This window comes from Reyranella sp. (assembly GCF_017305915.1).
GTDB lineage: Bacteria > Pseudomonadota > Alphaproteobacteria > Reyranellales > Reyranellaceae > Reyranella.
Genome location: NZ_JAFKJN010000020.1, coordinates 1 through 112,211, shown reverse-complemented (window position 1 = coordinate 112,211; position 112,211 = coordinate 1). Strand labels below are relative to the sequence as shown.

General features: G+C 68.1%; 104 protein-coding genes (1 of these 104 running past the window's edge). 53 read left to right on the top strand and 51 right to left on the bottom strand.

Translation table 11 applies throughout. The features are described from left to right. A protein-coding gene (locus J0J01_RS20490; RefSeq protein WP_296384002.1) for an LLM class flavin-dependent oxidoreductase crosses the window boundary here: on the bottom strand, nt 1-341 show its beginning. The gene continues 976 nt to the left of window position 1, outside the view; only the first 341 of its 1,317 coding nucleotides appear in the window; its start codon is at nt 339-341; the stop codon falls past the left edge of the window. Next, complete coding sequence (locus J0J01_RS20485; protein ID WP_296384000.1) at nt 341-2,857, bottom strand: cation:proton antiporter; 2,517 nt, start codon at nt 2,855-2,857, stop codon at nt 341-343. The genes J0J01_RS20490 and J0J01_RS20485 overlap by 1 nt, the downstream gene beginning before the upstream one ends. 48 nt (nt 2,858-2,905) lie before the next feature. On the opposite strand from J0J01_RS20485, the gene ruvX reads away from it, so the two are divergent. Together ruvX and J0J01_RS20475 are read left to right on the top strand one after the other, a co-directional pair. After that, the gene (ruvX, locus tag J0J01_RS20480; RefSeq protein ID WP_296383998.1) at nt 2,906-3,382 is read left to right on the top strand and encodes a Holliday junction resolvase RuvX; all 477 of its coding nucleotides are present in this window, start codon (nt 2,906-2,908) and stop codon (nt 3,380-3,382) included. 310 nt (nt 3,383-3,692) lie between these two features. After that, a complete protein-coding gene (locus tag J0J01_RS20475) occupies nt 3,693-3,827 on the top strand; it encodes a hypothetical protein (protein WP_296383996.1) in 135 nt (44 codons plus the stop codon). Here the strand turns inward: J0J01_RS20475 and J0J01_RS20470 are convergent. The 3 genes from J0J01_RS20470 to J0J01_RS20460 all read right to left on the bottom strand — a co-directional run bounded on the left by J0J01_RS20470 (nt 3,806) and on the right by J0J01_RS20460 (nt 5,694). Next, nucleotides 3,806-4,219, bottom strand: a complete 414-nt coding sequence (locus J0J01_RS20470) for a FixH family protein (RefSeq protein ID WP_296383994.1) — start codon at nt 4,217-4,219, stop codon at nt 3,806-3,808. The genes J0J01_RS20475 and J0J01_RS20470 overlap by 22 nt on opposite strands. Nucleotides 4,220-4,229: 10 nt before the next feature. Then, nucleotides 4,230-5,018 carry an amidohydrolase family protein gene (locus J0J01_RS20465; RefSeq protein ID WP_296383992.1) on the bottom strand — a complete coding sequence of 263 codons (789 nt, stop codon included), beginning with the start codon at nt 5,016-5,018 and terminating at the stop codon, nt 4,230-4,232. Between the two features lie 79 nt (nt 5,019-5,097). Then, a complete protein-coding gene (locus J0J01_RS20460) occupies nt 5,098-5,694 on the bottom strand; it encodes a TIGR02466 family protein (protein WP_296383990.1) in 597 nt (198 codons plus the stop codon). 45 nt (nt 5,695-5,739) lie between these two features. Between J0J01_RS20460 and J0J01_RS20455 the strand changes: the two genes are divergently transcribed. The 4 genes from J0J01_RS20455 to J0J01_RS20440 are packed head-to-tail and all read left to right on the top strand — an operon-like array spanning nt 5,740 to nt 8,857. Then, entirely contained in the window at nt 5,740-6,621 is an 882-nt protein-coding gene (locus J0J01_RS20455; RefSeq protein WP_296383988.1) for a phytanoyl-CoA dioxygenase family protein, read from the top strand. Continuing rightward, nucleotides 6,614-7,201 carry a YceI family protein gene (locus J0J01_RS20450; RefSeq protein WP_296383985.1) on the top strand — a complete coding sequence of 196 codons (588 nt, stop codon included), beginning with the start codon at nt 6,614-6,616 and terminating at the stop codon, nt 7,199-7,201. The genes J0J01_RS20455 and J0J01_RS20450 overlap by 8 nt, the downstream gene beginning before the upstream one ends. Beyond that, nucleotides 7,188-8,273 (top strand): YceI family protein, encoded by a 1,086-nt coding sequence (locus J0J01_RS20445; RefSeq protein WP_296383983.1) that lies wholly within the window; start codon nt 7,188-7,190, stop codon nt 8,271-8,273. Before J0J01_RS20450 ends, J0J01_RS20445 begins: the two co-directional genes overlap by 14 nt. Further along, on the top strand, nt 8,270-8,857 hold the full coding sequence (locus J0J01_RS20440) for a hypothetical protein (RefSeq protein ID WP_296383981.1): 588 nt from the start codon (nt 8,270-8,272) through the stop codon (nt 8,855-8,857). The genes J0J01_RS20445 and J0J01_RS20440 overlap by 4 nt, the downstream gene beginning before the upstream one ends. On the opposite strand, the gene J0J01_RS20435 is transcribed toward J0J01_RS20440, so the two are convergent. After that, nucleotides 8,833-9,918 carry a citrate synthase/methylcitrate synthase gene (locus J0J01_RS20435; protein ID WP_296383979.1) on the bottom strand — a complete coding sequence of 362 codons (1,086 nt, stop codon included), beginning with the start codon at nt 9,916-9,918 and terminating at the stop codon, nt 8,833-8,835. The two genes, J0J01_RS20440 and J0J01_RS20435, sit on opposite strands and share 25 nt — an antisense overlap. A gap of 83 nt (nt 9,919-10,001) precedes the next feature. Between J0J01_RS20435 and J0J01_RS20430 the strand changes: the two genes are divergently transcribed. Genes J0J01_RS20430 through plsY form a run of 6 tightly spaced genes read left to right on the top strand, consistent with a single transcriptional unit; the run spans nt 10,002 to nt 15,637 of the window. Then, nucleotides 10,002-11,204, top strand: coding sequence for a citrate synthase family protein (locus J0J01_RS20430; protein ID WP_296383977.1), 1,203 nt, complete (start codon nt 10,002-10,004; stop codon nt 11,202-11,204). 7 nt (nt 11,205-11,211) lie between these two features. Beyond that, complete coding sequence (locus tag J0J01_RS20425) at nt 11,212-11,754, top strand: cysteine hydrolase family protein (protein ID WP_296383975.1); 543 nt, start codon at nt 11,212-11,214, stop codon at nt 11,752-11,754. Between the two features lie 57 nt (nt 11,755-11,811). Continuing rightward, complete coding sequence (locus J0J01_RS20420) at nt 11,812-12,777, top strand: aspartate carbamoyltransferase catalytic subunit (RefSeq protein WP_296383973.1); 966 nt, start codon at nt 11,812-11,814, stop codon at nt 12,775-12,777. 8 nt (nt 12,778-12,785) lie between these two features. Further along, the gene (pyrC, locus tag J0J01_RS20415) at nt 12,786-14,135 is read left to right on the top strand and encodes a dihydroorotase (protein ID WP_296383972.1); all 1,350 of its coding nucleotides are present in this window, start codon (nt 12,786-12,788) and stop codon (nt 14,133-14,135) included. Nucleotides 14,136-14,189: 54 nt separating this feature from the next. Further along, nucleotides 14,190-15,020, top strand: coding sequence for a hypothetical protein (locus J0J01_RS20410; RefSeq protein WP_296383970.1), 831 nt, complete (start codon nt 14,190-14,192; stop codon nt 15,018-15,020). Beyond that, nucleotides 15,017-15,637 (top strand): glycerol-3-phosphate 1-O-acyltransferase PlsY, encoded by a 621-nt coding sequence (plsY, locus tag J0J01_RS20405; protein ID WP_296383968.1) that lies wholly within the window; start codon nt 15,017-15,019, stop codon nt 15,635-15,637. Before J0J01_RS20410 ends, plsY begins: the two co-directional genes overlap by 4 nt. Here the strand turns inward: plsY and J0J01_RS20400 are convergent. After that, on the bottom strand, nt 15,621-17,396 hold the full coding sequence (locus J0J01_RS20400) for an FAD-binding oxidoreductase (protein WP_296383966.1): 1,776 nt from the start codon (nt 17,394-17,396) through the stop codon (nt 15,621-15,623). The genes plsY and J0J01_RS20400 overlap by 17 nt on opposite strands. A 128-nt stretch (nt 17,397-17,524) precedes the next feature. Beyond that, the gene (locus J0J01_RS20395; protein ID WP_296383964.1) at nt 17,525-18,553 is read right to left on the bottom strand and encodes a putative 2-aminoethylphosphonate ABC transporter substrate-binding protein; all 1,029 of its coding nucleotides are present in this window, start codon (nt 18,551-18,553) and stop codon (nt 17,525-17,527) included. Between the two features lie 32 nt (nt 18,554-18,585). Between J0J01_RS20395 and J0J01_RS20390 the strand changes: the two genes are divergently transcribed. The 6 genes from J0J01_RS20390 to J0J01_RS20365 all read left to right on the top strand — a co-directional run bounded on the left by J0J01_RS20390 (nt 18,586) and on the right by J0J01_RS20365 (nt 27,958). Continuing rightward, nucleotides 18,586-19,761 carry an MFS transporter gene (locus tag J0J01_RS20390; protein WP_296383963.1) on the top strand — a complete coding sequence of 392 codons (1,176 nt, stop codon included), beginning with the start codon at nt 18,586-18,588 and terminating at the stop codon, nt 19,759-19,761. 42 nt (nt 19,762-19,803) lie between these two features. Next, a complete protein-coding gene (gene dprA / locus J0J01_RS20385; RefSeq protein ID WP_296383961.1) occupies nt 19,804-20,871 on the top strand; it encodes a DNA-processing protein DprA in 1,068 nt (355 codons plus the stop codon). Nucleotides 20,872-20,922: 51 nt separating this feature from the next. Then, a complete protein-coding gene (gene topA, locus J0J01_RS20380; protein WP_296383959.1) occupies nt 20,923-23,631 on the top strand; it encodes a type I DNA topoisomerase in 2,709 nt (902 codons plus the stop codon). Continuing rightward, nucleotides 23,624-25,885 carry a ribonuclease R gene (rnr, locus tag J0J01_RS20375; RefSeq protein ID WP_296383957.1) on the top strand — a complete coding sequence of 754 codons (2,262 nt, stop codon included), beginning with the start codon at nt 23,624-23,626 and terminating at the stop codon, nt 25,883-25,885. Before topA ends, rnr begins: the two co-directional genes overlap by 8 nt. Nucleotides 25,886-25,907: 22 nt before the next feature. Then, nucleotides 25,908-26,315: a DUF983 domain-containing protein gene (locus J0J01_RS20370; RefSeq protein WP_296383954.1), complete on the top strand. Its 408-nt coding sequence runs from the start codon at nt 25,908-25,910 to the stop codon at nt 26,313-26,315. A 104-nt stretch (nt 26,316-26,419) separates the two neighbouring features. Further along, complete coding sequence (locus tag J0J01_RS20365) at nt 26,420-27,958, top strand: S41 family peptidase (RefSeq protein ID WP_296383952.1); 1,539 nt, start codon at nt 26,420-26,422, stop codon at nt 27,956-27,958. A 6-nt stretch (nt 27,959-27,964) separates the two neighbouring features. Here J0J01_RS20365 and J0J01_RS20360 read toward each other — a convergent pair whose 3' ends face one another. Further along, entirely contained in the window at nt 27,965-28,462 is a 498-nt protein-coding gene (locus J0J01_RS20360; protein WP_296383950.1) for a hypothetical protein, read from the bottom strand. 97 nt (nt 28,463-28,559) lie between these two features. Between J0J01_RS20360 and rpmG the strand changes: the two genes are divergently transcribed. Continuing rightward, a complete protein-coding gene (gene rpmG / locus J0J01_RS20355; protein ID WP_296383948.1) occupies nt 28,560-28,727 on the top strand; it encodes a 50S ribosomal protein L33 in 168 nt (55 codons plus the stop codon). Between the two features lie 102 nt (nt 28,728-28,829). Then, nucleotides 28,830-30,329, top strand: coding sequence for an aldehyde dehydrogenase (locus J0J01_RS20350; protein ID WP_296383945.1), 1,500 nt, complete (start codon nt 28,830-28,832; stop codon nt 30,327-30,329). Between the two features lie 4 nt (nt 30,330-30,333). On the opposite strand, the gene J0J01_RS20345 is transcribed toward J0J01_RS20350, so the two are convergent. Together J0J01_RS20345 and J0J01_RS20340 are read right to left on the bottom strand one after the other, a co-directional pair. Beyond that, nucleotides 30,334-30,738: a VOC family protein gene (locus tag J0J01_RS20345; protein ID WP_296383943.1), complete on the bottom strand. Its 405-nt coding sequence runs from the start codon at nt 30,736-30,738 to the stop codon at nt 30,334-30,336. Nucleotide 30,739: 1 nt separating this feature from the next. After that, a complete protein-coding gene (locus tag J0J01_RS20340; RefSeq protein ID WP_296383940.1) occupies nt 30,740-31,681 on the bottom strand; it encodes a Rieske 2Fe-2S domain-containing protein in 942 nt (313 codons plus the stop codon). An 83-nt stretch (nt 31,682-31,764) separates the two neighbouring features. Here J0J01_RS20340 and J0J01_RS20335 point away from each other — a divergent pair, with 83 nt between their 5' ends. Further along, nucleotides 31,765-32,418 carry a TetR/AcrR family transcriptional regulator gene (locus J0J01_RS20335; RefSeq protein ID WP_296383939.1) on the top strand — a complete coding sequence of 218 codons (654 nt, stop codon included), beginning with the start codon at nt 31,765-31,767 and terminating at the stop codon, nt 32,416-32,418. A 4-nt stretch (nt 32,419-32,422) separates the two neighbouring features. Here J0J01_RS20335 and J0J01_RS20330 read toward each other — a convergent pair whose 3' ends face one another. Together J0J01_RS20330 and J0J01_RS20325 are read right to left on the bottom strand one after the other, a co-directional pair. Further along, complete coding sequence (locus tag J0J01_RS20330; protein WP_296383937.1) at nt 32,423-33,109, bottom strand: autotransporter outer membrane beta-barrel domain-containing protein; 687 nt, start codon at nt 33,107-33,109, stop codon at nt 32,423-32,425. Nucleotides 33,110-33,193: 84 nt separating this feature from the next. Then, the gene (locus tag J0J01_RS20325; RefSeq protein WP_296383935.1) at nt 33,194-34,432 is read right to left on the bottom strand and encodes an alkaline phosphatase family protein; all 1,239 of its coding nucleotides are present in this window, start codon (nt 34,430-34,432) and stop codon (nt 33,194-33,196) included. Between the two features lie 67 nt (nt 34,433-34,499). On the opposite strand from J0J01_RS20325, the gene J0J01_RS20320 reads away from it, so the two are divergent. After that, complete coding sequence (locus J0J01_RS20320; protein WP_296383933.1) at nt 34,500-35,609, top strand: LLM class flavin-dependent oxidoreductase; 1,110 nt, start codon at nt 34,500-34,502, stop codon at nt 35,607-35,609. 27 nt (nt 35,610-35,636) lie between these two features. Here the strand turns inward: J0J01_RS20320 and J0J01_RS20315 are convergent, their stop codons facing one another. Next, on the bottom strand, nt 35,637-36,914 hold the full coding sequence (locus J0J01_RS20315) for an MFS transporter (RefSeq protein WP_296383932.1): 1,278 nt from the start codon (nt 36,912-36,914) through the stop codon (nt 35,637-35,639). Nucleotides 36,915-36,983: 69 nt separating this feature from the next. On the opposite strand from J0J01_RS20315, the gene J0J01_RS20310 reads away from it, so the two are divergent. After that, the gene (locus J0J01_RS20310; protein WP_296383930.1) at nt 36,984-37,886 is read left to right on the top strand and encodes an ROK family protein; all 903 of its coding nucleotides are present in this window, start codon (nt 36,984-36,986) and stop codon (nt 37,884-37,886) included. Nucleotides 37,887-38,347: 461 nt separating this feature from the next. Here the strand turns inward: J0J01_RS20310 and J0J01_RS20305 are convergent, their stop codons facing one another. The 3 genes from J0J01_RS20305 to J0J01_RS20295 are packed head-to-tail and all read right to left on the bottom strand — an operon-like array spanning nt 38,348 to nt 41,436. Further along, the gene (locus J0J01_RS20305; RefSeq protein ID WP_296383928.1) at nt 38,348-39,802 is read right to left on the bottom strand and encodes an AMP nucleosidase; all 1,455 of its coding nucleotides are present in this window, start codon (nt 39,800-39,802) and stop codon (nt 38,348-38,350) included. Between the two features lie 6 nt (nt 39,803-39,808). Continuing rightward, nucleotides 39,809-40,630, bottom strand: a complete 822-nt coding sequence (locus tag J0J01_RS20300; RefSeq protein ID WP_296383926.1) for a DUF1849 family protein — start codon at nt 40,628-40,630, stop codon at nt 39,809-39,811. Then, nucleotides 40,624-41,436, bottom strand: a complete 813-nt coding sequence (locus J0J01_RS20295) for a cell envelope integrity EipB family protein (protein WP_296383924.1) — start codon at nt 41,434-41,436, stop codon at nt 40,624-40,626. Before J0J01_RS20295 ends, J0J01_RS20300 begins: the two co-directional genes overlap by 7 nt. A gap of 180 nt (nt 41,437-41,616) precedes the next feature. Between J0J01_RS20295 and J0J01_RS20290 the strand changes: the two genes are divergently transcribed. After that, entirely contained in the window at nt 41,617-42,594 is a 978-nt protein-coding gene (locus J0J01_RS20290; protein WP_296383922.1) for a D-glycerate dehydrogenase, read from the top strand. Here the strand turns inward: J0J01_RS20290 and J0J01_RS20285 are convergent. The 5 genes from J0J01_RS20285 to aspS all read right to left on the bottom strand — a co-directional run bounded on the left by J0J01_RS20285 (nt 42,554) and on the right by aspS (nt 48,612). Beyond that, a complete protein-coding gene (locus tag J0J01_RS20285; RefSeq protein WP_296383921.1) occupies nt 42,554-43,102 on the bottom strand; it encodes a hypothetical protein in 549 nt (182 codons plus the stop codon). The genes J0J01_RS20290 and J0J01_RS20285 overlap by 41 nt on opposite strands. 58 nt (nt 43,103-43,160) lie before the next feature. Then, complete coding sequence (locus J0J01_RS20280; protein WP_296383919.1) at nt 43,161-44,144, bottom strand: ABC transporter permease; 984 nt, start codon at nt 44,142-44,144, stop codon at nt 43,161-43,163. A gap of 14 nt (nt 44,145-44,158) precedes the next feature. Then, nucleotides 44,159-45,679: a sugar ABC transporter ATP-binding protein gene (locus tag J0J01_RS20275; RefSeq protein WP_296383917.1), complete on the bottom strand. Its 1,521-nt coding sequence runs from the start codon at nt 45,677-45,679 to the stop codon at nt 44,159-44,161. 5 nt (nt 45,680-45,684) lie between these two features. Next, on the bottom strand, nt 45,685-46,704 hold the full coding sequence (locus J0J01_RS20270; RefSeq protein WP_296383915.1) for a substrate-binding domain-containing protein: 1,020 nt from the start codon (nt 46,702-46,704) through the stop codon (nt 45,685-45,687). Nucleotides 46,705-46,806: 102 nt separating this feature from the next. Further along, entirely contained in the window at nt 46,807-48,612 is a 1,806-nt protein-coding gene (aspS, locus tag J0J01_RS20265; protein ID WP_296383913.1) for an aspartate--tRNA ligase, read from the bottom strand. Nucleotides 48,613-48,739: 127 nt separating this feature from the next. On the opposite strand from aspS, the gene rnd reads away from it, so the two are divergent. Continuing rightward, nucleotides 48,740-49,918, top strand: coding sequence for a ribonuclease D (rnd, locus tag J0J01_RS20260; protein ID WP_296383911.1), 1,179 nt, complete (start codon nt 48,740-48,742; stop codon nt 49,916-49,918). Between the two features lie 3 nt (nt 49,919-49,921). Here the strand turns inward: rnd and J0J01_RS20255 are convergent, their stop codons facing one another. Together J0J01_RS20255 and J0J01_RS20250 are read right to left on the bottom strand one after the other, a co-directional pair. Continuing rightward, on the bottom strand, nt 49,922-51,442 hold the full coding sequence (locus J0J01_RS20255) for a Ppx/GppA phosphatase family protein (RefSeq protein ID WP_296383910.1): 1,521 nt from the start codon (nt 51,440-51,442) through the stop codon (nt 49,922-49,924). Between the two features lie 70 nt (nt 51,443-51,512). Then, entirely contained in the window at nt 51,513-53,660 is a 2,148-nt protein-coding gene (locus tag J0J01_RS20250; RefSeq protein WP_296383908.1) for an RNA degradosome polyphosphate kinase, read from the bottom strand. Nucleotides 53,661-53,765: 105 nt separating this feature from the next. On the opposite strand from J0J01_RS20250, the gene J0J01_RS20245 reads away from it, so the two are divergent. Further along, on the top strand, nt 53,766-54,287 hold the full coding sequence (locus J0J01_RS20245) for a histidine phosphatase family protein (protein WP_296383906.1): 522 nt from the start codon (nt 53,766-53,768) through the stop codon (nt 54,285-54,287). Nucleotides 54,288-54,408: 121 nt separating this feature from the next. On the opposite strand, the gene J0J01_RS20240 is transcribed toward J0J01_RS20245, so the two are convergent. The 5 genes from J0J01_RS20240 to J0J01_RS20220 are packed head-to-tail and all read right to left on the bottom strand — an operon-like array spanning nt 54,409 to nt 58,497. Next, nucleotides 54,409-55,188 carry an SDR family oxidoreductase gene (locus J0J01_RS20240; RefSeq protein WP_296383904.1) on the bottom strand — a complete coding sequence of 260 codons (780 nt, stop codon included), beginning with the start codon at nt 55,186-55,188 and terminating at the stop codon, nt 54,409-54,411. A gap of 23 nt (nt 55,189-55,211) precedes the next feature. Next, nucleotides 55,212-55,676: a DUF2147 domain-containing protein gene (locus J0J01_RS20235; RefSeq protein WP_296383902.1), complete on the bottom strand. Its 465-nt coding sequence runs from the start codon at nt 55,674-55,676 to the stop codon at nt 55,212-55,214. Next, nucleotides 55,673-56,362: a DnaA/Hda family protein gene (locus J0J01_RS20230; RefSeq protein WP_296383900.1), complete on the bottom strand. Its 690-nt coding sequence runs from the start codon at nt 56,360-56,362 to the stop codon at nt 55,673-55,675. The genes J0J01_RS20235 and J0J01_RS20230 overlap by 4 nt, the downstream gene beginning before the upstream one ends. A 3-nt stretch (nt 56,363-56,365) precedes the next feature. Next, nucleotides 56,366-57,448, bottom strand: coding sequence for an AI-2E family transporter (locus tag J0J01_RS20225; protein ID WP_296383898.1), 1,083 nt, complete (start codon nt 57,446-57,448; stop codon nt 56,366-56,368). Next, nucleotides 57,427-58,497 (bottom strand): DUF2066 domain-containing protein, encoded by a 1,071-nt coding sequence (locus J0J01_RS20220; RefSeq protein WP_296383896.1) that lies wholly within the window; start codon nt 58,495-58,497, stop codon nt 57,427-57,429. Before J0J01_RS20220 ends, J0J01_RS20225 begins: the two co-directional genes overlap by 22 nt. A gap of 58 nt (nt 58,498-58,555) precedes the next feature. Here J0J01_RS20220 and purM point away from each other — a divergent pair, with 58 nt between their 5' ends. The 3 genes from purM to J0J01_RS20205 are packed head-to-tail and all read left to right on the top strand — an operon-like array spanning nt 58,556 to nt 60,489. Beyond that, nucleotides 58,556-59,596, top strand: a complete 1,041-nt coding sequence (gene purM / locus J0J01_RS20215; protein WP_296383894.1) for a phosphoribosylformylglycinamidine cyclo-ligase — start codon at nt 58,556-58,558, stop codon at nt 59,594-59,596. Nucleotide 59,597: 1 nt separating this feature from the next. Beyond that, nucleotides 59,598-60,248, top strand: coding sequence for a phosphoribosylglycinamide formyltransferase (purN, locus tag J0J01_RS20210; RefSeq protein WP_296383893.1), 651 nt, complete (start codon nt 59,598-59,600; stop codon nt 60,246-60,248). Between the two features lie 37 nt (nt 60,249-60,285). Beyond that, complete coding sequence (locus J0J01_RS20205; RefSeq protein WP_296383891.1) at nt 60,286-60,489, top strand: aa3-type cytochrome c oxidase subunit IV; 204 nt, start codon at nt 60,286-60,288, stop codon at nt 60,487-60,489. A gap of 39 nt (nt 60,490-60,528) precedes the next feature. Here J0J01_RS20205 and ndk read toward each other — a convergent pair whose 3' ends face one another. Further along, a complete protein-coding gene (ndk, locus tag J0J01_RS20200; protein ID WP_296383888.1) occupies nt 60,529-60,951 on the bottom strand; it encodes a nucleoside-diphosphate kinase in 423 nt (140 codons plus the stop codon). Nucleotides 60,952-61,201: 250 nt separating this feature from the next. On the opposite strand from ndk, the gene J0J01_RS20195 reads away from it, so the two are divergent. Continuing rightward, a complete protein-coding gene (locus J0J01_RS20195; RefSeq protein ID WP_296383886.1) occupies nt 61,202-63,079 on the top strand; it encodes an ABC-F family ATP-binding cassette domain-containing protein in 1,878 nt (625 codons plus the stop codon). On the opposite strand, the gene J0J01_RS20190 is transcribed toward J0J01_RS20195, so the two are convergent. Next, nucleotides 63,080-64,297, bottom strand: a complete 1,218-nt coding sequence (locus tag J0J01_RS20190) for an MFS transporter (RefSeq protein WP_296383882.1) — start codon at nt 64,295-64,297, stop codon at nt 63,080-63,082. Between the two features lie 85 nt (nt 64,298-64,382). On the opposite strand from J0J01_RS20190, the gene J0J01_RS20185 reads away from it, so the two are divergent. The 3 genes from J0J01_RS20185 to J0J01_RS20175 are packed head-to-tail and all read left to right on the top strand — an operon-like array spanning nt 64,383 to nt 67,352. After that, nucleotides 64,383-65,522: an acyl-CoA dehydrogenase family protein gene (locus J0J01_RS20185; RefSeq protein ID WP_296383880.1), complete on the top strand. Its 1,140-nt coding sequence runs from the start codon at nt 64,383-64,385 to the stop codon at nt 65,520-65,522. 10 nt (nt 65,523-65,532) lie between these two features. Continuing rightward, on the top strand, nt 65,533-66,378 hold the full coding sequence (locus J0J01_RS20180; RefSeq protein WP_296383878.1) for a phytanoyl-CoA dioxygenase family protein: 846 nt from the start codon (nt 65,533-65,535) through the stop codon (nt 66,376-66,378). After that, nucleotides 66,375-67,352, top strand: coding sequence for a tripartite tricarboxylate transporter substrate binding protein (locus tag J0J01_RS20175; protein ID WP_296383876.1), 978 nt, complete (start codon nt 66,375-66,377; stop codon nt 67,350-67,352). The genes J0J01_RS20180 and J0J01_RS20175 overlap by 4 nt, the downstream gene beginning before the upstream one ends. Before the next feature lie 387 nt (nt 67,353-67,739). On the opposite strand, the gene J0J01_RS20170 is transcribed toward J0J01_RS20175, so the two are convergent. Genes J0J01_RS20170 through J0J01_RS20160 form a run of 3 tightly spaced genes read right to left on the bottom strand, consistent with a single transcriptional unit; the run spans nt 67,740 to nt 69,903 of the window. Further along, nucleotides 67,740-68,558 (bottom strand): substrate-binding domain-containing protein, encoded by an 819-nt coding sequence (locus J0J01_RS20170; RefSeq protein ID WP_296383874.1) that lies wholly within the window; start codon nt 68,556-68,558, stop codon nt 67,740-67,742. Further along, the gene (locus J0J01_RS20165; protein WP_296383871.1) at nt 68,555-69,214 is read right to left on the bottom strand and encodes an ATP-binding cassette domain-containing protein; all 660 of its coding nucleotides are present in this window, start codon (nt 69,212-69,214) and stop codon (nt 68,555-68,557) included. Before J0J01_RS20165 ends, J0J01_RS20170 begins: the two co-directional genes overlap by 4 nt. Beyond that, on the bottom strand, nt 69,211-69,903 hold the full coding sequence (locus J0J01_RS20160; RefSeq protein ID WP_296383869.1) for an ABC transporter permease: 693 nt from the start codon (nt 69,901-69,903) through the stop codon (nt 69,211-69,213). The genes J0J01_RS20165 and J0J01_RS20160 overlap by 4 nt, the downstream gene beginning before the upstream one ends. A 164-nt stretch (nt 69,904-70,067) precedes the next feature. Here J0J01_RS20160 and J0J01_RS20155 point away from each other — a divergent pair, with 164 nt between their 5' ends. Then, complete coding sequence (locus J0J01_RS20155) at nt 70,068-71,105, top strand: cyclase family protein (RefSeq protein ID WP_296383867.1); 1,038 nt, start codon at nt 70,068-70,070, stop codon at nt 71,103-71,105. 7 nt (nt 71,106-71,112) lie between these two features. Next, nucleotides 71,113-72,177 (top strand): FkbM family methyltransferase, encoded by a 1,065-nt coding sequence (locus J0J01_RS20150; protein ID WP_296383866.1) that lies wholly within the window; start codon nt 71,113-71,115, stop codon nt 72,175-72,177. A gap of 95 nt (nt 72,178-72,272) precedes the next feature. Here the strand turns inward: J0J01_RS20150 and J0J01_RS20145 are convergent, their stop codons facing one another. Both J0J01_RS20145 and J0J01_RS20140 read right to left on the bottom strand, forming a co-directional pair. Continuing rightward, entirely contained in the window at nt 72,273-72,722 is a 450-nt protein-coding gene (locus tag J0J01_RS20145) for a DNA polymerase III subunit chi (RefSeq protein WP_296383863.1), read from the bottom strand. Between the two features lie 19 nt (nt 72,723-72,741). Then, complete coding sequence (locus J0J01_RS20140; protein WP_296383861.1) at nt 72,742-74,232, bottom strand: leucyl aminopeptidase; 1,491 nt, start codon at nt 74,230-74,232, stop codon at nt 72,742-72,744. 114 nt (nt 74,233-74,346) lie between these two features. Between J0J01_RS20140 and J0J01_RS20135 the strand changes: the two genes are divergently transcribed. Further along, nucleotides 74,347-75,684, top strand: a complete 1,338-nt coding sequence (locus J0J01_RS20135) for a nucleotide sugar dehydrogenase (RefSeq protein ID WP_296383859.1) — start codon at nt 74,347-74,349, stop codon at nt 75,682-75,684. A 38-nt stretch (nt 75,685-75,722) separates the two neighbouring features. Here the strand turns inward: J0J01_RS20135 and J0J01_RS20130 are convergent, their stop codons facing one another. The 3 genes from J0J01_RS20130 to J0J01_RS20120 form a co-directional block, all read right to left on the bottom strand. After that, nucleotides 75,723-77,303 carry a hypothetical protein gene (locus J0J01_RS20130; protein WP_296383857.1) on the bottom strand — a complete coding sequence of 527 codons (1,581 nt, stop codon included), beginning with the start codon at nt 77,301-77,303 and terminating at the stop codon, nt 75,723-75,725. A gap of 11 nt (nt 77,304-77,314) precedes the next feature. After that, the gene (locus J0J01_RS20125; protein ID WP_296383855.1) at nt 77,315-78,385 is read right to left on the bottom strand and encodes a tetratricopeptide repeat protein; all 1,071 of its coding nucleotides are present in this window, start codon (nt 78,383-78,385) and stop codon (nt 77,315-77,317) included. A 111-nt stretch (nt 78,386-78,496) separates the two neighbouring features. Further along, complete coding sequence (locus J0J01_RS20120; protein ID WP_296383853.1) at nt 78,497-79,495, bottom strand: MBL fold metallo-hydrolase; 999 nt, start codon at nt 79,493-79,495, stop codon at nt 78,497-78,499. Between the two features lie 273 nt (nt 79,496-79,768). On the opposite strand from J0J01_RS20120, the gene J0J01_RS20115 reads away from it, so the two are divergent. Genes J0J01_RS20115 through cysC form a run of 7 tightly spaced genes read left to right on the top strand, consistent with a single transcriptional unit; the run spans nt 79,769 to nt 87,124 of the window. Beyond that, nucleotides 79,769-80,809, top strand: coding sequence for a sulfate ABC transporter substrate-binding protein (locus J0J01_RS20115; protein ID WP_296383851.1), 1,041 nt, complete (start codon nt 79,769-79,771; stop codon nt 80,807-80,809). Next, nucleotides 80,806-81,675, top strand: coding sequence for a sulfate ABC transporter permease subunit CysT (gene cysT / locus J0J01_RS20110; RefSeq protein WP_296383849.1), 870 nt, complete (start codon nt 80,806-80,808; stop codon nt 81,673-81,675). The genes J0J01_RS20115 and cysT overlap by 4 nt, the downstream gene beginning before the upstream one ends. Then, nucleotides 81,668-82,510 (top strand): sulfate ABC transporter permease subunit CysW, encoded by an 843-nt coding sequence (cysW, locus tag J0J01_RS20105; RefSeq protein ID WP_296383847.1) that lies wholly within the window; start codon nt 81,668-81,670, stop codon nt 82,508-82,510. Before cysT ends, cysW begins: the two co-directional genes overlap by 8 nt. A 22-nt stretch (nt 82,511-82,532) precedes the next feature. Next, on the top strand, nt 82,533-83,564 hold the full coding sequence (cysA, locus tag J0J01_RS20100; RefSeq protein ID WP_296384123.1) for a sulfate ABC transporter ATP-binding protein: 1,032 nt from the start codon (nt 82,533-82,535) through the stop codon (nt 83,562-83,564). Next, nucleotides 83,561-84,250 carry a phosphoadenylyl-sulfate reductase gene (locus J0J01_RS20095; protein ID WP_296383845.1) on the top strand — a complete coding sequence of 230 codons (690 nt, stop codon included), beginning with the start codon at nt 83,561-83,563 and terminating at the stop codon, nt 84,248-84,250. Before cysA ends, J0J01_RS20095 begins: the two co-directional genes overlap by 4 nt. Nucleotides 84,251-84,257: 7 nt before the next feature. Then, nucleotides 84,258-85,226 (top strand): sulfate adenylyltransferase subunit CysD, encoded by a 969-nt coding sequence (gene cysD / locus J0J01_RS20090; RefSeq protein ID WP_296383843.1) that lies wholly within the window; start codon nt 84,258-84,260, stop codon nt 85,224-85,226. After that, the gene (gene cysC, locus J0J01_RS20085; protein WP_296383841.1) at nt 85,226-87,124 is read left to right on the top strand and encodes an adenylyl-sulfate kinase; all 1,899 of its coding nucleotides are present in this window, start codon (nt 85,226-85,228) and stop codon (nt 87,122-87,124) included. Before cysD ends, cysC begins: the two co-directional genes overlap by 1 nt. 27 nt (nt 87,125-87,151) lie before the next feature. Here cysC and J0J01_RS20080 read toward each other — a convergent pair whose 3' ends face one another. From J0J01_RS20080 to J0J01_RS20070, 3 genes are all read right to left on the bottom strand, one after another. Then, nucleotides 87,152-87,892, bottom strand: a complete 741-nt coding sequence (locus J0J01_RS20080) for a TSUP family transporter (RefSeq protein ID WP_296383840.1) — start codon at nt 87,890-87,892, stop codon at nt 87,152-87,154. 411 nt (nt 87,893-88,303) lie between these two features. Next, the gene (gene glmS / locus J0J01_RS20075) at nt 88,304-90,121 is read right to left on the bottom strand and encodes a glutamine--fructose-6-phosphate transaminase (isomerizing) (protein ID WP_296383838.1); all 1,818 of its coding nucleotides are present in this window, start codon (nt 90,119-90,121) and stop codon (nt 88,304-88,306) included. A gap of 10 nt (nt 90,122-90,131) precedes the next feature. Next, nucleotides 90,132-90,410: a hypothetical protein gene (locus tag J0J01_RS20070; RefSeq protein WP_296383835.1), complete on the bottom strand. Its 279-nt coding sequence runs from the start codon at nt 90,408-90,410 to the stop codon at nt 90,132-90,134. A 104-nt stretch (nt 90,411-90,514) separates the two neighbouring features. Between J0J01_RS20070 and J0J01_RS20065 the strand changes: the two genes are divergently transcribed. Then, nucleotides 90,515-91,720, top strand: a complete 1,206-nt coding sequence (locus tag J0J01_RS20065) for an HAD-IIIA family hydrolase (RefSeq protein ID WP_296383834.1) — start codon at nt 90,515-90,517, stop codon at nt 91,718-91,720. A gap of 20 nt (nt 91,721-91,740) precedes the next feature. Here the strand turns inward: J0J01_RS20065 and J0J01_RS20060 are convergent, their stop codons facing one another. Beyond that, nucleotides 91,741-92,823, bottom strand: coding sequence for a Hint domain-containing protein (locus tag J0J01_RS20060; RefSeq protein ID WP_296383832.1), 1,083 nt, complete (start codon nt 92,821-92,823; stop codon nt 91,741-91,743). 12 nt (nt 92,824-92,835) lie between these two features. Beyond that, nucleotides 92,836-93,021 carry a hypothetical protein gene (locus J0J01_RS20055; protein WP_296383830.1) on the bottom strand — a complete coding sequence of 62 codons (186 nt, stop codon included), beginning with the start codon at nt 93,019-93,021 and terminating at the stop codon, nt 92,836-92,838. Nucleotides 93,022-93,027: 6 nt separating this feature from the next. Here J0J01_RS20055 and J0J01_RS20050 point away from each other — a divergent pair, with 6 nt between their 5' ends. From J0J01_RS20050 to J0J01_RS20040, 3 genes are read left to right on the top strand one after another with little or no spacing between them, the layout of a single operon-like run. After that, nucleotides 93,028-93,420: a hypothetical protein gene (locus tag J0J01_RS20050; protein ID WP_296383829.1), complete on the top strand. Its 393-nt coding sequence runs from the start codon at nt 93,028-93,030 to the stop codon at nt 93,418-93,420. A 21-nt stretch (nt 93,421-93,441) separates the two neighbouring features. Then, nucleotides 93,442-94,668, top strand: coding sequence for an FkbM family methyltransferase (locus J0J01_RS20045; RefSeq protein WP_296383827.1), 1,227 nt, complete (start codon nt 93,442-93,444; stop codon nt 94,666-94,668). A 2-nt stretch (nt 94,669-94,670) separates the two neighbouring features. Further along, entirely contained in the window at nt 94,671-95,813 is a 1,143-nt protein-coding gene (locus J0J01_RS20040) for a hypothetical protein (protein ID WP_296383823.1), read from the top strand. Nucleotides 95,814-95,831: 18 nt separating this feature from the next. On the opposite strand, the gene J0J01_RS20035 is transcribed toward J0J01_RS20040, so the two are convergent. Beyond that, nucleotides 95,832-96,860, bottom strand: a complete 1,029-nt coding sequence (locus tag J0J01_RS20035; RefSeq protein WP_296383821.1) for an FkbM family methyltransferase — start codon at nt 96,858-96,860, stop codon at nt 95,832-95,834. A 60-nt stretch (nt 96,861-96,920) separates the two neighbouring features. Beyond that, complete coding sequence (locus J0J01_RS20030) at nt 96,921-98,954, bottom strand: cobalamin-dependent protein (protein WP_296383819.1); 2,034 nt, start codon at nt 98,952-98,954, stop codon at nt 96,921-96,923. A gap of 184 nt (nt 98,955-99,138) precedes the next feature. Between J0J01_RS20030 and J0J01_RS20025 the strand changes: the two genes are divergently transcribed. Then, complete coding sequence (locus J0J01_RS20025) at nt 99,139-100,137, top strand: lysylphosphatidylglycerol synthase transmembrane domain-containing protein (protein ID WP_296383817.1); 999 nt, start codon at nt 99,139-99,141, stop codon at nt 100,135-100,137. Between the two features lie 4 nt (nt 100,138-100,141). Here the strand turns inward: J0J01_RS20025 and J0J01_RS20020 are convergent, their stop codons facing one another. Then, nucleotides 100,142-101,725, bottom strand: a complete 1,584-nt coding sequence (locus tag J0J01_RS20020; protein ID WP_296383815.1) for a radical SAM protein — start codon at nt 101,723-101,725, stop codon at nt 100,142-100,144. A 96-nt stretch (nt 101,726-101,821) separates the two neighbouring features. Next, nucleotides 101,822-102,751, bottom strand: coding sequence for a Rieske (2Fe-2S) protein (locus tag J0J01_RS20015; RefSeq protein ID WP_296383813.1), 930 nt, complete (start codon nt 102,749-102,751; stop codon nt 101,822-101,824). A gap of 104 nt (nt 102,752-102,855) precedes the next feature. On the opposite strand from J0J01_RS20015, the gene J0J01_RS20010 reads away from it, so the two are divergent. After that, the gene (locus J0J01_RS20010; protein WP_296383811.1) at nt 102,856-103,413 is read left to right on the top strand and encodes a hypothetical protein; all 558 of its coding nucleotides are present in this window, start codon (nt 102,856-102,858) and stop codon (nt 103,411-103,413) included. A gap of 188 nt (nt 103,414-103,601) precedes the next feature. Here J0J01_RS20010 and J0J01_RS20005 read toward each other — a convergent pair whose 3' ends face one another. Both J0J01_RS20005 and J0J01_RS20000 read right to left on the bottom strand, forming a co-directional pair. Next, nucleotides 103,602-104,576, bottom strand: a complete 975-nt coding sequence (locus tag J0J01_RS20005; protein ID WP_296383810.1) for a hypothetical protein — start codon at nt 104,574-104,576, stop codon at nt 103,602-103,604. Nucleotides 104,577-104,634: 58 nt separating this feature from the next. After that, the gene (locus J0J01_RS20000; protein WP_296383808.1) at nt 104,635-106,923 is read right to left on the bottom strand and encodes a hypothetical protein; all 2,289 of its coding nucleotides are present in this window, start codon (nt 106,921-106,923) and stop codon (nt 104,635-104,637) included. Between the two features lie 83 nt (nt 106,924-107,006). Between J0J01_RS20000 and J0J01_RS19995 the strand changes: the two genes are divergently transcribed. Beyond that, on the top strand, nt 107,007-107,438 hold the full coding sequence (locus J0J01_RS19995) for an NUDIX hydrolase (RefSeq protein ID WP_296383805.1): 432 nt from the start codon (nt 107,007-107,009) through the stop codon (nt 107,436-107,438). Here the strand turns inward: J0J01_RS19995 and J0J01_RS19990 are convergent. Then, nucleotides 107,407-108,438, bottom strand: a complete 1,032-nt coding sequence (locus J0J01_RS19990) for a zinc-binding dehydrogenase (RefSeq protein WP_296383804.1) — start codon at nt 108,436-108,438, stop codon at nt 107,407-107,409. The genes J0J01_RS19995 and J0J01_RS19990 overlap by 32 nt on opposite strands. A gap of 132 nt (nt 108,439-108,570) precedes the next feature. Here J0J01_RS19990 and J0J01_RS19985 point away from each other — a divergent pair, with 132 nt between their 5' ends. From J0J01_RS19985 to J0J01_RS19975, 3 genes are read left to right on the top strand one after another with little or no spacing between them, the layout of a single operon-like run. Then, a complete protein-coding gene (locus J0J01_RS19985; RefSeq protein ID WP_296383802.1) occupies nt 108,571-109,389 on the top strand; it encodes an SDR family oxidoreductase in 819 nt (272 codons plus the stop codon). Next, a complete protein-coding gene (locus J0J01_RS19980) occupies nt 109,386-111,194 on the top strand; it encodes a thiamine pyrophosphate-binding protein (protein ID WP_296383800.1) in 1,809 nt (602 codons plus the stop codon). The genes J0J01_RS19985 and J0J01_RS19980 overlap by 4 nt, the downstream gene beginning before the upstream one ends. 2 nt (nt 111,195-111,196) lie before the next feature. Beyond that, nucleotides 111,197-112,066, top strand: coding sequence for an FkbM family methyltransferase (locus J0J01_RS19975; RefSeq protein WP_296383798.1), 870 nt, complete (start codon nt 111,197-111,199; stop codon nt 112,064-112,066). Nucleotides 112,067-112,211: the final 145 nt, after the last annotated feature.

Here is a 112,211-nt window from a genome sequence, read left to right as displayed (position 1 = left end):
GGATGGTGCTGGCTGACCGAGAAGGTCGCGGCGACACCGATATGCTTGGTGACCGCCGCCATCCACGACAGCAGCGGGATCGGATCGTGCTCGGGCGCCTGCGCGGCGTAGCGCAGCGCGGGCTCCAGCGAGCCGCGATAGGTGTCGGAGATGTAGTTGAGGTCGGCGAAGAACACCATGTCGAACAGGCCGCGTTCGCAGACCTGCGCGATGTGTTGGTAGAGCGCCGGCCGCGTCCAGTCGTAGCCCGCCGCCGCCGTCCTCGGATGCCGCCACATCGCCAGGCTGTGATAAGTCGGCCCGTGCACCAGGAACTGGGCCAGATGCATCTTCGCGGGCATCACTCGGCAACCGGCGTGGCGCTCGGCGCAGTGCGCCGCATCGCCTCCGCCTCGATCCCTGCCCTGAGCTCCGGCCGCTTGTCGAGCAGCCGGTCGAAGTCGCGCCGATGCAGCATCAGCAGATGGCTGTAGCCGTCGGAGATCACGTCGGCGTTGCGCGGCTTCTTGTCGAGCAGGCCCATCTCGCCGAAGAAGCTGCCCTCGTTCAGCACGATGCGCACGCCCTCGCGTACCACCGTCGCCTCGCCGGCGGCGATGAAGTACATGGCGTCGGGTCTGGAGCCGACGGCGACGATCCTCTCGTCCGGCAGCGCCACCACCGCCTGCAGGCGCTTGGCGAGCTCGGCGACCGCGTCGAGGTCGAGGCCGGCGAACAGCGGCACGCGCGCGATCATGCCCTGCAGCTCGAGCCCGAGATCGAGCGGCGGCCGGTCGGCGATCGCCTCACGCCGCTTGTTGAGCTGGCGGCGCAGGTCGGCATAGACCTCGCGGCCGATGATCGATTCGCGCAGCCGCCGAGTGTACTCGGCGGCCTCGAGCCGGATCGCCGCCCGCTCGAGCTGGCGGTCGCGGATCGATTCGGCGTAGCCCGGATACTGCAGGCTGAGCGCGTGCAGGGCGTGCGCCACCAGCTCCTGGCGGTCCTGGATCACCTCGGCGAGGCGCGCCTCCGCGTCGGCGCCGAGCAGGTCGGAGACCGCATGGACGTTGAACATCGCCAGCTCGGCCAGCACGTCCTGCTGCACCATCAGGACCTCGAACCGGTCGGCCAGCCGCTCGGTCAGCACGCGGTCGATGCGCAGCCGCCGATGCAGCCACAGACCGATGCGGAAGGCGGTGTCGGGCAACGCGAAGTCGCGGATGGTCTTCTGATAGCCCTCGGCGCCGCGGTCGCGCACAGCGTCGATCAGCCGGTCGCCGCGCGCCATAAGGATGGCGACCATGCGGCGCGACAGGGTCTGCTGCTCGAACTGCTCGAGATAGAGCTCGCGCTCCTGGGTGCACAGCGTCAGCAGGCCGACGCCGATGCGCTCGCTGAGGTCGAGCGCAAGCTCGGGCGGTGGCGCCTCGACCGCTTCGTCGCCGGCCGACAGCGGATCGACGTCGATGTGCTCGACCCGCACATTGTGCTCGCGCATGATCTGCTGCAGGTGGTGGGTAACGTTGATGCGCGACAGCGCCAGCACGCGGTCGCGCAGCGCCAGCTCGAGCCGCGTCAGCTTGTTGAGCCCGAGCACGTGGATCACCAGGCCGAGCGTGGTGGCGTTGACGAACAGGGTGAACAGCACGAACAGCGTCGCCAGCACGGCGGCGAACTCGCGCACGTCGGACGACAGCCGACCGTCGCTCGCCGCCACCATGGCCAGCACGATGGTCACCGCGCCGCGCAGGCCGCCCCACACCAGGATCGCCTTGTAGCGGCCGTTGACCGGCTGGACGAGGCGGCTCATCTCGAGCAGCGGCAGCATGCCGAACACGACCAGGAAGCGGGCCACGAAGGCGCCCAGCGCCACGCCCGCCAGGCCGCCGACATAGAGCCAGGTGATCTGCGGCAGCACGTTGGCCGCCAGCATCGAGGCCAGCACGAAGATCAGGCAGTTGCTCCAGAAGTCGAGCTGGGTCCAGAGCTGGCGCAGCGCCGTCCAGCGCTTGGGATGCAGATGGGTCGGCCCGTAGGCCGCGACCGTCAGCGCCGCGACCACGACAGCAACCACGCCCGAGACGTGGATGTAGTGGTCGGCGACGACATAGGCGAGATAGGCGAGGCTGACCGTAACCGAGGCGACGGCGGCGTCCGAATCGCCGAGCCGCGGCAGGATCAGCATCGTGAGCCGCGCCAGGATGAAGCCGAACAGGATGCCGCCGGCGAACTCGCGGAAGAAGGCGATGACCGGGTTGGCGATGTCGGTCGCGAGGGCGTGGGCCACGTCGGGGTCGGCCTGGCGCAGCAGCAGCTCGATGCAGAAGCCGAAGGCGGCGATGGCGACCGCGTCGTTGAACAGCGATTCGCCCTCGGCCAGGATCGACAATCTCTTGGGCGCGCCGACATCGCGGAAGATGCCGATCACCGCCGCCGGGTCGGTGGTCGAGACGACGGCGCCGATCAGCAGGCAGACCATGATGTCGACGCCGGTCACCGCATGCACGGCCGCGGCGACGACGGCGATGCAGACCAGCACCGCGACGATCGCCAGCAGCAGCACGGCGAACACCTCGTCGAGCAGGCGGCGCACGTCGATGGTCAGGCCGGCGGTGAACAGAAGCGGCGGCAGGAACAGCGGCAGGAAGACGTCGGTGCCGACCTCGAGCTTGTCGAGGCCGGCGAACATGTCGCCGAGCAGGCCGAAGGCGTGGTCGCTGCGGATGATCCAGGTGCCGGCGAAGCCCAGCGCCATGCCGGCGATCGCCAGCAGCACGGTGAACGGCAGGCGCAGGCGCTCCGACAGCGGCACGAGCACGCTCACGATGGTCAGCACCATCGTGATCGCGAGCAGGGCGTACAGGATATCGCTCACCGGCTGAACCTACCTTGCGGGACGCGCTTGTCAGCTTATAACCGCGCCATGCCGATCGTCGAAATTGCCGCGCTCAAGACCATGCTGCCGCACGAAGGCCGGCTGATGGCGCTCGATGTCGGCAGCAAGACGATCGGCGTGGCGACCTCCGACCTGCTGCGCAGCCTCGCCACGCCGCTCACCACGCTGAAGCGCGCCAAGCTGGCGGCCGACCTCGCCGCCCTCGCCGAGCTCGCCCGCAAGCACGAGGCCAAGGCGCTGGTGATCGGCCTGCCGCTCAACATGGACGGCAGCGAGGGCTCGCGCTGCCAGTCGGTGCGTCAGTTCGCGACCAACATCGCCAAGCACGGCCCGGCCGCGCTGGCGGCGCTGCCCGTGCTGTTCCAGGACGAGCGGCTCAGCACCGCGGCGGTCACCCGCGGCATGATCGACGACTACGACATGAGCCGCGCCAAGCGCGCCGAGCGGGTCGATGCCGCGGCGGCGGCGTGGATCCTGGAAAGCGCGCTGCCGCGGCTGCGCTAGGAGTCTCACGAGTCTCGTGCCGTGAGACTCGATTGGACCGCGCTGCCAACGCGATTTCTCGGCCTTAATTTATGATCGATTGACGACGAATTCAACTCGAGGGACAGAGCGGTGGAAGGGGCGCGAGCTTCGGCGCCGCAACGTAGAGCGTTCGCAGGAAAGCGACGAGGTCGGCGCTCTCTTCCGCGCAGGCCATCGGCCCGCTCGACAGCCGCGGCTCGTCGAACAGATGGCGGCCGAGCGCGATCGCGGCCGGGAGGCCCGAGACGCGGTTGCTGGGATCGGCGGCCGGCGCCGGCGGTCACGGCCCATGAGCGGCGACGGCCCTCACCTCACCCGCACTCCAATCGACCGTCACCTCGCCCTGCGCCGCCTGCCGCACGGCGGCGAGCAGGACGAGCAGGACGAGGAGAAGGACCAGCTTCACTTCAGCACGAAGTCATAAGTGAGCCGCGAGGTCTCGGCGCCGGGCTTGTCGGCGGGGCGCACGTCGACGGCGACCTCCCAGTTGCCCGGCATGTGGAACAGCAGGCCGTCGACGCGGTAGCGGCCGTCGCCCAGGGCCCTGATCGTCGGCGCGTAGTTCATGCCGTGCTTGTGCTCGGGCATGGTGGCGTCGACCCGGACCAGCTCGGCCGCGTCGCCGGCCTTGGTGCAGACGTTCATGATCAGCATGAAGGGCTGGCCGACCTCGATCCGGAACGGCTCGGGGCGCATCGCGATCATGTACTGGTCGGAATAGAAGACCACGCCGGTGCCGTGCCCGAGATCGAGCGGGCAATCGGCCCAGGCCGGCGTCGAGACGAACAGGGCGAGCAGCGCGGCCCACAGCCTCATGGAGCCAACCTCATGGCGTGGGGCCGCCGAACAGCCGCTCGCCGTTCCTGAAGCCGATCTTCTCCGCGGTATCGCGCGGCAGGTCGGCCAGCCACTGGCGCGACCAGCGCGCATGCTCGGCGACATAATGCAGCCGCTCGGGCGTGAAGGAATCGGTGCCGACCAGGAAGCGGTCGGGGAACTCGAGGAACGCCTCCCGCCAGCCCGGCGTCACCTTGCCGTTCGAGGCGTGCGCGGTGAGGAAGGCGAGATCGCACCACAGGTTCCGATGCTTGCTCAGCATCGCCCGCACGGTTTCCGGCCGCTCGAAGCCCGAATGCGCCCACCGCACACGCGCCTCGGGGTCCTGCGCGAAGTGGCGCTCGACCGCATCGGCGTCCGAATGCCTGGCGAGCTGCACGACGCGGCGCATGTTGGGCAGGTCGGCGTCGGCGCTGTAGATGTGGAACTCGCCGATCGCCACGTACTTGCGCTTGGCCAGCAGGTCCTCGATGAACGGGATCACCGTGGGGTCCTTCGCCCAGGTGCCGAGCTCGCCGCGCGAGCGGTAGGGCCTGAGCTCCGGCACGATGATCTCGGGCGCGCGGTCCTGCAGCATCTTGGTGCCCTCGTTGTTCGAGCTCGAGACCAGGGCGCGCTTGATGTTAGCCTTGCGCAGGATGTCGACGAAGGCCTGCGGCGGCACGACCTCCCAGGCATCGTGGCTGTAATGCAGATGCGCGTCGAAGATCGGCATCTCGGTCTCGGCCCGCGCCGCCAGCGGCAGGAGCAGCAGGACGGCGGCCAGCGACTTTTTCATCGGGTACCTCTGTCATCCCGAGCGAAGCGAGGGATCTTTCCTGTGGCCTTAAAGACCCCTCGCTTCGCTCGGGGTGACACTAACGCGCGCTCCACGCGTAGTTGAAGCTAATCGAGATGCGCTCGCCGGCATAGCGCGCCGGCGGCACCTCGTGGCGCAGCCAGCTTTCGAACAGGATCACGTCGCCCGCCTTGGCCGGCAGGCTGACGAAGGCGCGGCCGGGCGGCGCCGCCATCATCCTGCTGAGCCGCGGGTCCTCGAACTTCAGCGCTCCCGCTCCCCTGGGCACCTGCACATAATAGGTGCCGCTGATGAACGAGGTCGGATGCAGGTGCAGCGAATGCACCACGCCGGCCGGCATCACGTTCAGCCAGCAGTCTGTCATGGCGATCTTGCGGCCCTCGAGATCGTAGGGCAGCCGCGCCGCGAACGCCCTGGCATGCCGGTCGAGCTGCCGCGCGAGGCGCGCGAACACCGACGACACCATATGCAGGCGATCGAGCGAGCCGTACGAGGTGTAGCCGCCGAGATAGTTCTTCGCCGACCACCTGCGGCCCGCGGCGTCGGAGGCGGCGAGCGCCTGGCATTCGTCGAGCAGCGTGCGGTTGAAGCGCGTGTCGTTGCCGCTCAGCGGCGCGCGGTAAAGAAGTGTCGGAAACAAGGCTTTGATCGCCATAGCGTGATTATCCGTGAAGCGCGGCCGACGTGCTATGCTTTCGGCATGCTCACCGACCGGCAGATCGAAGACTATCGGCGCGACGGCTACCTGGTGGTCCCGCGCCTCATCGAGGGCGAGCAGCTCGCCGAGCTGCGCGCGCTCACCGACCGCATCATTTCCGAGGCGCGCGGCGTCGCGGCCAACGACGACCTATACGATCTCGAGCCCAGCCACACCGCGGCTCTGCCGCGGGTGCGGCGGCTGAAGCCCGCGATCTTCAAGCGCTACGCCTTCTTCCATGCCCTGGTGCGCGAGCCCAAGATCGTCGCCATCCTGCAGCAGCTCCTGGGGCCGTCGATTCGCCTGTACGGCGGCAAGCTCAACATGAAGTCGGCGTCCTACGGCTCGCCGGTCGAATGGCACCAGGACTGGGCGTTCTATCCGCACACCAACGACGACGTGCTGGCGACCGGCATCTACCTCGACGACTGCGATACCGACAACGGGCCGCTGATGGTGCTGCCCGGCACGCATCACGGCCCGACCTGGGATCATCACGCCGACGGCCGGTTCTGCGGCGCCATGGATCCGGCGGCCTGCGACCTCGACTTTTCCAAGGCGGTGCCGCTGATGGGACCGGCTGGCTCGATGACCATCCATCACGCCCGGCTGGTGCACGGCTCGGCGCTCAACCGCTCCAACCGCCAGCGCCGCCTGCTGCTGCACGAATACACCGCGGCCGATGCCTTCCCGCTGATGGGCATCGCCAACTTCGACGAGTTCAACAGCCGCATGGTGGTCGGCGAGCCGACCAACCAGCCGCGCCTCTGTCCGGCGCCGGTGCGCTTGCCGCTGCCGCCCGCCGATCACCAGGGCTCGATCTACGAGAACCAGCGCGCCACCGGGAAGCGGTTCTTCGAAACCTTCGAGGACGCGCGTGTCTGAACTGCGTCGCCGCGTCCTGCTGGGTGCTGCCGCCTGCCTGCTGCCGTCCCTGCGCCCTGGGCGTGCCTCGGCGGCCGAGCAGCTGCATATCGGCGCGGCGCGCGGCACGATCGACTTCTCGATCGGCGATTCCAGGATCTTCCGCACCACCGGCTCGTTCAAGGACTGGCAGGGCACGCTCAGGGTCGACGACAGCGACGTGCCGCGCAGCACCGTGGCGGTGAAGGTCAACACCAACTCGATCGAGATGCTCGACCCGCAGCAGACCTCCATGCTGAAGGATCCCGACTTCTTCGATGTCGCCAAGTTCCCCGAGCTGACCTACGCCTCGCGGACCGTCACGCGGACCGGCGAGTCCACCCTCAAGGTCGAGGGCGAGGTCACCTTGCGCGGCATCACCCGGCCGATGGCGCTCGACGTCACCGTGACCGACCGCAAGCCCGGCGCGGCGGCCGGCGCGCGCTATGCCCGCTTCCGCGCCAGCGGCACCCTCAAGCGCTCCGAGTTCGGCATGGTGAAGTACGTCGACGTCGTGGGCGACATGGTCGACATCACGATTCGCACCGATGCCTGGCGCTGAAGGGCGCGCTGACGGCTACGCCGGCGTCGCCAAGCTGCTGCACTGGCTGACCGCGCTGCTGGTGCTCGGCCTGATCGGCGTCGGCCTGTGGATGGTCGACCTGCCGATCGGCCTGCCCAAGCTCTACGCCTTCGCCTGGCACAAATGGATCGGCCTCACCGTGCTGGTGCTGACCGTGCTGCGCCTGGCGTGGCGCGCCTACAGCCCGCCGCCGCCGCTGCCGCCGACCGTGACGGCATGGGAGCGCGCGGTGGCGCCGTGGAGCCACGGCCTGCTGCTGGTGCTGCTGGTGGCGCTGCCGATCAGCGGCTGGCTGATGAGCTCGGCGGGCGGTGTAAAGGTGATCTGGTTCGGCTATCTCGAATTGCCCGACCTGCTGGAGCGCGATACCGGGCTGTTCGAGCGGCTGGTCACCTGGCACCACTGGCTCGCCTGGACGCTGATGGCGGTGCTGGCGCTCCACCTGCTCGCCGTGCTGCGCCACGACGTGCTGCGCCGCGACGGCATCTTCCGCCGCATGTGGCCGTTGGCGCTGCTGCTGGCGATCGTGGTGGCGAACCGGCCCGTCCTGGCGCAATCCGGCTGGACGATCGATCACGTCAGGAGCCGCATCGCCTTCAGCGTCGAGCAGGTCGGCAAGGTCGCCTCGGGCCGGATCGGAACTTGGACCGGCACCATCGTCTTCGATCCGAACGATCTGGCCGCGGCCCGCTTCGACATCCGCATGGACATGCGCACCGCCAGCACCGGCGCCAAGGACGTCGACGACATGATGCGCAGTGCAAGCTTCCTCGACACCGCAAATCAGCCCGAGGCGCACTTCGTCAGCACCGCTGTCGCTTCACGCGGCGGCGACACTTACGAGGCCCGCGGCAAGCTCACGATTCGCGGCGTCGCGCGCGACGTCGTCCTGCCCTTCACGCTGCGGCTCCAGGGCAACCAGGCGACCGCGCGCGGCACCCTGCCGATCAAGCGGCTGGACTACGGCGTCGGGCGCAACGAATGGGCCTCGACCAACTACGTCGCCGATGTCGTCAACATAGAGGTCGCGGTGGTAGCCTCGCGGCCATGAGGCGCCGCGCCCTCCTGCTCTCGCTGCCGCTCACGGGGCCGATCGTCGCCTCGGCGCAGGCGCCAAGCGGCCTGTGGCCGGAATGGCTCGGCTCCTATGCCGGCGCGCTGCGCTTCTATCGCTCGATCCCGCTCGAGGACATCGTGCCGCCGCCGAAGGAGCCGCACGTCGATGCCGACGACTCCGCCCCTTTCGCCGTCCATTTCTCGATCCGCGTCGAGGATGGCGGGGCCGCGGTCTGGCTGCGCATCGACGGCGGGCCGATGCAGACCTCGACCGCGGGCGAGACCCTGCGCTTCGGCCCGGTGCTGGCGGGTGTGGCCCAGCTCACCGCGGCGCAGGCCAGGCCCGAGCCGCGCGCGGCGACCATGACGGTGCGGCCCGATTCGCTCGGCACCGAGGCCTTGTTCGCCTTCGCCGACGGCAGCTTCTGGCGCCGCCATTTCAACGCCCGCTTCACGCCGAGCGGCGCCGACCTGATCGTCTGGGTGTTCGATGCCCACGGCACCCGCGCCCGGACCTGGCGCGGCTCGGCGCTGCGCTTTCCGCCGACGCCGCCTCAGGACGGCCGGGCCCCGACGTAGTTGGACTGCGGGCGGATGATGCGGCCGCCCTTCTCCTGCTCGAAGACGTGGGCGCACCAGCCGGCGGCGCGGCCGACCGCGAACAGCGCCGTGAAAGCCTCGCGCGGGATCTCCAGCGCCTCGAGCAGCAGCGCGGTGTAGTACTCGACGTTGGTGTCGAGCCGGCGGCCGGGCTTGTGCTTGCGCAGCGCCGCGATCGCGCCCTTCTCGACCTCGGACGCATAGGCGAGCCGGCCCGACGTCTCCGGCAGCGTGGCGACCGCCTCCTTCAGCACGTCGGCGCGCGGATCGCGGACCTTGTAGATACGATGGCCGAAGCCCATCAGCGTCGTGTTCTTGGCGAAGGCATCGTCGAACCATGCCTCGGCGCGCGAGGCCTCGCCGATCTCGTCCAGCATGTCGAGGACGGGGCCCGGCGCGCCGCCGTGCTTGGGGCCCTTCAGCGCGCACAGCCCGGCCAGCACTGCCGAGATCAGGCCGGCATCGGTCGAGGCCACCACGCGCGCGGTGAAGGTCGAGGCGTTGAAGCCGTGATCGGCGACGGTGGCGAGATAGATGTCGAGGCCCTTCTCGAACACCTCGCCGGCGCGCTGGCCGCGGATCATGCGCAGCAGGTCCTGCGCCGTGGTGAGCGACGGATCGGGCGCGATCGCCGACAGGCCCTTGCGCGCATTGAGCAGCGCCGCCAGGAACACCGGCAGCGCGCCGCAGACCAGATAGTGATGCGGGATCGGATCGGAATCCGGCAGCATGCCCAGCCCGACGCGCAGGCCCTGGACCGGAGTCAGGCCCTCCGCCGCCGTCAGCAGCTTCGGCACCAGGGCGAAGGCCCGCACCCGCGCCGCCGCCAGGCCGTCGCGCACGGCCGCCTCGTCGCCGCCGCCGGTGCCGTAGCCTTCCCAGAGCAGCGCCGCGACGCCTTCGAAGCCGCGGGTCGCCACCAGCTCCTGCAGGGCGTGGCCGCGGACGACCAGCCGGCCTTCCTCGCCGTCGACCTCGCTCATGACGGTGTCGGCGACGATCACGCCGTCGAGCCCGCTGTCCACCCGTGTCTGCAGCATCGCAATCCTCTTGGTTGATCGCGGGGAAAGTCGTTGGTGCGATATATATTGTCAATATTGATTGAAATCATCAATAATAAGTCATGGGCAAGGAATGGCTGACCTCCAAGGAAGCCGCGCGACGCCTCGGCGTCTCGTCGGCGACGCTCTACGCCTATGTGAGCCGCGGCCTGCTGCGCTCCGAAGGCAGCAACGGCCAGCGCGAGCGGCGCTACAGCGCCGACGACGTGGCGGGGCTGAAACGCCGCCGCGACGTCGGCCGCAAGGCCGAATCGATCGCCGCCAACGCGCTCGACTTCGGCACGCCGGTGCTGGAGTCGGCGCTGACCCTGATCGAGCACGGCCGTCTTTATTATCGCGGCTGGGACGCCACCGAGCTTGCCCGCGGCTCGGCGCTCGAGCGGGTTGCGCAACTCCTCTGGCAATGCGACGAGCGGCCGTTCGACCCCAAGAACCTGCCGTCGATGTCGACCGCGCTGCGCCAGGCATGGCAGGCCGCAGCCTCGTTCGCGGCCATCGAGCGCTGCCTGCTGCTGCTGCCGGCGGCGGCGCGCTGGGATCATCCGAGTTGGGTCGAGGATCGCGGCGCCATGCTCGAAACCGGCGTGCGCATCCTACGCCTGCTGACCGCGGCGGTGACGGGCGATCAGCCGAACGCCCTGCCCGTCCATGAGCAGCTCGCCGCGGCCTGGAACGTGCCGACAGATCGCGCGCCGCTGATCCGGGCCGCGCTGGTGCTGTCGGCCGATCACGAGTTCAACGCCTCGACCTTCGCAGCGCGCGTCGTCGCCTCGACCGGCGCCAACCTGCACGGCTCGACCATCGCCGGCCTCGCCGCGATCAACGGCCCGCGCCATGGCGGCCTGACCCGTCGTGTCGCCACGCTATTCGATTCGCTGAAGGTCGAGGCCGATCCCGAGGCGGCGTTGGCGGCGCGCCTGGCCGACGGCCAGGATCTGCCGGGCTTCGGCCATCCGCTCTATCCCGACGGCGACGTCCGCGCCGCGACCCTGTTCGCGCTGCTGCGCGAGACCGTGGCGAACGCACCGGACCTCGCCTTCGCCGAGCGCATCGCGGACGCCGGCGAGCGCCTGACCGGCCGCAGGCCCAACGTCGACTACGCCACGGTGACGATCGAGCGCGCGCTCGGCCTGCCGCAGGATTCGGCTCTCTCGATGTTCCTGCTCGGCCGCACCGTCGGCTGGATCGCGCACGCCATCGAACAGGCGGATGGCAGCTTGATCCGCCCGCGCGCGCGGTATACGGGACCTCGCCCCACCGCGTGAGGCCCTCATGACCGACGCCTTGATCGTGATCGACATGCAGCAAGGCTCGTTCGGCCCCGATTCGGCGCGTCACGACGCGGCCGGCCTGGTCGAGCGCCTCAACCACCTGGCGCGCGACGTCCGCACCGACGGCGGCGCGGTGATCTTCGTGCAGCACGACGGCCCGCCCGGCGATCCGCATCATCCCGACGAACCCGGCTGGCGGCTGCTGCCGACGCTCGAGCTGCGGCCCGACGACACGGTGGTGCGCAAGCGCTCGTGCGACGCCTTCCTCGACACGGTGCTCGACGCAGTGCTGCGCGAGAACGGCATCGACCGGCTGATCATCACGGGCTGTGCGACCGACTACTGCGTCGACACCACGGTGCGCAGCGCGCTGGCGCGCGGCTGGCCGACCGTCGTGCCCTCGGATGGTCACACCACCGCAGACCGCCCGCATCTTTCCGCAACCCAGATCATCGCCCATCACAACGCGATCTGGGCCGATTTCCTGGCGCCCAAGGGGCCGGCGCGCGTCTGTTTGTGCACCGAAGTGGTGTTATCCACCTGACCGGCTGGTCTTAGCGCCTTGCGGGGTCGCCGAGCGCGTGGTTAAAGCAGCGCTTTAGTGACAAAGAAACGCGCGGGCGTGCCGAGGTTGCCCCACTTGCTCGGCATAGAAGGGCTGTCGCCTGAAACCATTTCGGGCCTGCTCGACCTTTCCGAAAGCTACATTCCGCAGAACCAGTCGATCGACAAGCGGCGCGACCTGCTGTCGGGCCGCACCGTCATCAACCTGTTCTTCGAGAATTCGACGCGGACGCGGACCAGCTTCGAGGTCGCGGCCAAGCGCCTGGGCGCCGACGTCATCAACATGGACGTCGCCACCTCCTCGGTGAAGAAGGGCGAGACCCTGCTCGACACCGCGATGACGCTGAACGCCATGCGTCCCGACGCCATCGTCGTGCGGCATAGCGAATCGGGCGCGGTCAATCTTCTCTCCCAGAAGGTGAATTGCACCGTCATCAACGCCGGCGACGGCCAGCACGAGCATCCGACCCAGGCGCTGCTCGATGCGCTGACCATCCGGCGGCGACGCGGCACCCTGGAAGGCCTGTTGGTGGCGATCTGCGGCGACATCATGCACAGCCGCGTCGCGCGCTCGAACATCCACCTGCTGCAGATCATGGGCGCGCGGGTGCGCGTGGTCGGCCCGCCGACCCTGATGCCGACCGACATCGACCGCATGGGCGTCGAGGTCCATTACAACATGCGCAGCGGCCTGAAGGACGTCGACATCGTCATGATGCTGCGCCTGCAGACCGAGCGCATGCAGGGCACCTTCGTGCCCTCGATCAGCGAATACTTCCGGTTCTTCGGCCTCGACATGGAGAAGCTGAAGGTCGCCAAGCCCGACGCGCTGATCATGCATCCCGGCCCGATGAACCGCGGCGTCGAGATCGATTCGGAAGTCGCCGACGACCTCGACCGTTCGGTCATCCACGAGCAGGTCGAGATGGGCGTGGCGGTGCGCATGGCCTGCCTCGACGCCCTGATCGGCGGCCGCCGCAACGCCATCGGAGCCGCCGCATGAGCCGTCGCATGAGCGGCGACGTTCTGCGCGGCGCGCCGCCGCATACCGGATCGACCGCCTTCATCAACGCCCGCATCGTCGATCCGGCGGCCGACGCCGAGTACACCGGCGCGATCCTGATCAGCGACGGCAAGATCGCCGACTTCGGGCCCAACCTGTTCGCGTCGGGCGCGCCCTACGGCATCGGATCGGTCGATTGCCGCGGCCTCCATCTCGCGCCGGGCCTGGTCGACGCGCGCGTCCACACCGGCGAGCCCGGCGAGGAGCACAAGGAGACGCTGGAGAGCGCCGGCATCGCCGCCGCGGTCGGCGGCATCACCTCCCTGGTGCTGCTGCCCGACAACGAGCCGCCGTTCGACGACGCCTCGCTGATCGAGTTCGTGGCCCGCCGCGCGCGGCAGGTGAAGCTCGCCAACATGTACGCCTACGGCGCGCTGACCGTCGGGCTCGAGGGCAAGGAACTGGCCGAGATCGGCCTGATGGCCGAGGCCGGGGCGGTCGCCTTCACCGACGCCGACCACGCCGTCGGCAACGCCCAGATGCTGCGCCGCGCGCTGTACTACGCCAAGGGATTCGACGCGCTGATCGTCCATCTGCCGCAGGAGCCGAGCCTGTCCGGCGGCAACATGACCAGCGGCGTGATGGCCACGCGGCTTGGGCTGAGCGGCGTGCCGCCGCTCGCCGAGGTGATGATGGTCGAGCGCGACATCCGCCTCGCCGAGATGACCGGCGGCCGGCTGCACCTCACCAAGATCTCGACCGCCGAATCGGTGAAGGCGATCGCCGGGGCGAAAGCGCGCGGCCTCAAGATCACCTGCGACACCGCCCCGCCCTACTTCGCGCTGAACGATCTCGCGGTCGGCGACTACCGTACCTTCGGCAAGCTGGTGCCGCCCTTGCGCTCCGAAGCCGATCGCGAGTCGATCGTCGAGGGCCTGCGCGACGGCACGATCGACGCCATCGTCTCCGACCACCGGCCGCAGGACCAGGACAGCAAGCGCGTGCCGTTCGCCCAGGCCGAGCCGGGCGGCATCGGCCTCGAGACCCTGCTGCCCGTCTCGCTCGAGCTGGTGCACAACAGGCAGCTCACTTTGCCGCAGCTGTTCCAGCGGCTGTCGGCGGCGCCGGCGCGATTGTTCAACCTGCCGGGCGGCAAGCTCGCCAAGGGCGCGCCGGCCGATCTGGTGCTGTTCGATGCCGATGTTGCGTGGCGCGTCGATCGCGACGATCTGTGGAGCAAGACCAAGAACTCGCCGTTCGACGAGCGGCCGGTGCAGGGCCTGGTGATGGCGACCATCGTCGGCGGCCGCACCATCTACCGTCACGACAACTTCACACCGACGCCGGCGGCGGCTTAGCTGCCTCGAAACCGCCTGCCTCGAAACCGCCATGTGATCTGGTATGGTCGCCGCATGACGACGCTACGACACTCCCTTCTTCTCGGCACCGCGCTCACCCTTCTCGCAGGGACCGCGATGGCGCAGCAGCGCTCGCGCGAGGACCTGCTCGATGCCTTGACGCGGCACATCCAGATCTGCGGCGAGATCAGCGACCAGCAGGCGCGGCTCGGCTGCTACGACAAGCTGCAGACGCAGGTCGGCGGCGTGCAGGCGCCCGCGCCCTCGCCGACCCCGCTCGCCAACAATCCGCCGCCCTCTCCGTCGCCGCCACCGCCGGGCCCGCCGACCACCGGCGGCAACCAGATCGGCGCCGCGCCGCTTTCGCCGCCGCCGCTGATGGTGCCGGGCGGCGGCGCCGCGACGCTGGGCGGCTCAGGTCCCGGCACAGGCCCGAGCCTGGCGCCGCCCCCGCCGGGCGGCCCGACGCCGCTCGCGCCTCCGGGCTCTGCCGATCCCGACCGCGCTTTCAACCCGCGCGAGGCCACCGGCGCCTATCGCCCGCCCGAAGGGCCGATGCCGCGGCCGCAGCCGGCGCTGCAGCGCACCGGCCCGCGGCCGGTGCCGAACTACGGCGGATCGATGCCGGTGCTCACCCTGCGGGCGACCGACCTGACCTACGGCGCCTCGCGCTATTGGCAGGTGACGGTCAGCGTCACCTCCAACGTCAACCGCACGGTCGACACCCAGGTGCAGTGCTCCTTCCTGAATGCCGGACGCTCGGTCGGCGAAGCCTATCTCGGACCGATCCAGCTCGCCGCCGGCGAGCAGGTCACCACCGAGCTGATCGGCCCGCCGACCACCGCCTTCGTCGACAGCACCAACTGCCGTGTGATGAACCCATGACGTCGCCGCTGCCGTGGACGCTGGCTTACCTGCTGCCCGCGGTCGTCGGCTTCCTGCTCGGGTCGATCCCGTTCGGCCTGCTGCTGACGCGGGCGGCCGGCATGGGCGACATCCGCAACATCGGCTCGGGCAACATCGGCGCGACCAACGTGCTGCGCACCGGCAACAAGGCGCTGGCCGCGGCGACCCTGCTGCTCGACGCCCTGAAGGGCCTGGTGCCGGCGCTCGCCTTCAACCTGATGCTGGGGCCGGTGCCCGCTGCGGTCGCGGCGGCCGGCGCGGTGCTGGGCCACATGTACCCGCCGTGGCTCGGCTTCAAGGGCGGCAAGGGCGTGGCGACCAAGATCGGCATCATGCTGGGGCTGAGCTGGCCGGTGGGCGTCATCACCTGCGCGCTGTGGCTGCTGTTGGCAGCCCTGTTCCGCTACTCCTCGCTGGCGTCGCTGCTCAGCATCCTCGGCGGCGCGATCGCCGCCTGGTATCTCGATCCGTGGCCGGTCGCGCTGGTGATCAGCGTGATGGTGCCGCTGGTGTGGGCGCGGCACCATGCCAACATCCGCCGGCTGCTCGCCGGCACCGAGCCCAAGATCGGCCAGCGCTCTACCTCAGCCGCGTGAAGCCGTCGGGGCTCCACTCTTCGCTGCCGACGCCATGGTGGACGAAGAACAGGCCGTCGGGATCGACCTTGTCCTTCACCGCCTTCAGTCGCGGGTAGTTGGCGCCCCAGAACGCCTGGCGCCAGTCGGCCTCGAAGTAATCCGACTCCGAGACGTACGAGCCCGGCTGCGGCACCAGCTTGCGCAATTCGCCGATCGCCGACGTCACGCGCGCGGCGTTGTCGCGCGCCTTGGCGAGGTCGGGCTCGTGCCCGGCGATGCCGGCGAAGGCCGGCGGCCCTTCGGCCGCGCTGATGGCGAGCGCGAAGGCGTCTGCTGCGGCGGGATTGGTCGCGGTGTCGCGCGCCGCCGCGACTGCTTCGGCCGGTGCGCCGGCGAGGCCCTTGTTGAAATGCAGCGCCAGCCGCCAGTGCCGGCTGCCGGCGAACAGCGCGTCGACCAGCGACGCGCGCTTGTCGTCGGCGAGCAGCGCCTGCGGCATCCAGGTCGATTGATAGGCGTGCAGGAACCAGCCCGCCTCGTTGAGGTTGCCGCGCCAGAACACGTTGGTCGCCGAGGCGCCGGGCCGTTCGTCCGACAGGACCATCTGCGGCGCGTTCTGCTTCAGGAAGGCGGCGTCCCACAGCGCCGCCGCCGGCAGATGGATGAACATCGGCGGCTGCGGCAGCGTGTAGTCGCCGGCGCGGGCCTGCACCCAGTCGTAGAACGGCTTCCACGCCGCCGCCGCACGGTCCTGGTCGATGCCCTGGAAGACCATGGCGATCTCGAGCACGTTGCCGGGCCGGAAGACCGCCGTCTCGCCCCAGGTCGGGTTGAACAGGCTCTCGCGATAGAAGGCGACGAAGCGCTCGATCAGCCGGCGGTAGGCCGCATCCGAATTGGCCTTGATGGCGGCGAAGGCGGCGCCGAACAGTTGCGGCAGCTCATGCGTCTTGAGCGTGACGCGCGTGATCGCGCCGAAGCTGCCGCCGCCCCCGCCCTTCAGCGCCCAGAACAGGTCCGGGTTGGTGCAGGCATTGGCGATGCGGGTCTCGCCGTCCGCGGTCACCACCTCCGCCTCCAGCAGGCTCGCGGCGGCCAGCCCGTAGCGCTTGGAGAAGCTGCCGAAGCCGCCGCTCTGTATCAGACCGGCGACTCCGACGGTCATGCAGCCGCCGCCCTGGACATAGCGGCCGGCCTTGGTGACGGCAGCATAGGCATGCAGCCACACCACGCCGGCGCCCAGCGACACCGCCTCGAGCGGCGCGCTGCTGCAGCCCCGCGGCACGAAACCGTCATGCAGCTCGATGCGATCCATCGGCCGCGTCCAGACCAGCAGCGAATCGGGCGCGTTGGACGTGCCCTGGTAGGAATGCCCGCCGCCCTTCACCGCGATGCGCAGGCGATGGGCCTTGGCGAACGTCACCGCCGCCGCCACGTCGTGGGCGTTGCGCGCGGGCACGGCATAGGCGCTGGGCGATGAGATCCAGGCGCCGGCCCAGCCGCTGGTCTGGGTCAACGCCGGGCTGTCGCCGATCGCCCATGGGTTCTTGAGGTCGCGAAAGACCGCGGCGCACTCTTCCGGCGACGTGCGGCAGGCCTCGACCGGCGACTTCACGGCGATCAGCCGGCCGCCGACCTGGGTGTCCAGCGCCTTCCATTGCTCGGTGGTCGGCCAGCCAGCCTCCCCCGGCCGGACCCGACGATAGGGCTGGGCGTGAGCGACCGTCGAGATCATCGGCAGCGCTCCGGCGAGCTTGATCAGGGTGCGTCTCTGCACGGCGAGCTCCATCGGTGGACGCTGCCGGTTCTACGGGTCGAGCCCTTGATCCTGTGGCGAAATGTGACGACCGGCGCGGCCTGTGGGACGACCGGCGAGCCCCCGGGGACGAACGGTCGGACGGGCGGTCAGTTCTTTTTCTGCGCCTTGCCCTCGTAGCGGCGGGTCCATTCGGCGAGGATGCGGCCGCGATTGGCCGAGGCCCAGGCGAAGTCGTTCGTGATCATCGATTCGGCCACGCCCGCCGGATAGCCGGGGATGGTGCTGGCGATGCCCGGCATCGCGACCTGGCTGACGAAGGTGGCATAGAGCTCGTTCGCCTTGCGGGACGCCGCGAAGTCCATCAGCCGCTGCGCCGCCGCGAGGTTCCTAGTCCCGCGCAGGATCGCCGCGGTGTCCATTTCCCAGCCGCCGCCCTCCTTCATCAGCAGGCCCTCGACCGGCGCGCCTTTGGCGCGCGCATCGGCGGCCGAGATCTCGGCCGAGATGCCGAGCGGGAACTCGCCCGACGCCGCCATCTTGCAGGGCTGCGAGCCGGAATGGACGTAGAAGGCGATGTTGTCGTGCAGCCGGTCCATGAAGGCCCACGCCTTTTCCTCGCCGAACATCTGGATCCAGGCCGAGACATGGAAGTAGCCGGTCCCCGACGACGCCGGATGCGGCATGGTGATCTTGCCCTTGAGCTTCGGATCGAGCAGGTCGACCCAGGATTGCGGCTTCGGCAGGCCGAGCTTCTGCGCCTCGATCGTGTTGAAGCAGACCGCGGCCACCCAGCCCTCCATGCCGACATAGGAAGGTGGATCGGCCGGATCGCGGAACGACGGCTTCAGCGCCGCGAGCCCCTTGGGTGCGTAGGGCTCGAGCAGGCCGCGTTCCTTGAGCTGCATGGTCGAGGTGACGGCCAGTCCCCAGATCGCGTCGCCGCGCTGCGCATTTTGCTCGGCGAGAATCTTTGCCGTGACCACGCCGGTCGAATCGCGGATCCAGACGATCTCGATGTCGCGGTTCTCCGCCTCGACCGACTTCTTGAAGTCGGCGATGTTGGCGACCTCGAGCGTCGTATAGACCTGCAGGCGCGTGCGCTGCGCCGAGGCCGACGTGGCCACGAGAAGAGTGCCAGCGAGAATCAGGAACGCTGCGAGAAGCCACGATTTCATCGCGGCGTCATACCATATATACGGGCCCGTCCATGACGACGACCACCGCCCGCCCTTTGCCCTGGGCCCTGATCGCCGCCGCCTGCCTCGGCTCCTTCGCCGCAACGTCCAGCGGCACCACGCGCGCGCCGTTCCTGATCGAAATGAGCCGCGATCTCGAGGTCAGCGTCGCGCTGGTCGCCAATCTCGTCTCCTTCACTGCGACCTCGTGGGGCGTCGCCTCGGCCGCCGCCGGCACCTTGTCGGACCGCATCGGCCGGCGCGCGATGCTGGTCGGCGGGCTGCTCGCCCTGGCGGTGGCCATGGTCGGCCAGGCCTTCGCCGCCGATTTCTTCTGGGTGGCGGCCTGGGCGACGCTGGGCGGCGGCTGTGCCGGTACCTTCACCGGCGTGGTCTTCGCCGAGGTCTCGGCCCATGTCGAGAACAACCAGCGCGGCCGCGCGCTGGGCTGGGTGATGACCGGCCAGTCGCTCACCCTGGTCGTCGGCGTGCCGCTCGCCGCCTATGTCGGCTCGATGATCGGCTGGCGCGGCTGGAACATCTGCATGGGCGGGCTGGCGCTGGCCGGGTCGCTCAGCCTGCTGATGACCGTGGGCCGTTCCGGCACCGCCGGCCACGGCGCCCGCGCGCCGTCGATCGCCAAGGCTTTGTCGCGGCCGGTGATGGGCCTGCTGGCCATCAGCGTCGCCGAGCGCATCTGTTACGGCCTGGCGACGATCTACTTCGCCACCTTCCTGCAGGAGATCTATGGTCTGTCGCTAGCCGGCGTCGCCCTGCCGCTCGCCATCTTCGCCCTGGGCAACATCGCCGGCACCATCCTGGGCGGCCAGCTGGCCGACCGGATGCGCGATCGGCTGCGCACCTTCGCAATAGCCATGGCCTTGTCGGGCGCCGCCGCGCTGGCGCTGTTCCTGTGGCATCCCGCGGCCTGGATCTCGGTTGGGCTGGGCGTGATCTACAGCCTGATGAATGCCCTGGGCCGGCCGTCCTACATGGCGGCGCTGGCCAGCGTGCCCGAGGAAGTGCGCGGCACCGTGCTGGGGCTGAACGGCGCCTCGGCCAGCGTCGGCTGGGTCGGCGCCGCGGCGCTGGGCGCGCTGATGATCAGCACCATGGGGTTCGAGGGCTTCGGCCCGCTGGCCGCGCTGCTCGGCCTGCTGGGCGCCGCCGGGGCGATGATCAGCCGGCGGCACAGGAATTCTATTTAGGGTTGTTTTACACGGGAGTTTTCCCGTTTTACGGTCACCAGCATGTTCGATGGCCCGTTCACCTCGGAAACGGATGCGGCGGAACGGCTCGCCCGGGTGCGGCTGGCGCGCAGCCCGCGCATCGGCCCCGTCACCTTCCAGGAGGCGTTGCAGCACTTCGGCTCGGTGCGCCGCGCCTGCCGGGAACTGCCGCCGAAGATACCGGTCGCGGCCGAAGACGACCTGGCGCGGGAGGACCGCGCGCTCGCGCGCATCGGCGGCCGCTTCCTGGTGCTGGGCGACAGCGATTACCCCGCGGCGCTGGCGGCGCTGCCGGATGCGCCGCCGGTGCTGTCGGCAATCGGCGATACGGGGCTGCTGGCGCGGCCGATGCTGGCCATCGTCGGCGCGCGCGAGGCGTCGCTGGCCGGGCGCCGCTTCGCGGCGGATCTGGCGGCCACCCTGGGCCGGGCGGGCTTCGTGATCGTCTCGGGCCTGGCGCGCGGCATCGACACCGCGGCACATGAGGCCGCCCTGCCCACCGGCACCGTGGCCGTGCTGGCCGGCGGCATCGACCAGATCTATCCCCGCCAGAACGAGGGTCTGTACCGCGCCATCGCCGGCCGCGGGCTGCTGCTGGCCGAAAGCCCCTTCGGCACGCCGCCGATCGCCCGCTCCTTCCCGCGGCGCAACCGCATCGTCAGCGGCCTCAGCGCCGGGGTGATTGTGATCGAGGCCGCCGCACAATCCGGCTCCCTGATCACCGCCCAGCGCGCCTTGGACCAGGGGCGAGAAGTGTTCGTCGTCCCAGGCTCCCCGATGGACCCGCGCTATGCCGGATCGAATAACCTTATTCGTCAGGGGGCCATTTTGGCCCGCGATGCCAACGATATTATGGGTGTGTTCGGGAAGCCGCAGGCCGCCTGCCAACCGATTGAAAAATCACGGGAAGCCCCCCGCGACAGCACCACTGCAAAGGTGCTTCGGGCGCTCGGCTCGGTGCCCACTGCGGTTGACGAACTGGTACGCCGATGCCAAGTGTCCGCCGCCACCGTGGCGGAGGTCCTCACGGCCCTCGAACTGGAAGGCCGCCTGGAACGGCACCGGGGTAACAGCGTATCCCTGATCTAGATCAGTGAGATAGCTCCGGTTCTCAAGGTTTTACTGGAGCTAGTATCGACGATGGACGTTCTGGTCGTCGAATCGCCTGCCAAGGCCAAGACCATCGGAAAGTATCTCGGGCCCGGCTACACCGTGCTGGCCTCCTATGGCCATGTGCGCGACCTGCCACCCAAGGACGGCTCGGTCCGTCCGGACGAGGACTTCGCCATGGATTGGGAGGTCGATTCCTCCTCCCAGAAACGGCTGGATGCGATCGCCAAGGCGGTCAGCAAGGGCGGCAAGCTCTATCTCGCCACCGACCCGGATCGCGAGGGCGAGGCGATCTCCTGGCATGTCCGCGACGTGCTGGCCCGCAAGAAGGCGCTCGACGGCGTCGACGTGAAGCGGGTGACCTTCAACGCCATCACCAAGCAGTCGGTGCTGGATGCGGTCGCCCATCCGCGCAATTTGGACCAGCCGCTGATCGACGCCTACCTCGCCCGCCGCGCGCTGGACTACCTGGTGGGCTTCACCCTCTCGCCCGTGCTGTGGCGCAAGCTGCCGGGCAGCCGCTCGGCCGGCCGCGTGCAGTCGGTGGCGCTGCGCCTGATCTGCGAGCGCGAGGCCGAGATCGAGGTCTTCAAGAGCCGCGAGTACTGGACGGTCGACGCCCTCTTCGGCACCGCCAAGAAGCAGACCCTGAAGGCCCGCCTCACCCATCTCGACGGCCGCCGGCTCGACAAGTTCGATCTCGACACCCAGACCCGCGCGGAGCAGGCCAAGCGCGAGATCGAGCGCCGCGCCTTCGCGGTGTCGTCGATCGACCGCCGCCAGGTGCGGCGCAACCCGCCGCCGCCCTTCATCACCTCGACGCTGCAGCAGGAGGCCTCGCGCAAGCTCGGCCTCGGCGCCGCGACGGCGATGCGCATCGCCCAGCGCCTGTACGAAGGCGTCGATATCGGCGGCGAGACGGTCGGCCTGATCACCTACATGCGCACCGACGGCGTGCAGCTCGCGCCCGAGGCGGTCGGCCAGACCCGTCGCCTGATCGAGACCAAGTACGGCCAGAGCTACGTGCCGGCCCAGCCGCGCGTCTACACGTCGAAGGCCAAGAACGCCCAGGAAGCGCACGAGGCGATCCGCCCGACCGACCTGTTCCGCACGCCGCAGGACGTCGCCCAGTACCTCGACAAGGACCAGCGCGGTCTCTACGAGCTGATCTGGAAGCGCACGGTGGCGAGCCAGATGGAATCGGCCGTGCTCGACCAGGTCACGGTCGACATCGCCAGTGCCGACAAGACCGTTCAGCTGCGCGCGACAGGCTCGGTCGTGAAGTTCAACGGCTTCCTGACGCTGTACGACGAGGGCCGCGACGACGAGGCCGACGAAGAGAACGGCTCGATCTTGCCCGACGTCGCCGAAGGCGAAGGGCTGGAACGCCGCGAGGTCATCCCCGAGCAGCACTTCACCGAGCCGCCGCCGCGCTATTCGGAGGCGAGCCTGGTGAAGAAGCTGGAGGAGCTCGGCATCGGCCGGCCCTCGACCTACGCCTCGATCATTGAAGTCCTGCAGCGCCGTAACTATGTCAGGCTCGACCGCAAGCGCTTCATTCCCGAAGACCGCGGCCGCATCGTGACGGCCTTCCTGCAGACCTATTTCCCCCGCTACGTCGAATACAACTTCACCGCCCATCTCGAAGAAGAGCTGGACGACATCTCCGACGGCAAGATCGACTGGCGCCAGGTGCTGCGCGAATTCTGGGGCGCCTTTTCCTCCGCCGTCGGCGAGACCAAGAACCTTCGCGTCAGCGAGGTGCTGGACAAGCTCGACGAGGAGCTGGGGCCGCATTTCTTCCCGGCCAACGACAACGGGGGCCAAGGGGGCGGCAAGAGCCCGCGCGACTGCCCGGCCTGCGGCAACGGCCGGCTCGGCCTGAAGCTCGGCCGGTTCGGCGCCTTCATCGGCTGCTCGAACTATCCTGAGTGCAAGTTCACGCGGAAGCTCGCGGTCGTCGATCCCGAGAAGGACGCGGCATCCGGCGCCAACCTCAACGAGCCGAAGGTGCTGGGCATCGACCCGGAGACCGGCAAGCAGGTGACGCTGCGCAACGGCCCCTACGGCCTCTACATCCAGCTCGGCGAGCCCGAGGGCAAGGACAAGCCCAAACGCGCTTCTCTGCTCAAGGGCATGACGCCCGACGAGCTCACGCTCGAGAAGGCGCTGGCCATCCTGGCGCTGCCGCGCGAGCTGGGGCCGCATCCCGAGGACGGCGAGCCTGTATTGGCCGGCGTCGGCCGCTTCGGCCCCTACGTCCGGCACGGCAGCAAGTACAAGTCGATCCCGGCCGACGAAAGCGTGCTGGAGATCGGCATGAACCGCGCGATCGCGCTGCTGGCGGAGGCCAAGGTCTCGGGCCGCGGCCGCGCCGCCAAGCCGCTCCGCACGGTCGGCGCCCATCCGGGCGACGAGGCGCCGATCGAGCTCTACGAAGGCCGCTACGGCATGTATGTGAAGCACGGCGGCATCAACGCCACCGTGCCGCGCGACCTCAAGCCCGAGGAGCTGACCGTCGAGCAGGCGGTGTCGCTATTGGCCGAGCGCGCCGCAAAATCCAGCCAGGGGGGTGGCGGCAAGAAGCCCAAGGCGGTGCGTGCCAAGAAGCCGCCGGCTGCGGCCAACGATCCGGGCGATGTCGCCTCCAAGAAGAAGACCGCAACGAAGAAGAAGGCGGCCAAGCCCAAGGGCAAGGCCAAGAGCGAGACTCCGCCGCGCACCGGAACCGATGGCTAAAGGCCGGGTCCCGACCCGCGACGAGCTGCTCGTATTCATCAAGGAAAGCGCCACGCCCGTGGGCAAGCGCGAGATCGCGCGCGCCTGGGGATTGAAGGGCGACCAGCGCATCGAGCTGAAGCAGCTTCTGCGCGACCTGCGGGACAACGGCGACATCGCCGCCGACCGCGCCAAGACATTCAAGGATCCCAAAGCACTGACTGACATCACCGTATTGGAAATCGTGCGCGTCGACGACGACGGCCATCTGCTGGCCGTGCCGCGCCGCCACGACGAAGAAACCGATGGCCCCGTGCCGCGCATCGAGATCGATCCGCACGGCACGCGAGGCTCCGTGGCCCCGGCCGTCGGCGACCGCGTGCTGGCCTCGCTGAAGCGCCGCGGCAAGGACACCTACCAGGCCAAGATCATCCGCCGCCTCGGCAGCGGCCCCAAGAAGATCCTCGGCCTGTACGAGGAACAGGGCGGCCTGGGCCGCGTCACGCCGACCGACCGCAAGCTCAGGCGCGAGTTCGACGTCCGCCCGGCCGATCGCAACGAGGCGCGACCCGGCGACATCGTCTGGATCGAGGAGGCCGGCGGGCATCTCTCCCGCCACGCCAAGGTGATCGAGCGCATCGGTCCGATGAGCGACCCGCGCACCATCAGCCTGATCTCGATCGCCGCCAACGACATCCCGGTCGAGTTCCCCGAAGCCGCCGCGCGCGAGGCCGAGCACGCCAAGGCGGCACCACTGGGCGACCGGCTCGACCTTCGCCAGGTGCCGCTGGTCACCATCGACGGCGAGGACGCGCGCGACTTCGACGACGCAGTCTTCGCCGAGCCCGATCCGGAGCATCCCGGCGGCTGGCGGCTGCTGGTCGCGATCGCCGACGTCGCCTGGTACGTGCGGCCCGACAAGCCGCTCGACCGGGCCGCCTACCGCCGCGGCACCTCGGTCTATTTCCCCGACCGGGTGGTGCCGATGCTGCCCGAGCAGCTCTCCAACCACTGGTGCTCGCTGGTGCCCAGGCAGGACCGGCCGGTGCTGGTGGCGGAGATGTGGATCGATGCTGACGGGCATCTCAAGAAGCATCGCTTCCACCGCGCCATGATGCGCTCGGCGGCGCGGCTCACTTATACGCGGGTGCAGCGCGCGATGGACGGGCATCCCGACGAGGAGACCGCCGGCCTGCTCGAGCCGGTGATCAAGCCGCTCTACGGCGCCTTCAAGGTGCTGCTGGCGGCGCGCGAGAAGCGTGGCGCCCTCGACCTCGACCTGCCCGAGCGGCTGGTCCGCCTGGGCGACGATGGCCGTATCGCGGAGATCGGCGTGCGCGAGCGCCTCGACAGCCACAAGCTGATCGAGGAGTTCATGGTGCTGGCCAACGTCGCGGCGGCGCAGGCGCTGGAGCACCGCCACAGCCCGTGCCTCTACCGCGTCCACGACCAGCCCGACGCGGCCAAGCTCGAGTCGCTGCGCGAGTTCCTCGGCACGCTCGGCATCGCCATCCCGGTCGGCCAGCGGCTGCGGCCGGCCGACCTCAACCGGGTGCTGCATGCCATCGAAGGCAAGCCGGTGGCGCGGCTGGTCAACGAGACCATCCTGCGCAGCCAGAGCCAGGCGGTGTACAGCCCCAACAATCTCGGGCACTTCGGCCTGGCGCTGGGCCGCTACGCCCATTTCACCTCGCCGATCCGCCGCTACCCCGACCTGATCGTCCACCGCGCCCTGATACAGGCCTTCGGGCTGGGCGACGGCGGCCTGCCGGACGCCGACAAGGGCCGGTTCGAGGAGTTCGGCGAGCATCTCTCCATGTGCGAGCGGCGCGCCGTGATGGCCGAACGCGGCGCCCTGGATCGTTATGTCGCGGCGTATATGGCGGCCCATGTCGGCGCGACCTTCGCCGGCCGGGTGACCTCGGTGACGCGCTTCGGCCTGTTCGTGGCGCTCGACGGTACGGGCGCAGACGGACTGATTCCCGTGCGCAGCCTCGGCCAGGAATTCTTCCGCCACGACGAGGGCCGGCAAATGTTGGTCGGCGAACGGACCGGCGAGAGCTTCGGGCTCGGCGACAAGGTCCGCGTGCGGCTGGACGAGGCCGACACCGCCACCGGCGGCCTGCTGTTCGACCTGATCGAGGTGGTCGAGCGGGTCGAGCGCGTCGCCGTTCCGCGCGGCAAGAAGGACCGTTTGCCAGAACGCCGCGGGGCGCGTCGCCCTGTCGCGCGCGCCAAGGGCCGTCAGGACAAGCGGTCGCGGGGACGCCGCTAGCGCCGTTCATCATCTTGGCGGCATGTCATCGGCCGCGTACGCCCCCGTCGATCTGTGGACCGCCATGCGTCGCGGCTGGCGCGGCCGTTGCCCGCGCTGCAACGCGGGGCCGCTGTTCGGCGGCTTCCTCAAGATGCGCAGCCACTGCCCGACCTGCGACCTCGTGCTCGAGCCGTACCGCGCCGACGACGCGCCGGCCTATTTCACGATCTTCGCGGTCGGTCACATTATTGTCCCGCTGGTGCTGGTATTGGAGCGCTACGGCAACCAGCCACCGCTGTGGTTCCATGCCGTTTTGTGGTTGCCGCTATCCGTTGTGATCGCGCTGATCCTGCTACCGCGCATCAAGGGGGCGGTGATCGCGCTCCTCTGGTCGCATCGAATCGCGGCGCCTAAATCGTCGCCTGACGGTCTGGACCTTTCTCCCTGACCCCCGGCTGGCTGCCCGATGACTGGTTGTGCTACTGTCGTCCAGAGCGTGGGGTGTCATAGGTGCCGGTAATCCGTCTTCTGAGAGTCGCGTTGTCGCCCGCGATGGCGGCATTGCTCGCGGCTGCGCTGGTCGCTTCCTGCGAGCCGACCAGCGACGCCGCGCCCGTTTCCACCCGCAATCCGGCCACCGCAGCCGATGTCAGCGTCGAGCGGGTGGTGCTGCAGGCCTACCGGGCGATCGGTGACCGGCATCTCAACGAACCCGACTTTCGCAAGATGGCGCAGGAGACCTACAAGGGCTTCGCCAGCGCCGATCCCACCCTGTCGCTGCAGGCCGGCGACCGCGCCTTCACCCTGGTGCGCGACGGCCACCAGGTGATCGCCCGGCCGACGCCGGGCGACCCGACCGACGGCCGCGCCTGGGGCGGCATGCTGGCCGAGCTGTTCGCCGCCTCGATCGACGCCTCGCCGGTGCTGCAGCAGGCCGAGCGCGGCACCCTGATCAAGGGCGCGATGGCCGCCACCACCAAGCAGCTCGACAAGAACAGCCGCTACGCCGACCCCGACGAGGCCAAGGACAACCGCTTCCAGCGCGACGGCGGCGGCGGCATCGGCATCACGGTCGAGCGCACCGACGACAAGAAGATCGTCATCCGCGCCGTGCAGGACGGCTCGCCCGCCTTCAAGGGCGGTGTGCAGCCGGGCGACCAGATCGTCGCCGTCGATGGCGATTCGATGATCGAGAAGACGCTGGGCGACGTCGTGCACAAGCTGCGCGGCAGCGTCGGCCAACCGGTCACCCTCACGGTGCTGCGCGGCGAGGGCCACGAGATAGCCATCGAGATGCGGCGCAGCCGCATCATCCCGACCACGGTGACCTACGAGCGGGTCGGCAACACCGCGCTGATCCATCTCACCGGCTTCAACAGCGCCACCACCGACCAGCTGACCCGCGCGCTCGACCGCGCCCGCCACGAGCTGGGCCGCGATCTGCAGGGCATCATCCTGGACATGCGCTCGAACCGCGGCGGCCTGCTCGACCAGGCGCAGTCGGTGGCCGAGGTGTTCATCGGCGACGGCGTGATCTTCTCGACCCAGGGCCGCCATCCCGACAGCCAGCGCACCTACCGCAGCGGCAGCCGCAAGACGGCGGAGCTGCCGGTCGTGGTGCTGGTCAACGGCAACTCGGCCTCGGCGGCGGAGATCGTCGCCGCCGCGCTGCAGGACCGCGGCCGCGCCGCCGTGGTCGGCACCACCAGCTACGGCAAGGGCACCGTGCAGACCGTGATCCGCCTGCCCAACGAGGGCGAGCTGATCCTGACCTGGTCGCGGCTGGTCGCGCCCTCCGGCTACAGCTGGAACGAGCAGGGCGTGATGCCCAACATCTGCACCGCCAAGGTCGGCGACATCGCCGCGCTGGCGCCCGCCTCGGTCGATTCCAACAAGGCGCTGCTGCAGCGCTGGCACGCCGAGCGCAACCCGAGCCACGACGAGGTCGCGAACCTGCGCAAGATCTGCCCGCCGGGCGAGGAATCGCCGCAGCGCGACGTCGACATCGCCGCCCGGCTGCTCAAGGACCCGGCCCTCTATGCGCACGCCGTGCGCACGGGCTCGATCGACCAGGCCTCGGCGCCGCAGTAGCAACGGCTATAGCGACAGCCGCCTGACGAGCTCCAATGTCAGGCGACGGACGGTCGGCTCGAGGGGCTCGCTGCCAGCGTCGACAATCAGGTCGTTGAACGGCTGCCGGCCGTAGCCCTGTCCGATCATCTCCTTTATCCGTGTGCGCTCGTCGGCGCTAAAGCGCCGCCCCCGACCGACGGCGACGATCTGCTCGTACGAGCCGACCAGCCCGATGAAGGACGTGTCCACGCCGGCGCGCGCCAGCCGCCGGCGGTAGAAGATCCAGTTCACGCACCTGACCGGATAGGCGACGACGGCCAGCCGATGACTGTCCAGCGACGACCGGATGGCGTCGATGATCGCATGGCTCGTGCGCAAGCTCGACGCGTACCAGGGCCGGTCCGGGTCCGAGAAGTCGTCGCCATCGATGAAGGCGACGTCCGGGGCAGTCGCGAGCGACCGCCCCAGGGTCGTCTTGCCGACCCCGACCGGGCCGTTCAGGAAGACCGCGTGCCGGCGCATGGCCGACAGCCTAGCACCGGGGCCGCGGACCGGCATTCCGGACGCTTGACAGGGCGCCGCCGGTGACTAAGTTGCCCGCCTTCCAGAGGACCAGACCATGGCCAAGCCGACCTCGATCCTGATCAAGATGGTGTCCAGCGCCGACACCGGCTTCTACTACGTGACCAAGAAGAATCCGCGCACCAAGACCGAAAAGCTCGAGCTCAAGAAGTACGACCCGGTCGCGCGCAAGCACGTGGTGTTCAAGGAATCCAAGATGAAGTAACCGGTCGCGTTACCGGTTTCGGACATCGATCAAAGCCGCCCTTCCGGGCGGCTTTTTCGTGGGCTACCCTCTGGCCATCCTAAAACCGGAGGAAAGAGAACCATGAGCGCCCAACTTTCGCGCGACGACTGGAAGGGTCGTGTCGGCGGCCTCAGCTACCGCAACCAGGCCTTCATCGGCGGCAAGTTCACGCCCTCCCTCACCGGCAAGACGTTCGACTGCGTCAACCCGGCGACCGGCCAGGTGCTGACCCAGGTCGCCGCCTGCGAGCAGGCCGACGTCGACGCCGCGGTGAAGGCCGCGCGCGCGGCATTCGACAAGGGCACCTGGGCCAACATGCCGCCGGCCAACCGCAAGCGCATCATGCTGAAGCTCGCCGAGCTGATGATGAAGAACCGCGACGAGCTCGCGCTGCTCGAGACGCTCGATATGGGCAAGCCGATCGCCTACTCGACGCGCGTCGACATCCCGGGCTCGGCCAACACCGTGCAGTGGTTCGGCGAGGCGATCGACAAGATCTACGACGAGGTCGCGCCGACTCCCGGCAACGTCGTCGCCATGATCACCCGCGAGCCCGCCGGCGTGGTCGCCGCCGTGGTGCCGTGGAACTTCCCGCTGCTGATGGCGTGCTGGAAGATCAGCCCGGCGCTCGCCGCCGGCAACTCGGTGATCCTGAAGCCCGCCGAGCAGTCGCCGCTCACCGCCATTCGCCTCGCCGAGCTCGCGGCCGAGGCCGGCATCCCCGAGGGCGTGTTCAACGTGCTGCCGGGCTTCGGCGAGACCGCGGGCCAGGCGCTCGGCCGCCATATGGATGTCGATGTGCTCGCCTTCACCGGCTCGACCGAGGTCGGCAAGTACTTCCTGAAGTACTCCGGCGAATCGAACATGAAGCAGGTCTGGCTGGAGTGCGGCGGCAAGTCGCCCAACATCGTGCTGGGCGACGCGCCCAACCTCGATGTCGCAGCCCAGCGCACCGCCTTCGGCATCTGGTTCAACCAGGGCGAGGTCTGCACCGCCGGCTCGCGCCTGATCGTCGAGGACTCGATCAAGGACAAGTTCCTCGAGAAGGTCATGGCGATCGGCCAGAAGATGATGCCGGGCGATCCGCTCGACCCCAAGACCCAGATGGGCGCGATGGTCGACGACGTCCAGACCAGGCGCGTGATGGGCTACATCGATGCCGGCCAGAAGGAAGGCGCCAAGCTCGCGATGGGCGGCAAGCAGGTCCATATCGACAACGCCGGCTCGTTCATCGAGCCGACGGTGTTCGACAACGTGAACAACCGCATGAAGATCGCCCAGGAGGAGATCTTCGGGCCGGTCCTGTCGGTGATCCCGGTCAAGGATCCCGAGCAGGCGCTGACCGTGGCCAACGACACGATCTACGGCCTCGCCTCGGCGATCTTCACCGCCGACATCAACAAGGCGTTCAAGTTCGCCAAGGGCCTGCGCGCCGGCTCGGTGTGGGTCAACACCTACGACGGCGGCGACATCACCACGCCGTTCGGCGGCTACAAGCAGTCGGGCATCGGCCGCGACAAGTCGCTGCACGCCTTCGACAAGTTCACCCAGGTCAAGACGACCTGGATCCAGCTCGGATGAGGCATCACGTCCCGGTGTAGTGGACGTACTCGAGCTTGAGACCGTCGGGGTCGGCGAAGAAAACGGCGTAGTAGCCGGCCCCGTATTGCTGATACTCCGCCGGCGCGTCGAGGATTGTCACGCCGGCGGCGACCAAGCGGTCATGCAGACGGTCGACATCCTGGCGGCTATCGGCGTTCCACGCGAAATGATGCAAGCCGACCGTGTAGCGGTCGTGCTCGCGCGGCCGCTCGGCGGGACGGATGGCGATGCCTGCCACGCCGTCGGGCAAGGGGAGGTCCCAGACGACGATCCGGCCGGTGTCCTTGACGCGGCGATAGCCGAGGAAGCCCAGCACCAGCTCGTAGAACGGCTTCGACCGTGCGAGATCGCTAACCGTGAGGTCGAGGTGGTGCATCTGGCCCCGCATGTCATCGCTCCGGCGGCAGGAAACAGGGGAACTCGTCGACGTATCGGAAGTAGCGCGCGAGATGGCGGTCCGATGCCGTCAGCAGGCCGCGCCGGAAGCGGATGGTGCTGAGCACCGGCGCGTCCTCGGCGTTCAGGCGGTCGACCATGGCCACCACCTCGGGCAGTCGCTGGGCCTCGCCCTTGGGCACGCCGACGACGAAGAAGCCGCGCGAGCGGCCGGGCTCGATCGGCGCGCCGGTGAAGAGCTGGAACATCTCCTGGCCGGAGAACCGCAGATGCTGGGCGAAGGTGTTGGTGCCGGTGATGCGCCCGTGCTGCAGGTGGAACGGGCTCTCGACCCGGAACTCGATGCCGCCGGCCTCGACCGTGATCTCGTCTGGCATCGAATTCACCGGCAGGCCGTGCAGGGTGCGCAGGTGCTGGAAGTCGACGCCGTTCGACACGGCGATCCAGGTGTCCCACGGCCGCTCGCCGCGTGCCTGCGCCGCATGCTCGATGGTCTCGGGCTCGGCGCCGGGAATGCGCGGCGCGCCGAAGTCGGGGGTTTCGCCGTTGAAGGCCCAAACCAGACCCCATTTCTCCTCGGCGGGATAGCTGAAGATGCGCGCCGCCGCCGGGATCTTGTCGCCCGTCGGGATGTCGGCGCAGGCACCCGTGCCGTCGAACGACCAGTGGTGATAGGCACAGCGCAGCCGGCCATCGACCACCTGCCCGACCGACAGGTCGGCGCCGAGATGCGGGCACCAGGCGCTCTGCACCACCGGCTGGCCCGCAGCATCGCGCCAGGCGACGACCCGCGTACCCAGGAAATCGCGGCCGATCGCAGTGCCCGCCGTGAGCTCGGCCGACAGGCAGAGCGGATACCAGGAGCGGTGGAAACCCGCCTCGGTGAGGGTGTTATGCTGTTTGGCCAGTTGTGTCCTGGACGTCACGACTCCCATGGTGTCCTCCGTCGCGATTTGGTACTATAAAGTACCGCATGAGTCAGTTGTGGTACCAATAGGTACCACAGTCAAGAGGCCAGATGCCCGCCACCACCCGGAAAGCGCCCCTCCCCGCCGACCATCCTGCGCCGATCGACGCCCTGCCGCCGCGCCGCCGCGCCATCCTGATCGCTGCGGTCGGCGTGCTGATGGAGAAGGGTTATGCCCGCGCCAGCACGCTCGAGATCGCGACCCGCGCCCGCGTCTCCAAGCGCGAGCTCTATGCCGAGTTCGGCAGCAAGCGCGGCATCCTCGAAGCGCTGATCGATTCAGCCTCGACCGAGATGCTGGTGCCGCTGGCGCCGGCCGAGATCGGCGACCGCCACGCGCTCGCGTCGGCCCTCACCGTCTACGGCGCCGCCGCGCTGTCGACGCTCAGCAATCCCTACGTGCTCGCGATGTATCGCCTCGCCATCGCCGAGGCGCCGGGCAACACCGAGCTGGGCGAGATCCTCGACGCCAGCGGCCGCGAGCCCAACCGTCGCGCCCTGGTCGAGCTGATGCGCCGCGGCCAGGCGGCGGGCTTTGTCGGCGCCGGCGATCCCGGCCTCATCGCGCGCGAGTTCTTCGCGCTGCTGATCGGCGACCTGATGCTCTGGCTGCTGGTCGGCGTCGCCGAGCCGCCGTCCGATCAGGAGATCAGGGCGCGCGCCGAGCGCGCCACCGCCGCGCTGCTGACGCTGCATCCGGTTTGACGGCCTACCAGACGTAGCGTAGCCCGGCGCTCAGCACGTGGCTGGTGTTGCCGCCGGCGAGGTCGCCGTCGTAACGGAGATGGATGTTGGTGCGCTCGGCCACGGCGGTGTTGGCGCCGAGCCCGAGCAGGACGCCGTCGCGCGGCGCGATCGCGCCCTGCGTGGTTAAGCCCACGGTCGGCGCGCCGGCGAACGATGCGCTGACCGGGCGCGTGAGGTCGGCGAACTCGTGGCTCCAGCCGAGACGCAGGACCATGTTCAGCTTCTCGCGCCACGGCGCGTCGATGCCGGCGCCGAGCTGCGTACCCAGCACCGTGCGCAACGACTGGGTGGTCTGCGCCGCCACCGTGAGATTGAGCGAATCGGCGCCGGTCTCCGTGAAGCCGTTCTGGGTCGAGGTCGAGGCCTGCAGCCGCGCGAACGGCGTCACGATGCCGCCGAAGCCCGGCGCCACCGGGATCTTGTAGCCGGCCTTGAGTTGGCCGATGAAGATGTTGGCCGTGGTGTAGCCCTGCGCCGTGCGATAGGGCAGGCCGGGAATGACCAGCGGCCGCGTCATGCGGTTGTCGCTGTGACCGTAGCCGGCCAGCCCATCGAGATAGAAGGCGTCGGCGAGATACTCGCCGTAGAGCGCGAACTGCAGCGTGTTGGAGGTGCCGTAGCCGGGCTGGCCGACCGAGTCGCCCGGCAACTCCTAGCCGAACCAATCTACTGCAGTGCAGGGATTGTGAAGAAATGCAAAGTGCAGATCAACTGCTAGCGCAACCTGCGATTGTCAAAGGCATGCGCCGTCGAAGCCCTTGGCCGGCAGGCCGAGATAGCCGATCAGTGTCGGCGCGATGTCGACCAGGCTGCTCGGCTGCTGCCGCACCCCGACGCTACGGCCGTCGTTGACCATCAGGAACGGCCGCGTCTCGTCGGGCCCCCACCCGCCGTGCTGGCCGCTGCCGACCGGCACCGGCTTGCCCTCGGACACCACCCAGCGCTTGCCAGGAACGCCGTGCCGGTTGGCCTCCGGCTTTCGCGCCATGTTGACGGCGGCGACCACGCCCCCGTCCGCCGCAAACCCGAATTTCGCGAGCGCGTCGCCGGCCACGACGCCATCCGACCACGGCTCGCCGCGCATGGCGTCGAGCACACCCGTCAGCGCGGCGCGCCCGCGCGCGGTGGCGTAGAGCAGCGCCGCCGTCCCCTGCCCGGCCACCGCGACGTCGCCCGCCTGGAGCTGCTTCCACAGGCCGCGCTCGGCGAGCCAGTCCTCGATACTGACAGCCGCGCCGATCGTCTCCTGGCCGTGATCGGAGCCGACCAGCAACAGGATCTCCTCGCCCGCCGCGCGCAACCCCTCGACCGTGCGCACGACCTCGGTGACGCAGCGCTCAGCGCCGGCCAGCGCCTCCTCATGCGCCGGCGAGCCGAGCGGCACGCCATGCAGGGTGTGATCGGGATCGCAGATCCACATCAGCGCGACCGCCGGCTTGCGATCTTCGAGCACCTCGCGACAGAAGCGCCCGGTCATCGCCCAGTCGCCGGCCGCATCGTGCGTGACCGGCAGCGCCTCCAGCAACTGGCCGCCGGGCGCGTGGCTGCCGCTGCGGTGATAGACGAAGCCGTGCGCATCGGGATCGAGGAAGAAAGCGGCACCCGGCGAAACGTTGGAGAAGGCGATGAAGCCGCCGTCGTCGGCCACGCGCTCCGACAGCGCCGGCACCAGCAGGGTGCGGCCGTTGGCCCGCCGCATGTGCTCGCGGAAATCCGGCGCACCGACATCGCGTATGACGATCTTGCCGTTCTCGAACAGCCCCATGCGATTGCCGTGCAGGCCATGGCGCGCCGGATGGCAACCGGTGGTCACCGAGGCCGCCGAGGCGCGCGTGACCGACGGGAACACCGCGGCGTGCGCGTCGCACCACAGGCTCTTGGCCCGCAACGCGTGCAGCACCGGAGTTCGCTCGGGCGTGATCCAGTTGCGCCCCAACCCATCGCAGCACACGAACACCGCCCTGCGAGACATGCACCATTCTCCCTTGCGCCAGCCGACCGATGGTAGTCGACTTCCCTCAATATCCCAGGAGGAAACGATGCAGTTCGGATATTTCACGATGCCATCGCACCCGCCCGAGCGGCCGCTCAAGGCCGGCCACGACTGGGACCTCCAGGTGATCCGCTGGCTGGACGAGCTGGGTTTCGCCGAATGCTGGATCGGCGAGCACCACACTGCACCGTGGGAGCCGCACCCCTCGCCCGACCTGCTGGTCGCGCAGGCGCTGATGCAGACCAAGAACATCCGCCTCGGCCCCGGCGGCTTCCTGCTGCCCTACCACCATCCGGCCGAGCTCGCGAACCGCGTCGCCATGCTCGACCACATGTCGGGTGGCCGGCTCAATTTCGGCGTCGCCGCCTCGGGACTGCCGAGCGACTGGGCGATGTTCAACGTCGACGGCATGTCGGGCGTCAACCGCGACATGACCCGCGAGGCGCTGGAGATCATCCTGAAGCTGTGGGAGTCGAAGGAGCCGTTCGACTACAAGGGCAAGTTCTGGAACGTCAGCCACCCGCCCGAGATGTTCGGCGTGCTGCGCCATCACATCAAGCCGCTGCAGAGCCCGCATCCGCCGATCGGCGTCGCCGGCCTCTCGAAGGGCTCCGATACCCTGAAGCTCGCGGGCGAGAAGGGCTTCCTGCCGATGAGCCTCAACCTCAACCCGGCCTATGTCGGCAGCCACTGGGAGGCGGTCGAGATCGGCGCCGCCAAGGCCGGCCGCACGCCCGACCGGGGCGAGTGGCGCATGGTGCGCGAGGTCTTCGTCGCCGATACCGACGCGGAGGCGATGAAGCTCTCGGCCGGCTCCTACATGGGCCGCATGATGCGCGAGTACTTCCTGCCGCTGCTCGGCAACTTCGGCTTCCTCGAGTACCTCAAGCACGACCAGAGCGTGCCCGACTCGGACGTGACGCCGGATTACTGCGCCCGGCACAACTGGATCATCGGCTCCCCGAAGACGGTGATCGAGAAGATCGAGACGATCTACGACGAGGTCGGCGGCTTCGGGCAGCTCCTGGTGTTCGGCTTCGACTATGCCGACAACCCGCAGGCCTGGCGCCATTCGCTCGAGCTGATCGCCAAGGAGGTGATGCCCAAGGTGCAGCACCTCAAGCCCAAGGCTGCGAAGAAGCTGGCGGCGGAGTAGTCTTGCCGGCCCGCGGTTCCGGAAGAGTCAGGCCTGCGGCCAGCGCGCCTGCCGCTTCGACAGCACCGCCGCGGCGGCGAAGCCGGCGGCGGCCACCAGCATGATCGCCGCCAGACCCCACAGCACCGGCGTATAGTTGCCGAAGGCGCTCCAGGCGAAGGCGCCCAGCAAGGGACCCGCGGCGCGCATGATGTTGGTCGGCATGGTGAGCGCGCCCGACACGACGCCGTAGCCTTCGGGCCCAATGAACTCCGGCACCGCCATGCCGCGCAGGATGGTCACCAGCCCGTTGGCGACGCCATAGACGATGGCGAACAGGATCAGGCCATAGACGTCGCTGATGCCGGCCGCCAGCATCGCCATCGAGACCGGGAAGGCGAAGTAGATGCCGGTGCCGAGCTGGATGGTGCTGATCCGGTTCTGCGCCGCCATCAGGAGCACGCGGCCGACCACCTGCATCGGCCCGATCAGGGCGATGATCGCCATCACCACGCCGATCTCGACGTTGCGTTCGGCGAGCAGCGGAATCAGATGGAAGCTCATCGCCGAGAAAGCGAGCCCGTAGCCCGCGAAGGCTACCACCAGCCCCCAGAAGGCCGGCACGCGCACCGCGGTCGCGAGCGGCCCGCGCTTCTTGCCCGTGCTTTCGGGCGAGGGCGCCGGCTTGGCGATCGGCACCGCCTCCTCCTTCGGACCAGGCACGAACAGCCAATGGATCAGCACGGCGACGCCGACCAGGATCGCCGCCAGCACGACCAGCGCCGGCCGCCAGTCGATGCGCTCGATCAGGAGCTGTGTGAACGGAATGCCGAAGGTGCTGGCGAGACCGCCGAAGAAGGTCATCACCAGGATCGCTTGCCGGTAGCGCGGGCCGTAAACGCGGGTGATCACCGCGAAGGCCGGCTCGTAGAGCGTCACCGACTGGCAGGCGCCGAGCCCGATCCAGATGACGTAGAACATCGCGAGCGAGTCGACCTGCGACCAGGCGAACATCAATACCGCCGCGAGCAGCGAGCCGCCGGTCATCAGCAGCCGGCCATGGCCGCGATCGATCCAGGCGCCGACCGGGATCGAGCACAGGCCGGCCACCAGCAGACCCGACGACAGGGCGCCGAACAGCTCGTTGCGCGACCAGCCGAGCTCCTTCTCCATCGGCACCACGAACAGCGGGAAGGTGTAGTAGACCAGCCCCCAGGTGATGAGCTGGCCGAGCGACAGCACCCACAGGATGGTCGACGGGCGCTTTCGCCACGGGCCGTTGCGAGAAGCGCCGGCCGTCGCCTCAGTCTTGCCTTGTCCGTCCATTGTCATCGAAGCGTAATGCAGTCCTGCATCGACATCCACATCCGCATCCGCATCCAGTGAAGTTCCCCCATGCGCATCGGCATCGACCTCGGCGGCACCAAGATCGAAGGCATCGTGCTCGATGCCGACGGCAGCGAGAAGGCACGGCTCAGGATCGACACGCCCGAAGGCTCCTACGCCGCGGGCGTCGAGGCGATCGCGTCGGTCGTGCATGCGCTCGAGAAGCAGGTCGGCACGACGTGCAGCATCGGCGTCGCCCATCCCGGCGCGATCTCGCCCGCGACCGGGCTGATCAAGAACGCCAACTCGACGCGGTTGAACGGCCATCCGCTGAACAAGGACCTCGCACGGCTGCTCGAGCGGCCGGTGCGCCTGGAGAACGACGCCAACTGCTTCGCCGTATCAGAAGCGTCGGACGGCGCGGCGGCCGGCTGCGGCATCGTGTTCGGCGTGATCCTGGGCACCGGCGTGGGCGGCGGCGTGGTGATCGATGGCCGGCCCCTCACCGGCGCGCAGGCGATCACCGGCGAATGGGGCCACACGCCCCTGCCCCAGCCGCGCGACGACGAGCGTCCGGGTCTGCGCTGCTACTGCGGCCGCCTGGGCTGCGTCGAGACGTGGCTGAGCGGCCCGCGCCTGCAGGAGCAGTTCAAGCGCCATACCGGCCGTATGCTGCGCGCGACCGAAATCGCCGAGGCCGCGGCGGCCGGCGACAAGCAGGCGGCCGAGCACCTGGAACTCTATTGCGATCGCCTGGCCCGCGCGCTGTCGGTGGTGATCAACATCCTCGACCCGCACGCCATCGTGCTGGGCGGCGGGCTGTCGAAGATGAAGCCGCTCTACGCGCGCGTGCCCGAGCTGTGGAAGCAGTACGTCTTCTCCGAGCCCGAGCTCATCGCCACCAAGCTGCTGCCGCCGACGTTCGGCGACTCAAGCGGTGTGCGCGGTGCGGCGTGGCTGTGGCCGAAGTAGAGTTCGACTCAGAACTCCTCCAGCTCGTCCGCAAATTTGTTTTTCGGGCTGATGTAAATTTTCCGCGGGCAGAGCCTCGATTTCCGGGGAAAGCGCGGCGGCGCGCGTCTGCGGCGGCGAATTTCCTGCTCGTGACGACTTTATTATGGGCAATGGATGGCGATTCGATGCAGCAAACAGCGGCCTTTTCCCTCGGCCATTGCCCATAATAGGTGTTCGGTGCGCGATGGCGCAGGGTGGCGCGCATGACGATCATTGCGCTGACCCTGTTGTCGCTCTTGCTCCCCCGGAAAGGTGTTTTTTCAGGGCCCCGAGAATCGGCGGATTCGTGGACTCTGGGGCAAAAATGCCGATGCCATCGGCATCGAACCGGTCCACGGTGGTGTGGACTCTTGTGGACTCCCGGCAAGGACGATTCGAGCTCCGATCAGGACGGCGGGCAGAGCTCACCCCTTCGCGCTTTACCGGAACGGCGGCTCGTCGAAGCCTCGGAGCTTGCGCGAGTGCAGCGAGCCCAGCTGGCCGCGCAGCAGATCGATCGCCGCCAGGCCGATGCGCAGATGCTCGCTGACCGCGCGCTCGTAGAAGCGCGTGGCGGCGCCGGGCAGCTTGATCTCGCCATGCAGCGGCTTGTCGGAGACGCAGAGCAGCGTGCCGTAGGGCACGCGCAGGCGGTAGCCCTGGGTCGCGAGCGCGGCGCTCTCCATGTCGACGGCGATGCAGCGGCCGAGGCTGATGCGGCGGCGCTCCTGGGTGAAGCGCAGCTCCCAGTTGCGGTCGTCGTAGCTCACCACCGTGCCGGTGCGCAGCCGCCGCTTCAGCGCATCGCCGCGCTCGCCGGTGACCTTCGCCGCCGCCTCCTGCAGCGCCACCTGGACCTCGGCCAGCGCCGGCACCGGCATCTCGGTCGGCACCAGGTCGTCGAGGATGCGGTCGCGCCGCAGATAGCCGTGCGCCAGCACGTAGTCGCCGATGGTCTGCGACTGCCGCAAGCCGCCGCAATGGCCGATCATCAACCAGCAATGCGGGCGCAGCACGGCCAGATGGTCGGTCGCGGTCTTGGCGTTGGACGGCCCCACGCCGATGTTGACGATGCTGACGCCGCCCTGGCCGTCGCTGCGCATCAGGTTGTAGGCCGGCATCTGGAAGCGATGCCAGGGCGCCGCTGCGATCGCCGCGGTCGCGGCCGCCGCGTCGGTGCCGCGCTCGATCGCCGTGCCGCCGGGCAGGACGAGCTGCACATAGGGGCCGTCGGGCCGGCCGAGCTCGGCCCTCGCCCAGTCGAGGAACTGGTCGACATAGCGCTGGTAGTTGGTGAACAGGATCCACGGCTGGATCGTGCGCCAGTCGGTGCCGGTGTAGTGCAGCAGCCGGTGCAGCGAATAGTCGGTGCGCAGCGCATCGAACAGCGCCAGCGGCCGCGGCTTGCCCTCCTCGACCCGCCACAGGCCGTCGGCGATCTCGTCGCCGACATGGGCCAGCAGCGGCGTCGGGAAATGTCGCGCCAGCTCGGCCACCGACAGGTCGCGATGGATAAACTCGTCATCGGCGTCGGTGACGAAGGGATACGGGATCTCCTGCTCGCTGATGCCGACCTCGAGCCGCGCGCCGAACTCCTCCACCAGCGGCCGCAGCTGCTCGAGCAGATAGCGCCGGAAGGCGGCGGGATGGGTGACCGTGGTGGCGTAGAGGCCCGGCGCCTGGAACTTGGCCCAGGCCCGCCAGGTGAAGGGGACCTCGCCCTCCGGCTGCCATTCGACCCGGAGCTCGGGATAGCGGAAGGCCGCGCGCTCCTGCGGCCTGGGCGGCTCGTGGGTCGCGTTGAACCGCGCCAAGGCCGCGCGCAGCGCGTCGCAGGCCTGGCTGTGCAGTTCCTCGAGGCGGTCGACCGCCTGCTCGGGCGTCAGGCCCGCCATCGCGCCTCAGTTACAGGTCGGCTTGGGCAGGGGCTCGAGCCGGCTGATGCTGTACTCGATGCCGCCCTCGCCCTCTTCGTGGGTGCCGTAGAGCTCGATGCCGTTGTCGAGCATGAGGCTGCTCATCTCGGAGGCCGCCTCGCCGCCGTTCTTGCCCTTGGGCTCGGCGTCGAAGAAGGCGCCGCGGTAGTAGATGCGGCCGCGATTCTCGGCCAGCTTCTCGCCGTCCTCGGGGATCTTGAAGTCGGCCAGGCGCTTGGGGACGCGGCCGATCACGAGATTGACCGCCTGCGGCGGCCTCACCTTCTCGCCGTAGAAGAACAGCGCGTCGAAGCCGCCGTCGTTCGCCTTGGCGTGCTGGATGGTGAGGCGGGTCATCGCGTTGGGGAACAGCGTGCCCTTGGGCAGCGCCACCGACTGGCCCTCGGGCTCGCCGAACAGCACCTGGCCGGCGCCGTCGTCGTCGAGGCTGGCGTCGCCCTTCATGACGCTGGTGGTCTTGCCGTTCAGCGTGCTGCGGTGCTCGAACTTGAGCTTGCGGCCGTCGCGGCTCTCGGTCATCTGCGAGGTCTGCTCGCTGACCGCGGTGCCCTTGGCGCCCTCGACCTCCAGCCGCATGCGCTGCTGGATGACGTAGCCGTCGCAGGTCTGCTTGAGCTCGAAGGCGTAGTGGCCGGGCGCGCCCATGCCGGCCTTGCCCTTCTCCAGCATCGACACCGTGTAGATCGCGCGGTGCGGCTGCAGCTCCTGCGCCATCGCCGGCAGGGCGACCGCCGCGACGACCGCCGCCAAAGGGGCGGCGAGTGGCAGGCAACGGACAATCAGCATTTCGGCCTCGGCAGGGCTTGGATCTGGATCAGGCGGGCATCGACGGCGAAATCACCATAGTCGAGCAGCATGGAGCGAGCGACGCCGTTGGCCAGCAAATCGAGCGCCAGCTCGTACTCCGGCGGGGCGCCCTGGTCGCCGCTGGCGAAGAAGGCAAAGCGCACGCCCCAGGCAGGTTGGCGCAGCAGGACGGTGTCGCCGCGCACCGCCGGCGTCCCGGCCGGCGGCTTGGGCGGCTTGCCGATCACCGCGTTGACCTGGAAGGCGCCGTCGAGGCGGGCGCCGTCGAACACCTTGTAGGAGACAGACTTGTCGCCCTGGCGGGCATGCTTGATGACCAGCGCCAGATGGCTGGTCGGAAACAGCGTGCCGGCCGGCAGGTCGAAGCTGCGGGCCTCCGGCAGGGTGAAGCTCGCCCGGCCCTTGCCGCCGATGCCCTCGAGATCGGCCTGGCCGCGCAGCTCCTCCTCGACCTCGTCGTTCTGGATGTTGCGGACGCTGAAGCGCAGCTCCAGCCCGTCCTTGCTTTCGTAGCTGGTGAAGTTCGAATCGGTCTCGAACTCCTCCCCGTCGTTGCGCAGGAAGGTGAGCTTTATCCGCTGCTTGACGTTCCAGCCGTCGCAGGAATCGACGGTCTCGATCACCATGTTGCCGTTGACCTCGACGATGCCGCTGTTGGGCCGCGCCGCCTGCAGCTTCATCTCGTAGGTGGCGCGATGGGGCGCCAGGACGACGTCGGGCGGCGCCGCCTCGACCCGCTGCTGGGCGTCGGCCCGGTCAGTTATCCACAGAACGGCCGACAGCACAAAGCAGACCGCCGCGAGGGAGGCTGCGGTGGGGACGCGAGGACAGCGAAAACTAAGGATGGACAACGGACAATTGGCTGAGGGCTAGGCCTTGTAGCCGGGCGCCTCAGCGTAATATCCATACCCGCGGATTTCCAGAATCATCGTCTGCGTCAGGGCTGCACAGGGGGAAAATCGTTCATGACCGCAAGCAAACCGCGCGTGCTCGCCACGCGGCACTTTCCGCCCGACGTCGAGACCCGCTTGTCGGCCAATTTCGACGCCAAGCTCAACCCCGAGGACAAGCTCTATGACGGGCCCCTGCTGGCCAAGGCGGCCGAGGGCTTCGACGGCATCATGTGCGCGGCCGGCGATCCGCTGAATGCCGAGACCATCGTCAGGCTGCCGGCATCGGTGCGGATGATCGCCACCTTCTCGGTGGGCTACGAGCATGTCGACGTGGCCGCCGCCGCCAAGCGAGACATCAAGGTCAGCAACACCCCGGACGTGCTGACCGACGCCACCGCCGACATCGCCATGCTGTGTCTGCTGGGCGCCGCCCGCCGGGCCCACGAAGGCACGAGCATGCTGCGCACCCATAGCTGGATCGGCTGGGAGCCGACCCAGCTGATGGGCGTGCATGTCACCGGCAAGCGGCTCGGCATCCTGGGCATGGGCCGCATCGGCCAGGCGCTGGCCGAGCGGGCCCGCGCCTTCCGCATGACCATCCACTACAGCAACCGCACCCGGTTGCCGACGGACCTCGAGAAGGGCGCAATCTTCTACGCCAATCCCGACGACATGCTGCCGCATTGCGATTTCCTGTCGATCAACGCGCCGATGACTCCGACGACCCGCAAATGGGTCAATGCCGAGCGCATCGCCCGCCTCCCGAAAGGAGCGATCGTGGTGAACACCGCCCGCGGCGGCGTGGTCGACGACGAGGCGCTGATCGCGGCGCTCAAGAGCGGTCACCTGTTCGCCGCCGGTATCGACGTGTTCGACGGCGAGCCCAAGATCCACCAGGGCTATTACGGCCTACAGAACGCGTTCCTGCTGCCCCACATGGGCTCGGCCACGGTCGAGACCCGCAATGCGATGGGCTTCAAGGCGCTCGACAATCTCGAGGCCTTCCTGCTCAGGGGACAGACGCCACCTGACCTGGTGAAGGCTTCTTAGCCTTGGCGTGCGCCTTGGGCTTCTTCTTGACCGGCTTGTGGACAACCGCCTTCGGAGCGGCCTCGGGCGGCGGCGCCGGCTTCGCGTCGGCGACGGCGGGCACAGCGGCCGCAGGCTCGGTTGCCGGCGCCGGCTCGGGCGCCGCGGCCGGCTTGTAGGCCTCGGCGGTCCAGCTGGTGGCCGGGGCATCGGCCGGCGCGTGCAGAGGTGGCGCGTAGGCGACACCGTCCTCGCTCGGCTGACGCACGGCGGCGGCGTAGTCGACCTTGTAGGGATCCTGCTCGCCGTCGCGCTCGCGGCAGACCCTCTGGTTGCGGATGACCCGCCACAGGGCACAATCCTTCTTGGAGACCATCGAGGCCAGGTGATCGGTCGTGGTCTTGCCGCTATCGACGAGGGCGACGCCATCGGCGCCATAGCTCACGGCGGTCACGGCGGCGGCACCGGCGCAACCGCCGGCCAGCAACGGCAGACACAGGCCTAAGAGAGCGAGCCGAGGGAAGCTCATGATTCTCTTTAAGTTATTTGTTTAACCTAGTGAAATATATTGGATTTTTCTGTCTCCGTCAATTTGACTGCTCGTTCTCGCGCACGGCTTGGACGTAGACGTTGATGATCAGGGCGACCAGCAGGATCAGGCCGCGGATCAGGATCTTGAGGAAGCTGTCGATCTCGACATGGTCGAGCCCATTGTTCAGGACGCCCAGGATCAGCAGCCCGATGATGGTGTTGCCGATGCCGCCGCGGCCGCCGAACAGGCTGGTGCCACCGACCACCACCGCGGCGATGGCGTCGAGCAGGTAGCCGTCGAACTCGTTCTGCTGGGCGCTGCCGAAATGGGCCACGCCCAGCATGCCGGCGACGCCCGAGCAGACCGCCGAGATCACCATGACGGCGCCCAGCACCAGCTTCACGTTGACGCCGGAATATTCGGCGGCCTCCCGGTTGCCCCCGGTCATGTAGACGTAGCGGCCGAACCGCGTGTAGGTCAGCACGACGTGGCCGGCGAGCAGGAACACCGCCAGCACGATCACGATCCATGGCACCGGCCCGATCCGGCCGGCCCCCATCGTCGCGACGAAATCGGGAACGGCGTAGGCGATCTGGCCGCGCACTAGCAGGGCGCAGATGCCGGCACCGATCTGCATCATCGCCAGCGTCATGATGAAGGACGGGATGCCGATCACCGTCAGGCCGACGGCGTTGACCAGCCCGAGGAACGCGCACGCCAGCACCGCCAGCACGATCGCCGCGATGCCGGGCAGCGGCACGTTGGCGATGTTCACGTAGTTCTCCTGCAGCGTGAAGTAGGCGACGACGATGCCGGTCGCATTGGCGATCGCCGCCACCGACAGGTCGATCTCGGCGCACAGGATCACGAAGGTGAGGCCGACCGCGATCACGCCGGTCACCGAGATCTGGGTCAGGATGTTGGCGCCGTTGTCGAGGGTGGCGAAGGACGGGCTCGACACGCCGAAGAACACGATCAGGGCGATTAGCGTCACGAAGGGCGCGATGTTGCGCATCTGGCTGCGCAGGAATGCCGGCATCGTCCCCTCTTCCGTCAGGCCGCTTCGAGCAGCCGGTCCTTGCTGACCGCCTCGCCCGCGAACTCGCCCACGATGCGGCCCTTCTTCATCACCACGATGCGGTCGGCGAGCGACAGCACCGTCTCGGGCTCGGTCGACAGCACGACCACCGCCAGGCCTTCGTCGCGCAGGCGGCGCAGGATGGCGACCACGTCGTCCTTGGCGCCGACATCCATGCCGCGCGTCGGCTCGCTCAGCACCAGCACCCTGGGCGGCCAGGTCAGCCACTTGGCCAGCGCCACCTTCTGCTGGTTGCCGCCCGACAGGCTCTGCAGCAGCGTCTCGACGGTCGGCGGCCGGATCGACAAGGCCTCGGCATGGCGGCGCGCGATGGCACGCTCGGCACTCGGCTGCAACCACAGCCGGCCGATGCGGCCCAGCACCGCGATCGACATGTTCTTGTAGACGGGCTCCCGGTAGAACAGCATCGACCGCCGGCTCTCGGGCACGAAGGCGATGCCGGCCCGCCGCGCCGCGGCGGTATTGGAGAGCCGCACCGTCTTGCCGTCGATCGCCAGGGTGCCGGCTTTCGGCCGAAGCTTGCCGAACAGCGCCCGCGCAAGCTCGATCAGGCCGCAGCCCATGAAGCCGTAGACGCCCAGCACCTCGCCGGCACGGATGTCGAGCGAGACATCGGCGAAGGCGCGGCCGGCGCCGAGCCCACGGACCGCCAGCACGACCGGCGCGCGGGGCTTGCTGTCGAGCGCAATGTTGCCGGTGTAGCTCTCCTCGAGCTCCTCGTGGCCGCGACCGATCATGCGCTCGATCACCCACGCCTTGTCGACGCCGGCGGCCGCTTCGCTGACGATGCGCCGGCCGTTGCGGAAGATCGTGACGGTATCGGAGATCGCCAGCACGTCGTCGAGGAAGTGCGAGATGAAGACGATGCTGCGCCCCGAGGCGCGCACGCTGCGCAGCACCTCGAACAGGCGCTGTACCTCGGGCGGCGACAGTGCCGAGGTCGGCTCGTCGAGGATGACGATGCGCGCGCCGGAGAACAGCACGCGCGCAAGCTCAATGAGCTGCTGCAGGCCGATCGTCAGCGAGCCCATGCGCGCCCTGGGATCGACCTCGATGCCGAGGCTGGCGAGATGCTCGCGCGCGCCCTCGAACATGGCGCGCCAGTCGACGATGCCGCCGCGCGTCGGCTGCTTGCCGAGATAGACGTTCTCCGCGACCGTCAGGTCGGGAACGACGCTCAGCTCCTGGTGCACCATGCCGATGCCAGCCGCCAGCGCGTCGCGCGCGGAGCGGAAATGCACCGGATGGCCGTCGAGCGTCATCCGGCCCTGATACCGGGTGTGAACGCCGGCAATGATCTTCATCAGCGTCGACTTGCCGGCGCCGTTCTCGCCGACCAGACCGTGGATCTCGCCGGCGCGCAACGTGAAGTCGACGTCGCGCAGGGCGGCGACGCCGCCGAACGACTTCGAGACACCACTCATGGCCAGCCGCGCCGGGACGTCGCCCGACACGGCCTCTGACGCTTGCGGCATGATGCTCAGATCAGGAAGTGATCCTCCATCCACTGCATGCCGGGCGCGTTCTCCTTCGTCACCACCGGGCCGTCGGTGACGATGTTCTTCGGAATGCCGGTGCCCGCCTTCTCGCCCGCCGTGACCGCGGCCACGCCGGCGATGATCGCGCCGCCATGGATGCGGCAGGACGGGTTGCGGACGGTGGCGAACATGCGGCCGTCCTGGACCGCGGCGATCGCGGGCGGCATGGCGTCGACGCCGCCGATCAGGATGTTGGTGCGGTTGCGCGCCTTCATCACGTTGTAGGCGGCGAGCGCCATGTCGTCGTTGTGGAAGAACGCCGCGTCGATCTGCGGGTACTTGGTGAGATAGGTCTCCCACAGGCGCGCGACCTTGGTGACGTCCCAGTCGGCCGGCTGGCGGTCGAGCACCTCGATGCCGGGATACTGCTTGACCACGGCGTCGAAGCCGCGGGCGCGGCCCTGCGCGCCGGTATGGCCGAGCGCGCCCTGGGTCATGATGACCTTGCCCTTGCCGCCGAGCTTGGTGACCAACGCCTGCGTCACCGACGAGCCCATGAACTCGTTGTCGGGTGCGAGGAAGCTGTGGACGTTGATCTTGTCGAGCGGCGCGATCAGCGTATCCATGTCGATCACCGGCGTGCCGGAATCGATCATCTTCTGCACCGGCTGGGTCAGCGTGCCGATGCCGAACGCCTGGATCGCCACGAAGTCCCATTTCTGCGACGCCATGTTGTCGATCGCGGCGCGCTGCTTGACCGCATCGAGCTGGCCGTCGAACCAGGTGACCTCGACATTGTAGAGCTTGCCCCAGTATTCCGCCGCGGCCTTGCCCTGGGCGCACCAGGTGGCCTGCAGCCCGGCGTTAGAAAACGCCGCCTTCAGTGGCTTCTCCGAGCGGCCTGCCGGTGTACCGGCAGCCAGCGCCGAACTGATGCCGACGGTCCCGAGAACGGCGGCCGCACCGCCCATCGAAGCGGCCGTCAGAAAGTCACGCCTGCTTGTGCTCGTCGTGTCCGTCATCGCTTCCTCCTCGATCGACCGGACGAATGCCGGTTTGATCGGAGTCTGGCAGCGTGACCATGGAGCAGCAAGGCAAGGCCCTGCCCTCCAAGGGGTAGTCAGCTAGTCCTTCTTGGGAGGTGGCAGCCGGACTGCAATGTGCAACTCGCGCAGCTTCTCGCCCGGCACTTCGGTCGGGGCGTCCATCATCAGGTCCATCGCCGACTGGTTCATCGGGAAGGTGATGACCTCGCGGATGTTGGGCTCGTTGGCCAGCAGCATGACGATACGGTCGACGCCCGGAGCGGCGCCGCCGTGCGGCGGGGCGCCGTACTTGAAGGCGTTCAGCATGCCGCCGAAGCGATGCTCGACCTCTTCCCTGCTGTAACCCGCGATGCCGAAGGCCTTGTACATGATCTCGGGCTTGTGGTTGCGGATCGCGCCCGAGCAGAGCTCGATGCCGTTGCAGACGATGTCGTACTGCCACGCCTTGATGGTCAGCGGGTCCTGCGTCTCCAGTGCCTCCAGGCCACCCTGGGGCATCGAGAACGGGTTGTGGCTGAAGTCGACCTTCTTCAGCTTGTCGTCGTACTCGAACATCGGGAAGTCGACGATCCAGCAGAAGGCGAACTCGCCCTCGCGGATGCAGCCCAGCTCCTGGCCGACCTTGGTGCGCGCGAGGCCAGCGAACTTCCAGGCCGACTCCGGCTGGTCGGCAACGAAGAACACCGCGTCGCCGTCCTCCGCGCCGGTCAGCGCCTTGAGCTTGGCGAGACGGTCGTCGGCCACGAACTTGGCAATCGGGCCCTTCCCCGCGCCGCCCTCGAGCACGATATAGCCCAGGCCGGGCTTGCCCTCGCCCTGCGCCCAGCTGTTGAGCTTGTCGAAGAAGCTGCGCGGCTGGCTCGAGGCGTTGGGCGCGCGGATCGCCCGCACCACGCCGCCCTTGGCGACGATGCCGGCGAACACCTTGAAATCGGAGCCCGCGAAGACCTCGCCGACATCGTAGATCTTGAGCGGGTTGCGCAGGTCCGGCTTGTCGGTGCCGTAGGTCAGCAACGCCTCGGCATAGGGAATACGCGGGAACGGGAACGGCGTGACCTTGCGCGGCAGCGCCGCATTGAACAAGGAGAACTCGTCGAACACGCCGTGCAGCACCGGCTCGATCGCCGCGAACACGTCGTCCTGGGTGACGAAGCTCATCTCGAAGTCGAGCTGGTAGAACTCGCCGGGCGCCCGGTCGGCACGCGCGTCTTCGTCGCGGAAGCAAGGCGCGATCTGGAAGTAGCGATCGAAGCCCGACACCATCAGCAGCTGCTTGAACATCTGCGGCGCCTGCGGCAGCGCGTAAAACTTGCCGGGATGGAGCCGGCTCGGCACCAGGTACGAGCGCGCGCCCTCCGGGCTGTCGGCCGTCAGGATCGGCGTCTGGAACTCGGTGAAGCCCTGCTCGATCATGCGACGGCGAAGCGAGGCGATCACCTGGCTGCGCAGGATGATGTTGCGGTGCAGCTTGTCCTTGCGCAGGTCTAGGAAGCGGTACTTGAGCCGCAGCTCCTCCGGCGTGGTGTCGTTCTCCTGGTAGACCGGGATCGGCAACGGCTCGGCCATCGACTGGACGACCATCTCGGCCGCGTCGAGCTCGACCTCGCCGGTGGCGAGCTTGGAGTTCACGGTCGAGGGCTGGCGGGCGACCACCTTGCCGGTCACCGTGATCACGCTCTCGGTGCGGACCGCCTCGGCGGTCTTGAATACCGGGCTGGAGACGTCGACCACCACCTGGGTCACCCCATAGTGATCCCGCAGGTCGATGAACAGCAGATTCCCGTGGTCGCGCTTGCGCTGGACCCAGCCCGACAGGCGCGCCTCCTGGCCGACATGCAGGGGCCTCAATTGGCCGCAGGTATGGGTTCGATACACCGAGGACATCGCGATTTCCGGGGGTTTGACGGGGCGGCAAAAGGCACGGATAGCCCCGCCAAGTCAAGGGATTGGGGTCGATTTCCGTTAGCGGCAACTTCTCCTAGGCCGGGATGCCCGCTATAGAGCAATGTCAATGAAACTGATTACCACGACCGAGGAACTGGCGGCCTTCTGCAAGCCCCTGGCCAAAGCCGAGTTCATAGCGGTCGACACCGAATTCATGCGCGAGCGCACCTACTGGCCCAAGCTCTGCCTGGCCCAGGTGGCGGGCCCGGAGGAAGCCGCGGCGATCGACGCGCTGGCGGACGGTATCGACCTGTCCCCGCTCGACGAGCTGATGGCCAACCCCAACGTCCTCAAGGTCTTTCATGCGGCTCGTCAGGACCTGGAAATTTTCTACCTGCGCATGAACAAGGTGCCGGAGCCGCTGTTCGACACCCAGGTCGCGGCCATGGTCTGCGGCCACGGCGAGGCCGCCTCCTACGAATCGCTCGCCACCAAGCTCGCCAAGGCGCGGATCGACAAGTCGAGCCGCTTCACCGACTGGAGCCGCCGGCCGCTCAGCGAGCGGCAGATCACTTACGCGATCTCCGACGTCACCCACCTGCGGGTGGTCTACGAGGCCCTGAAGCGCCAGCTCGAGAAGACCGGACGCTTCAGCTGGATCGCCGAGGAGATGGCGGTGCTGAACGAGCCCGGCACCTACCGGGCCGATCCCGAGCAGGCCTGGCGCCGACTGAAGCCGCGCGGCGCCTCGCCCCGGCTGCTCGGCACCCTGAAGGAGGTCGCCGCCTGGCGCGAGCGCACCGCCCAGCGCATCGACATCCCGCGCCAGCGCCTGCTGCGCGACGAGCAGCTGCTGGAGATCGCCAGCCACTCCCCCAAGTCCATCGAGGAGCTGGCGCTGACCCGGGGCCTCGGCCGCGGCTTCGCCGAGGGCTGGCAGGGTCGCGAGATCCTCGACGCCATCGACAAGGCCCGCAAGCTGCCGGAGGCACAGCTGCCGAACCGCGAGCGGCCGCCCGAGCAGCTGCGCGCGCCGGGCGCCGTGGTCGACCTGCTGCGCACCTTGCTGCGGCTCAAGGCCGAGCAGGCCGACGTCGCGGCCCGCTTGGTCGCCAGCGCCGACGAGATCGACCGGCTCGCCGCCGGCAAGCGCGACCTCCATGTGCTGCACGGCTGGCGCAACGAGATCTTCGGAAAGGATGCGGTCGCGCTGCTCGAAGGCCGGGTGGCGCTGGCTCTCGACGGCGACCATGCGCGGCTTCTGCCGGTGCCGCCCCGGACGAAGGACCGCTCGGCCGCCGAATAGCACTCAGTTCGGTACGATCACGGCCTTCAGGTCGAACGCCTCGGCGGCGCTTTCCAGGCGACGCGCAGTCACGTCGCCCAGGCTGCGCTTGAGGGCATCGGGCACCGCGAGCCGCAGCTCGCGTTCCGTGCGCCGCAGTTGCACCTGCGGCAGCAGGCCGGGCGCGCCGCCCGAAAGGTTGTAGGCGAGCCGCAGGCAGGCGCCGAGCCGGCGGGCGAAAGCACGGCCCTTGCCGTCGCTCAGCCGCAGCGCGGTATCGAGCGTGCCCGACTTGGAATCGCTCTTGTAGCGATAGGCCATGGTCATCGCGAGGATCGCGCGCTCGCGATGACTCATGCCCGGCGCGGGAAGGTGCAGCACGCGGATATAGGCCTGCTCGGCGCGATAGTCGGGATGGTCGTTCCACGAGATGTCGCTCAGGTGGCAGGCGGCGATGCGCAGGATGCGCTCGGCCTCGGTCTCGCCGCCGAAGATCGGCGTCAGCCAGTCGAAGATCTCGGTCGGCGTGAGGTCGAAGCGGCGCCAGTCGGCGCCCTGCTCCTGGGCGAAGGCGATTAGCGGATGGCGCGCGCGCTCGGCGTCGCTCAGCCGCGAATAGTAGAAGCCCTCGCGCAGGCCGAAGGCGGAGAACACCACGTTGCGCGGCTTGAGCGCCGCCAGCAGCCGGTCGAGCGCCAGGCAGGCGAGCGGCAGGGTGTCGACACGCCGGCGCGACACGCCGGGCATCTTCTCCAGCGACTTGGCGCTCTGCACGGCGATCAGCCGCGCCACCGCGCGCGTCTCGTCGGCCGGGATGTCGTAGTGATGGATGATGTGCAGCGGATAGCCCGCCTGCTCCATGTGCAGCCGCGCGAACGACCGCCAGGCGCCGCCGACGGCGTAGAAGGTCTTGCCGGTCTCCTCGCGTAACCAGCCCACGTTCTCGATGGCGTCGACCACGACCTTCTTGGGATCGCTCTTGCCCGAGGACATCAGGCGCAGCGGCCCGATCGGCAGCGTCGTCGAGTTGCCGATGCGGCCCTGCCCCAGCGCCACCAGCTCGAGACTGCCGCCGCCCAGGTCGCCCATCACGCCCGACGCGTCGGGCATGCCGCACATCACGCCGTAGCCCGAATAGCGTGCCTCGTCCTGGCCGCTCACGATGTGCGCCTTGATGCCGGGGCGGCTGGTCAGCTCATGCATGAACTGCGCGCCGTCGGAGGCGTCGCGCACCGCGGCGGTGGCCAGCAGGTCGAGCGACGTCACCTTCATGTTGTGCGCGAGCGTGGTGAAGCGGTCGATGTTGGCCAGCGCCATCTCGACGCCCTGCGGGTTCAGGCGGCCCGTGGCATCGAGACCGCGGGCCAGGCCGCACAGCACCTTCTCGTTGAACACCGGCAACGGCGCGCGGCTTGCGCGCTCGTAGACCACGAGACGGATCGAATTCGAGCCGACGTCGATGATGCCGACGCGTCCCGGTCCCAGCCGACTATGGGTGACGCCTGCCGGCGATGCCTCAGGGTCAATCGTCCGTTCGCCGTCCATGCGCGCACCCGTCTACCCGAAACGCGGCGGGATTGCAGCGAGGAATTGGTCGCTGCCTATGGCTTTTTGCTTACGAACTCAGAACCAGTCGCGGCACCGCGCCGCTCAGCCGCATCGCGCTGCCGCGGCCCGAGAGCGAGGGATTTGTCATGAAATAGTGATGGGCAATGAAGGGTTCCTTGCCCGGATGCGGCCGCTTGTAGGTGCCGTCGGCCTCCATGACCCAGCTCTGGCCGTCGTCCTTGAGGTTGGCGACCATGATCTGGTCGAGCACCTGTTCGTGCACGGTCGGGTTCTCGACCGGGCAGAACAGCTCGACGCGGCGGTCGAGGTTACGCGGCATCCAGTCAGCCGAGGAGATGAACACCTTGGCCTCCGGCGAGGGCAGCACCCTGCCGTTGCCGAAGCACACGATGCGCGCATGCTCCAGGTAGCGGCCGATGATGCTCTTGACGCGAATATTGTCGCTGAGGCCGGGCACACCCGGACGCAGGCAGCAGATGCCGCGAATCACCAGGTCGACATGCACCCCCGCCATCGAGGCGGCATACAGCCGGTCGATCATCTCCGGATCGACCAGCGAGTTGAGCTTGGCCCAGATCGCGGCCGGCTTGCCGGCGCGCGCGTTGGCGATCTCGGCATCGATCAGGGTGTAGAGATCGGCGCGCAGGGTGACCGGCGCGAACGAGATCTTCTCCATCCTCTCCGGCCGCGCGTAGCCGGTCATGTAGTTGAACAGGCGCGCGGCGTCGCGGCCCATCGCCGGGTCGCAGGTGAAGAACGACAGATCGGTGTAGATGCGCGCCGTGATCGGATGGTAGTTGCCGGTCCCGAAATGGACGTAGGTGCGGATCGCCTGCGCCTCGCGGCGCACCACCATCGACACCTTGGCGTGGGTCTTGAGGTCGATGAAGCCGTAGACCACCTGCACGCCGGCGCGCTCGAGGTCGCGCGCCCAGCGGATGTTGGCCTCCTCGTCGAAGCGCGCCTTGAGCTCGACCAGCGCGGTCACCGTCTTGCCGGCCTCGGCGGCCGCGATCAGCTCCTTGACGATGGGCGAGTCGGCGGAGGTGCGGTACAGGGTCTGCTTGATCGCCACCACGGCGGGGTCGCGCGCGGCCTGGCGCAGGAACTGCACCACGACGTCGAAGGCCTCGTACGGATGATGGACGACGATGTCCTTGGCGCGGATCGCCGCGAAGCAGTCGCCGGCGAAGTCGCGGATGCGCTCGGGGAAGCGCGCGTTGTACGGCGTGAACTTGAGGTCGGGCCGGTCGTCGACGATCACCGCCTTGACGTCGCCGATGTTGAGCATGCGCTCGAGCTCGAAGACGTGCACCACCTGACCCGCGACCTCGAGCTGGTCGAACAGGAAGTCGCGCAGCTCGGCCGGCATGTGGGCGTCGAGCGAGATCGAGATCAGGTCGCCGCGGCGGCGCCGCTTCAGCGCGCTCTCGTAGAGCAGCACGAGGTCCTCGGACTCCTCGTTGATCTCGACGTCGCTGTCGCGGATCAGACGGAAGAAGCCGCGCTCCTCGACCTCGTAGCCGGGGAACAGGCGCGGCAGGAAGATCGCGACCAACTCCTCGAGCGGCAGGAAGCGGATGCTCGCGCCGGGCAGGCGCACGAAGCGATCGACCTGCGGCGGCAGCGGCAACAGCGCCATCAGCGGCCGCTTGTCGTCCTTGCGCTGCAGCTTGAAGATCGCCGAGAAGCCGCCGTTGGGAATGAAGGGGAACGGATGCGCCGGATCGACCGCCAGCGGCGTCACGATCGGGAAGACCTGGTCGATGAAGTAGGTCTCGAGCCAGCTGCGCTCGCTGTCGCTGAGCTCATGCCCCTTGAGCACGGCGATACCGGCCTCGCGCAAGTCGCCCTGCAGGGTGCCCCACACGCGCTGCTGCTCGGTCATCAGGATCGAGGCGCGGTCGCGGATCGCCGAGAGCTGCTCGCCCGGCGTCAGCCCGTCGTCGCTGAGCAGCGACGCGCGGTTGGGCAGCATGTCGACCAGACCGGCCACACGCACCATGTAGAATTCGTCGAGATTGCCGGCCGAGATCGACAGGAAGCGGACCCGCTCGAGCAGGGGATGGCGCGGGTTGGTCGCCTCCTCCAGCACCCGGCTGTTGAAAGCCAGCCACGAGAGCTCGCGGTTGATGAAGCGGCGGGGGCTGTCGGCGGTTATGGCGCCGGCCACCTCGGAAGTGAGGGCGTCCATGGCGTACGTTTTCAGTTATTCACAGAGACGGTACCGGCTTAGCATGGTCATGTCATCGCCTTTCACTAATCATCTGTTTCAAAAGGGTTTTCTGGGGTTGGCGTAGTGAAGATCATTCTCCTTTTGCGGCATGCAAAATCGGCTTGGGGCCAACCGGGCCTGGACGACCACGAACGGCCACTGAACAGACGCGGCAAGCGAGCGGCCGAGGCGATGGCCGAGCACATCGTCCATAACGCCCCCCGTCCCGATCTGATCCTGTGCTCGACGGCGGTGCGGACGCGCCAGACGCTGGCGCCGCTGGTCCATCGCCTCAGCCAGCCGGCCCCGCCGATCGCGCTGGAGAAGGGCCTCTACCTCGCCTCGGAGCCCGCCCTGCTGGTGCGCCTGCGGGCCGTGCCGGACGACGTCCGCACGGTGCTGCTGATCGGCCATAACGAGGGCATCGGCGAGCTGGCCGAGGCCCTGGCCGGCACCGGCGATCCGACCGCACTGGACCGCCTGCACGAAAAGTACCCGACCGGCGCCCTGGCCACGTTCGAGACGCCGGACGGGTCGTGGCGGGCGCTGGCCCCCGGCGACGGCGACCTGCTGGCCTTCGTCCGCCCGCGCGACCTTACGGCGTAGCGGAATCCGGCCGGTCTCCGGACACATCCGATGCCGATTCCATAAGGGTTTTCGGCGAGAATCCGGAATCCGGCCCCATCCCCCCGGGCCGGACGGGTGCGGACGCGCCGGACGAGAAACCCTAGTAGGTGCCCGGGTACTGGCCGCCATCCATCAGGATGTTCTGGCCGGTCATGTAGCCGGCATGCACGCTGCACAGGAACGCGCACATCATGCCGAACTCCTCGGCGGTGCCGAAGCGGCCGGCGGGATGGGCCTTGGCGCCGGCCGCATACTCCTCCTCGAAGCTCTTGCCGGCGTTCGCCGCACGCACCTTGACGGTGCCGCGCAGGCGATCGGTGTCGAACGGGCCGGGCAGCAGGCCATTGATGGTGACGCCGTGACGGATCGTCGTGCGCGCCACGCCGGCGACGAAGCCGGTGAGGCCCGACCGTGCGCCGTTGCTGAGGCCCAGGATATCGATCGGTGCCTTCACCGAGCTCGAGGTGATGTTCACGATGCGCCCGAAGCCGCGCTTCATCATGCCGTCGACCGTCGCCTTGATGAACTCGATCGGCGTCAGCATGTTGGCGTCGATCGCCTTGATCCAGGCGTCGCGGTTCCAGTCGCGGAAATTGCCCGGCGGCGGGCCGCCGGCGTTGTTGACCACGATGTCGGGCTCGGGGCACGCCGCCAGCACCTGCTTGCGGCCGTCCTCGGTCGTGACGTCGACCGCGACCGCGATGACCTTCACGCCGTGCCTCCTGCGGATCTCCATCGCCGTGTTCTCGAGGTCGGACTGGGTGCGCGCATTGATGACGAGGTCGACGCCCTCGCCCGCCAGCGCCATCGCGCAGCCCTTGCCGAGGCCCTTGCTGGCCGCGCAGACGATCGCCTTGCGACCCTTGATGCCCATATCCATGTGCGTTTCTCCCTAACTGACGATTATTGGCTGATGCGAGTCCAGAGCTGCGTCTTGCCGAACAGCGGCGTGCCGACATAGCCGCGCAGGCGCAGCTTCCCGTCCGGCTGCAGGCTGATGTTGGCGGTGTAGGTCTTGCCGTCCTCGCCGTTGTAGATCTGGCCCTCCTCGAAGGCGTTCGAATCGTTGGTCTTCTTGAAACCCCAGATCAGAGGCATGCCGATCACCTTGCGGCTGCGCAGCGACGCATTCTCGTTGCGATAGTCGGTCGCCACCTCGGGCGCCACGACTTGGCCGTCCGGCCCCTTGGGATTGATCAGTCCGACGATATGGCCGCACGCCGGCCCGCTCTTGGCATCGGCGCACGGCTCGATCTTGACCTGGGCGACGCCCGATTCGGTGAGCCACGTGCCCATCACGCCCTGCTGCTGCGCCGACGCCGACGACGCGATCAGAACCGCCGAAGCCAACACAAGGAACGATCTCATGATGTACCCCCCGAGAGTTCCGCCAGCACGTCGGCGGCCAGCCGACGGTCGATCTCGCGCCGCTCGCTGAGCGCGCGATGGTCGAGTGCGGCAACGACCCGCCGGGCCGCCTCGCCCGAACGCTCCATGCGCGCCACCAGATACTGCACGACGCCGGGGCCGGCATGCAATTGCCGGTCGCCGAGCTGCTTCAGGATGATCGAGCCCAGCAGCTCGTCGTCGGGCGGCGCGACGCCGACGGCCGGCGCGGCCCGCAATCGCGAGGCGAGATCGGGTAGCGCAATATGCCAATGCGCCGGCGCCAGCTCGGCGACCAGCAGCAGATGGCCGCGCCGCTCGCGCATCAGATTGTACAGATGAAACAAGGCGCGCTCGGCAGCGCGGCGGTCGGCGTGGTCGATCAGGATCGCCGCATGCGTCCGCGACAGCGCCGTGAGATCGGGAACGCTCTTGCCGTCGAGGTCCGGGGCGTCGAGCACGGCCGCCGACGCGCGCGCGGCCCAGATGCGCGCCAGATGGGTCTTGCCGCTGCCGGCCGGGCCGTTCAGCGCCAGCGCGGGCGCGGGCCAGTCGGGCCAGCGGTCGAGCCAGGTCAGCGCCTTGCGGTTGCCGTCGGCCACCACGAAGTCCTCGCGCGCGAAGGTGGGCGGCGGCAGCGCGAGCTCGAACGTGAGCTGCTTGACCATCGGTCAGCCCGGCGTGCCGCGATAGAAGCTGCTGGCGTGGTAGCGGCCGATCAGATGGCGCACCAGCACGCCGATCACTGCCGCCACCGGCACCGCGATCAGCACGCCGACGAAGCCGAACAGCGAGCCGCCGGCCAGCAGCGCGAACATGATCCACACCGGATGCAGGCCGACCCGATCACCGACCAGCTTGGGCGAGAGGACGTTGCTTTCCAGCAGATAGCCGACCGCGAACACCACCGCGACCTTGACGACGCCCATCCAGTCGGGCGGGAACTGCGCCAGCGCCATGCCGATCGACAGGGTCGCACCGACCAGCGTGCCGACGAAGGGGATGAAGGAGATCAGGCCGGCGATCAGGCCGATGACGAAGCCGAACTGCAGGCCGACCAGCGTCAGGCCGATACCGTAGATCATGCCGAGGCAGAGACAGACCAAGGCCTGGCCGCGCACATAGCCCGCCACCGCGGCATTGGATTCGCGGGCCAGCGACCGGATCATGTCGGCATGGTCGAGCGGCAGCGCCTGATTGACCGAGGCCATGACCTTCGGCCAGTCGCGCAGCAGGTAGAAGGTCACCACCGGGGTCAGGAACAGGAGGCTCAGCAGGTTGATGATGGCGACGCCGCGCTGCGCCAGCTTGCCGGCGAGGCTGCCCACCAGGGCAAGCGCCTCGCCCGCCCACTTGGTCGCGTCGGCCTGCAACTCCTGCAGGCTGAGCGGCGGCAGGTTCATCTTCTCGCGCACCGGCTCGATCATCGGCTGCACGCGTTGCGCCACCGACACCGCATATTGCGGCGCCTTGGCGATCAGCGCCTGCACCTGTCCAAACAGGGGCGGAAGGATCGCCATCGCCACGCCGACCGCGATCAGCGCCGCGATGATGGTCACCACAGTCGTCGCCGAGGTGCGCGGCAGGCCGGCGCGCTGCAGCCGCATCACCAGCGGATCGAAGAAATAGGCCACCACCGCGCCGACCACGAACGGCAGCAGGATGTCGTTGAGCAGCCACAGCAGCAGGAGGAAGCCGGCGGCGATGCCGGCCCAGAACCGCCAGCGGTTGGCTACCGCGCCTGCAGGCGCCACTTGTCGGCATCCTTCTCGAGCTGCAGGCCGGCCTGGCTCAGCACCTTCTGCAGCTGCTCCTCGTTGCCGTAGAAGTCGAGATGCAGCTCGGCGCGGTCGGCCTCCAGCGTGCGCACCGCCACCGACTTGATCGCCGGGATGCCGCCCAGCCGCTGGCGCACCTGCACCCAGTCGCTGAGCGCGCGGATTGGCACGTAGACGTCGAGCCCGGCCTGCTGGTCGCGCCGCACCGTGGCCAGCCCGCGCCACTCCTCGTCGAGCTTGGCGTGGATCTTCTTGGCCGCATCGGCGAGCTGGCTCGCATCCGGCACGGTCAGCGACAGCAGTTGGGAGCGCGCCCCGGTCTGCATGTCGTAGCGCATGCCGCCGACCTTGATCGGGCCGTCCTTGTCGCCCTCGGCGATCGCCACGATCACGACCGGCGCGCGATAGCGCTCGTCGAGCCGCGCCAGCGCCGTGACATCGCCGACATAGGCCTGCTCGACCGTCATTGCATCCTGGTCGAGCTGGTCGCCGCGCACCATCGCGACCGGCACCGCGGTGCCGAGCGTGTCGAGGCCGGTCCAGGCGTCGCGCCAGGCATTGCGGTCGTCGAGCTGCTGCAGCCCGTCCTTGTCCTTCCACAGCGGAATCACCAGGGCCGCGCGCGCCACCGTCTCGGCGATCGAGATGCCGGCCTCGCTCAGCCACTGCTTCACCGGCTCGGCGGCGAACACCACGCCCAGCTTGCCGATGTAGCGGTTGCCGGCGGTGCGCTCGCTGGCGAACTCCACGCCGCGCACCATGTTGTCGAGCCAGGACTCGCTGACCGGCGGCACCTTGGCGCGGTCCTCGGCCGGCACCATGCGTTCGACCAGCAGCCGCACCGCCTTCTGCCGCGCCTCGCGGATCGCCTGGTTGCGCGCCTGCACGGCGTCGGCTGCGGTGACGTCCACGTCGATGCCGCCGATGGTGTAGGTGTTGCCGTTGGCGATTTGCGCCTGTACCGAGAAGGGCACCAGCGCCAGTAGCACGACGAGGATCGTGGAAAAAATGCGGGCTGACGGCATTGCGAGAGTCCGGTACTGGGCTATGGTCATTTCAATATCTAGCACGAATGGGCCCGGCTTGAAGCACAACAACCCGCCGCTGACCTACAAGGAAGCGGGCGTCGACATCGACGCGGGCGACGCCCTGGTCGAGCACATCAAGCCCTTGGCAAAAAGCACCGACCGTGCAGGCGTGATGGGCGGGCTGGGCGGCTTCGGCGGCCTGTTCGACCTCAAGGCCGCGGGCTTCAAGGACCCGATCCTGGTCTCCGGCACCGACGGCGTCGGCACCAAGCTCAAGGTCGCGATCGAGACGGGCAGCCCCGACACGGTCGGCATCGACCTGGTGGCGATGTGCGTCAACGACATCGTCGTGCAGGGCGCCGAGCCCCTCTTCTTCCTCGACTACTACGCCACCGGAAAGCTCGAGGTCGAGACCGCACGCCGCGTCGTCGCCGGTATTGCCGAGGGCTGCCGCCGCGCGGGCTGCGCGCTGGTCGGTGGCGAGACGGCGGAGATGCCCGGCATGTATGGCGAGGGCGACTACGATCTCGCGGGCTTCGCGGTCGGCGCGGCCGAGCGCGACCAGTTGTTGCCGCGCCCCGGCATCGCGGTCGGCGACGTCGTGCTGGGACTGGCCTCGAGCGGGCTGCATTCCAACGGCTACTCGCTGGTGCGCAAGGTGATGGAGCGCGAGCGGCCCGACATCGCCACCGTGATGGAGCCGACGCGCATCTACGTGAAGCCGCTGCTGCAGGCGATCCGCTCGACCGGCGCGATCAAGGGGGTGGCGCACATCACCGGCGGCGGCCTGCCGGGCAACGTGCCGCGCTGCCTGCCCGACGGCCTGCGGGCGCGGCTCGACGCCCGGCGCTGGAAGGCACCGCCGGTGTTCGGCTGGCTGCAACGGACCGGCGCCGTGCCGACCGACGACATGCTGCGCACCTTCAATTGCGGCCTGGGCATGATCGTGGTCGTCGGCAAGGGCGACGTCGGCAAGGTCACCGGCGCACTGATCGCCGCCGGCGAGGCGGTGCGCGAGGTCGGCGTCATCGAGACCGCCCCCGGCAGCGAAGCCGACTGCGTCGTCGACAACGCCGACAGCCTCTGGCGAAGCTGACGTGGCGAAGCTGAAAGTCGGCGTCCTGATCTCGGGCCGCGGCTCCAACATGGCCGCGCTGATCGAGGCCGCCCGCGATCCCGCCTACCCGGCCGAGATTGCCTGTGTGATCAGCAACGTCGCTTCGGCGGCGGGTATCGAGACCGCGCGAAAGGCCGGCATCGCGACGGCGGTGATCCCGCACAAGGACTATCCCGACCGCGAGACCTTCGACCGCGCGGTTTCGGCCGAGCTCGAGAAGCACGGCGTCGGGCTGGTGGCGCTGGCGGGCTTCATGCGCATCCAGAGCCCGTGGTTCCCGCAGCATTGGGCGGGGCGGATCATCAACATCCATCCCTCGCTGCTGCCGGCCTTCAAGGGGCTGCACGTCCAGCAGCAGGCGCTCGACGCCGGCGTGCGGGTGAGCGGCTGCACGGTGCATTTCGTCACACCCGACCTCGATTCCGGGCCGATCATCGCCCAGGCGGTCGTGCCGGTGCTGGCGGGCGACACCGCCGATACGCTGGCCGCGCGCATCCTGCGCCAGGAGCATCGGCTCTATCCGCAGGTCGTGCGCTGGTTCGCCGAGGGCCGCATCACGCCCGGCGACAGCCGGGCCGAGGTGGCCGGGGTGCCGCAGGGGGCCACCCTGCTCTTCTCGCCCGAGCCTTAATTCGCTATAGAAACCGCACCAATTTACGGGGAAATCCATGGCCGACAATAGCGGCGAGTACCGCGCCCATCTCGCGACCTACAACAGCTTCAACAAGCTCGTGCTGTTCATGATCCTGTGGATCGTGCTGCTGCTGTCGAGCATGGCGCTGGGCCTGATCGGCGGCGTGCACCTGCTCTCGCTGCTGCTCGGCATCGGCGGCACCGTCGCGCTGCTGATCGCCTTCGCTGTCTTGAGCTGACTCGTTCTCCTCTCCCCCTAACGGGGGAGAGGAATTCGATTATCCCACGACCTCGCTACCCGCGAAGAAATAGCCGATCTCGATCGCCGCGTTCTCCGGCGAATCCGAACCGTGCACCGAGTTGGCCTCGATCGACTCGGCGAAATCCTTGCGGATGGTGCCCGCCGCGGCGTTGGCCGGGTTGGTCGCGCCCATGATCTCGCGGTTCCTGGCGATCGCGCCCTCGCCCTGCAGCACCTGGACCACGACCGGCCCCGAGGTCATGAACGTGCAGAGCCCGTCGAAGAACGGCCGCTCCTTGTGCACGCCGTAGAACGCCTCGGCCTGGGTGCGGGTCATCCAGATGCGCTTCTGGGCAACAATGCGCAGGCCGGCATCCTCGAAGCGGGCGTTGATCTTGCCGGTCAGGTTCCGGCGCGTCGCGTCCGGCTTGATGATCGAGAAAGTGCGTTCGACGGCCATGCGGGTCCTCTTGAAGAAATCCTCCCCCGTCATCGGGGGAGGTGCCCGCGTAACCGCGGGCGGAGGGGTCATGGGCCACAGCACGGATCGCGGCTCATGACCCCTCCGTCGGCGTTTGACGCCGACACCTCCCCACATGAATGGGGAGGAATGATTTCGGGCGCGCGCTTATAGACGCGGCATTCCGGCCCGGCAAGGCGGTCATTCGCCTTGGTTTTCGCCCATTCCGCGTGCTACACGCGCCCGCTTCATGCTCCACGTCACCGACCTTTCCTTCCGCCACGGCGAGCGGGTGCTGTTCGACCGCGCCGGCGCGGCGATCTCCGACGGCTGGAAGGTCGGCCTGGTCGGCCGCAACGGCGCCGGCAAGTCGACCCTGCTCAAGCTGATCCAGCACGAGTACGAGGCCGACGGCGGCGACATCAACATGACCGGCCGCATGCGCATCGGCTCGGTGCCGCAGGACCCGCCCGGCGGCGACATCCCGGTGCTCGAGGCGGTGCTGGCGGCCGACGTCGAGCGCACGTCCCTGCTCGCCGAGGCCGAGACCTGCCACGACGGCGTCCGGCTCGCCGAGATCCACATGCGGCTCGACGAGATCGGCGCCGCGGCCGCGCCGGCGCGCGCCGCCGCCATCCTGAACGGCCTGGGCTTCGACACCGCGGCGCAGGCGCGGCCGTGCGGCGAGTTCTCCGGCGGCTGGCGCATGCGCGTCGCGCTCGCCGGCACGCTGTTCAGCGATCCCGACCTCTTGATCCTCGACGAGCCGTCGAACCATCTCGACCTCGAGGCGCAGCTTTGGCTCACCGAGCATCTGAAACGATACCGGCACACGGTGCTGATGGTCAGCCACGACCGCGACCTCCTGAACGACGTGTGCGACCACATCATCCACATCGACCAGCAGAAGCTCGTCACCTACACCGGCAACTACGACACCTTCGAGCGCACCCGCGCCGAGCGGCTGGAGAACGACGCGGCCCAGCGCGCCAAGACCGAGGCCAAGCGCAAGCACATGCAGGCCTTCGTCGACCGCTTCAAGGCCAAGGCCACCAAGGCGCGCCAGGCGCAGTCGCGCATGAAGATGATCGAGAAGCTGGGCGCGGTCGTGGCGCCGCCGGTCGAGGAGCACATCAACCTCAGCTTCCCCTCGCCCGAGCAACTCGCCTCGCCGATCGAGACCATCGACCAGGTGAGCGTGGGCTACGACACGGGCCCGCTGGTGCTGAAGAAGCTCGACCTGCGCCTCGACATGGACGACCGCATCGCGCTGCTCGGCCAGAACGGCAACGGCAAGTCGACCTTCATCCGCCTGCTGTCGGACAAGCTCAGCCCGCGCGAGGGCAAGGTGAAGCGCAGCTCGAAGCTGCGCATCGGCTACTTCTCGCAAGACCAGGAGGAGAGCCTCGACTACGAGGGCACGCCGTTCGAGCACATGAACCGCGCCCTCGGTCCCGGTGTGGCGGAGCACAAGGTGCGCGCCCAGCTCGGCCGCTTCGGCTTCACCCGCGAGCGCGGCGACCTCAAGGTCGGGTTGATGTCGGGCGGCGAGAAGACCCGGCTCCTGCTGGCGCTGGCGACCCGCAGCGCGCCACACCTGCTGCTGCTCGACGAGCCGACCAACCATCTCGACATGGACGCCCGCGCCTCGCTGGTCGACGCGATCAACGACTATGACGGCGCAGTCGTGCTGGTGAGCCACGACACCCACCTGGTGAAGATGGTCGCCGACCAGCTCTGGGTGGTGGCGGGCGGCGCGGTGACGCCGTTCGAGGGCGACATCGACGACTACCAGGCGAAGCTGCTGCGCGAGCGCAGCGGCCGGCCGGCGAAGAAAGACAAGCCCAAGAAGGAGAAGACGCCCGCCCCGGCGCCGGTTATCGCCGCCGCGGCCGACAAGCCCAAGCGCGGCCGTCTCAAGCGCGCCATCGAGCAAGCCGAGAAGGCGCTCGCCGACCTCAACAAGAAGCGCGGCGAGATCGAGGCCAGGCTGGCCGACCCGACGACCTATTCAGGCCCGCCGACCGTGGCGACCGAGCTGCAGAAGGAAAAGCAGCGGCTGGAGCGCGACCTCGCCCACGCCGAGCACGACTGGCTGGTCGCGCAGGAAGCCTACGAGGCGGCGTAGCTACTCGGCGGCGGCCGGCACGGCGCGCGGGGTCGTGGTCTGGCGGATCACCGTCACCAGGGCGGCGTTGAAGAGATAGAGGCCGATGGTGATCCAGAACATCCAGGTCGGCAGGCCGGAATTCATCACCTGGCCAAAGATCAGCGGCGCCAGGAACGAACCGATGTCGAGGCCGGAATAGACGAAGCCGTAGACCTTGCCCGAGGCGCCGGATGGCGTGACCTGGCGCACGATCATGTCGCGCGAGGGATTGGTTGTGCCCCCGGCGAAGCCCGCGGCGTAGAGCAGGAACGGCAGCACGATCGGCGACACGCTCTGCATCGCGATCGGCAGCGTGAAGGCCGCGGCCACCAGCAGGCCGGTCGCCGCCACCCGCTCGTGGTGGCGCATGCGGTCGGCCAGCCATCCACCCAGCAGCATGCCGCTCGCCGAGCCGAGCACGAATACAATCAGGCAGAACGCGGCGTAGCTCTGGCTGACGCCGAACATGGCGCGGAATGCCGGCACGGCGAACTGCTGGATGCCCACGGTGTTGGCCGCGACCAGGGCGAAGAACGCCAGGCAGAGCAGGATCGTGGGATGCAGGAACAGCGACCATGGCGAAGGCTGCGACGCGGTGCTGGCGCGCGCCTTGATGCGATGGTCCACGAGGTCGGTGCGATGCGCGAAGACCAGCACTGACAGCACGAGGCCCGGGATGGCGCCGATCAGCGCTGCGTTGACGTCGCCGACGGCGCCGTCGAGGAAGTACATCGCTGGACCGCCGGCCCAGCCCAGCGAGCCGCCCAGACCGTGGATGCTGAAGGCGCGGCCGAGCCGCCGGGAATCGACCGAGGCGTTGAGGATCGCGAAGTCGGCTGGATGGAACACCGCGTTGCCGAGCCCGCCCAGCACCGCGATCGCCGCGAAGTGCCCGAAGGAATGCGCCACGGCCATGAAGCCCATGGCGCAGCCCAGCGCGAGCAGGCCACCCGCCAGGATCGGCCGCGCGCCGAAGCGGTCGACGGCGAAGCCCGCCGCGGTCTGGCCGAAGCCCGACACGGCGTAGAACAGCGCACCGAGGAAGCCGACCTGCTCGAAGCTGAGGCCGACGCGCTCGCGCACGATCAGCAGCATCGTGACGAAGGCGAGCTGGTAGTAGTGACTCGAACCGTGGGCAACGCCGATCAGGCTGATGACACGCAGGTCGCGACGCACTGGTACAATGGCGGCAGTCATGGCGCCCGCTTTATAGCCCAGCCGCAAGGCGAACGGCGTGCAAATGCGCCGCAAGAGCCATGCATCGGTGTATGCTTCGCACCGTATGACGACGTTCACCGACGAACAGATCGCCATTCGCGACACCACGCGCGCCTTTGTGCAGCGCGAAGTAATCCCCTACGCCGCGGAGTGGGATCGCGAGGCGCGCGTGCCGATCGACACGGTGATGAAGCTCGGCGCGCTCGGTCTGTTCGGCGTCTGCGCGCCGGTCGAGTGGGGCGGCGGCGGCGGCGATTTCCTCGCCTACATGCTGATGACCGAGGAGCTCGCCTATGGCGATGCCGGCATCTGCAACATGGTCAACGCCACCAACAGCTTCGGCGCCAAGGTCCGCGATTCGGGCACGCCGGAGCAGAAGGCGCGCTTCCTGCGTCCCGTTTCCAGCGGCGAGGCGCTGGGCTGCCTGCTGATGACCGAGCCGCACACCGGCTCCGACGCCGCCGCGATGCGCACCCGCGCCGTGTGCCACGGCGACACCTATGTCCTGAACGGCGCCAAGAGCTTCATCACCTCGGGCCGCTCGGCCGGCTACGCGGTGATCTTCGCCGTCAGCGATCCCGCCGCCGGCAAGCGAGGCCTGTCGGCCTTCCTCACCCGCACCGACAAGCCAGGCTATCGCGTGGTCCGCGAGGAGACCAAGCTCGGCCATCGCAGCAACGACACCTGCCAGATTGCGCTCGAGGACCTCGAGGTGCCGGTGGCCGACCTGCTCGGCCGGCCGGGCGATGGCCTGCGCATCGCGCTCGCCGCCATGGACAGCACTCGGGTGGCCGCCGCGGCGCAGGCGATCGGCGTGGCGCGCGCGGCGCGCGACGCGGCGCTCGCTTATGCGCGCGAGCGGCAGGCCTTCGGCAAGCCGATCCTCGAGCATCAGGCGGTTGCCTTCCGGCTGGCCGACATGGCGACCGAGATCGAGGTGGCACGGCAGATGTGCCATCACGTGGCGCGGCTCAAATCAGCGGGGGTTCGCTGCGTGAAGGAGGCCTCGATGGCCAAGCTCTACGCCTCACAGATGAGCGAGCGCGTCTGCTCGGCGGCTATTCAGGTCCATGGCGGCTACGGCTACGTCGCCGACTTCCCGGTCGAGAAGTATTATCGCGACGCTCGCGTCTTCCAGATCTATGACGGGACCAACGACGTGCAGAAGATCCTGATCTCGCGCGAGCTCGCGGCAGGACGATAGGGAGGAAGCGATGAAGGCCCTGACCCAGGAGCAGGTCGACTCCTATCGCTACGACGGCTTCCTCTCGCCCTTCCCGGTGCTCTCGCCCGAGGAGACGGCTTCGTGCCTCGCCGGCCTGCAGCGCTTCGAGACCTTCATCGGCTCACCCGTCCCGAAGGCCGACATGCACTGGCGCTCGCTCACCCATGCCTGCCTGCCGTTCTACGCCGATCTGGTGCGCAACCCGAAGATCCTCGACGTGGTCGAGAGTTTGATCGGGCCGGACATCCTGGTGTGGACCAGCACCTTCTTCATCAAGGAGGCCAACTCGCCGACCTTCGCCGCCTGGCACCAGGATTCGACCTACTTCGGCCTCGCTCCCGACGAGCAGGTGACGGCCTGGGTGGCGCTGACCGACGCCAGCCAGGACGCCGGCTGCATCGAGGTGCTGTCGGCCCACGGCAAGCCGCGCCAGATGCGGCATGTCCCGAAGAAGCTCGCCAACAGCATCAACCGCACCGGCCAGACCATCACCGAGCCGCTCGACGATTCAGACGTGCGCGCGATGCCGCTCAGGGCCGGCCAGTTCTCGCTGCATCATACGCTTTGCGTGCACCGCTCGGCGCCCAACAACACGCCGCATCGCCGGGTCGGACTCGGCATCAACTACATCCCGGCGCATGTACGCACGACCGGGGCGAAGCGCATGCCGGCGATGCTGGTGCGCGGCACCGACAGATACGGGCATTTCGATCTCTATCAGCCGCCGGTCAAGGAACTCGGCGAGACGGAGCTCGCGGTGCACGACCATATCTACAACTGCTACGCCGAGAATTATCGCGAGCAGGTCAAACGTCACGAGGAAGAGTTCGCATGATGTCGATTCGCAGACGTACCGCTCTGCTCGGCGCGCTCGCGGCGCCGCTGGCCGCGCGCACGGCGCTCGCCGCCGACTATCCGACGCGGCCGATTCGCCTGATCGTCCCGTACGCGCCGGGCGGCGGCGCCGACGCGGTGGCGCGCATCATCGCCAAGCTGGCGGGCGACAGCATGGGCCAGTCGATCGTGGTCGAGAACAAGGGCGGCGCGGGCTCGATCGTCGGCACCGACCTGGTCGCCAAGGCGGCGCCCGACGGCTACACGCTGCTGCTCGGCCAGTCGGGCCCGATCTCGATCAATCCGGCGGTCTACAAGACCCTGCCCTACGATCCGGTCAAGGAGCTCGTGCCGATCAGCATGACCAACTCCTATCCCTACGTGCTGGTGATCAACGGCAAGACGGCTGCCAAGGACCTTGCGGCGTTCGTGGCGCTGGCCAAGGAGAAGGCCGGCGGCTTCAACTACGGCACCACCGGCGTCGGCGCCGCCAACCAACTGATGGCCGAGCTGTTCTGCGACAAGGCCGGCGTGAAGATGACCCACATCCCCTATCGCGGCACGGCGCTGGCGGTCGCGGACTGCGTCGCCAACAACGTCACCATGGTGTTCGGCGATCCGGTGAGCGTGCTGCCGCACGTCAACTCGGGCAGCCTTCGCGCGCTCGCGGTGTCGAGCCCGCAGCGCTCGCCGGTCCAGCCGACGGTGCCGACCATGGCCGAGAGCGGCTATCCCGGCGTCGAGGCGGTGGCGTGGCACGGCATCTTCGCGCCCGCGAAGACGCCGCAAGAAATCATCGACAAGCTCAATACCGAGATCGTCAAGGCGCTCAAGAATCCGGAGATCGTCGACCTCCTGAACAAGCAGGCGATGTCGCCGGTCGGCGGCACGCAGGCCGAGTTCGCGGCCTTCCTGAAGAAGGACGTCGCGACCTGGAAGGACGTCGCGACCATGGCGAAGGTCAGCGTGGAATAGAAGCAGCGAGGCCCTCTCGGGCCCCCTCCGCCTATCGGCAGCTACTGCGATAGGGGTCACGATCGGTGCGGTCCGACGCCTGCGGCCAGGCGGCCGGCATAGCCGAAGAAGAAAAAGGCCGAGTCGGAGGTCGACGCCAAGCTCGACAAGGCGCTGAAGGACAGCTTCCCCGGCAGCGACCCGGTGTCGTTCGTCGAGGCCGCGCCAATTAAGAGGGAAGACCGCAAGCTCAGCACCGTGCCGGACGAGGACGGGAAGGAATAGGCGCTACCCGTCGTCCCGAGCGAAGCGCAGCGTAGCCGAGGGACCTCTTCCGTCAGCCTAAGCATTCCGAAAAGGTCCCTCCACTACACCTCGCTCCGCGAGGCTTCGGTCGGGACGACGGAGCTAAGCGTTCGGGTCGCCGGCGTTCGGGAAGAAGAGCTGCTCGCCGTTGATCTTGTAGTTGGCAACGGCGTCCTGGCCCTCGCGCGCGATCAGCCAGTCGATGAACTGCTGCCCTTTCGCCTTCTTCACGTGCGGATGCTTGGCCGGATTCACCAGCATCACGCCGTACTGGTTGAACAGCCGCTTGTCGCCCTGCACCAGGATCGCGAGGCCGCCCTTGTTCTTGAACGACAGCCAGGTCCCGCGGTCGGTCAGCACGTAGGCATCGGCCGCCGAGGCGGTGTTGAGCGCCGCGCCCATGCCCTGCCCGATCGACTTGTACCAGAGACCCTTGTCGCGCTCGAGGTCGATACCGGCCTCCTTCCAGAGCTTGAGCTCGGCGACATGCGTGCCCGAGCGGTCGCCGCGCGAGATGAAAGGCAGGCCCTTGTCCCTGATGATGTGCAGCGCCTCGACGACGTCCCTGGCCTTGCCGACGCCGGCCGGATCGCTGCGCGGCCCGACCACGATGAAGTCGTTGTACATCACCGGATGGCGCTTCACGCCGAAGCCCTCGGCGACGAACTTCTCCTCCTCCGACCTGGCATGCACGAACACGACGTCGGCATCGCCGCGCCGCCCGACGTCGAGCGCTTGCCCGGTGCCCAGCGCCACCACCTTCACGTCGATCCCGGTGCTCCTCTTGAACAAGGGCAGGATGTCCCCGAACAGGCCGGAGTCCTGGGTCGAGGTCGTCGAGGCGACGACGATCGAGTTGTCCTGCGCCAAGGCGGGAACGGCGAACGCCAAGGCGACGGCGAGCAACAGGCGGCGGATCATACGAGCAACTCCCCGGCGATGAACTTGCGCGCCTCTTCCGTGGCGGGCGCATCGAAGAAGCGGGGTGCGGCGGCAGCTTCGACGACCCGGCCACGATGCAGCAAAACCACCTCGCCCGCCAGCCGCCGCGCCTCGCCGAGGTCGTGGGTCGACATCACGACCTTGATCCCTTGCCGGCCGACGGCGCGGATCACGTCCTCCATCGCCTTGGTCGAGGCAGGATCGAGGCTGGCCGTGGGCTCATCGAGAAACAGGATCGTGGGATCGCGCGCCAGCGCGCGAGCCAGTGCCAGCCGCTGCTGTTCGCCGCCGCTCAGCCGCCGCGCCGGCCGCGTCGCGGCGTGCTCCAATCCGACCAGCGCCAGCAGTTCGGCAGTGCGGTCGGCATCGGCCATCGCGTAGCGCACGTTGGCCTCGGCTGTGCGGCGCAGCATGGTCGGCCGCTGGAAAACGATGGCCCGCCGCGGCTCGCCCTCGCGCAGGATGCGGCCGGATGTCGGCGGCAGCAGGCCCATCGCAGCGCGCAGCACGGTGCTCTTGCCGGCGCCGTTGGGGCCGATCAGCACCGTCGGTGCACCAGCCGCCAGCGTGAGCGACAGGCGGTCGAGCAGGGTCACCGCCCCCGCCGCGATCGTCACCTCGTCGAAGCGGATCATCCCGCCAGCCGTTCTGCCGCGCGCCGCAGCGCCCAGGCGAGCCCGTTGACCGCCAGCACGATCGCGATCAGCACCAGGCCGAGGCCGATCGCCAGCGGCAGGTTGCCCTTGGAGGTCTCGAGCGCGATCGCCGTCGTCATGGTGCGGGTGAAGCCATCGATGTTGCCGCCGACGATGATCACGGCGCCGACCTCCGCAGCGGCGCGGCCGAAGCCGGCCAGCAGCGCGGTGATCAGGCTGAAGCGGGCATCCCAGACCAGGGTGGTGATGCGGCGCAAGGGGCGGACATCCATCGCCGTCAGCTCGTCGCGATACTCCAGCCACAGGTCCTCTATGGTCTGGCGCGCGAGCGCCGCGATGATCGGCGTCACCAGGATGGTCTGGGCGATCACCATCGCCTGCGGCGTGAACAGCAGTCCCCACTCGCCCAGCGGACCCGAGCGCGACAAGGCGAGATAGACGATCAGGCCGATCACCACCGGCGGCAGGCCCATCATGGCATTGAGGAACACGATCGCGGCGTCGCGGCCGCGGAAGCTCGACAGCGCGATCGCCGCCCCCAGAGGCACGCCGATCAGGGCCGCCAGCAGCACGGCCGACAGGCTGACGACCAGCGCCAGCCGTACGATCGCGAACAGCGCCGGATCGCCCGTCAGAACGAGGTCCAGCGCGGAGAGATTCTCGGGCATCGTCCGTCTTCTCGCAAACAAACGGAGCACTGTCATCCCGAGCGCAGCGAGGGACCCTTCCGATAAAGATCCCTCGGCCATCGGCCTCGGGATGACAGCGTGACGCTTCGGCTTCGAGCAAGAATGCTCTAGTCTCGCGACCCGATGATCAGGGGGCAAACGCCATGAAGCGCTGGAAGCATCGTCCCGAAGGCTCGACCTGGGGCGATTGGGGCGACGACGATCAACTCGGCCGCCTCAACCTGATCACCCCCAAGAAGGTGATGGAGGGCATCGCCGAGGTGAAGGAAGGCCTGTCGTTCTGCCTCAGCCTGCCGCTCGACTTCCCGGGCGGCAACGTGCTGAATTCGCGCCGGCTGCCGCCGGTGCTGTCGCCGACCGGTGACGAGAACGGCTGGCGGTTCAACTTCCTCACCAACTCGCTCAATCCGCTGTTCCAGGACGTGGCGTGCGACGACCGCGTGATCCTGACGCTGCAGTATTCGACGCAGTGGGATACGCTGGCCCATGTCGGCGGGATGTTCGATGCCGACGGCGACGGCGTGCCCGAGCCGCTGTTCTACAACGGCTACAAGTCGGGCTCGGACGTGGTCGGCCCGCAGACCGATGCCGGCCGCGACGGCTGCGGCCATCTCAGCTACGCCCACAAGCTCGGCGTCGAGAACATGGCGGCCAAGGCGATCCAGGGCCGGGCCGTGCTGGTCGATCTCGAGAAGCACTACGGCCGCGACCACAAATATGTGAGCTTCGAGGACTTCCAGCGTGTGCTGGAAGCGGACAAGGTGGCGGTCGAGCCGGGTGACATGCTGCTGCTCTACACCGGCTTCACCGACGAGATCCTGCAGATGAACAAGAAGGTCGATGCGGCCCGCGCCCATGCGATGTGCAGCGTGCTCGACGGGCGCGACAAGCGGCTGCTGCAGTGGATCACCGATAGCCAGATCTCGGCATTGATCGCCGACAACTACGGCGTCGAGGCGGTACCGGCGCGGCCCGGGCCGGAGGGTGCGCAGCATCCGTCGCTACCGCTGCACAATCACTGCCTGTTCAAGCTCGGGCTCAATCTCGGCGAGATCTGGTGGCTGAAGGATCTCGCGCTGTGGCTGCGCGAGCGCGGCCGCTCGCGCTTCCTGCTGACCGCGCCGCCGCTGCGCCTGCCCGGCGCCGTCGGCTCGCCGGCGACGCCGGTCGCGACCGTCTAGGAGCGGAATGGACAGCGCCTTCACGAGCCTCGTCGCGGATGCGCTGGGCGCAACGCCGTTCCGGTTGCTCGATGTCGGCTGCTCGGGCGGCCTCGATCCGCGCTGGCGGGCGTTCGGCGACCGGCTGCAGGCGATCGGCATCGATGCCAGCCGCGCCGAATGCGCCCGCCTCGCCAAGACGGAGACCCTGCCGGGCGTGGAGTACGTGCCGACCTTCGTTGCCGGCGTCGCCGGCAAGCCGGTCGATCTCGAACGCGGCCAGGCCTCGCCGCTGATCATGGCGGTGCGCGAGCGTCTCTCCTTCATGCGCACCCGCGAGATCCGACAGGCGCGCCTCGCCAAGGCCGAGATCGAGGAGCAGCTCCGCCACAACGCCTGGGAGATGACCGATTTAGCCGACAGCACCTGCCCGGCGGCGGTGGCCGACCTGCTGGCAGCGCGCGACTGGCGCGACTTCGACTACCTGAAGATCGACATCGACGGCTCGGACTTCGAGGTGCTGCAGACCTTCGACGGCAAGCTCGGACCCGCCGGCGTGCTGGGCGTGCAGCTCGAGGTCAACTTCATCGGCACCGAGTCCGACAGCGACCATACCTTCCACAACACCGACCGCTTCATGCGGCGGCAGGGCTACGAGCTGATGCGGCTCGACGTTCGGAACTACTCCTCGCGCGCCCTGCCCGGTCGCTATGTCTGGCCGACGCCGGCCGAGACCCTGTTCGGCCGGCCGTTCCAGGGCGAGGCATGGTACGCCCGCGACTTCGAGCGCGCAGCGCTCGACACCGCCAAGCTGCTGAAGCTCGCCGCCATCTACTCGGCGATCGGCGTGCCCGACATGGCGGCCGAGCTGCTGCAGAAGCGCGGAGCCGGGCTGGCCGGCCTCGGCATAGAGCGCGCGCTCGATCTGCTGGCCGCGCAGGCGCAGTCCGAGCGGATCCACAAGCTTGGCTACCAGCGCTACATGCAGGGCTTCGAGGCCGACGCCTCGCATTTCTATCGCCGCGAGGGCGACTATACGTGGGCCGAGCGCTTCGCCGCCGCATGGTCGGCGTTCCGCAAGCCCAGGCGCTGACATTCGCCGCCGACGGCCCTCAGGATCGGCCAGACCGCGCCGAAGAGCGCCGAAGCCCGCCGGCCGTCACCGCCCGCGGTCGCGTGTCAATTGTTTCAGGCCTTCTTCTCCCAGCCCCTGTCGGTCTGCTGCCAATAGACCACGGCGTGCCCCGCCGCCTTGTAGGCCTTCCAGCGCTCGCGCGAGTCGGCCACCGCGGCCTCGTCGCGGCCGTCGAACAGCTCGAAGCAGCGCTTGTAGTCGGCAACGCGCTCGGACCTGGCGCGATCGGCGACGAACAGGAAGGCGGCGCCGTTGGGGTTCTCGTCGTGATGGGTCAGCCAGACCGGCTGCCGCTCGGCCTCGCCGTCGCGCGCCGAGCCGTGCGGCAGGAAGCCGTTGGGATCGAAGGTCCAGAGGTGGGTGTTCAGCGCATCGACCCGCTCTGGCGAGCCGAGCAGCACCACCGCCCGCTCGCCGGCCTGCAGGGTCTTCTCCAGCAGGCGCGGCAGCGCGTCCTCGAGCGACGACTTGGTCAGGTGATAGAAATTGACCTCGGTCGCCATCGGCCCGTCAACGCTCCCTTCAGCGCTCGTAGCTGTCGGCGATCCACCTGTCGAGCAGCCGCACGCCGAACGCCGAGGCGCCCTTGGGCGTGGTCTCGTTGCCCTTGCCCCAGGCGGTGCCGGCAATGTCGAGATGCGCCCAGGCGACGCCCTCCTGCACGAAGCGATGCAGGAACTGCGCCGCCGTGATCGAGCCGCCGTCGCGGCCGTTGCTGACGTTCTTCATGTCGGCGATGTCCGAATCGATCAGCTTGTCGTACTTGGGCCCGAGCGGCATGCGCCACAGCTTCTCGCCGATCTCCGAGCCGGCCGCGCGCAGCCGGTTGGAAAGCGGGGTGTTGTTGCTGAACAAGCCCGCCCGCTCATGGCCCAGCGAGACCACGATCGCGCCGGTGAGGGTCGAGAGCTCGACCATCGCCTGCGGCTTGTATTTGTTCTGCACGTGCCACATCGCATCGCACAGGATCAGCCGGCCTTCGGCGTCGGTGTTGATCACCTCGACGGTCTGGCCCGACATCGAGGTCCAGACGTCGCCCGGCCGCTGCGCATTGCCGTCTGGCATGTTCTCGACCAGCGCGCAGATGCCCACGACATTCACCCGCGCCTTGCGCGCCGCCAGGAGTCGCATCGCCCCCGTCACCGCCGCCGCGCCGCACATGTCCATTTTCATGTCTTCCATACCGCCCGCGGGCTTGAGCGAGATGCCGCCAGTATCGAAGCAGACGCCCTTGCCGACCAGCGCGATCGGCTGCTGCGACTTCGGGCCGTTCATCCAGGTCATGACGAGCATCTGCGATTCGCGGCGGCTGCCGTGGCCGACGGCGAGCAGGACGTTCATGCCGAGCTTCTTCATCTCGGCCTCGCCCAGGATCTCGACCTTGACGCCGACCTTGGTGAGCAGCTGGCGGGCGCGGCGGGCGAACTCGACCGGGTAGAGCACATTGGCCGGCTCGTTGCCGAGGTCGCGGGCGAGGAAGACCGAGTCGATCGCCGGTTCGAGCGCGGCATAAGCGCGGCGCGCGTCGGCCGAGCCGGCAACGACCATGGTGATCTGCTCGAGCGAGGGCTTCTGCTCGGGCTTCTCCTTGGTCTTGTACTTGTCGAAGTGGTAGGAGCGCAGTTGCGCACCGAGCGCAATATGCGCCGCGACCTGGGCCGGCGGCACGCGGTTGCCCTTCACCGGATCGACCACGATCGTGACGGCCTTCAGGCCGGCGCCGTTGGCATCGGCGGCGATCAGGCCGCCCAGCGCCTCGGCGGTACGGGCATCGAGCTCGCGGGCCTTGCCGACGCCAAGCAGGATCAGACGGCCGTAGCCCTGCTGGCCGAGCACGGTCAGCGTCTTGCTCTTGGAGCCGGTGAAGCGGCTCGCCTCCATCGCGCGCACGAGGGCGCCGCCGGTCGCCGTGTCGATCGCCTTGGCGGTGACCTGGAGTTGCTTTTCGGCGCCCACGAATACCGCGACGTTGCCGGAGAAGGCCCTGGGAAAGGCCGAAAATTCCACTTTCATTGGGTTCCTCGTGTTTGCCGAAGTTTCCACCCCTGCGACCGTAGGGCGCAAGGTGCGAATTGCGTCTCGGGCGCCGCGACAGTATCAGTACCGGCCCTCAAAACGGGAATGAAAATGACTGTCTCTGCCCTCCCCCGCGTCAATGTCGTCGGCCTCGGCAAGCTCGGCGCGCCGCTCGCTGCAGTGCTCGCCAGCCGCGGCTTCACCGTGATCGGTCTCGACGTCAGCAAGACGCTCGTCGACGCGCTGAACGCCGGCAAGATGCCCATCATCGAGCCGCAGCTCAACGAGCTGATCGCCGAGAACCGCGAGCGCCTGTCGGCCACCATGGACGCCAACGAGGCGATCCAGAAGACCGACGCCTCGTTCGTGATCGTGCCGACGCCGTCCAACAAGGAGACCGGCTTCTTCTCCAACAGCTACGTGCTGAAGGCGATGGAGACGCTGGGCAAGGCGCTGCGCAACAAGAAGGGCTATCACCTCGTGGTCATCACCTCGACGGTGATGCCGGGCTCGACCGATGGCGAGATCAAGCAGGCGCTCGAGGCCGCCTCGGGCCGCAAGGTCGGGCCGGATCTCGGCCTCTGCTACAATCCGGAATTCATCGCGCTGGGCTCGGTCGTGCGCGACATGCTCTATCCCGATTCGATTCTGGTCGGCCAGGCCGACGGGAAGGCCGGCGACATGCTGGAGACGATCTACCGGCAGATGTGCGTCAAGAACCCGCCGGTGCAGCGCATGAACCTGGTGAGCGCGGAGCTGACCAAGATCTCGGTCAACACCTACGTCACCACCAAGATCTCCTACGCCAACATGCTGGCCGACATCTGCGACCGCCTGCCGGGCGCCGACGTCGACGTGGTGACCAAGGCGCTGGGCGCCGACACCCGTATCGGCCCGAAGTACCTCAAGGGCGCGATGGGCTATGGCGGCCCGTGCTTCCCGCGCGACAACGTCGCCTTCGCGGCGCTGGCCCGCAAGCTCGGCGCCAAGGCCGACGTCGCCGAGGCGACCGACCAGATCAACAACTACCAGGTCGAGCGCCTGACCGGGCTGGTGTCGAAGTTCGCCAAGGCCGGCACGCGCATTGCCCTGCTGGGCCTCTCCTACAAGCCGCAGACGCCGGTCGTCGAGGAGAGCCATAGCGTGAAGCTCGCCGGCGCCTTGGCCGACAAGGGCTACATCGTGACGGTGCACGATCCGCTCGCCCAGGAAGCGGCGCTGAACGTGCTCGGCGAACGGGCGCTCGGCGCGGCGTCGCTCGAATCGGCGGTCAGGGACGCCGACCTGCTGATCGTCGCCACCGGCTGGCCCGAGTACCAGACGATCGATCCCGCCTGGGCCAAGCGCGACAACGGCCAGCGGCTCACCATCCTCGATCTGTGGCGCACCCTGCCGGCCGACGCGTTCGAGCCGGTCGCCGACCTGCTGTACGTCGGCTACGGCCGCTAGGCTAGCGGCAATCGTGAGTGAGATTCAGGCCGAGCGCGTCAACCGGCCTTCTTCCTGAACTTCAGCAGCACCTTCTCCCTCATCGTCGCCGGCGGTTCGGCCAGCGGCAGGCCGGCCAGCACCTGGCTGCAGAAGGGGTTGATATTGGCGCCGACGTAATCGGTAAAGATCGGCCAGTATTTGTTGTAGATCACGTTAACGCCGATGCAGCGGCGCGGAGTCTGGCGGCCCTTGGGCCGCGTGTCGACCTCGGTCGAGGCGGCGCGGCGGAACAGGCGCTCGACGATCGCGAGCTGACGACGGTCGGCCGGCGCTTCCTCGCGGCCGACCCGCACGGGGTCGTCGATCTGCTGGGTTGCCAGGCCGAACTCGAACAAGAAAAGCTCTGCACGCTTCAGTTGATCTGCAAACCGGCCGCTCTCGATCGCCGCATTGCTGACCGCGAGCCCCAGCTCCTGGGGCACCAGCACCGGCCCGGTGAAGCCCATGCCTCGCCACGCCACCGCGAAGCGCTGCACGAAGTCGGCGCGGCAGCCCGCGACCAGGATGGCGGTCTCCTTCGGGTAGGTCAGCACCTGGTCGCAGACGAACGGCAGGGTATGGAGCAGATCGTAGGTCAGGTCGTCGAACAGGTGCCATTCGACGCTGGTGCTGGTGAACGGCACCGACGCCGGTTCCATCGCCTTGCCCAGCCCCGCGGTGAAGCGCTCGTAGGAAGTGTCGCGGTCGAGCCGCACCTCCTCGACCTTCGCTTCCGGCCAGCCCCAGTCGTCGGCCTGCTCGGGAATGTAGGGCGAGCTCACGTTCCAGATGTACTTGTCGTGGCTGTTCATCGTGGTCTTGCGGCCCTTGTTGTTGGCCGCCGCCACGCGGGTGTGGTCGCAGTGATAGCCGAACGCCTTGTCCATCAGCGTGTCGACCCGGCCGCGATAGAGCGCCAGCCGCGCCGCCAGGTTGGAATCGCAGTGCCAGCCCAGGATCATCGATTCGTCGAAGCCGTGGATGGCGAACATGTCCTCGCGCAGCACCGCCTGGAAGTCGCCGAGCGCGTCGTACTTCATCGGCATGAAGTTGTGCACCACCTGGTTGAGGTGGAAGCGCACCGACCAGTCGCGCAGCTTGGTGAGATTGCCGGCCGCATCCTTGCGGTCGAATGCGGCCTCCCACAGCATCTCGGGGATCTCGAAGCGCGGGATCTGGTAGAAGCCGTCGGGCAGCGCGCCCAGGATGTCGCTGAGCGATTCGCCCTCGTTGCGCGGCACCAGCAGCATGTCGGTGTTGGTGTAGAGGATCCAGCGGTTCTTCGGGTTCGACCGCCGCAGCGCCACGTTGCGCGACTGCGATTCGAGCGCCACCAGATGGGTCTTCGACTTCAGGTGGGCATGCTGCTCGGGCCGCACCCGCAGGATGCGCATGTGCCGCTTGGCCTTGTCGGTCAGCGTGTCGTGGATCGCCTCGGGGAAGGTCGGATGGTCGTCCGGCGTGTTGTAGTCGACGAACAGGATCTCGTCGTCGGGATCGGACATCACCTCGGCCAGCGCATTGAAGCTGATCGCCGCGCGCTTGTGCAGGTTGTAGCCGTGCTGGTCGTTGCGGCCGTAGATGATGACGGAGAACATCGGCTTCCCTCCTAGCGGCGCGACAGCTCGTTGCGCGCGGCGGCGTACTCGATCAGGGCGGGCGGCGCGGTCTCGACGACGTCCTTGTAGCGCTCGAGCTGGAACAGCGCCTCGATTCGGCGGCCCTCGGTCGTGGCAGCAGCCAGCACCATCTCGGCGTTGGTCTTGCCGGCCAGCAGCGCGAACAGCGGTGCCGGCCAGGGGCCGTCGGCCGCCGCTGCCGCGGCATCGCCCAACCGGCCGAGGCGGCGCAGCGCCGTCAGGCGATAGAGCCGCCAATAGGGATCGTCCGGATGGGCCTCGATCGCGCGCTCGAGCTCCGGCAGCGCCGCCGCCCAGTCGGCGAGCCGCAGCAGCACGCAGGCACGCGCCGCGGCCTGCCGCTCCGGCAGCAGCGCGAGCTGCCGCCGCCAGTCGGCATTGGCCTTGCCGATGTTGCCCATCGCGGCATGGGCGACGGCGCGGCCGCTCAAGGTCTCGGGCGCCTTGTGATTGTGGCGCAGCGACACGGTGAACGAGGCGACGGCCTGCCGGTAGCGGCCCAGCAGCGACAGCGCCTCGCCGCGCATCGCCAGCAGCGCCGAGTCCTTCTCCTTGATCTTCAGTGCCCGCTCGTAGGCGCGCAGCGCCTCGGCCGGCCGGCCGAGCGCCAGCAGCGCATTGCCGACGGCGGCGTGGGGAAGCGCCCCGGTCTTGATGCGCTCCAGCGCCAGCTCGTAGGATTCGACCTCGAAGCTCAGCCGTCCCTGCTGGCGCCAGAGGTAGCTGCGATCGGGCGCGCCGGTGCGGTGCGCGGCCCACAGCCGGCGGGCATGCTCGTAGTCGGGCCGCGCCGCGTCGCTCTTGCCTTGCATGTCGAGGCATTCGGCGCGCGAGCTTACGGCGTCGGCGAAGTCGGGCAGCAGCTCGATCGCCCGGTCGAAGTCGGCCACCGCCGCCTCGAGGTCGCCGGCACGCATGCGAAAGCGGCCGCGGCGGAACAAGGCCTGTCCCTGCCGCTCGGGGTCGGGATCGTCGATACCGGGAAAGTCCGCGGCGATGGCCTTTCGCCAAAGGCCGACGCCCGCCAGCGCGGATTTCAAAAAACCTTGCTTTGCCAATAAGTCCTCGGGCTTGGGCGTGTCCGGCTAAACCACCTGCTCCGGTGCGTCAAGCGGCGCATCGTACCATCTGCAGGGTGGGCGCGGACAGGTTCAGGCCGTGGTCAGGCCCTTCAGTTGGGCGTGGCGATGGCAGTTGCACAGCCCCGCCTGATGGAAGCGGTACATGTCGGCCCATAGCGCCATCGGGTTGGGCTTCTCCGCCGCGCCGTACTCGCGGTACAGCGCCGCCACGTTCATGACGATGCGCTCGGAATCGATCCAGTCGACATAGGGCTCGAGCGAGATCTGGGTCGCGGCCTCGTAGGCGCCGACGCCCGCGTCGTAGCGCTTGCGCGCCTCGCGGTCGATGTACTCGAGGTAGCCGCGGAAGGTCGCCACGCCCGCCTTGTCGGTGATCGGGCCATGGCCCGGCACGACGATCTCGACGTCCCAGCCCAGGATCGTGTCGCAGGCCTTGATCCAGTTTCGGATCGGCCCGGCCCAGATCACCGGATGGCCGCCCATGAACAAAAGGTCGCCGGTGAAGACGATCTTCTCCTTGGGCAGATAGACGAGCAGGTCGCCCCTGGTGTGCGCCGGCCCCGCCTCGTGGAGCTGCACCTGCTTGTCGCCGACCTTGAGGTCGAGCCGGCCGTCGAAGGTCTGCGTCGGCGCGGTGTAGACGACATCGTCCCATTCGAAGTGCCGCGCCATCATCTCGTAGAGGAATTTGCCGCCGTCGCCGAGCGCCTCGCGATTGCGGATCATGGCGGCCAGCGCCTCGGGCGGCCGGTCGAGCATCTCCTGCGCGCAGGCCTTGGTGGTGACGATCTCGGAGCCGCCGAGAAGCTGGTTGCCGAAGGTGTGGTCGCCGTTGGAATGCGTATTGACCAGCGTGCCGATCGACTTCGCGGCCGGCACCGCGTCGCGCATCGTGCCCAGCATCTCGCGCGTGAGCCTGAGGTCGAACAGCGTGTCGACCAGCAGGCTGCGGTCGCCGTCCGTGATCAGGCCGGCATTGCTCCAGCCCCAGCCACCGTCAGGCTGGAGATACGCATGACAGCCGCCACCGATGTCGTGCAGACCTTTTGTGAATTGCCACTTGGCCATGTCGATCCTCCCGGCTGCCGGCGATTTTAGCGGGTCACGCGGCGGGAAAACACGTTCTTCCTCACGACCCGTCCGCGCTGCCAACGTTTTGCTGCGAGCGCACCGAACTTTGGCAACGTCGATTATTGAGACGCCGCGCGAAGGCGGGCATTTCAAGGGGCGTGCATCACTTCGGTTCCATTCGCTCGAGCTGTCGACGCGGCCATTGCCACTGATCGTCGATTGCCTTGTCTGAAGTCAAAGGCCGGCCCGAGCGCCGGCAGGAGTGACGTCATGTCCATCCCGTTTTCCCGCCGCTTCGTGCTGACGGCGGCCGCCGCCCTCGGCCTGCCCATCGCCGCGCGCGGCCAGACGCCGGCGGCGGTCACGCTGACCAACGTTTCGTACGATCCCACCCGCGAGCTCTATCGCGCGCTCGACGCGGACTTCGCCAGGACCTGGCAGGCCGCCACCGGCCAGAAGGTCACCGTCCGCACCTCGCACGGCGGCTCGGGCAAGCAGGCCCGCTCGGTGATCGACGGCCTCGAAGCCGACATCGTCACGCTTGCCCTGGCCGGCGACATCGACGCCATCGCGCGCGAATCCAAGCGCCTCCCCGCCGACTGGCAGAAGCGCCTGCCCAACAACTCCGCTCCCTACACCTCGACCATCGTGTTCGTGGTGCGCAAGGGCAATCCCAAGGGCGTCAAGGACTGGCTGGATCTCGCCAAGCCCGGCGTCTCGATCATCACGCCCAATCCCAAGACCTCGGGCGGCGCGCGCTGGAACTACCTCGCCGCCTGGGCCTACGAAATCGACCGCACCAAGGGCGACGAGGCGGCGGCGCAGAAGTTCGTCGAGGCGATCTACAGGAACGTCCCGGTGCTCGACTCGGGCGCGCGCGGCTCGACCACGACCTTCGCCCAGCGCGGCGTCGGCGACCTGCTGATCGCCTGGGAAAACGAGGCCCTCCTCACCCTGCAGGAGTTCGGCGCCGACAAGTTCGAGATCGTCGTGCCGCCCTTCTCGATCCTGGCCGAGCCGCCGGTGTCGTTGGTCGATGCGGTGGCCGACAAGCGCGGCACCCGCAAGGTCGCCGAGGCCTACCTCAACTACCTCTACTCGCCGGCGGCGCAGAAGATCATCGCGAAGAACTTCTATCGTCCCTTCAAACCCGAGCAGGCCGACCCGACCGACCTCGCCCGCTTCCCGAAGATCCGGCTGGTCACCATCGACCAGGCGTTCGGCGGCTGGACCAAGGCACAGGCCACGCACTTCGCCGACGACGGCCAGTTCGACCGCCTCTACAAGCCGGGCGGGACGGCAACGCGATGAGCGTCGCCGTCCAGTCGTGGAGCCCGTCCTGGCCTCCGGCGATCCCGAAGCCCGGCGCGCTGCCGGGCTTTGGGATCACCTTCGGCTTCACCCTCACCTACCTGTCGCTGATCGTGCTGATCCCGCTCGCCGTGCTGGTGTGGCGCGCCAGCGGGCTCGGGCTCGACGGCATCTGGCGGGTCGCGACGACGCCACGCGTGCTGGCCGCGCTCGAGACCAGCTTCGTGATCTCGGCGGCAGCCGCGCTGGTCAACGCCCTGTTCGGCATGATCGTCGCCTGGGTGCTGACGCGCTACAGCTTCCCCGGCCGTCAGCCCATCGACGCCGCCGTCGACCTGCCGTTCGCGCTGCCGACCGCCGTCGCCGGCATCGCGCTGGCCGCGCTCTACGCCCCGAACGGCTGGATCGGCGCGCTGTTCGAGCCGTGGGGCATCAAGATCGCCTTCACGCCGCTCGGCATCTTCATTGCCCTGGTGTTCATCGGCCTGCCCTTCGTGGTGCGCACGGTGCAGCCGGTGCTGCAGGACCTCGACCGCGAGATCGAGGAGGCCTCGGCAACGCTGGGCGCGACGCGGCGCCAGACCTTCTTCCGCGTCGTGTTGCCGGCCCTGCTGCCCGCGCTGCTCACCGGGATCGCCCTCGCCTTCGCCCGCGCCGTCGGCGAGTACGGCTCGGTGATCTTCATCGCCGGCAACATGCCGTTCAAGTCGGAGATCGCCCCGCTGCTGATCGTCGCCCGGCTGGAGGAGTACGACTATGCCGGCGCCTCGGCGATCGCGACCGTCATGCTGGTGATCTCTTTCGCCGCCCTGCTCGCCATCAACCTCCTGCAGGCGGTCAGCCGCCGGAGAATGGGCGATGCGTGACACCGCATTAGCCGAAAGCGCCGTCACATGCTGGGTTCTGACCGGGATCGCGATCGGCTTCCTCGGCCTGTTCCTCGCCCTGCCGCTGCTGGCCGTGTTCAGCGAGGCGCTGCGCCGCGGGGTCGATGCCTATCTCGCCGCGTTCGACGATCCCGACACGCAGTCGGCGATCGGGCTCACCCTGCTGATCGCCGCGATCGCCGTGCCGCTCAACCTGGTGTTTGGCGTGTGCGCGGCCTGGTCGATCGCCAAGTTCTGGTTCCCAGGCAAGAGCTTGCTGGTCAGCCTGATCGATCTGCCCTTCTCGGTCTCGCCGGTCGTCTCGGGCCTGGTCTACGTGCTGCTGTTCGGCGCCAAGGGCCTGCTCGGCCCGACGCTCAGCGACTGGGACTTCAAGATCATCTTCGCCGTGCCCGGCATCGTGCTGGCGACCATCTTCGTCACCTTCCCCTTCATTGCCCGAGAGCTGATCCCGCTGATGCAGGAGCAGGGCACCGCGGAAGAGGAAGCGGCGATGACGCTCGGCGCCTCGGGCTGGCGCACCTTCCTGACCGTCACCCTGCCCAACGTCCGCTGGGCGCTGCTCTACGGCGTGCTGCTCTGCAACGCGCGTGCGATGGGCGAATTCGGCGCGGTGTCGGTCGTCTCCGGCCACATCCGCGGCCTCACCAACACCATGCCGCTGCAGGTGGAGATCCTTTACAATGAGTACAACTTCGTCGCTGCTTTCGCCGTCGCCTCGCTCCTGGCGGGACTGGCCCTCGTCACCCTTGTCGGCAAGTCCATCCTCGAATGGCGATACGGGCACGGGCTCTCCGCCGTCCGGCGACGCTAACCCGGCCGCCGAGGCCGTCGCCATCGCGGCAGAGAGCCTCGGCAGGACCTTCGGCACCACCGTCGCGGTCGATTCGCTCGACATAGCCGTCGAGCCCGGCGAGCTGCTCGCTTTGCTCGGCCCGTCGGGCTCCGGCAAGACCACGCTGCTGCGGCTGGTCGCCGGACTCGAGACGCCGACCAGCGGCCGTATCCTGTTCGGCGGCGAGGACGCCACGCATCGGCCGGTGCGCGAGCGGCGGGTCGGCTTCGTCTTCCAGCACTATGCCCTGTTCAAGCATCTGAGCGTCGCCGAGAACATCGCCTATGGCCTGCGCGTGCGGCCGCGCGCCACCCGGCCCCCGGACAAGGAAATCCGCCGCCGCGTCGCCAAGTTGCTCGAGCTGGTGCAGCTTTCGGGTCTCGGCCGCCGCGCCCCGGCGCAGCTCTCGGGCGGCCAGCGTCAGCGCGTCGCGCTCGCCCGCGCGCTCGCCGTCGAGCCGCGCGTCCTGCTGCTCGACGAGCCGTTCGGCGCGCTCGACGCGCAGGTGCGGCGCGACCTGCGCCGCTGGCTGCGCGAGCTGCACGACCGCACCGGCCACACCACGCTGTTCGTCACCCACGACCAGGAGGAGGCGCTCGAGCTTGCCGACCGGGTCGCCATCCTGAACAAGGGGCGTATCGAGCAGATCGGCACGCCCGACGACGTGCTCGACCGCCCGGCAACCGCCTTCGTCGCAGGCTTCGTCGGCGAGGCCGTCCGCCTACCGGTCGAGCTCGCGCCGCACGCCTTGCGCATCGGCGGCCAGGCGATCGCGCTCGACCACGGCCTCCCGTCCGGCGCCGCCGCCCTGTTCGTGCGGCCGACCGACCTGACGCTGGCCGAGCCGTTCGGCGACAACCGGCTCACCGCGACGGTCGTCTCGGTGCGCCGCCGCGGGCCCGCGCGCCGGATCGAGCTGGCGATCGCCGACAGGCTGCCGACGGTGGAGATCGAGCTCGCGATCGGCCGCACCGTGCACCAGGGCCAGGCCGTGCATCTGCGTCTGCTCACGCCCCGGCTGTTCGCCTCATGACCGCCGCGATCGACCTGCAGCACCGCCTGGGCCTTGCGCCGCCTGCCACAGTGCTCGCCGCCGCGCTGCGCGAGCTGTTCCCCGGCCGCATCGCGGTGGTCTCGTCGTTCGGTTCGGAATCCGCCGTGCTGCTGCACCACGTCGCCGCGATCGATCCGGCGACCCCGGTGCTGTTCATCGACACCGGCCGGCACTTCGACGAGACCCTGGAATATCGCGACCGGCTGAGTGCCCATCTCGGCCTGACCGACGTGCGCGCGATCGGCCCGACGGTCGAAGAGGTCGCACGGCTCGATGCCGACGCCACGCGCGCCGTCTGGGATCCCGACGGCTGCTGCGCCTTCCGCAAGACCGCACCGCTGCGGCGCGCGCTCGCAGGGTTCGACGCCTGGATCACCGGCCGCAAGCGCTTCCAGGGCTCGACGCGTGTCGACCTGCCGGTGTTCGAAGCCGATCCGCCGCACATCAAGGTCAATCCCCTGGCGCGCTGGAGCAGTGCCGACATCACGGCCTACCGGGCCGAGCATCGCCTGCCCGCCCATCCGCTGGTCGCGCAGGGCTTCGCCTCGATCGGCTGCGCGCCCTGTACCTCGGCGGTGCGTCCCGGCGAGGACGCCCGCGCCGGCCGCTGGCGCGGCTTCGACAAGACCGAATGCGGAATCCATCAAAGACCGACAGGAAAGTAGAGTTGAGATGTCTGCCCTAGCTACCGCCGCCCGCGCGGCCGCCAATGAAATCCCGCCGGCCCCGCGCCAGCGCTCCGGGCTGTCGCCGCACCTGCAGCGCCTGGAGGACGAGGCGATCCACATCCTGCGCGAGGTCGTGGCCGAGTTCCGCAAGCCGGTGATGCTCTACTCGGTCGGCAAGGATTCGAGCGTGATGCTCCACCTCGCCCGCAAGGCGTTCTTTCCGGCGCCGCCGCCCTTCCCGTTCCTGCACATCGCCAGCGGTTGGGACTTCCGAGCCCTGATCGATCATCGCGACCGCATGGCGCGCGAATACGGGCTCGACCTGCTGGTCCATGGCAACGAGGAAGCCACGCGCGCCGGCATCAACCCGTTCGAAACCGAGACCGGCGAGTATTCGCGCCTGATGCTGACCGAGGCGCTGAAGACGGCCCTCGACCATCACGGCTTCGACGCCGCGCTGGGCGGCGGCCGGCGCGACGAGGAGAAGGCGCGCGCCAAGGAGCGCATCTTCTCCCATCGCAGCGCCGGCCATGTCTGGGATCCGCGCAACCAGCGGCCGGAGCTGTGGCGCCTGTTCAACGCCCGCCTCAGGCCCGGCGACACCATGCGCGTCTTCCCGCTGTCCAACTGGACCGAACTCGACGTCTGGAACTACATCCAGGCCGAAGCGATCCCGATCGTGCCGCTCTATCTCGCCGCCGAACGCTGGGTGGTCGAGCGCGACGGCGCGATGATCGCCGTCGACGACGACCGCATGCGCTTCCTGCCCGGCGAGAAGACGGTCAAGCGCCGCATCCGCTTCCGGACGCTCGGCTGCTGGCCGCTCACCGGCGCGATCGACTCCAAGGCCGACGACGTGGCGAGCGTGATCGCCGAGCTGCTCGACTCGCGCTCCTCGGAGCGCCAGGGCCGGCTGGTCGACGCGGCGTTGCAGGCTTCCATGGAACGCAAGAAGAGAGAGGGATATTTCTGATGCCCGACGCTCTGACGCCACCCGCAAACGACGCCCTGCCGCTTGCATCGCGCAGCGAGCTGCGCTTCCTCGCCTGCGGCTCGGTCGACGACGGCAAGTCGACGCTGATCGGCCGGCTGATCAACGACGCGACCGGCCTGTTCGAGGACCAGATCAAGGTGCTGCAGGATGATTCGCGCCGCTTCGGTACGCTTGGTGGCGAGGGTGCCGACGAGGGCGGCATCGACTTCGCCCTGCTGCTCGACGGGTTGGAGGCCGAGCGCGAGCAGGGCATCACCATCGACGTCGCCTATCGTTTCTTCTCGACGGCGCGCCGCGCCTTCGTGGTCGCCGACACGCCGGGCCATCAGCAATACACCCGCAACATGGCGACCGGCGCCTCCAACGCCGAGCTCGCCGTGCTGCTGGTCGATGCGCGCAAGGGGCTGCTCGAGCAGACGCGCCGGCATGCCGCGATCGTGGCGCTGCTGGGCATCCGTCACATCGTGCTGGCGGTGAACAAGATCGACCTCGTGGATTTCTCCGAGGCGCGCTTCCGCGAGATCGCGACGGCCTTCGACACTTTCGCCAGGCCGCTCGACTACCATTCGGCGGTCGCCATCCCGGTGTCGGCGCGGCTCGGCGACAATGTCGTGGGCCGCAGCGAGCGCATGCCGTGGTACGCGGGCTCGACCCTGCTCGGCCATCTCGAGACCGTCGAGACCGATCCGGCGGCCGAGGCGGCGCCGCTGCGCTTCCCGGTGCAGTGGGTCAATCGGCCGACCGCCGACTTCCGCGGCTTCACCGGCACGGTGGCGAGCGGCAGGGTCGCGGTCGGCGACACCGTCGTGGTCGCGGGCTCCGGCCGCGTCACCGAGGTGGCGCGCATCGTGAGCTACGACGGCGACCTGCCGGTCGCACCCGCCGGCCGCTCGGTCACGCTGACCCTGAAGGACGAGACCGATGTCGGTCGCGGCGACCTGCTGGCCGATCCGCGCCACCGGCCGGTGGTGACGCGGCGGCTGGCCGCCGACCTCGTCTGGATGGACGACACGACCGCCCATCCCGGCCAGCGCTTCCTGCTCAAGATCGGCACCGCGACCGTGCCAGCGACGCTGGCGCGCATCGCCGACCGGCTCGACATCGATTCGCTGCAGCGCGGCCCGTCGGCCGACCTGGCGCTGAACGCGATCGGGCGCGTCGAGCTCGAGGCGGCGGCGCCGGTCGCCTTCGATCCTTATGCCGAGAACCGCGGCACCGGCGCCTTCATCCTGATCGACCGGGCGACCTTGCGCACGGTAGCCGCGGGCATGGCGGTCGAAAGCCTCGACGCCGCCCGCGACGTGCATCGCCACGCCGAGACGGTGACGCCCGCGCTGCGGGCCGAGCTCAAGGCGCAGCGGTCGCTGGTGGTGTGGCTGACCGGCCTGCCGGGTTCCGGCAAGTCGACCGTCGCCAACCTGGTCGAGCGCAAGCTGGCGGCACTCGGCCGCCAGACCATGCTGCTCGACGGCGACAACCTGCGGCAGGGTCTCAACGCCGACCTCGATTTTACGCCAGCGGGGCGCGCCGAGAACGTGCGCCGCGTCGGCGAGGTCGCCAAGCTGATGGCCGATGCCGGCCTGATCGTGATCGTGGCGCTGGTCTCGCCCTTCCAGGCCGACCGGACGAGCGCCGCGGCGCTGCTGCCCGAAGGACGCTTCCTGGAGATCCATGTCGATGCGCCGGTCGCGGTGTGCCGCGAGCGCGATCCCAAGGGCCTCTATGCCCGCGCCGACCAGGGCAAGGTCGCCGACCTCACCGGCCGCGACCAGCCTTACGAGCCGCCCCAGGACCCGGCGCTGGTGCTGCACACGGCGGACGAGACCGCCGAGGACAGCGCCGAGCGCGTCGCGACGCTGGTGCTGGCGCGGATGTAGAGGGTGCTGACCGGCAGTCACCCTAGTCTAGCGCATGGCGATGAGTGCGCTGATGCCCATGCTGACGCCCGAGCCAATCAGCAGCGCGCAGATCAGTGCCTTGAGGAGCTCGGGTGACAGAGGCGATGCGTGCCGCGCCGCATAAGATGTCACGAAGAACACGACAGGCAGGGCTTCCAGCGCCAACTGCAGGGACAGCAGCGAGAACTGACCGGACGGCAGGACGATGAGCAGACGCAACACCGTGCCGAGCCCGAAGATCACCATGAGCGACTGCTGGATCCACGCGAGTGGCATGGGCTGTCGGTACAGCAGATAGACCAAAGGCGGCCCGGACGCCGAGAACATGCCGGCCATGAGGCCGGCGATGCCGCCCGTGAGCGCATACACCATGGGAGACGAAATCGACGGCAGCGGTCGAACCGCCCGCCACAGCGACAGCGCGCACGCGACGATGCTCACGCCGAGAACGAGACGCAGGACCTCGTATGCCGTTCCGGCAAGCCACATGAGCAGAAGAGCGCCCACCACGATGCCCACCGCACTGGTGACGAGGATCGGCACGATCACCGGTTCGATGCGCAGCGCTCGGCGACGATAGAGAAAGGTCCAGGCGGTGCAGAACCCGAGGATCGTCGTGGCGTTCACGGCGTCCGGCAGCGGCACCAGATTGGTGGCGCCGATCAAACCGAGAAGAATCAGGGCCAGCGCGAACCCGGTGATCGCCTGCGCATAGACGGCTCCGGCGACGAAAACGAGAAAGGTCACATGGGTCCATAGTGGCCCACCCGCCAACAGCCCCACCGGCTATCCTTCCTTTGCGGCCTCGACCATATCTCCTTCGAGCTTGTGGATAGGCGTGTTTGCGCGAGCCTCATTCCGGGCAATGGAACCCGATTTTCGCTCCCGATTCCTTAAGGAACGCGAGCGTCCATTGCCCAGAATAGGAGTCTGGCGCGTGTTGCTGCAGGGTGGGCGCCCATGACGAATGCCCGCCTTGTATTCAAGTCGCCGCACGCCGAAGGCACTGAGCCCATCGGCAGGGGGTGGCATAGGAAAGGGTGGGGGTGTCCGGGGGATTCTGAGACTGAGAGGCCTCCGATGCCGATGCCATCGGCATTTACCCCGTTCCACGTCGGGAGACGGTTTGGGACGGGGCTCGCAAACCTTGCTCAAGCGTCACTCGACGGTGACGGACTTGGCGAGGTTGCGCGGCTGGTCGATGTCGGTGCCGCGCTGCAGCGCCACGTGATAGGCGAGCAACTGCAGCGGGATGTTGAGCAGCAGCGGATCGAGCTCGGGCTCGAGCGCCGGCACCTCGAACGCGGCGTCGACGGCCGGCGGCTCGCCCGGATGGGTGATGGCGATCACCGGACCTCCCCGGGCCTTGATCTCCTCCACGGTCGAGAGGTTCTTGGCATAGAGGTCGTCGCGCGGCAGCACGATCACGGTCGGAATCTTCGGCTCGATCAGCGCCAGCGGTCCGTGCTTCAGCTCCGAGGCGGGATAAGCCTCGGCATGGAGATAGCTGATCTCCTTGAGCTTGAGCGCGCCCTCGGACGCGACCGCATGACCGGCGGCGCGGCCGACATAGAACGCGTGCTCGACGCCCGCGAAGCGTCCGGCGAGCCTTGCGATCTCGGGCTCGCGCTCGAGGATGGCGGCGATGTGGTCGGGCAGCGCCTGCAGCGCCGCGATCAGGCGAGCGCCGTTGGCGACCGAGAGATCGCGCAGCCGGCCGAGATGGATGGCGAGCAGCGCCAGCGCCACGGCGGTGCAGGTGAAGGTCTTGGTCGACACGACGGCGACTTCCGGCCCGGCATGGAGATAGATGCCGCGGCCGCATTCGCGGGCGATCGTGCTGCCGACCACGTTGACCACGCCCATGATGCGGCCGCCCTTGCGCTTGATCTCCTGCACCGCGGCGAGCGTGTCGAAGGTCTCGCCCGACTGGCTGACGGCAATGTAGAGCGTGTCGCGCTCGATCACGGCGTTGCGGTAGCGGAACTCCGACGCCGGCTCGGCATCAGCCGGCAGTCGCGCCAGTTGCTCGATCAGATGCGCGCCGATGCGCCCCGACAGGTAGGCGGCACCACAGCCCAGGATCTTCACCCGCCTTATGTCGAGCAGGTCGCGCGCCTCGAGCTCGATGCCGCCGAGGTGGGTGGTCGAGAAGCGCACGTCGAGGCGGCCGCTCAGGGTGCGCCGCACGGCATCGGCCTGCTCGCCGATCTCCTTGCGCATGAAGTGGGTGAACTGGCCCTTGTCGAAGGCCTCGTCCTTCCACGGGATGGTCGACGGCGTCTTGATCGTCGCGGCGCCGTCGAGCGTGCGGGTCTCGTAGCCGTCGGCACGGATCGCGGCGATCTCGCCGTCGTCGAGATGGACGACGCTCGCCGTGTGGCGCACCAGCGCCGCCGGATCGGAGGCGAAGAACATCTCCTTGTCGCCGATGCCCAGCACGATCGGGCTGCCGTTGCGCGCCACCACCAGCGTGTCGGGCCGCTCGGCGTCGATCACCGCCACGCCATAGGCACCGACCACGCGGCGCAGCGCCTCGGCGACCACGGTCTCGAGCGGCGAGCCGTCGTCGAGCAGCGCGATCAGATGGGCCAGCACCTCGGTGTCGGTGTCCGACGTGAAGACGACGCCGCGCCCGGCGAGCTGCGCCTTGAGCGCCGCGGCATTCTCGACGATGCCGTTGTGCACGACGGCGTAGCGGCCCGAGGCGTCGCTGTGCGGATGGGCGTTGCGGTCGGAGGGCTCGCCGTGGGTCGCCCAGCGGGTATGGGCGATGCCTTGCACGCCGCGGAACTTCTGCGGCTCCAGGGCGTCGAGCTCGCGCACCCGGCCCTTGCGCTTGGCCACCCGCAGCTTGCCCTTGTTGCCGACGGCGATGCCAGCCGAGTCGTAGCCGCGATATTCCAGCCGATGCAGGCCTTCGAGCAGGATGGGCGCCGCCTGGCGCTTGCCGATGTAACCGACGATGCCGCACATGGGAGAGGTCCTAGCCGTAGACGATGCGGCGCAGTTGCCGCCGTGTGTAGGCCGGCGCCGCGAAGCGCCGGCGGGCGAGCTCCTGCTCCAGCCGCGCGAAGATCGCCTCGTTCGCCAGGCCCTGGCGCTGAAGCTCCAGGTGCCGTCGGCGAACGAAGGGCTCCGGCTGCTCGCCCAGGAACGACAGCACCTCGTCGATCACCCGTTCGGCCTCGCGGCGCTCCAGGCGGCTGGTTCGCGCCAGATAGTCCACGAGGTCTTCCAAGTCGTTCGGCTCGGCGTTGCTCACGCCACACTCCACGAAAAAGGGCCGGAAAGGAACGATTTTGCCCGAAGTCGGGCAGAAACGCCAAGATTGAGCGGTCCGCCCCAGAACGTCTATACGTGCCCGCCATGACGGTCACACAAGCGGTTTGCCTGGTCGGCGGGCGGGGGACGCGGCTGGGGGCACTGACGGACAGCACGCCCAAACCCCTGCTGGAGGTCGGCGGCAGGCCCTTCCTGGACTATCTGGTGCACGAGGCCCGCCGGTTCGGCCTCAGCCGCCTGACCCTGCTGAGCGGCTACCAGTCGGGCGAGATCGAGCGGCGCTACCATGGCCAGCGCTTCGGCCAGCTCGCGGTCGAGGTGGTGCCCGAGCCGGAGCCTGCCGGCACCGCCGGCGCCCTGGCCAACGCAGGCAGCCGGCTGGACGACGCCTTCTTCCTGCTGAACGGCGATTCGTATTTCGACTTCAACTGGCTGTCGCTCGTCACCGCAACCGGCGACTGGACGATGCACACCGCCCTCGCGAGCGGCATCGAGGGCAGCCGCTACGGCCGCGTCCAGCTCGAGGGCGGCAAGGTGCGGGGCTTCCAGGAGAAGGGCGCCAGCGACGCGCCGATCAACGCCGGCATCTACCTGGTGAAGCGCCAGGTGCTGGACCTCATCACGGCGGTCCCCTGCTCGCTCGAGCGCGAGATCCTGCCGGGGCTCGCCGAGCGCGGCCAGCTGCTGGGCACGGCGGCGCGCGGCTCGTTCATCGACATCGGCATCCCGAGCGACTTCGCACGCGCGCAGACGCTGCTGCCCTCCTTCATGCACCGGCCGGCGGCGTTCCTCGACCGCGACGGCATCCTCAACCGCGACGACGGCTACGTGCACAAGGCCGAGGACATCGTCTGGATCGACGGTGCGATCGAAACCGTGCGCTGGCTGAACGAACGGGGCTTCTACGTCTTCGTCATCACCAACCAGGGTGGCGTGGCGCACGGCTACTACGAGGAACAGCACGTCCACGACCTGCACGACTGGATGCAGCAGGAGATGCAGCGCCACGGCGCCCACATCGATGCCTTCGAGCATTGCCCCTATCACCCCGAGGGCAAGGTCGAACGCTATGCGAGGGAATCGGAGTTCCGCAAGCCGCGGCCCGGCATGATCCTGAAGCTGCAGAGGGAATGGACGACCGACCCGTCGCGCTCGTTCGTGGTCGGCGACCGCGACACCGACGTCGAGGCGGCGATCGCCGCCGGCGTCGCGGGCTTCAAGTTCCCCGGTGGAAATCTCCTGGATTTCCTCGAGCAGCGAATCCCATTACGGGCAATGGCTCCGTCATGAAGCTTCGTTCCGCAGGCGCGTCAGCGGCGCTCCCCGCGCACCTCGAGGCGGTCGCGGATAACGTCCAGAGGCTCGCGCCGGTCGAACCAGGGCGCGATCGCGCTGCGCAGCCGCGAGGCGACCTCCCGGCTGCGGCCGTCGAAGCCGAGCCGCGGCGCGCATGCCGCTTCTCCGGGCAGCAACAGCGATTCGCAGGGACAGCCTTCGGCATCGATCACGTCGTGGCTTTCGAGCTCGATATGGAACAGCTCCAGCACGTCGATACCTGCGGTGTCGTGCGGCACGATCGTCGTGCCATTGACGAGATCGGCAGCGGCGATCAGGCGGCCGTCGATCAGCAGCGCGTGCGCGGCGGTCAGGACGAGAGGGGCTGCGGGGACATCATCGGCGAGGGCCGAAGACGCGAGGCGGATCGGTTGCGCATGCACCGGCCACGGAATCGCGCCGGGCGCGCGGTCGAGCAGTGTGCGCCTCACGCGGCGGATCGGACGCAGCCCGCCGAAGACGGACGGCAGCAGCTCACCCGGCGCGAGATCCTCGATGCGGCGATAGCCCGTCGCCGCGAGGATCCGGGTGCCGCGCAGGAAGCAGGGCACCCCGCGTGGAGGGACAGGCGTCTGGGACACTTCCCAGGGATTGACCGGCATGTCGTCGGGAGGCTCCGCGCAGCAGCAACAACAGTCGTCGCGATCGTCGGTCCGCGCCGGTGTCGGCCCGTAACGCGAGCGGCCGTCGCGGAACGGATCATCGGTCCGCCGTCCAGCCGGATCGATCGGCGTGCAATCGCACGGCGGCGAAGCGAATCGCGCCTCGTTGTCCCTGTCGGTTTCCAGGTCGCGGACGTTGATGTCCGGAACGGGCTCGGGGTCGCGGGGTTCGGTCCGCCGATATCGATTGCAGCAGGTGCAGCGGGTCCGGTCGCGGGGTTCGGTCCGCCGATATCGATTGCAGCAGGTGCAGCGGGTCCGGTCGCGATCCCTCGCCGCCTCGTTCGGGGGCTGGGCCAGGGCGCGCGCCGTCAAGCCCGTGCGATCGAGCAGCGCGGCGACAGCGAGCGCCGCCGCCTTGGCGACATGGCGCCGAGTCCTGAACAGCTCCGACATTTGCCGGCAATTCTACACGCGCAGCGCGCCCGGCGTCTGCCGCTTCGCGCCGGCAAGCTGCAAGCTAGGCAACGACAGGCCGGTGCGCCATGATGCAGCGTGCTTCCCTACCTGTTTCTGATCGATGTGGCGATAGTGCTGCTGGCGCTCGCCGCCCTGCTCGCCGCCGTCCGGCAGCACCACCGCGTCGTCAAGCATTGGCACATGTTGCTGCCTGGCCTGCTGTCGCTGGGCGCCTCGATCGCGCTGGTCGGCTATCCGCGATGGTCCAACGTGCTGGAGCTGCAGCGCTTGACCCTTGCCGTGGCGGCGCTTCTGGTGGGTGCCTTGCGCGGCCGCGCCATGAGGCTCGCGTCGGATCGCGTCAACAAGGCGGCGGCCCTGCGCAATGCCGTCGACGGCATCGTCGTCGCCGCCGTGCAACTGGGCCTGGCGGTCGTCAACCTGGCGCTCGACATCATGGCCGGAGGGTTGAACGCTCTCACCCCAACGTTCGAGCTGATCCTGATCACCGCGGCGGCCTATCTGCTCGGCCGCTCGGTGACGCTGTGGATACACGTCCGCACCAGTGCCGACGTCGAGCTCCTGCCCAGGTAGCCTCACCTCGGTCGACTGACAATGCGCATCGCCACAAATCTCTCCGAACTGGACCGCCTGGGGACCTATCGTCTTCACCCGGACAACGACGATGCCCGGTTCCTGCAGCAGGCGATCCAGCGACTGCTGCCGGACGCCGAGTTCGCCGGCTACGTCAACGAGCTGTCCGGTGACCTCGATACCGTCATCACGGTCGACAGCAGATGGCGCCAGGCGCTGGCCGGCGGCGCGATGCCGAAGGACCTGGTGGTCTTTCCCGCCATCGACGTGGTCGGTTGGGAATTCTGGCATTTCGGGCGGCAGATCATCGATCGCTGTATTGCGGGCAAGCCGGCAATCCTGCCGATGTCGGCCTTCGTCGACTTCCTCGCCCGTTGGGAACCGCCGACCGTCAAGAAGAACGGCGACGACCACTACACCCTGCTCGCGGGAGACGAGTACTACACCAAGGACGTGGCGCAGCGTCAGGTCTTCAAGAGCGCTGCCGAGTTCGTGCGGAGCCAGCTCGACAACGAAGAGAGCCGGCGCGCCTACGAGACGGCATTCCAGGGCAGCCCGATGGATGTCTGGACGCACTATGTCGGCTCGGTGTTCTCGAAGACCCAGTACGGCCAGTACATCGACGTGCAGCCGGGACATTGCGTGCTGAGCATCGGCATCGACGAGGGCATGGAGCTGCCCTGGCTGTGCGCGCGCCTGCAGGGCGAGGGGCAGATCCACGCCATCGATCCCTTCGGCATGGATTTCCTCAGCCGTTACGTGTGGCAGACCGTCAAGTGCTTCCCCGGCCTGATCCACGAGCAGCGCCTGGCGATCGGCGGCTACAACGGCGAAGCGAAGCTGCCGTACTGGAGCACCATGGCGTCCGGCAGCCTGCTCAACAAGGAATTCGAGGGCACCAATCACGTCACCGTTCCATGCCTCACGGTCGACGAGTTCGTCCGCAGGAAGGAGCTGTCGCGGGTCGACCTGATCAAGATCGACATCGAGGGTGGCGAGGAGTTCATGATCGAGGGCATGTACGAGACCATCAGGACGCACCGGCCGCAGATCGCGATCGCGATCTACCACACCTACCATCATCTCTGGTCGTTGCCGCTGCGCCTGATGGCCTTGTGTCCGGACTACCGCTTCTATCTCGACCACTACGGTTTCAAGAAATGGGACACCGTGTTCTACGCGGTGCCGGCCGAGAGGGTGCAGGCCCATTACCAGGCGCCGCCACAGCCCTTGCTCGTGCTGAAGTAGACATGCGGGGACCGAGCGATCGGGCTGCGGCTCCGGCCCTGGACCTGTCACGGCTGAAAAAGGCGACGGCAAGCCTCGGCTACCAGCCGCCGGCAGGCGTCGGCGCGGGACGGCAACTGCAGCGGATCAACCGCGACCTCGGCGAGCGGCTCGCCCGCGGCCCGGCAAGGGAACGGGCGGCGGTCGCGCAAGCCCTGGCCGAAGCGGATGCAGCACTTCCCGCCGACATACGCACGCCTCACGGCGGCGTGCAGGCGGCCGATGTCGAGCGCCTGCGGCAGACGGGCTGCCTGGACCTAGGGTCACTGCTGAGCGGCGGCCAGGCCGGCGACATTCAACGGCATCTGGCGGCCAAGCCTCTGCTCGTCGGCCGTGCGCCCGATCGTTCGGAGGGACAGGCGGCCTCTCTCGAGGCCGTGCCGTCCGACAGGCACTACGCCTGCCATGGCCATCTCGATCTGTGGTCGAGCCCGCACCTCCTGGAGGTGGCGAGCCAGGACAAGGTTCTCGATCTGGTGCAGGGATATCTCGGCTGCACGCCCACGCTCTATGCGCTCAATGCCTTCTGGGCCCTGCCCGACCGGCCAGCGGATCCGCAGCGGCAGTCGTTCCACCGCGATCTCGAGGATTTTCGATCGCTCGCGCTCTTCACCCTGCTGACGCCCGTCGAGGCGCCGGAAGAAGGCGGGCACTACTACGTCGAGGGATCGCACGATGCTGCGATCCTCGAGGCGGCGCTTCGGGCGGACGGTGCCGACACCAAGATCGACTACCTGATCTCGAGCTTCTTCATTCCATCGCTGGCGATGCGCCTGTTCCACCGCACCGCCCGGCATTTCCACGGCCAGGCCGGCGCCACGCTGTGCGCCGATCCATACGGCCTTCATCGGTCGGTGGCGCCGCGACAGCGTCCTCAGCTTCTCCTGGAGATCCGATTCGGGACGTTCTTCAACGAGCGGCTGTTCGACATGAAGATCGCTGTCGGCGCGCGGCACGGCCTGCTGCAGCGGGCCCTGGCGCCCTTGTTCGGCAACGGCCCCTCCTCCGGCCGCGAGCAGGCGCGGCAAATCCTGCAGCGCCTCCCGGCGACGCCGCGCCATCGCTACGTCTTCCGCCACATGGTCCGCGCGCTTTCGGCGGCGTAGTCGCCGCGCGGCGGTGCGTCAGGGCCGTGACCGCAGGACGGCGGCGCGCTGCTCCTGGTCCAGGCGCTTCCTGACGTCGTCGGAGATCGCGCGGTATTTCGGGTAGTTCAGCACGACCGGTTCGCCGGAACCGAGCTCTACCTCCGGTGTGAGGGCGTCGATCACCGAGTCGAGGTCGAAATCGACGTCGATCCATCCCTGCTGGCGGACATCCTGCAGCAGCTCGATGGCGCAGTCGCCGTAGTCGAACGAGTCGAGGAGCGCGCAGAGCCGGAGCAGGCTCGGCGAATCCCAGGCGATCGAGGATCGGCCGGCGATCCTGTCCGAGATCGGGTCGCGGAAATAGAGCGCATCGCCGGTCAACGCCTGGCCGTAGCGCGCGCGATCCGGCCGAACGTTCTTGAGGTTGCCCAGCCAATTGCGCGAGTCGGCGACCAGCCGGCCGACCGGCAGGCTGCACCGCATGTAGGCCTGATAGTTGTGCAGCTCCAGATCGAAGAGATAGAAGCCGTTGGCCCGCAGGAAGATGTCCAGCTCGGCAAAGGACGGCTGGCCGCGCAGGATCGGGTCCCACCAGAATTCGGTCTTGATGCCCAGGACACGCTTGCCCGCGAGCATCGACGTGCCTCCGCCCAGCACTTCCAGCTCGGAGCCTTCGACATCGATCTTGATGAAGTCGATGTGGTCGTCGTTCAAGGTACCGGCGAACCGGTCGAGGGTCGTCGTCTCCACCTCGAGCTCCTCGACGGTGACCATGTTGTCCCGGCACGGCAGGCGGTCGAAGTACTGCATATTGGGCTTGTGCAGCCCCGAGGAGAACGGCCATGCCGCCTTGTGGAAGGTTCGACGGCCGTCCTGGCCGGCCACGATGGTCGCGTGATGCTCGTACTGGATGGCGTTCACATCGCCGGGCTTGCACTCCTCCGCCGTCGAGTCGTCGAAGCCGATGACCTTGAGCTGTCCGGCGAGCGGCTGCAGATAGGCCTCGCCGCCGCTGCGCGCCCCGATGTCCATGACGACGAACAGGCCGGCGGGCCGGCCCTTCATGTCGCGCAGTGCGGCGGGGAGCCTGGGACGCGGATTAAGACGGGCGAGTGTCACTGAGGCTCAGTAATGGCCGGCGAGTTCGGGGGTGATCTCCTTCGCGGTCGGCGAATGGAGATAGGCGCCCTTCTTGTTGCCCCACCAGACGATCTCGCGGCACCACTTCTGGAAGTCGTCGTAGGGCTTGGCGGTGCGGTCGATCTCGACCAGCATCGGCTGTGTGCGCAGCAACGCCTGCTCGCCGGTGCGGACCTTGTGCCAGTAGTCGAGGATGTCGTAGCGCAGCTTCACCGCGAGGTTGGTCTTGGCGAACGGCTGGTGGACCAGCGCGTGGTTGAGCTTGATCGCATCCTCGATCACGTCCATCGGCAGGCCGGCATGCCGGGCCGTCACCGTCTCGGCCAGGAGCTTGCCGGCCTCGGCATAGAAGGCGTCGAACTTCCCGTCGGCCGTGAGCTTCACGAAGATGAACTCGTCGGCCGGCCAGTAGATGTTCAGGTACTCCCTGGAGAAGACGTACTCCGAGCCGCCCCGCTGTATCGACCTGGCCTCGCTCTCGAAGAAGGCGTTGATCTCGGCGATCAGCGGATAGCGCTCGGCATCCGCGTGCATGAAGGCCTCGATCATGTCGCGGTAGGTGATGCCCGAGATGCCGTGCGCCAGGATCAGCGGAATCTGGAACAGCTTGTCGAAGTGCAGCAGCGCCGTCATCCAACAGAAGATGCGGGTGCGGCGCCAGTCGGCCAACGGCGTCGACGCCGTGGCGATGACGAGGTCCTGAACCTCCGGCACGTCGTCGTCGAGCTCGACCCGCTCGCCGTGGATGTTGATGATCTTCGATTCGACCGTGACCATGCCGTACTTCTTCTGATAGGCGGGGTCGCCCATCTCGGCATTCGGCAGGATCGACAGATTGTTGAACTGGATGCGGTTGTGCTGGCCGTTCTCCATCAGCTGGTCGACGCCGCGCACGAACGATTCGTAGGTCTCGCCGGGCAGGCCGAGGATCAGGTCGGAGTAGGTCTCGACCTTGTCCTTGGTGAAGCGGCGCTGCAGCTCCATGTAGGTGCCGAGCGAGATGTTGTCGCGCTTGATCGCCTCGAGCGTCGGCATGTCGACGCTCTGCATCGACAGCGCCACGCCCTTGTTGAGGCCGGCGTCGGACAGGATTTTCTGCGTGAGGTAGGCGCGCTCGGTGGCGTTCTTGGTGTTCTGCACCGACAGCGCCACCGGGTAGCCGGTCGTCTTCTTGACGTCGGCCACGTAGTTGGCGATGTCGACGTCGCGCTTCTGGATGCCGAAGTTGGCGTCGCAGCAGAAGATGTACTCGATCTTCTTCTCGGCGAACCAGTCGACCTCGCGGAACAGCCGCTCCTCGCCGAACTTGGTGACCTTGCCCGCGGTGGCCGAGCCCCAGTCGCAGAAGGTGCAGCGGAACGGGCAGCCGCGGTTGGTTTCCCACAAGCCGATCCAGCTCTCGTTGGGATTGGCGGCCATGATCGAATCGAAGACGCCTTCGAGGAACGGCGACGGGATCTCGTCGAGGTCGCGGACGCGATCGATGTTGGGATTGCGCACGAAGCTGCCATCGGCCTTGACCATGCTGACGCCGGCCACGGACTCCCAGGCGTCGCGGTCGGGCCAGGCTTCGAGCAGCTTCAGGAAGGTGCGCTCGCCCTCGTTGTGGACGGCGAGGTCGATCTGCGGGTTGGCGCGCAGGAACGCCTCGGGCTGGTCGGGGACGTGCGGGCCGCCGAAGACGATGACGATGCCGGGCTTCAGCGCCTTCAGGCGGCGCGCGATCTCCAGGGAGATGCGGCCGTTCCACACGTAGGTCGAGAAGCCGACCAGGTCGGCGCCCTTCAGCGCCTCGACGGCATCGGCGATGCGCACGCGCTTGTAGAGCGGCGTCAGGAACTCATACAAGCCGGGATCGGCCGCGAACTTCTGCACGTAGGTCTGCAGCAGCGCGATCGAATAAGGCAGGTAGTTCTGGCCGGAGAAGGAATTGTTGATCTGGACCAGGCCGACCTTCAGGGGCCCGGCGGCGGGGACTGGGCCGGGAGACGCCGATTCAGTCTGGGTAAGGCTCGACATTCCAGGAGGTCTTCGACTAGTGAGGTTCAACAAGCCGGAGTCGGCGGAGGGGCTTTCCGTCCCTTCGGGGATACGGAAATTCTCTCGGCAATGCAATAAGATAGGACGAAAATAAATCGTGGCGCATCAGGTTCCTTTCCAGGCGGTTGCCGCGGCCGTGCCTCCGAATTGCGCGAGTCCCTGAGTGAAATCCAAACTAGCCGTTCGGCTTGTCGTCATTGCAATTTTCAGCGTCGGAGCGGCTTGGGCGCTGACCCGGCTGGACTGGGCCGCCTTCCAGCGCCGAATCATCGAAGCGTCGGCGACCGACCTCGCGCTGATGCTCCTGATGTGGGTAACCGCGCTCCTGCTGCGGCCCCTGCGGTTCCAGTTCCTGCTGCGCGTGCTGGGTCACGCGCGCGTCCCGTATGCGCAGGTCTGGACGGCGAACATGCTGGGCATGGCCGTGAACTCCTTCACCGCCATGCGGGCCGGCGACGTCGTCGTCGCCCTGTTCCTGCGGCATCGGCTGGGGATCGATATCCATCGCAGCCTCACGGTCATGGCGGCCGACGCCCTGTGCGATTTCCTCTGCGTCGCGCTGCTGTTCCTGACCGCCCTCTCCTTCGCACCGATCTCTGCCGCCTGGACCGAGCACGCCGCCCCCGTGCTGGCCGTCGTCTTCGTGGGCGTGATGGTGGCGATGGCGCTGGTCATCCGGTTGCGGTCTGGCGTGCTGGCGATCGCCGATCGCGTGCTCGCCCGGATTGATCGACCGTGGGCGGGGCGGCTGCGCGAGATGGCGCACGACGTGCTGGCCGGCGTCGCGGCGATCTCGAACTGGCGGGTGTGCGTGCCGCTGATCCTGATATCGGCCGGGATCTGGATGGTGATCGGCGCCTCCTACTGGTTCGGGCTGCGCGCGGTGTCCATCGAGCCGTCCGTCGCGGCCGCGTCGTTCGCCATGTCGGCCGTGGCGCTGAGCTTCATCGTGCCGCTGGGGCCCGGCGGCCTGGGCGCGTTCGAGGCGGCGGCCGTCGTCGCCCTGTCAACGTTCAACGTGCCGCTGGAAGCGGCCATTCCGTTCGCGGTGATCGCACATGTCTTCCAGCTCGGCTCGGCCCTGCTGCTCGCGATGCTGGCGGTGACCACCCAGAAGGTCGACTACCGCTCGCTCCTGAAGGCCGCCGAGCAGAAGCGTTGACGCCTCAGGCGGCAGAGCCGCCGGCGTGGGTGATGCGCCGCCCGACGATCCGGGTCACCCGCTCGATCAGCAGGCGCAGGGTGCGCTCGCCGCGGGTCGTCGGCGTGTTGAAGGCGACGTTGCGCAGGTTGACGAAGATGCGATACGGCCGGAACAGATAGCTCGACAAATAGAAGAGAGCGAGGAACGCCAGGCGCAACATCTGGACCTGCTTGGGCGTGAAGCGCGGGTTGTGCGACTTCGCGGAAGTGATGTCGGAATGCGTCAGCAGGCTGACGAAATACGCCTCGCCGAGGCCGGGCAGCCGCCCTTCCTTCACCAGCCGCTCGTAGAGCTCCGCGCCGGGATAGGGCACGTAGGGCACGAAGGTGATGTCGTGCAGCCCGGCCCACGAGCAGCGCAGCATGAACTTGAAGGTCTCCCAGACGTCCTTGCCGGTGTCGTCGGGGAACAGGATGATGTTGACCATCACCTTGAGGCCGTTGCGGGTGGCGCCGCGCAGCGACTGCTCAAGCCGCGGCAGCTTCACCCGTTTCTTGATGCGCGCCAGCGTCGCGGGCGACCCCGTCTCCGGCGCGTAGTTCATCTGCCGGCAGCCGGAGCGGTAGAGGATCTCGCAGACCTCCTCGTCGATCGCCTCGCTGCGCGTGCCGCTCGGCAGCTGGTACTCGATCTTCATGCCGCGGCGGAGGATCTCGTTGGCGAACGCGAGGATCCAATCCTTCTTGATGATGGCGGTGAGGTCGTAGAGATCGAAGTTCTGCGCGCCGTAGCGCTCCATGTAGAACTGCATCTCGTCGACGACCATCGCCGGCGTGCGGGCGGCCCAGCGCGTCGTCCACATCTGCGGGCTGGAGCAGAAGGTGCACTGGTACGGGCAGCCGCGCGTCGCCATCAGCGGCATGCTGCGCAGCGTCGAGGAGCCGTGGCCGAGCCCCTTCTCCATGTACTTCTCGATCGGGATCTGGTCCCAGGCGGGCAGCGGGATGCCGTCGATGTTGCGGATGCGCTTGCGCGCTTCGGTGAGGTGCGCCCCGCCCTCCTGCCGGAAGGCAAGGCCTGGAACCTTGGACAGGTCGCCCCCGCTGCGCAGGGCCCGGACGAGCTCGAGGAACGTCTCCTCGCCCTCGCCGCGCACGCAGACATCGACCGCCGGGCAGCTCTCGAGGATGTAGCGCGCGCAGGCCGTGGCATGCTCACCACCGACCACGATCTTCGCCCTGGGCAAGCGCGCGCGGATCTTCTCGATCAGGCGCCAGTCGTAGGGCCACGACGAGGAGAACATGCAGGACAGGCCGATGATGTCGGCGCGCGCGTCGATCCGCGCCACGATCTCGTCCATGGTCAGGCCGATCGCGTAGCCGTCGCAGAAATCGAGCGGCACGATCTGGTCGATCGCCTCGCCGACGGCGTCGACGAGCTGGAAGGCGATGCCCGCGTTCTTGAGCGTGCCGGCCAGATAGGCGATGCCGATCGGCGGCGCCGTCAGCGTGCTGAGCGCAAAGGCCTTCAGCAGAGCCGGAGACTTCAGCAGGCAAACGATATTGGCAGAGTCACGATCGCCGCTGGCCGGGACGATTTCGGGCATTTGTACCTAGGATCGACAGAGGGTCGGTGGAACAGCCAGAGTGCCTTCGTCAAATATCATAGTTAATGAGACTATCCCAAGGCAAGAACGCACCGGTCACGGGGTCCCGGCGGTGCATATCAGCAGGGTGGTCCCGTCCAGCGTGAGACTGGCGCCGCACACGGTCACCGGAGCGCCTCCCGGACGCAACGGCCGCAGGCCGAATTCCAGCCCGTGCCAGGGGCATTTGATGCTGTTGCCCTTGACATGCTCGGGCCCGATGACCGCCCCTTCATGAGGACAGATCGCCGGCCAGACGTGAAGGCCGTCGCCGGCGCGTCGCAGCAGGTACGCGCGCCGGTCGATCTCGACGCGGCGTACCTCGCCCTCGCGCAGATCGCCGACCGACAGGGAGTGCGCGTCGGTCAGCGGCGGATAGACCACGTTGTTGCCGATGGCATTGGAATTCACGAAGTCGGGCCGATCGGTCACGAAGCGATAGCCGCTCGCGCGCAACGCGACGCGCTGTTCGCGCATGACCTCGTCCTCGGCGTTCTGAACGTCGTTCAACCGCTGCAAGCGGCGATCAAGCATCGGATGGAGGAAGCGCAGCAGGCGATGCGAGGCGATCGCCCAGTCGATCTCCATGTGGGTGCCCTGCTCCGTCGAACGGGCCTCGATGAAGTTGACGATGACGACCAGGCCGAAGAGGCAGACGACCTGGTAGAAGCCGTTGTCCTTGTAGTAGGCATCGAAAACCGGGACGACGAACGGCCAGTTGCCGAACCGGGTCAGGGAGAACGCCGACTCCGCGCCGATATGCAGGCGCATGGCGTCGCCGTAGGTGCGGTGGATATGGGGCCGGTGGTTCTGGTCCATGTGGTTCCAGACCAGGTCCCGCTGCTCGGCGCGCGCCGGGTATTTGTAGTGGCCTTTGGTGATGCGGACGTTGGGGATCAGGCGGCCGAGGGCCTCGTCGATCTTGTCCTCGCGGATAAACGCGACGCCCCACCGTTCGACCAGCGCCGGATCAAAGAAGGAGCGCATCGGGCATCAAGTCTCCGGGTCCACCGTACCGCGATCTTTCTGCGAACTATCAGGCCGATCTGGTAAAGTCCATCGCCTTCGCGCGATCGGGGAACGAGGTTTTGATGCTGACGGATCTGCTGCTCTATGTGTCTGTATTCGTCATCAGCGGCCTCATCTTCCTTCCCCTTCACGTGCTCGCTGTCCGGATGAAGCGCGGCGAGAATCTACTGTTGACCGTCAACCTCGCGATCGGCGCCTCCGCGATCGCCGCCGGCGTCATCGTCTGGCTGTCGTTCGGCGGGATGTTCTCGTCGGAAGGCGCCAAGGCGGTGGCCTGCGTCGGCGGCGCCATCTCGTTCCTCGGCTTCGGCGCCATCTACAACCTGCTGGGCCCCACCAGCGTCGACCGTTCGATCTCGGCGCACATCCTCAACCTGATCTACCAGGCGCCGGGCCACCGGATGACCAAGGAAGAGCTGTTCACCTACTATACGCACGCCGACGTGCTCGAGAAGCGGTTCGAGGAGTGTGCCCAGATCGGCGTGATCGAACGGCACGGCTCGCTGCTCACGCTCACGGCGAGCGGCCGCCGCATCGGCCTTTTCTACACGATCATCGGCAAGGTGCTCGGTATCCGCCTGTGGTACCTCGAGCGCTATCGGGCGGGTCAGTCGGCATAGATGTCGAAGGGCACGCGACCGGTCAGCTTGCCCGAGGCAAACTGCGTCCCGACACGGATGTAGTTGGCCAGCAGTGAATGGCGAAAGCGGCCGGTCGTCCGGTCGTCATCGAGGGCGCTCTTGGCCTCGTTTCTGCGGGGACAAATGGTTAGCGGGATTGCGCCTGGGACGCAACCGCGACTCCAGGGTCACACGATAATGCGTTCTCGGCTGGCGAGCTTCTTGCGGTTCTTTATGGCGATGAGCGTATCGACGACCGCTGCGCGGATCAGGTTCGGCAGGAACCGATAGATCGGCACCAGCATGGGGAACAGGGCGCGCACCGGCGCCGGCATGTTCTCCAGCATGTAGTGCGACATCTCCCCCTCTCCGGCAGCCTGGGCCTTCTCGAAATCCTTGTAGTACTCGGCATAGTAGCCCTGCATCGGCACAACGAACTCCGGAAGGGTCCTGGTCTTGCGGGCGAAGAAGATGACGTGGGTGTTGTAGCCGGCCTTCCGGAACTTCGGCCGATCGCCGTATTCGAAGCGCCGCCACACCGTCTTCTTCTTGCCGAAGTCGTGGTACTTCGGGAAGTAGTTTAGGTAGACGCCGATCTCGTCGAAGCCGTTGGCCCTGAACACGTCGAAGAAGAACGGCGTCTGGAAGTTGTAGAAGCACTCGTTGTGCCAACCCATCAGCGCGTCGTAGATCACGAGCACGCCGTTCTCCTTGGTCATCTCGACGCAATTCTGGACGAAATGCTTTACGTCGAAGACGTGCTCCATGCTGCCGACATCGAACACCACGTCGTACTTGTCCTTGTACTGCTCGGGGATCGGCTTGTTCATGTCGTGCAGAATGGTCGGCTTGTCGGCGTCGAAGGCATCGAGCGAGTGCGCGTTGCGGAAGCCCAGCATCTTGAAGAGGTCATGCATGTGCATGGGTGCCCCTCCCTTGACGTTGAATATCCCGCCGTAGATCGCCTGCGCCTTGGACGTCCGGTACTGCCTGTCCTTCTCCTCGATCGGCGTGTACTTGAAGTTCTGCTCCTCGAAGAACTCAGCGCCGCTTCTGTGGCTGAACATCACGTCCTGAACGCCGATGGTCACGATGTCGCCGGACATCCGGTACCGCTCCTGCATCTTCATGAACATGCGCAGAAGCGTATGGTCAATAGCCATCTGTCAGTGTCTCCCCGTCAGCTCGGCTGGGTACGCGGGCGCAACATGCCGCATCGGCTCATCGCATGCACCCCTGGGTGTGGAAAGCGGAAAGATAACGGCCCCGTTCGAGCAGCTGAAGCTCGCAGCGGGCCCGCAGGCGCTTCAGGACTGCCGCGTTCAACGGAGCCATCGTTTTTTCCTCGTTGGGCAGGATCACCAGCAGGCCGTCGGAGACGGTCGAGACCCGGGCCAGCGTCCGTTCCTCGACCAGCCGCGAGGCGCCATCGATGATCGGGGCGGAAATCGACCAGGGATACCACTGGCCGCTCGCCATGAAGGTCGTGAGACCGATCGCCGCGTCGGAATCGGCCATGCGGTTCGGCATGCGATCGGCCAGCAGCGCGATTTGCCGATCGTCCGCTCCCCAGCGCCGCACCAGCGCCCTTGCTTCCTCGATTCGAGGGCGCGTGCCGTCGGCATCGAAGACGTAGGCACTGACGCTGGTCCGGCGGTCGAGCGAATCGGTATGGAGGGCGAGGCCGATATGGCGAGGTAATTCATCCAGCCGGCATCCCAGCGGCGACAGGCACCGGCGCAGGATCGATGAGTTGCCGCGCGAGGGATCGAGCGGCCGCATGAAGTGCTCGAAAGCGTCGGCTGTGATGAAAGCGAAGGTCACGGCCAAGACGGCGCGCAACACCGGACCGGCCGGACCGAATCGCTGCGGCTTGACGAACACGCGTTGCGCCACCGCGATCGCCACGACGGCGAACGGCAAGCAGACGACGTTCAGGGTCCCCTCCTGGGGCCGGCCGAAAAAATAGGTGAGCGGGCCCATGCCCAGCGAGGCGACAGGCAGGAGGCGCTCTACCAGGGTGCTCGACGGTTCGAGCCGAAACGCGCGGTGCATCGCGACGGCGATGACTAGGAAATAGACGAGGCCGATCGGGAACCACAGCGCATAGAGCGACGGGAACGTGACCGACCAGATCGACTCCTCGGCCGGGCGAAACTGGAAGAACAGGCTGAAATACGGACCGTAGTCGACCCACCGTCCGTAAATCACCCGTATGCCGCCGATCAGAATCGCCTGGGCGATGCCGACGTCGACGATCGCCCAAGCGACCTCTTGCAGAAGGTACCTGGGCGACCGCCGGCGGATGGCCTCGCACAGTACGCACAAGCCCCACGGTGCCAGCGCGAAGGCCAGGATCTCGATGCTGGACAGTGCCGCCACGCCGATCAACGGGAGCGCAACCGCGCGCACGGGTTGTCCGCCCTTCCAGGCGAGCGTCAGAGTCATCGCCGCCGGGATCAGATAGCGGCCGCCCATGGTCATCGGCAAGGCGTTCAAGTTCCACATGCCGTCGAAGCCTTGGACGTGCGAGCAGAGCGCGATCAGCAAAGCGGGAACGAAGAACCAGGCGGCCGATACCCAGCGCCGCGTGACGACGAGCAGCGTGGCAAACAGCAGCGCGAAATAGGCAAGATTGATCAGCCGCACCAACACCGCGGCCGGACCGAACGCCGGTTCGAATATCGCAAAAACCAGGCGATACACGAACCAGGGGAGGAAGCCATAGACGCTGTATACGTCGACCATCGGAACGCCGCCGCGCAGCGCGTGAACGGCTGGCCCGATCGACGGTACGTAGTGCCCGAAGTCGACGAAGTGGGTGTCGTCGTACATGAGCAGGATCACGACGCCCGCGAGTACGACAGCGCCCCCTGCGAGGAAGCGGCGGCTCTTGATAAAAGCCCAGCCTTCACGTTGGCGCAGCCAAAGGCCGAGCGCCGTCCATGCGATGCCCAGGGCCAGCCACAAGCTGAACTGCGGCGCCTTCACCGCGTAGTCGAGCAGCCCGACCGGTACGGCGGCCTGCGGGTCGAAGGGGCTGAGCAGAAAAGTTCCCAACGCCACGAGCACGAGCAACCCGGCGTCGAGTCGCGAAGTGGCCTCGGACCAGAATCCGCCTCGACGTATTTGTGCATAGGCCCACAACCCACCGAGGGCTGCGACGCCAGCGCCCGCCAGCCGGCCGCCCCATCGGACCGCGAGATCGACGATCAGCGCGGCCAGCAGCGCCAGCAGGCCGCTCCGCAACACCAGCAGAGCACCGGACAGGCGCCCGTCCGCTGCTGCCAGGATGCCTGCCGCCAGGATCGGACCGGCGCCGATCATGAACAGGAAGAGCAGGAACGGTGCGGAGCGGAAATCGGAAAACCGGGTGATCAGCGCCAAACCGAGCGTCAGCATCAGCCCGCCCAGCACGGCAAGGTCGGACAGGCGATGCGATCCGGAACTGGATGTGGAGGCGCTCACCGATGGCCCGGCCGACGACGCCGATGGCGAAACGAAGGTCAATGTATTGTCGAGCTTTTCGGTGTCACAATGCTGGCCGCACACTAGCGGACGCAGGCCGATCGACCAATGATTTTCAGTGATCCATGAACCCGGCTGTGTATAGCGACTTCTGGGCCGGCGGCTTTCTGTTCGATCGACCACGCACTTCGGTGCTGCTGCATCATCGCGACGGCAACACATCCGCCAATCCGCATAAGTGGGCATTTTTCGGCGGCCAAGGCGAGCAGGACGAGTCCTACGTCGACTGCTTCGTCCGCGAAATGGCCGAGGAGATCGGCCTTCGCCTCCAGCCCGAGCAGGCCGTCCACCTGCGTGAATACATGAACACGCTGGTCAACCAGTATCGCGTGGTGTTCTACGTCGAGACTTACGTGCCCACCGAACGGCTGGTGCTCGGCGAAGGGGCGGGCTTCGGATGGTTCACGCTCGACGCCGCGCTGCGCCTCGACCTTGCCCAGCGCACGCGCGACGATCTCGACTACTTCATCGCGCAGGGCCTGGCGGCTCAGCGGTGATGCTTTCGTCGAGCACGATCAGGGGACGCATGACACGGCCATCCTCCAAATCGTCGAGCGCATCGTTGATCCGGTCGAGGCTGTAACGCTTGCCCAGCAGCCGCTCGACCGGCAGCCGCCCCTCACGATAGAGCCTGGCGAAGGCCGGCACATGAATGTCGGGCTTGCTGGCGCCGCCCCAGCTCCCGCGGATCTGCTTGCCGGAGATCAGGTCGTGCGGATCCAGCGACAGCTTCTCGCCGTGCGGCGGATGCGAGGCGAAGACGCACAGCCCACCGAACTTCCGTACGACCGCGTAGGCATCCTCGATGGTGCTGATGCGGCCTGCCGCGTCGACAGCGTAGTCGACCCCTCGTCCCTCGGTCAAGCTGGCGATCGCCTGCCGGGCATCATTCTGGCTTGCGTCGATCGTGTCGGAGACGCCGAGGGCGCGGGCCGCCTCGAGCTTGGCGACCTCGATATCGACGGCGATGACCCGGCAGCCGACATCCTGGAGCGCCATGGTCGCGACCATGCCGATGCCGCCCAGGCCGAACACCGCCACTTGCGCCCCGGCTGGCGGTGCGAGTTCGTTGAAGACGATGCCGGCACCGGTCGGCACGGCGCAGCCGAACAGCACGGCGACGTCGAGCGGCACGCCCTCGGGCAGCTTGACGCAACGATTCTCGGCGACGATCGCCTCGCTGTTGAACGTGGTCACGCCGCCGGCGTTCAATACCGTGTCGCCCACGCGATAGTTCGGCCCCGGTGCATCGGCGCCCTTACCCTTGATCCAGCCCAGGACGACGCGGTCGCCCGGCCCGACCTTGGTGACGCCCTCGCCCACGGCCAGCACCACGCCCGAGCCTTCGTGGCCCAACAGATGCGGGAGGTAGCGGTCGACGCCGCGGCCACCGCGGACCTCCATCAGCTGGGTGTGGCAGACGCCGGAATAGGCCAGCCGGACATGGACCTGGCCCGGCCCGGGCGGGGGAACCTCGATACCCTCGACGATACGCAAGGGGGTGCCACAGGCATACAGAACGGCCGCTCTCATGTCCCCTTGTACCCCACCGCTGCGGATTTGCATCACCCGGCAAGTTGCGGCAGAGAGAGTGCGACGACAACCGGGGACACGAGGCTTCCGCCGTTCATGCCAGCGCCGCCTGTGGCGTTCATCGCCGCCATCTCCAGCGATATCGGGCAGGCGATGGCGCAGATCTACCGCGCACGCGGCTGGCATGTCGTCGGCACCTATCGCGACGCCGCGGCCGTGGCCGGCTTCACCGATGATGACGGAGTCGAGCTGCTGGCCTGCGACCTCGCCTCGCCCGAGCAGATCGATGCCGTCGCCCGGCATCTGCAGCAGAAGGCCATCGGATGGGACCTGTTCGTCAGCGCCGTCGGGATGCTGGCGCCGATCGGGCCCTTCTTCTCGCTCGACCGGCAGGAATGGCTGCACTCGGTGACGGCGAACGGCGCGGCGCAACTGGCGCTGCTTCACGCGATCTTTCCCTTCCGGCGGGCGGCGCCCCTCGCCCGCGCCGCCTTTCTCGTCGGCGGCGCGCTCAATCGCGGCTTCCCGAACTACTCCGCCTATTCGCTGGGTAAGCTCGACCTGGTGAAGTTCTGCGAGCTGATCCACGAGGAGTGCCCCGACCTCCACGCTGTGGCGCTTGGCACCGGCTGGGTGGCCACCAAGATCCACCGCCAGACGCTGGCGGCCGGCGCGATGGCCGGTAGCAACCTGGAGCGGACAGCGCAGTTCCTGGTCGCGTCCCAGAGCGGCACCTCGGTGAGCGACATCGTTGCCTGCCTCGACTGGTGCTTCGCCCAGGATCGCGCCGTGACCGGCGGCCGCAACTTCTCGGTGGTGCACGATCCGTGGCGCGAGGGTGGCGCGGGGCTGGCGCAGGCGCTGCGCCACGACGACGCCATGTTCAAGTTGCGCCGCCATGCAGACGTGACATGAAACTCTCGGACTACGTCATCGACTTCCTCGCGCGGCAGGGCGTCACCCATGTCTTCGGCATGTCGGGCGGTGCGGCCGTTCATCTCTTCGATTCGGCCTCGCGGCATCCGCGGCTGACTTATTTCTGCTCGCAGCATGAACAGAGCGCGGCGATATCGGCCGACGGGTATGCCCGCACCACCGGCCGCATGGGCGTGGCGATCACCACCAGCGGTCCCGGCGCCACGAACCTGCTGACTGGCACGTGCTGCTCCTACTTTGATTCGGTGCCGACGCTCATGATCACCGGCCAGGTCGCGACGCACCGACTGCGGGGCGACCGTCCGGTGCGCCAGATGGGGTTCCAGGAGACCGACGTCCTGTCGATCTTCAGGAGCGTGACCAAGCATGCGGCGCAGGTCAGCGACTCGCGCCAGATCCGCCGCCATCTCGAGGAAGCCTTCTATTGGGCGAACGAAGGCCGCCCCGGCTCGGTGCTGATCGATCTGCCCGACGACCTGCAGCGTGCCGAGGTGGATCCCGCGACGCTGGAAGGCTTCGTCCCACCCGCCGCCGATCGTTCCGATTCGCTCGACGCTCAGCTCGACGCGCTGACGGAACTGGTGGCGCAGGCGCGCCGGCCGGCGCTGGTATTGGGCGGCGGCTTCAGCACGCCGCGCCTGGGAAACGTCGTCGACGAGATGATCAACCAGCTCGGCTTCCCGGTCCTGCTCACCTGGGCGGCGCTCGACCTGATGCCGGCCGATCATCCGCTGCGCATTGGGCCGTTCGGCGTGTACGGGCCGCGGCTGGGCAACTTCGTCATCCAGAACGCCGATCTGCTGGTCTGCCTCGGCACGCGGCTGTCGCAGAACGTGACCGGCGGCCTGCTGCACACCTTCGCGCGCGAGGCGCGCATCGTCATGGTTGACGCCGCGCGCGGCGAGCTCGACAAGTTCGACGGCCGCGGCATCGATATCGGCCTCCGCATCGAATCGCGCCTCGACACGTTCGTGCCGGCCTGGCTCGAGCGCCTCGGCAGCACCCAGCGGCCGCCGACCGACGAGTGGTGCCAGCGCATCGAGCGCTGGAAGGCCGTCCTGCCCGACGACCGGCCACCGTCGTCACCGGCCGGCGCCGGCCATGTCGACGCCTACGACGTGATCGCGCGGCTGTCTCAGGTCCTGCCCGAGGGCGAGCAGATCTTCGTCGACACCGGCGGCAACCTCACCTGGACCTGCAACGGCCTGCAGCCCAAGCGCGGCCAGCGGCTGATGTCGGCCTGGAACAACACGCCGATGGGCTATGCCCTGCCGGCAGCGATCGGAGCGGCGGTGACCGGCGGGACGGCGGGCATCACCTGCATCATCGGCGACGGCGGCCTGATGATCTGCCTCGCCGAGCTGGCGACGCTGGTCCACCACAAGCTGCCGATCCGCGTGCTGGTGTTCAACAATCACGGCCACGGCATCCAGAAGCAGACGTTGGAGACATGGCTGAACGGCCACTATGTCGGCGTCGACGGCCCGTCCGGCCTCGCCTTCCCGCCGATCAGCCCGGTCGCACGCGCCACGGGCCTCGAGGTCGTCGAGATCGCAGCGACCGCCGACATCGACGCGGGCCTGCGCCAGGTCTACGCGACGCGCGGTCCGGTCCTGTGCAACATCGAGATCAATCCGTCTCAGAAGCTCTATCCCGTGCTGAAGTTCGGCGCCTCGCTGGAGGATCAGCTGCCGGCGCTCGATCCGGCCGTGATAGAGCGCGAGATGATCGTGCCGCCCTTCAAGCGCGACACGACCTCGTCCAGCGGCACTCCGGGGGTTTGATCGTGACGGCGCCATCGGTTCCGGCCGGCCTGTTCGAGGCGCTTGGCGACCTGCGCGGCGAGCTGCGCTGCTCGTCGCCCTCCTTCGCGCTGCTGAAGACGCTGCTGAGCGAGCATTTCCGCGCCTCGCCTCTGGCCCGCGAAGACGGCGGTCCCGTCGCTGTCGGCCCGTTCGGCACCATCGACCTGCCCTACACCAGGATGGGCGCGATCGACTCGGTCGACCTGTTCGGCCTCGACGAGCTGCTGATCTTCGCCTTCTACTGGGCGAATCGCGGTCTCTACCGGCGCACGCTCGATATTGGCGCCAACCTGGGCCTGCATTCCCTGCTGATGGGCCGCGCGGGCTTCACGGTGACGGCATACGAGCCCGATCCGGTGCATTTCGAGCTGCTGCGCGCTAATCTCGCGCGCAACTCGGCCACCAGCGTCACCCCCGCGCGCGAAGCAGTCTCCGACACCGACGGCGAGGCGGAGTTCGTCCGCGTTGTGAACAACACGACCGGCAGCCATCTTGCGGGCGCCAAGGCCAACCCCTACGGCCCGCTCGACAAGTTCCGGGTGCCGGTGCGGGCATTCGCGACGCTGGCCGCCGGCTGCGATTTCGCCAAGGTCGATGCCGAGGGCCACGAGGTCGTTATCCTGCGCTCGGCGCCGGCCGAGACCTGGTCCCGATTGGACGTCATGGTCGAGGTCGGTACGGCCGAGAACGCATCGGCGCTATTCGATCATTTCAAGCGACTGGGCGTCGGCCTTTACCCGCAGAAGACCGGCTGGCAACGGGCGCAGAGCGCCGAGGACCTGCCCACGAGCCATCGCGAAGGCAGTCTCTTCATCAGCCGCCGCAGCGCGCTTCCTTGGGGATCCGCCTAGTGGCTCGTCACAGAGGTTTTGACGATTTGAGCCAATCGAGGATTGGCAGATCCTGAGGTGGGACAAGGACGTCGATGCTTCGGGCGACACCGGGTTGCCGCCGGATGAGGCCATCCCGTTCGAGGCCGAGGACCATCTGGTGGAC

What these genes read in the sequence shown, in the direction of transcription:
- J0J01_RS20410 (WP_296383970.1), top strand. Translation starts at nt 14,190, where the DNA reads ATGACGACGCTACGACACTCCCTTCTTCTCGGCACCGCGCTCACCCTT.
- J0J01_RS20050 (WP_296383829.1), top strand. Translation starts at nt 93,028, where the DNA reads ATGTTGCTGCCTGGCCTGCTGTCGCTGGGCGCCTCGATCGCGCTGGTC.
- J0J01_RS19980 (WP_296383800.1), top strand. Translation starts at nt 109,386, where the DNA reads ATGAAACTCTCGGACTACGTCATCGACTTCCTCGCGCGGCAGGGCGTC.
- J0J01_RS20390 (WP_296383963.1), top strand. Translation starts at nt 18,586, where the DNA reads ATGACGACGACCACCGCCCGCCCTTTGCCCTGGGCCCTGATCGCCGCC.
- J0J01_RS20340 (WP_296383940.1), bottom strand. Translation starts at nt 31,681, where the DNA reads ATGGGAGTCGTGACGTCCAGGACACAACTGGCCAAACAGCATAACACC.
- rnr (WP_296383957.1), top strand. Translation starts at nt 23,624, where the DNA reads ATGGCTAAAGGCCGGGTCCCGACCCGCGACGAGCTGCTCGTATTCATC.
- J0J01_RS20350 (WP_296383945.1), top strand. Translation starts at nt 28,830, where the DNA reads ATGAGCGCCCAACTTTCGCGCGACGACTGGAAGGGTCGTGTCGGCGGC.
- J0J01_RS20115 (WP_296383851.1), top strand. Translation starts at nt 79,769, where the DNA reads ATGTCCATCCCGTTTTCCCGCCGCTTCGTGCTGACGGCGGCCGCCGCC.
- J0J01_RS20180 (WP_296383878.1), top strand. Translation starts at nt 65,533, where the DNA reads ATGAAGGCCCTGACCCAGGAGCAGGTCGACTCCTATCGCTACGACGGC.
- ruvX (WP_296383998.1), top strand. Translation starts at nt 2,906, where the DNA reads ATGCCGATCGTCGAAATTGCCGCGCTCAAGACCATGCTGCCGCACGAA.
- J0J01_RS20155 (WP_296383867.1), top strand. Translation starts at nt 70,068, where the DNA reads ATGAAGCGCTGGAAGCATCGTCCCGAAGGCTCGACCTGGGGCGATTGG.
- J0J01_RS20280 (WP_296383919.1), bottom strand. Translation starts at nt 44,144, where the DNA reads ATGCCGGCATTCCTGCGCAGCCAGATGCGCAACATCGCGCCCTTCGTG.
- J0J01_RS20335 (WP_296383939.1), top strand. Translation starts at nt 31,765, where the DNA reads ATGCCCGCCACCACCCGGAAAGCGCCCCTCCCCGCCGACCATCCTGCG.
- plsY (WP_296383968.1), top strand. Translation starts at nt 15,017, where the DNA reads ATGACGTCGCCGCTGCCGTGGACGCTGGCTTACCTGCTGCCCGCGGTC.
- J0J01_RS20160 (WP_296383869.1), bottom strand. Translation starts at nt 69,903, where the DNA reads ATGCCCGAGAATCTCTCCGCGCTGGACCTCGTTCTGACGGGCGATCCG.
- rpmG (WP_296383948.1), top strand. Translation starts at nt 28,560, where the DNA reads ATGGCCAAGCCGACCTCGATCCTGATCAAGATGGTGTCCAGCGCCGAC.
- J0J01_RS20035 (WP_296383821.1), bottom strand. Translation starts at nt 96,860, where the DNA reads ATGAAGGGCCGGCCCGCCGGCCTGTTCGTCGTCATGGACATCGGGGCG.
- J0J01_RS20470 (WP_296383994.1), bottom strand. Translation starts at nt 4,219, where the DNA reads ATGAGGCTGTGGGCCGCGCTGCTCGCCCTGTTCGTCTCGACGCCGGCC.
- cysC (WP_296383841.1), top strand. Translation starts at nt 85,226, where the DNA reads ATGCCCGACGCTCTGACGCCACCCGCAAACGACGCCCTGCCGCTTGCA.
- J0J01_RS20365 (WP_296383952.1), top strand. Translation starts at nt 26,420, where the DNA reads ATGGCGGCATTGCTCGCGGCTGCGCTGGTCGCTTCCTGCGAGCCGACC.
- J0J01_RS20300 (WP_296383926.1), bottom strand. Translation starts at nt 40,630, where the DNA reads ATGCTGATTGTCCGTTGCCTGCCACTCGCCGCCCCTTTGGCGGCGGTC.
- J0J01_RS20145 (WP_296383863.1), bottom strand. Translation starts at nt 72,722, where the DNA reads ATGGCGACCGAGGTCAATTTCTATCACCTGACCAAGTCGTCGCTCGAG.
- J0J01_RS20270 (WP_296383915.1), bottom strand. Translation starts at nt 46,704, where the DNA reads ATGACGGACACGACGAGCACAAGCAGGCGTGACTTTCTGACGGCCGCT.
- J0J01_RS20185 (WP_296383880.1), top strand. Translation starts at nt 64,383, where the DNA reads ATGACGACGTTCACCGACGAACAGATCGCCATTCGCGACACCACGCGC.
- J0J01_RS20205 (WP_296383891.1), top strand. Translation starts at nt 60,286, where the DNA reads ATGGCCGACAATAGCGGCGAGTACCGCGCCCATCTCGCGACCTACAAC.
- J0J01_RS19985 (WP_296383802.1), top strand. Translation starts at nt 108,571, where the DNA reads ATGCCAGCGCCGCCTGTGGCGTTCATCGCCGCCATCTCCAGCGATATC.
- J0J01_RS20015 (WP_296383813.1), bottom strand. Translation starts at nt 102,751, where the DNA reads ATGCGCTCCTTCTTTGATCCGGCGCTGGTCGAACGGTGGGGCGTCGCG.
- dprA (WP_296383961.1), top strand. Translation starts at nt 19,804, where the DNA reads ATGTTCGATGGCCCGTTCACCTCGGAAACGGATGCGGCGGAACGGCTC.
- J0J01_RS20135 (WP_296383859.1), top strand. Translation starts at nt 74,347, where the DNA reads ATGACTGTCTCTGCCCTCCCCCGCGTCAATGTCGTCGGCCTCGGCAAG.
- J0J01_RS20460 (WP_296383990.1), bottom strand. Translation starts at nt 5,694, where the DNA reads ATGGCGATCAAAGCCTTGTTTCCGACACTTCTTTACCGCGCGCCGCTG.
- J0J01_RS20230 (WP_296383900.1), bottom strand. Translation starts at nt 56,362, where the DNA reads ATGGTCAAGCAGCTCACGTTCGAGCTCGCGCTGCCGCCGCCCACCTTC.
- J0J01_RS20320 (WP_296383933.1), top strand. Translation starts at nt 34,500, where the DNA reads ATGCAGTTCGGATATTTCACGATGCCATCGCACCCGCCCGAGCGGCCG.
- J0J01_RS20325 (WP_296383935.1), bottom strand. Translation starts at nt 34,432, where the DNA reads ATGTCTCGCAGGGCGGTGTTCGTGTGCTGCGATGGGTTGGGGCGCAAC.
- J0J01_RS20305 (WP_296383928.1), bottom strand. Translation starts at nt 39,802, where the DNA reads ATGGCGGGCCTGACGCCCGAGCAGGCGGTCGACCGCCTCGAGGAACTG.
- J0J01_RS20465 (WP_296383992.1), bottom strand. Translation starts at nt 5,018, where the DNA reads ATGAAAAAGTCGCTGGCCGCCGTCCTGCTGCTCCTGCCGCTGGCGGCG.
- J0J01_RS20130 (WP_296383857.1), bottom strand. Translation starts at nt 77,303, where the DNA reads ATGTTCTCCGTCATCATCTACGGCCGCAACGACCAGCACGGCTACAAC.
- J0J01_RS20055 (WP_296383830.1), bottom strand. Translation starts at nt 93,021, where the DNA reads ATGCTTGACGACGCGGTGGTGCTGCCGGACGGCGGCGAGCAGGGCGGC.
- J0J01_RS20045 (WP_296383827.1), top strand. Translation starts at nt 93,442, where the DNA reads ATGCGCATCGCCACAAATCTCTCCGAACTGGACCGCCTGGGGACCTAT.
- J0J01_RS20285 (WP_296383921.1), bottom strand. Translation starts at nt 43,102, where the DNA reads ATGAGCTTCCCTCGGCTCGCTCTCTTAGGCCTGTGTCTGCCGTTGCTG.
- J0J01_RS20440 (WP_296383981.1), top strand. Translation starts at nt 8,270, where the DNA reads ATGAGGCGCCGCGCCCTCCTGCTCTCGCTGCCGCTCACGGGGCCGATC.
- J0J01_RS20455 (WP_296383988.1), top strand. Translation starts at nt 5,740, where the DNA reads ATGCTCACCGACCGGCAGATCGAAGACTATCGGCGCGACGGCTACCTG.
- J0J01_RS20220 (WP_296383896.1), bottom strand. Translation starts at nt 58,497, where the DNA reads ATGCCGTCAGCCCGCATTTTTTCCACGATCCTCGTCGTGCTACTGGCG.
- J0J01_RS20060 (WP_296383832.1), bottom strand. Translation starts at nt 92,823, where the DNA reads ATGTCGGAGCTGTTCAGGACTCGGCGCCATGTCGCCAAGGCGGCGGCG.
- J0J01_RS19995 (WP_296383805.1), top strand. Translation starts at nt 107,007, where the DNA reads ATGAACCCGGCTGTGTATAGCGACTTCTGGGCCGGCGGCTTTCTGTTC.
- J0J01_RS20175 (WP_296383876.1), top strand. Translation starts at nt 66,375, where the DNA reads ATGATGTCGATTCGCAGACGTACCGCTCTGCTCGGCGCGCTCGCGGCG.
- J0J01_RS20310 (WP_296383930.1), top strand. Translation starts at nt 36,984, where the DNA reads ATGCGCATCGGCATCGACCTCGGCGGCACCAAGATCGAAGGCATCGTG.
- J0J01_RS20475 (WP_296383996.1), top strand. Translation starts at nt 3,693, where the DNA reads ATGAGCGGCGACGGCCCTCACCTCACCCGCACTCCAATCGACCGTCAC.
- J0J01_RS20150 (WP_296383866.1), top strand. Translation starts at nt 71,113, where the DNA reads ATGGACAGCGCCTTCACGAGCCTCGTCGCGGATGCGCTGGGCGCAACG.
- J0J01_RS20395 (WP_296383964.1), bottom strand. Translation starts at nt 18,553, where the DNA reads ATGAAATCGTGGCTTCTCGCAGCGTTCCTGATTCTCGCTGGCACTCTT.
- J0J01_RS20345 (WP_296383943.1), bottom strand. Translation starts at nt 30,738, where the DNA reads ATGCGGGGCCAGATGCACCACCTCGACCTCACGGTTAGCGATCTCGCA.
- aspS (WP_296383913.1), bottom strand. Translation starts at nt 48,612, where the DNA reads ATGTCCTCGGTGTATCGAACCCATACCTGCGGCCAATTGAGGCCCCTG.
- J0J01_RS20240 (WP_296383904.1), bottom strand. Translation starts at nt 55,188, where the DNA reads ATGGATATGGGCATCAAGGGTCGCAAGGCGATCGTCTGCGCGGCCAGC.
- topA (WP_296383959.1), top strand. Translation starts at nt 20,923, where the DNA reads ATGGACGTTCTGGTCGTCGAATCGCCTGCCAAGGCCAAGACCATCGGA.
- J0J01_RS20370 (WP_296383954.1), top strand. Translation starts at nt 25,908, where the DNA reads ATGTCATCGGCCGCGTACGCCCCCGTCGATCTGTGGACCGCCATGCGT.
- J0J01_RS20360 (WP_296383950.1), bottom strand. Translation starts at nt 28,462, where the DNA reads ATGCGCCGGCACGCGGTCTTCCTGAACGGCCCGGTCGGGGTCGGCAAG.
- J0J01_RS20255 (WP_296383910.1), bottom strand. Translation starts at nt 51,442, where the DNA reads ATGGACGGCGAACGGACGATTGACCCTGAGGCATCGCCGGCAGGCGTC.
- J0J01_RS20445 (WP_296383983.1), top strand. Translation starts at nt 7,188, where the DNA reads ATGCCTGGCGCTGAAGGGCGCGCTGACGGCTACGCCGGCGTCGCCAAG.
- J0J01_RS20275 (WP_296383917.1), bottom strand. Translation starts at nt 45,679, where the DNA reads ATGCCGCAAGCGTCAGAGGCCGTGTCGGGCGACGTCCCGGCGCGGCTG.
- J0J01_RS20290 (WP_296383922.1), top strand. Translation starts at nt 41,617, where the DNA reads ATGACCGCAAGCAAACCGCGCGTGCTCGCCACGCGGCACTTTCCGCCC.
- J0J01_RS20010 (WP_296383811.1), top strand. Translation starts at nt 102,856, where the DNA reads ATGCTGACGGATCTGCTGCTCTATGTGTCTGTATTCGTCATCAGCGGC.
- J0J01_RS20170 (WP_296383874.1), bottom strand. Translation starts at nt 68,558, where the DNA reads ATGATCCGCCGCCTGTTGCTCGCCGTCGCCTTGGCGTTCGCCGTTCCC.
- J0J01_RS20235 (WP_296383902.1), bottom strand. Translation starts at nt 55,676, where the DNA reads ATGAGATCGTTCCTTGTGTTGGCTTCGGCGGTTCTGATCGCGTCGTCG.
- J0J01_RS20005 (WP_296383810.1), bottom strand. Translation starts at nt 104,576, where the DNA reads ATGGCTATTGACCATACGCTTCTGCGCATGTTCATGAAGATGCAGGAG.
- J0J01_RS20195 (WP_296383886.1), top strand. Translation starts at nt 61,202, where the DNA reads ATGCTCCACGTCACCGACCTTTCCTTCCGCCACGGCGAGCGGGTGCTG.
- J0J01_RS20435 (WP_296383979.1), bottom strand. Translation starts at nt 9,918, where the DNA reads ATGCTGCAGACACGGGTGGACAGCGGGCTCGACGGCGTGATCGTCGCC.
- J0J01_RS20430 (WP_296383977.1), top strand. Translation starts at nt 10,002, where the DNA reads ATGGGCAAGGAATGGCTGACCTCCAAGGAAGCCGCGCGACGCCTCGGC.
- J0J01_RS20030 (WP_296383819.1), bottom strand. Translation starts at nt 98,954, where the DNA reads ATGTCGAGCCTTACCCAGACTGAATCGGCGTCTCCCGGCCCAGTCCCC.
- glmS (WP_296383838.1), bottom strand. Translation starts at nt 90,121, where the DNA reads ATGTGCGGCATCGTCGGTTACATCGGCAAGCGCCAGGCGGCGCCCATC.
- rnd (WP_296383911.1), top strand. Translation starts at nt 48,740, where the DNA reads ATGAAACTGATTACCACGACCGAGGAACTGGCGGCCTTCTGCAAGCCC.
- J0J01_RS20020 (WP_296383815.1), bottom strand. Translation starts at nt 101,725, where the DNA reads ATGCCCGAAATCGTCCCGGCCAGCGGCGATCGTGACTCTGCCAATATC.
- J0J01_RS20140 (WP_296383861.1), bottom strand. Translation starts at nt 74,232, where the DNA reads ATGAAAGTGGAATTTTCGGCCTTTCCCAGGGCCTTCTCCGGCAACGTC.
- J0J01_RS20250 (WP_296383908.1), bottom strand. Translation starts at nt 53,660, where the DNA reads ATGGACGCCCTCACTTCCGAGGTGGCCGGCGCCATAACCGCCGACAGC.
- J0J01_RS20095 (WP_296383845.1), top strand. Translation starts at nt 83,561, where the DNA reads ATGACCGCCGCGATCGACCTGCAGCACCGCCTGGGCCTTGCGCCGCCT.
- J0J01_RS20425 (WP_296383975.1), top strand. Translation starts at nt 11,212, where the DNA reads ATGACCGACGCCTTGATCGTGATCGACATGCAGCAAGGCTCGTTCGGC.
- ndk (WP_296383888.1), bottom strand. Translation starts at nt 60,951, where the DNA reads ATGGCCGTCGAACGCACTTTCTCGATCATCAAGCCGGACGCGACGCGC.
- J0J01_RS20065 (WP_296383834.1), top strand. Translation starts at nt 90,515, where the DNA reads ATGACGGTCACACAAGCGGTTTGCCTGGTCGGCGGGCGGGGGACGCGG.
- J0J01_RS20120 (WP_296383853.1), bottom strand. Translation starts at nt 79,495, where the DNA reads ATGGCCAAGTGGCAATTCACAAAAGGTCTGCACGACATCGGTGGCGGC.
- cysW (WP_296383847.1), top strand. Translation starts at nt 81,668, where the DNA reads ATGCGTGACACCGCATTAGCCGAAAGCGCCGTCACATGCTGGGTTCTG.
- J0J01_RS20040 (WP_296383823.1), top strand. Translation starts at nt 94,671, where the DNA reads ATGCGGGGACCGAGCGATCGGGCTGCGGCTCCGGCCCTGGACCTGTCA.
- pyrC (WP_296383972.1), top strand. Translation starts at nt 12,786, where the DNA reads ATGAGCGGCGACGTTCTGCGCGGCGCGCCGCCGCATACCGGATCGACC.
- J0J01_RS20315 (WP_296383932.1), bottom strand. Translation starts at nt 36,914, where the DNA reads ATGGACGGACAAGGCAAGACTGAGGCGACGGCCGGCGCTTCTCGCAAC.
- cysT (WP_296383849.1), top strand. Translation starts at nt 80,806, where the DNA reads ATGAGCGTCGCCGTCCAGTCGTGGAGCCCGTCCTGGCCTCCGGCGATC.
- J0J01_RS20165 (WP_296383871.1), bottom strand. Translation starts at nt 69,214, where the DNA reads ATGATCCGCTTCGACGAGGTGACGATCGCGGCGGGGGCGGTGACCCTG.
- J0J01_RS20190 (WP_296383882.1), bottom strand. Translation starts at nt 64,297, where the DNA reads ATGACTGCCGCCATTGTACCAGTGCGTCGCGACCTGCGTGTCATCAGC.
- cysD (WP_296383843.1), top strand. Translation starts at nt 84,258, where the DNA reads ATGTCTGCCCTAGCTACCGCCGCCCGCGCGGCCGCCAATGAAATCCCG.